General features: G+C 70.7%; 97 protein-coding genes and 12 tRNA genes (1 of these 109 only partly in view). 59 read left to right on the plus strand and 50 right to left on the minus strand.

The genetic code is table 11. The features are described 5' to 3' along the window. The first annotated feature begins 698 nt into the window (after positions 1-698). From LXN57_RS34975 to LXN57_RS34985, 3 genes are read left to right on the plus strand one after another with little or no spacing between them, the layout of a single operon-like run. Positions 699-1,112 (plus strand): RIP homotypic interaction motif-containing protein, encoded by a 414-nt coding sequence (locus LXN57_RS34975; RefSeq protein ID WP_251802516.1) that lies wholly within the window; start codon positions 699-701, stop codon positions 1,110-1,112. 15 nt (positions 1,113-1,127) lie between these two features. Next, positions 1,128-3,803: an FxSxx-COOH system tetratricopeptide repeat protein gene (fxsT, locus tag LXN57_RS34980; RefSeq protein ID WP_251802517.1), complete on the plus strand. Its 2,676-nt coding sequence runs from the start codon at positions 1,128-1,130 to the stop codon at positions 3,801-3,803. Beyond that, entirely contained in the window at positions 3,796-4,059 is a 264-nt protein-coding gene (locus tag LXN57_RS34985) for a hypothetical protein (protein WP_251802518.1), read from the plus strand. The genes fxsT (LXN57_RS34980) and LXN57_RS34985 overlap by 8 nt, the downstream gene beginning before the upstream one ends. 211 nt (positions 4,060-4,270) lie before the next feature. Here LXN57_RS34985 and LXN57_RS34990 read toward each other — a convergent pair whose 3' ends face one another. The 9 genes from LXN57_RS34990 to LXN57_RS35030 all read right to left on the minus strand — a co-directional run bounded on the left by LXN57_RS34990 (position 4,271) and on the right by LXN57_RS35030 (position 13,837). Further along, the gene (locus LXN57_RS34990; protein WP_251802519.1) at positions 4,271-4,912 is read right to left on the minus strand and encodes a hypothetical protein; all 642 of its coding nucleotides are present in this window, start codon (positions 4,910-4,912) and stop codon (positions 4,271-4,273) included. A 315-nt stretch (positions 4,913-5,227) separates the two neighbouring features. Next, the gene (locus tag LXN57_RS34995; protein ID WP_251802520.1) at positions 5,228-5,692 is read right to left on the minus strand and encodes a DIP1984 family protein; all 465 of its coding nucleotides are present in this window, start codon (positions 5,690-5,692) and stop codon (positions 5,228-5,230) included. Positions 5,693-5,781: 89 nt separating this feature from the next. Then, on the minus strand, positions 5,782-7,296 hold the full coding sequence (locus LXN57_RS35000) for a PucR family transcriptional regulator (protein ID WP_251802521.1): 1,515 nt from the start codon (positions 7,294-7,296) through the stop codon (positions 5,782-5,784). Positions 7,297-7,390: 94 nt separating this feature from the next. Next, the gene (locus tag LXN57_RS35005; RefSeq protein WP_251802522.1) at positions 7,391-8,500 is read right to left on the minus strand and encodes a DUF917 domain-containing protein; all 1,110 of its coding nucleotides are present in this window, start codon (positions 8,498-8,500) and stop codon (positions 7,391-7,393) included. Between the two features lie 7 nt (positions 8,501-8,507). Continuing rightward, positions 8,508-9,794 carry a hydantoinase/oxoprolinase N-terminal domain-containing protein gene (locus LXN57_RS35010; protein WP_251802523.1) on the minus strand — a complete coding sequence of 429 codons (1,287 nt, stop codon included), beginning with the start codon at positions 9,792-9,794 and terminating at the stop codon, positions 8,508-8,510. A 120-nt stretch (positions 9,795-9,914) separates the two neighbouring features. Continuing rightward, positions 9,915-10,919 (minus strand): ABC transporter permease, encoded by a 1,005-nt coding sequence (locus LXN57_RS35015; protein ID WP_251802524.1) that lies wholly within the window; start codon positions 10,917-10,919, stop codon positions 9,915-9,917. Continuing rightward, complete coding sequence (locus LXN57_RS35020; protein ID WP_251802525.1) at positions 10,916-12,427, minus strand: sugar ABC transporter ATP-binding protein; 1,512 nt, start codon at positions 12,425-12,427, stop codon at positions 10,916-10,918. Before LXN57_RS35020 ends, LXN57_RS35015 begins: the two co-directional genes overlap by 4 nt. Before the next feature lie 53 nt (positions 12,428-12,480). After that, positions 12,481-13,503, minus strand: coding sequence for a sugar ABC transporter substrate-binding protein (locus LXN57_RS35025; RefSeq protein ID WP_251802526.1), 1,023 nt, complete (start codon positions 13,501-13,503; stop codon positions 12,481-12,483). 10 nt (positions 13,504-13,513) lie between these two features. Then, positions 13,514-13,837, minus strand: a complete 324-nt coding sequence (locus LXN57_RS35030) for an antibiotic biosynthesis monooxygenase family protein (RefSeq protein ID WP_251802527.1) — start codon at positions 13,835-13,837, stop codon at positions 13,514-13,516. A 354-nt stretch (positions 13,838-14,191) separates the two neighbouring features. Between LXN57_RS35030 and LXN57_RS35035 the strand changes: the two genes are divergently transcribed. The 3 genes from LXN57_RS35035 to LXN57_RS35045 are packed head-to-tail and all read left to right on the plus strand — an operon-like array spanning position 14,192 to position 19,139. Next, on the plus strand, positions 14,192-16,249 hold the full coding sequence (locus tag LXN57_RS35035; protein WP_251802528.1) for a hydantoinase/oxoprolinase family protein: 2,058 nt from the start codon (positions 14,192-14,194) through the stop codon (positions 16,247-16,249). Further along, the gene (locus LXN57_RS35040; protein ID WP_251802529.1) at positions 16,246-17,940 is read left to right on the plus strand and encodes a hydantoinase B/oxoprolinase family protein; all 1,695 of its coding nucleotides are present in this window, start codon (positions 16,246-16,248) and stop codon (positions 17,938-17,940) included. Before LXN57_RS35035 ends, LXN57_RS35040 begins: the two co-directional genes overlap by 4 nt. Continuing rightward, positions 17,937-19,139, plus strand: a complete 1,203-nt coding sequence (locus LXN57_RS35045; protein ID WP_251802530.1) for a metal-dependent hydrolase family protein — start codon at positions 17,937-17,939, stop codon at positions 19,137-19,139. The genes LXN57_RS35040 and LXN57_RS35045 overlap by 4 nt, the downstream gene beginning before the upstream one ends. On the opposite strand, the gene LXN57_RS35050 is transcribed toward LXN57_RS35045, so the two are convergent. From LXN57_RS35050 to LXN57_RS35065, 4 genes are read right to left on the minus strand one after another with little or no spacing between them, the layout of a single operon-like run. After that, positions 19,117-19,488: a ChaB family protein gene (locus LXN57_RS35050; RefSeq protein WP_251802531.1), complete on the minus strand. Its 372-nt coding sequence runs from the start codon at positions 19,486-19,488 to the stop codon at positions 19,117-19,119. The genes LXN57_RS35045 and LXN57_RS35050 overlap by 23 nt on opposite strands. A 60-nt stretch (positions 19,489-19,548) precedes the next feature. Beyond that, on the minus strand, positions 19,549-20,481 hold the full coding sequence (locus tag LXN57_RS35055; RefSeq protein WP_251802532.1) for an NAD(+)/NADH kinase: 933 nt from the start codon (positions 20,479-20,481) through the stop codon (positions 19,549-19,551). Next, positions 20,474-20,914 carry a DUF4345 family protein gene (locus LXN57_RS35060; RefSeq protein ID WP_251802533.1) on the minus strand — a complete coding sequence of 147 codons (441 nt, stop codon included), beginning with the start codon at positions 20,912-20,914 and terminating at the stop codon, positions 20,474-20,476. The genes LXN57_RS35055 and LXN57_RS35060 overlap by 8 nt, the downstream gene beginning before the upstream one ends. Then, positions 20,911-21,636: an SDR family oxidoreductase gene (locus LXN57_RS35065; protein WP_251802534.1), complete on the minus strand. Its 726-nt coding sequence runs from the start codon at positions 21,634-21,636 to the stop codon at positions 20,911-20,913. Before LXN57_RS35065 ends, LXN57_RS35060 begins: the two co-directional genes overlap by 4 nt. A 126-nt stretch (positions 21,637-21,762) precedes the next feature. On the opposite strand from LXN57_RS35065, the gene LXN57_RS35070 reads away from it, so the two are divergent. Further along, on the plus strand, positions 21,763-22,995 hold the full coding sequence (locus tag LXN57_RS35070; RefSeq protein ID WP_251802535.1) for an NAD(P)/FAD-dependent oxidoreductase: 1,233 nt from the start codon (positions 21,763-21,765) through the stop codon (positions 22,993-22,995). A 93-nt stretch (positions 22,996-23,088) separates the two neighbouring features. On the opposite strand, the gene LXN57_RS35075 is transcribed toward LXN57_RS35070, so the two are convergent. Together LXN57_RS35075 and LXN57_RS35080 are read right to left on the minus strand one after the other, a co-directional pair. Next, positions 23,089-24,435 (minus strand): FAD-dependent oxidoreductase, encoded by a 1,347-nt coding sequence (locus tag LXN57_RS35075; RefSeq protein ID WP_251802536.1) that lies wholly within the window; start codon positions 24,433-24,435, stop codon positions 23,089-23,091. 191 nt (positions 24,436-24,626) lie between these two features. After that, positions 24,627-24,779, minus strand: coding sequence for a hypothetical protein (locus LXN57_RS35080; RefSeq protein WP_251802537.1), 153 nt, complete (start codon positions 24,777-24,779; stop codon positions 24,627-24,629). A gap of 630 nt (positions 24,780-25,409) precedes the next feature. On the opposite strand from LXN57_RS35080, the gene LXN57_RS35085 reads away from it, so the two are divergent. The 4 genes from LXN57_RS35085 (at position 25,410) to LXN57_RS35100 (ending at position 25,803) form a co-directional block, all read left to right on the plus strand. Next, positions 25,410-25,482: transfer RNA gene (locus LXN57_RS35085), tRNA-Leu, on the plus strand. A 66-nt stretch (positions 25,483-25,548) separates the two neighbouring features. Next, positions 25,549-25,622: transfer RNA gene (locus LXN57_RS35090), tRNA-Thr, on the plus strand. 3 nt (positions 25,623-25,625) lie between these two features. Continuing rightward, positions 25,626-25,698 (plus strand) — tRNA-Leu (locus tag LXN57_RS35095). 32 nt (positions 25,699-25,730) lie between these two features. After that, positions 25,731-25,803: transfer RNA gene (locus LXN57_RS35100), tRNA-Ala, on the plus strand. Positions 25,804-25,805: 2 nt separating this feature from the next. Here the strand turns inward: LXN57_RS35100 and LXN57_RS35105 are convergent. Continuing rightward, positions 25,806-26,684, minus strand: coding sequence for a hypothetical protein (locus LXN57_RS35105; RefSeq protein ID WP_251802538.1), 879 nt, complete (start codon positions 26,682-26,684; stop codon positions 25,806-25,808). Positions 26,685-26,701: 17 nt separating this feature from the next. On the opposite strand from LXN57_RS35105, the gene LXN57_RS35110 reads away from it, so the two are divergent. The 10 genes from LXN57_RS35110 (at position 26,702) to LXN57_RS35155 (ending at position 29,936) form a co-directional block, all read left to right on the plus strand. After that, positions 26,702-26,775: transfer RNA gene (locus LXN57_RS35110), tRNA-Ile, on the plus strand. 7 nt (positions 26,776-26,782) lie between these two features. Further along, a tRNA-Ser gene (locus LXN57_RS35115) sits at positions 26,783-26,872 on the plus strand. A 1-nt stretch (position 26,873) separates the two neighbouring features. Beyond that, positions 26,874-26,946: transfer RNA gene (locus LXN57_RS35120), tRNA-Lys, on the plus strand. Positions 26,947-26,948: 2 nt separating this feature from the next. Continuing rightward, positions 26,949-27,024, plus strand: a tRNA-Met gene (locus tag LXN57_RS35125). 2 nt (positions 27,025-27,026) lie between these two features. Next, positions 27,027-27,098 (plus strand) — tRNA-Val (locus tag LXN57_RS35130). A 120-nt stretch (positions 27,099-27,218) separates the two neighbouring features. Continuing rightward, positions 27,219-27,290: transfer RNA gene (locus LXN57_RS35135), tRNA-Val, on the plus strand. A 2-nt stretch (positions 27,291-27,292) separates the two neighbouring features. Beyond that, positions 27,293-27,365: transfer RNA gene (locus LXN57_RS35140), tRNA-His, on the plus strand. An 88-nt stretch (positions 27,366-27,453) separates the two neighbouring features. Continuing rightward, positions 27,454-27,524: transfer RNA gene (locus LXN57_RS35145), tRNA-Cys, on the plus strand. A 166-nt stretch (positions 27,525-27,690) separates the two neighbouring features. Next, the gene (locus LXN57_RS35150; protein ID WP_251802539.1) at positions 27,691-28,461 is read left to right on the plus strand and encodes an enoyl-CoA hydratase-related protein; all 771 of its coding nucleotides are present in this window, start codon (positions 27,691-27,693) and stop codon (positions 28,459-28,461) included. A 101-nt stretch (positions 28,462-28,562) separates the two neighbouring features. Further along, on the plus strand, positions 28,563-29,936 hold the full coding sequence (locus tag LXN57_RS35155) for a glycosyl hydrolase family 18 protein (RefSeq protein ID WP_251802540.1): 1,374 nt from the start codon (positions 28,563-28,565) through the stop codon (positions 29,934-29,936). A gap of 122 nt (positions 29,937-30,058) precedes the next feature. Here the strand turns inward: LXN57_RS35155 and LXN57_RS35160 are convergent, their stop codons facing one another. After that, positions 30,059-30,634, minus strand: a complete 576-nt coding sequence (locus LXN57_RS35160) for a hypothetical protein (protein ID WP_251802541.1) — start codon at positions 30,632-30,634, stop codon at positions 30,059-30,061. 98 nt (positions 30,635-30,732) lie between these two features. On the opposite strand from LXN57_RS35160, the gene LXN57_RS35165 reads away from it, so the two are divergent. The 3 genes from LXN57_RS35165 (at position 30,733) to LXN57_RS35175 (ending at position 33,556) form a co-directional block, all read left to right on the plus strand. After that, complete coding sequence (locus LXN57_RS35165; RefSeq protein WP_251802542.1) at positions 30,733-31,770, plus strand: sensor histidine kinase; 1,038 nt, start codon at positions 30,733-30,735, stop codon at positions 31,768-31,770. Continuing rightward, on the plus strand, positions 31,767-32,417 hold the full coding sequence (locus tag LXN57_RS35170) for a response regulator (RefSeq protein WP_251802543.1): 651 nt from the start codon (positions 31,767-31,769) through the stop codon (positions 32,415-32,417). Before LXN57_RS35165 ends, LXN57_RS35170 begins: the two co-directional genes overlap by 4 nt. Before the next feature lie 383 nt (positions 32,418-32,800). Beyond that, entirely contained in the window at positions 32,801-33,556 is a 756-nt protein-coding gene (locus LXN57_RS35175) for a DUF5753 domain-containing protein (RefSeq protein WP_251802544.1), read from the plus strand. 2 nt (positions 33,557-33,558) lie between these two features. On the opposite strand, the gene LXN57_RS35180 is transcribed toward LXN57_RS35175, so the two are convergent. Further along, positions 33,559-33,768 carry a hypothetical protein gene (locus tag LXN57_RS35180; protein WP_251802545.1) on the minus strand — a complete coding sequence of 70 codons (210 nt, stop codon included), beginning with the start codon at positions 33,766-33,768 and terminating at the stop codon, positions 33,559-33,561. A gap of 281 nt (positions 33,769-34,049) precedes the next feature. Here LXN57_RS35180 and LXN57_RS35185 point away from each other — a divergent pair, with 281 nt between their 5' ends. Together LXN57_RS35185 and LXN57_RS35190 are read left to right on the plus strand one after the other, a co-directional pair. Next, positions 34,050-34,889, plus strand: a complete 840-nt coding sequence (locus LXN57_RS35185) for a helix-turn-helix domain-containing protein (protein WP_251802546.1) — start codon at positions 34,050-34,052, stop codon at positions 34,887-34,889. A gap of 29 nt (positions 34,890-34,918) precedes the next feature. Beyond that, the gene (locus LXN57_RS35190; RefSeq protein ID WP_251802547.1) at positions 34,919-35,125 is read left to right on the plus strand and encodes a DUF397 domain-containing protein; all 207 of its coding nucleotides are present in this window, start codon (positions 34,919-34,921) and stop codon (positions 35,123-35,125) included. 82 nt (positions 35,126-35,207) lie between these two features. Here the strand turns inward: LXN57_RS35190 and LXN57_RS35195 are convergent, their stop codons facing one another. From LXN57_RS35195 to LXN57_RS35210, 4 genes are all read right to left on the minus strand, one after another. After that, positions 35,208-36,173 (minus strand): phosphotransferase family protein, encoded by a 966-nt coding sequence (locus LXN57_RS35195; RefSeq protein WP_251802548.1) that lies wholly within the window; start codon positions 36,171-36,173, stop codon positions 35,208-35,210. A gap of 6 nt (positions 36,174-36,179) precedes the next feature. Continuing rightward, complete coding sequence (locus tag LXN57_RS35200) at positions 36,180-38,531, minus strand: ATP-binding cassette domain-containing protein (RefSeq protein WP_251802549.1); 2,352 nt, start codon at positions 38,529-38,531, stop codon at positions 36,180-36,182. Between the two features lie 75 nt (positions 38,532-38,606). Beyond that, positions 38,607-38,831, minus strand: coding sequence for a hypothetical protein (locus tag LXN57_RS35205; RefSeq protein ID WP_251802550.1), 225 nt, complete (start codon positions 38,829-38,831; stop codon positions 38,607-38,609). A 55-nt stretch (positions 38,832-38,886) separates the two neighbouring features. Next, positions 38,887-39,909 (minus strand): FAD-dependent oxidoreductase, encoded by a 1,023-nt coding sequence (locus LXN57_RS35210; RefSeq protein ID WP_251802551.1) that lies wholly within the window; start codon positions 39,907-39,909, stop codon positions 38,887-38,889. A 37-nt stretch (positions 39,910-39,946) separates the two neighbouring features. On the opposite strand from LXN57_RS35210, the gene LXN57_RS35215 reads away from it, so the two are divergent. Then, positions 39,947-40,492 carry a TetR/AcrR family transcriptional regulator gene (locus tag LXN57_RS35215; protein ID WP_251802552.1) on the plus strand — a complete coding sequence of 182 codons (546 nt, stop codon included), beginning with the start codon at positions 39,947-39,949 and terminating at the stop codon, positions 40,490-40,492. A 3-nt stretch (positions 40,493-40,495) separates the two neighbouring features. Further along, entirely contained in the window at positions 40,496-40,882 is a 387-nt protein-coding gene (locus LXN57_RS35220; RefSeq protein WP_251802553.1) for a DUF6582 domain-containing protein, read from the plus strand. Positions 40,883-40,888: 6 nt separating this feature from the next. Here LXN57_RS35220 and LXN57_RS35225 read toward each other — a convergent pair whose 3' ends face one another. After that, complete coding sequence (locus LXN57_RS35225; RefSeq protein WP_251802554.1) at positions 40,889-41,374, minus strand: DUF1176 domain-containing protein; 486 nt, start codon at positions 41,372-41,374, stop codon at positions 40,889-40,891. 83 nt (positions 41,375-41,457) lie between these two features. On the opposite strand from LXN57_RS35225, the gene LXN57_RS48050 reads away from it, so the two are divergent. Continuing rightward, positions 41,458-41,583: a hypothetical protein gene (locus LXN57_RS48050; protein WP_285904706.1), complete on the plus strand. Its 126-nt coding sequence runs from the start codon at positions 41,458-41,460 to the stop codon at positions 41,581-41,583. Between the two features lie 295 nt (positions 41,584-41,878). Here LXN57_RS48050 and LXN57_RS35230 read toward each other — a convergent pair whose 3' ends face one another. Together LXN57_RS35230 and LXN57_RS35235 are read right to left on the minus strand one after the other, a co-directional pair. Beyond that, on the minus strand, positions 41,879-43,102 hold the full coding sequence (locus tag LXN57_RS35230) for a PP2C family protein-serine/threonine phosphatase (protein ID WP_251802555.1): 1,224 nt from the start codon (positions 43,100-43,102) through the stop codon (positions 41,879-41,881). A 206-nt stretch (positions 43,103-43,308) separates the two neighbouring features. Beyond that, entirely contained in the window at positions 43,309-43,944 is a 636-nt protein-coding gene (locus tag LXN57_RS35235; protein WP_251802556.1) for a hypothetical protein, read from the minus strand. A 108-nt stretch (positions 43,945-44,052) separates the two neighbouring features. On the opposite strand from LXN57_RS35235, the gene LXN57_RS35240 reads away from it, so the two are divergent. Beyond that, positions 44,053-48,021, plus strand: coding sequence for a tetratricopeptide repeat protein (locus LXN57_RS35240; RefSeq protein WP_251802557.1), 3,969 nt, complete (start codon positions 44,053-44,055; stop codon positions 48,019-48,021). Here the strand turns inward: LXN57_RS35240 and LXN57_RS35245 are convergent. Then, positions 48,018-49,457 carry a Dyp-type peroxidase gene (locus LXN57_RS35245; protein ID WP_251802558.1) on the minus strand — a complete coding sequence of 480 codons (1,440 nt, stop codon included), beginning with the start codon at positions 49,455-49,457 and terminating at the stop codon, positions 48,018-48,020. The two genes, LXN57_RS35240 and LXN57_RS35245, sit on opposite strands and share 4 nt — an antisense overlap. 53 nt (positions 49,458-49,510) lie before the next feature. Beyond that, complete coding sequence (gene asnB, locus LXN57_RS35250) at positions 49,511-51,460, minus strand: asparagine synthase (glutamine-hydrolyzing) (protein WP_251802559.1); 1,950 nt, start codon at positions 51,458-51,460, stop codon at positions 49,511-49,513. Between the two features lie 140 nt (positions 51,461-51,600). On the opposite strand from asnB, the gene LXN57_RS35255 reads away from it, so the two are divergent. From LXN57_RS35255 to LXN57_RS35315, 13 genes are all read left to right on the plus strand, one after another. Further along, positions 51,601-52,284, plus strand: coding sequence for a response regulator transcription factor (locus tag LXN57_RS35255; RefSeq protein ID WP_251802560.1), 684 nt, complete (start codon positions 51,601-51,603; stop codon positions 52,282-52,284). Continuing rightward, positions 52,281-54,011 (plus strand): sensor histidine kinase, encoded by a 1,731-nt coding sequence (locus LXN57_RS35260; RefSeq protein WP_251802561.1) that lies wholly within the window; start codon positions 52,281-52,283, stop codon positions 54,009-54,011. Before LXN57_RS35255 ends, LXN57_RS35260 begins: the two co-directional genes overlap by 4 nt. Before the next feature lie 277 nt (positions 54,012-54,288). Further along, complete coding sequence (locus tag LXN57_RS35265; protein ID WP_251802562.1) at positions 54,289-57,096, plus strand: PQQ-dependent sugar dehydrogenase; 2,808 nt, start codon at positions 54,289-54,291, stop codon at positions 57,094-57,096. A gap of 71 nt (positions 57,097-57,167) precedes the next feature. Then, positions 57,168-58,871: a ThuA domain-containing protein gene (locus tag LXN57_RS35270; RefSeq protein ID WP_251802563.1), complete on the plus strand. Its 1,704-nt coding sequence runs from the start codon at positions 57,168-57,170 to the stop codon at positions 58,869-58,871. A gap of 21 nt (positions 58,872-58,892) precedes the next feature. Further along, the gene (locus tag LXN57_RS35275; protein ID WP_221381400.1) at positions 58,893-60,035 is read left to right on the plus strand and encodes an inositol-3-phosphate synthase; all 1,143 of its coding nucleotides are present in this window, start codon (positions 58,893-58,895) and stop codon (positions 60,033-60,035) included. After that, positions 60,022-61,011, plus strand: coding sequence for an SCO3242 family prenyltransferase (locus tag LXN57_RS35280; RefSeq protein WP_251802564.1), 990 nt, complete (start codon positions 60,022-60,024; stop codon positions 61,009-61,011). The genes LXN57_RS35275 and LXN57_RS35280 overlap by 14 nt, the downstream gene beginning before the upstream one ends. Next, positions 61,008-61,832, plus strand: a complete 825-nt coding sequence (locus LXN57_RS35285) for a sugar phosphate isomerase/epimerase family protein (RefSeq protein WP_251802565.1) — start codon at positions 61,008-61,010, stop codon at positions 61,830-61,832. The genes LXN57_RS35280 and LXN57_RS35285 overlap by 4 nt, the downstream gene beginning before the upstream one ends. Then, a complete protein-coding gene (locus tag LXN57_RS35290; RefSeq protein WP_251802566.1) occupies positions 61,829-62,371 on the plus strand; it encodes an EboA domain-containing protein in 543 nt (180 codons plus the stop codon). The genes LXN57_RS35285 and LXN57_RS35290 overlap by 4 nt, the downstream gene beginning before the upstream one ends. Then, on the plus strand, positions 62,371-63,222 hold the full coding sequence (locus LXN57_RS35295; RefSeq protein WP_251802567.1) for a TatD family hydrolase: 852 nt from the start codon (positions 62,371-62,373) through the stop codon (positions 63,220-63,222). Before LXN57_RS35290 ends, LXN57_RS35295 begins: the two co-directional genes overlap by 1 nt. Continuing rightward, on the plus strand, positions 63,222-64,325 hold the full coding sequence (gene eboE, locus LXN57_RS35300; protein ID WP_251802568.1) for a metabolite traffic protein EboE: 1,104 nt from the start codon (positions 63,222-63,224) through the stop codon (positions 64,323-64,325). Before LXN57_RS35295 ends, eboE begins: the two co-directional genes overlap by 1 nt. After that, entirely contained in the window at positions 64,322-65,680 is a 1,359-nt protein-coding gene (locus tag LXN57_RS35305) for an alkaline phosphatase family protein (protein ID WP_251802569.1), read from the plus strand. Before eboE ends, LXN57_RS35305 begins: the two co-directional genes overlap by 4 nt. Further along, a complete protein-coding gene (locus LXN57_RS35310; protein ID WP_251802570.1) occupies positions 65,677-66,747 on the plus strand; it encodes a polyprenyl synthetase family protein in 1,071 nt (356 codons plus the stop codon). The genes LXN57_RS35305 and LXN57_RS35310 overlap by 4 nt, the downstream gene beginning before the upstream one ends. 65 nt (positions 66,748-66,812) lie before the next feature. Next, positions 66,813-67,655 (plus strand): alpha/beta hydrolase, encoded by an 843-nt coding sequence (locus LXN57_RS35315; RefSeq protein WP_251802571.1) that lies wholly within the window; start codon positions 66,813-66,815, stop codon positions 67,653-67,655. On the opposite strand, the gene LXN57_RS35320 is transcribed toward LXN57_RS35315, so the two are convergent. Beyond that, complete coding sequence (locus LXN57_RS35320; RefSeq protein ID WP_251802572.1) at positions 67,636-69,267, minus strand: copper resistance CopC family protein; 1,632 nt, start codon at positions 69,265-69,267, stop codon at positions 67,636-67,638. The two genes, LXN57_RS35315 and LXN57_RS35320, sit on opposite strands and share 20 nt — an antisense overlap. Positions 69,268-69,449: 182 nt before the next feature. Further along, positions 69,450-71,729, minus strand: a complete 2,280-nt coding sequence (locus LXN57_RS35325) for a putative bifunctional diguanylate cyclase/phosphodiesterase (RefSeq protein ID WP_251802573.1) — start codon at positions 71,727-71,729, stop codon at positions 69,450-69,452. Positions 71,730-72,207: 478 nt separating this feature from the next. Between LXN57_RS35325 and LXN57_RS35330 the strand changes: the two genes are divergently transcribed. The 4 genes from LXN57_RS35330 to fxsT (LXN57_RS35345) all read left to right on the plus strand — a co-directional run bounded on the left by LXN57_RS35330 (position 72,208) and on the right by fxsT (LXN57_RS35345) (position 80,286). Beyond that, the gene (locus LXN57_RS35330) at positions 72,208-72,393 is read left to right on the plus strand and encodes a hypothetical protein (RefSeq protein ID WP_251802574.1); all 186 of its coding nucleotides are present in this window, start codon (positions 72,208-72,210) and stop codon (positions 72,391-72,393) included. Between the two features lie 51 nt (positions 72,394-72,444). Then, positions 72,445-74,199, plus strand: coding sequence for an HEXXH motif domain-containing protein (locus tag LXN57_RS35335; protein ID WP_251802575.1), 1,755 nt, complete (start codon positions 72,445-72,447; stop codon positions 74,197-74,199). Between the two features lie 163 nt (positions 74,200-74,362). Then, positions 74,363-76,501 (plus strand): VMAP-C domain-containing protein, encoded by a 2,139-nt coding sequence (locus LXN57_RS35340; RefSeq protein ID WP_251802576.1) that lies wholly within the window; start codon positions 74,363-74,365, stop codon positions 76,499-76,501. Continuing rightward, positions 76,498-80,286 (plus strand): FxSxx-COOH system tetratricopeptide repeat protein, encoded by a 3,789-nt coding sequence (fxsT, locus tag LXN57_RS35345; RefSeq protein WP_251802577.1) that lies wholly within the window; start codon positions 76,498-76,500, stop codon positions 80,284-80,286. The genes LXN57_RS35340 and fxsT (LXN57_RS35345) overlap by 4 nt, the downstream gene beginning before the upstream one ends. Positions 80,287-80,350: 64 nt before the next feature. On the opposite strand, the gene LXN57_RS35350 is transcribed toward fxsT (LXN57_RS35345), so the two are convergent. The 7 genes from LXN57_RS35350 to LXN57_RS35380 form a co-directional block, all read right to left on the minus strand. Then, positions 80,351-81,274 carry a DUF1648 domain-containing protein gene (locus LXN57_RS35350; protein ID WP_251802578.1) on the minus strand — a complete coding sequence of 308 codons (924 nt, stop codon included), beginning with the start codon at positions 81,272-81,274 and terminating at the stop codon, positions 80,351-80,353. Then, entirely contained in the window at positions 81,271-81,624 is a 354-nt protein-coding gene (locus LXN57_RS35355) for a GntR family transcriptional regulator (protein WP_251802579.1), read from the minus strand. Before LXN57_RS35355 ends, LXN57_RS35350 begins: the two co-directional genes overlap by 4 nt. 168 nt (positions 81,625-81,792) lie before the next feature. Next, entirely contained in the window at positions 81,793-81,960 is a 168-nt protein-coding gene (locus LXN57_RS35360) for a hypothetical protein (protein ID WP_251802580.1), read from the minus strand. A gap of 69 nt (positions 81,961-82,029) precedes the next feature. Then, the gene (locus LXN57_RS35365; protein ID WP_251802581.1) at positions 82,030-82,524 is read right to left on the minus strand and encodes a phospholipase; all 495 of its coding nucleotides are present in this window, start codon (positions 82,522-82,524) and stop codon (positions 82,030-82,032) included. A gap of 134 nt (positions 82,525-82,658) precedes the next feature. Continuing rightward, positions 82,659-83,558, minus strand: coding sequence for a serine hydrolase (locus LXN57_RS35370; protein WP_251802582.1), 900 nt, complete (start codon positions 83,556-83,558; stop codon positions 82,659-82,661). 104 nt (positions 83,559-83,662) lie between these two features. Next, entirely contained in the window at positions 83,663-85,363 is a 1,701-nt protein-coding gene (locus LXN57_RS35375) for an ATP-binding protein (protein ID WP_251802583.1), read from the minus strand. Positions 85,364-85,435: 72 nt separating this feature from the next. After that, on the minus strand, positions 85,436-85,810 hold the full coding sequence (locus LXN57_RS35380; RefSeq protein ID WP_221381424.1) for a response regulator transcription factor: 375 nt from the start codon (positions 85,808-85,810) through the stop codon (positions 85,436-85,438). Between the two features lie 201 nt (positions 85,811-86,011). Here LXN57_RS35380 and LXN57_RS35385 point away from each other — a divergent pair, with 201 nt between their 5' ends. Both LXN57_RS35385 and LXN57_RS35390 read left to right on the plus strand, forming a co-directional pair. Then, a complete protein-coding gene (locus LXN57_RS35385; RefSeq protein WP_251802584.1) occupies positions 86,012-86,242 on the plus strand; it encodes a hypothetical protein in 231 nt (76 codons plus the stop codon). A 317-nt stretch (positions 86,243-86,559) separates the two neighbouring features. Further along, a complete protein-coding gene (locus LXN57_RS35390; protein ID WP_251802585.1) occupies positions 86,560-88,410 on the plus strand; it encodes an anthranilate synthase family protein in 1,851 nt (616 codons plus the stop codon). Positions 88,411-88,534: 124 nt separating this feature from the next. Here the strand turns inward: LXN57_RS35390 and LXN57_RS35395 are convergent, their stop codons facing one another. After that, positions 88,535-89,887: an alpha/beta fold hydrolase gene (locus tag LXN57_RS35395; RefSeq protein ID WP_251802586.1), complete on the minus strand. Its 1,353-nt coding sequence runs from the start codon at positions 89,885-89,887 to the stop codon at positions 88,535-88,537. Between the two features lie 109 nt (positions 89,888-89,996). Here LXN57_RS35395 and LXN57_RS35400 point away from each other — a divergent pair, with 109 nt between their 5' ends. Continuing rightward, positions 89,997-91,403: a sensor histidine kinase gene (locus tag LXN57_RS35400; protein WP_251802587.1), complete on the plus strand. Its 1,407-nt coding sequence runs from the start codon at positions 89,997-89,999 to the stop codon at positions 91,401-91,403. A 58-nt stretch (positions 91,404-91,461) separates the two neighbouring features. Then, a complete protein-coding gene (locus LXN57_RS35405) occupies positions 91,462-92,139 on the plus strand; it encodes a response regulator (RefSeq protein WP_251802588.1) in 678 nt (225 codons plus the stop codon). A gap of 71 nt (positions 92,140-92,210) precedes the next feature. Here the strand turns inward: LXN57_RS35405 and LXN57_RS35410 are convergent, their stop codons facing one another. Genes LXN57_RS35410 through LXN57_RS35425 form a run of 4 tightly spaced genes read right to left on the minus strand, consistent with a single transcriptional unit; the run spans position 92,211 to position 96,513 of the window. Then, positions 92,211-93,416 carry an ABC transporter ATP-binding protein gene (locus LXN57_RS35410; RefSeq protein WP_251802589.1) on the minus strand — a complete coding sequence of 402 codons (1,206 nt, stop codon included), beginning with the start codon at positions 93,414-93,416 and terminating at the stop codon, positions 92,211-92,213. 6 nt (positions 93,417-93,422) lie between these two features. Next, the gene (locus LXN57_RS35415; RefSeq protein WP_221381431.1) at positions 93,423-94,256 is read right to left on the minus strand and encodes a carbohydrate ABC transporter permease; all 834 of its coding nucleotides are present in this window, start codon (positions 94,254-94,256) and stop codon (positions 93,423-93,425) included. Then, complete coding sequence (locus LXN57_RS35420; protein ID WP_285904707.1) at positions 94,256-95,233, minus strand: carbohydrate ABC transporter permease; 978 nt, start codon at positions 95,231-95,233, stop codon at positions 94,256-94,258. Before LXN57_RS35420 ends, LXN57_RS35415 begins: the two co-directional genes overlap by 1 nt. Then, positions 95,230-96,513, minus strand: a complete 1,284-nt coding sequence (locus LXN57_RS35425) for an ABC transporter substrate-binding protein (RefSeq protein WP_251802590.1) — start codon at positions 96,511-96,513, stop codon at positions 95,230-95,232. The genes LXN57_RS35420 and LXN57_RS35425 overlap by 4 nt, the downstream gene beginning before the upstream one ends. Positions 96,514-96,824: 311 nt before the next feature. On the opposite strand from LXN57_RS35425, the gene LXN57_RS35430 reads away from it, so the two are divergent. From LXN57_RS35430 to LXN57_RS35440, 3 genes are all read left to right on the plus strand, one after another. Further along, the gene (locus LXN57_RS35430; RefSeq protein ID WP_251802591.1) at positions 96,825-97,031 is read left to right on the plus strand and encodes a hypothetical protein; all 207 of its coding nucleotides are present in this window, start codon (positions 96,825-96,827) and stop codon (positions 97,029-97,031) included. Between the two features lie 13 nt (positions 97,032-97,044). Next, positions 97,045-97,659, plus strand: a complete 615-nt coding sequence (locus tag LXN57_RS35435; RefSeq protein WP_251802592.1) for a carbonic anhydrase — start codon at positions 97,045-97,047, stop codon at positions 97,657-97,659. A gap of 141 nt (positions 97,660-97,800) precedes the next feature. Then, positions 97,801-97,971 (plus strand): hypothetical protein, encoded by a 171-nt coding sequence (locus LXN57_RS35440; protein WP_251802593.1) that lies wholly within the window; start codon positions 97,801-97,803, stop codon positions 97,969-97,971. Positions 97,972-98,046: 75 nt separating this feature from the next. On the opposite strand, the gene LXN57_RS48055 is transcribed toward LXN57_RS35440, so the two are convergent. The 4 genes from LXN57_RS48055 to LXN57_RS35455 all read right to left on the minus strand — a co-directional run bounded on the left by LXN57_RS48055 (position 98,047) and on the right by LXN57_RS35455 (position 104,460). Then, a complete protein-coding gene (locus LXN57_RS48055) occupies positions 98,047-98,175 on the minus strand; it encodes a hypothetical protein (RefSeq protein ID WP_285904708.1) in 129 nt (42 codons plus the stop codon). 154 nt (positions 98,176-98,329) lie between these two features. Continuing rightward, positions 98,330-99,589 carry an aminotransferase class I/II-fold pyridoxal phosphate-dependent enzyme gene (locus LXN57_RS35445; protein ID WP_251802594.1) on the minus strand — a complete coding sequence of 420 codons (1,260 nt, stop codon included), beginning with the start codon at positions 99,587-99,589 and terminating at the stop codon, positions 98,330-98,332. 16 nt (positions 99,590-99,605) lie between these two features. Then, positions 99,606-102,668 (minus strand): putative bifunctional diguanylate cyclase/phosphodiesterase, encoded by a 3,063-nt coding sequence (locus tag LXN57_RS35450; protein WP_251802595.1) that lies wholly within the window; start codon positions 102,666-102,668, stop codon positions 99,606-99,608. Between the two features lie 76 nt (positions 102,669-102,744). Continuing rightward, on the minus strand, positions 102,745-104,460 hold the full coding sequence (locus LXN57_RS35455) for an SCO7613 C-terminal domain-containing membrane protein (RefSeq protein WP_251802596.1): 1,716 nt from the start codon (positions 104,458-104,460) through the stop codon (positions 102,745-102,747). 81 nt (positions 104,461-104,541) lie between these two features. On the opposite strand from LXN57_RS35455, the gene LXN57_RS35460 reads away from it, so the two are divergent. From LXN57_RS35460 to LXN57_RS35475, 4 genes are read left to right on the plus strand one after another with little or no spacing between them, the layout of a single operon-like run. Further along, positions 104,542-105,420: an ATP-binding cassette domain-containing protein gene (locus LXN57_RS35460; protein ID WP_251802597.1), complete on the plus strand. Its 879-nt coding sequence runs from the start codon at positions 104,542-104,544 to the stop codon at positions 105,418-105,420. Continuing rightward, positions 105,417-106,016, plus strand: a complete 600-nt coding sequence (locus LXN57_RS35465; RefSeq protein ID WP_251802598.1) for a hypothetical protein — start codon at positions 105,417-105,419, stop codon at positions 106,014-106,016. Before LXN57_RS35460 ends, LXN57_RS35465 begins: the two co-directional genes overlap by 4 nt. Before the next feature lie 52 nt (positions 106,017-106,068). After that, positions 106,069-107,211 carry an NAD(P)/FAD-dependent oxidoreductase gene (locus LXN57_RS35470; protein ID WP_251802599.1) on the plus strand — a complete coding sequence of 381 codons (1,143 nt, stop codon included), beginning with the start codon at positions 106,069-106,071 and terminating at the stop codon, positions 107,209-107,211. Beyond that, a complete protein-coding gene (locus LXN57_RS35475) occupies positions 107,208-108,062 on the plus strand; it encodes an RNA polymerase sigma-70 factor (protein ID WP_251802600.1) in 855 nt (284 codons plus the stop codon). The genes LXN57_RS35470 and LXN57_RS35475 overlap by 4 nt, the downstream gene beginning before the upstream one ends. Here the strand turns inward: LXN57_RS35475 and LXN57_RS35480 are convergent. After that, a complete protein-coding gene (locus tag LXN57_RS35480) occupies positions 108,049-108,447 on the minus strand; it encodes a TIGR03668 family PPOX class F420-dependent oxidoreductase (RefSeq protein WP_251802601.1) in 399 nt (132 codons plus the stop codon). The genes LXN57_RS35475 and LXN57_RS35480 overlap by 14 nt on opposite strands. Beyond that, positions 108,444-108,578, minus strand: a complete 135-nt coding sequence (locus LXN57_RS48060; RefSeq protein ID WP_285904709.1) for a hypothetical protein — start codon at positions 108,576-108,578, stop codon at positions 108,444-108,446. The genes LXN57_RS35480 and LXN57_RS48060 overlap by 4 nt, the downstream gene beginning before the upstream one ends. A gap of 67 nt (positions 108,579-108,645) precedes the next feature. On the opposite strand from LXN57_RS48060, the gene LXN57_RS35485 reads away from it, so the two are divergent. Beyond that, the gene (locus LXN57_RS35485; protein ID WP_251802602.1) at positions 108,646-108,852 is read left to right on the plus strand and encodes a hypothetical protein; all 207 of its coding nucleotides are present in this window, start codon (positions 108,646-108,648) and stop codon (positions 108,850-108,852) included. Here the strand turns inward: LXN57_RS35485 and LXN57_RS35490 are convergent. From LXN57_RS35490 to LXN57_RS35500, 3 genes are all read right to left on the minus strand, one after another. Beyond that, entirely contained in the window at positions 108,798-111,404 is a 2,607-nt protein-coding gene (locus tag LXN57_RS35490) for an MGH1-like glycoside hydrolase domain-containing protein (RefSeq protein WP_251802603.1), read from the minus strand. The genes LXN57_RS35485 and LXN57_RS35490 overlap by 55 nt on opposite strands. An 84-nt stretch (positions 111,405-111,488) precedes the next feature. Next, positions 111,489-114,446: a sensor histidine kinase gene (locus LXN57_RS35495; protein ID WP_251802604.1), complete on the minus strand. Its 2,958-nt coding sequence runs from the start codon at positions 114,444-114,446 to the stop codon at positions 111,489-111,491. A 226-nt stretch (positions 114,447-114,672) separates the two neighbouring features. Further along, a protein-coding gene (locus LXN57_RS35500) for a hypothetical protein (protein ID WP_251802605.1) crosses the window boundary here: on the minus strand, positions 114,673-114,894 show its 3' portion. It continues 141 nt past the right edge of the window; the window shows 222 of its 363 coding nt (coding positions 142-363); its start codon lies off the right edge, out of view — the gene reads right to left on this strand; it ends in the stop codon at positions 114,673-114,675.

The raw sequence follows: 114,894 nt of genomic DNA on the forward strand, positions 1-114,894 counted from the left end.
TCGGTTGGTGAACTGATCATTGAGGCAACGCACAGGAACCACACCCGCAGCCGTCAACCTTGACTCTTTGGCAACGCCGCATGCGGCTTGATCGAGTGCATTGTTCTCGGCAAATCCGTGCACGCGATCATCGCAGTCCCATAACGGATAGTGACTGGACTGTCGGGCCGTCCGACCCGTGTGATCGATGTGCGGTCGACCCGTTCGACCGGCGGTCCCGGGCGGCTTTTGCGTCACGCTGATGACGGCCGGCGGGCGGTGCAGTGCACGGGCAGCGACGCCGCCGGTCGTGTGATCCATGTGTGATCGACGGTTCTGGCGTGGGTCAATAGTACCCAGCACTCGCTAACAGCAAGTCAGCACCAGGATCACCATAAGACAACACAGAAACGTACAGAACGATCGGGTAAATCATGAGGTAACACCCATGGCAGCTGACTCTCTCTCCGCTGGTTGTGTCAGTTCATGCTGGCGAGGACCGCTCAGTGCCAGCCTGCGCTGAGTCGTGAGGCGGTCGAGCCCGTTGCGGGCTCGGCTCATATGTCGGCGAGGTCCGCAGAGGTGGTAGAGCGCACGCGGTCGTTGGCGCGGGGGCTGCGGCGCTGGGACACCACCAGCCTGGCTGATCGATGTACTCCGATCGGGTGATGCGTGTGACCGTACTGTAGGAAACGATCCTTTTGAGAGGAGTAGCCATCGTGGATGCCGGTTCGCTGGCGGGAGCAGTGCTCCCGTATCTCACGGCCACCGTGGCCGCTTACGGACGCGCCGTCGTAGAGCAGGTCACATCGTCGGCCGACGATGCCGCAGCCGACCGCTCGGTACGACTGGGGCGTCGGCTCCTCGGTCGACTGCTGACCTCGGCCCGAACGGCGCAGGTACAGGAGGCCGTTACCGAACTTGGTGAGCACCCTGACGACGACTCCGGCGCGGATCTACTGCGGGCTCAGGTACGTAAGGCGCTGACCGACGACGCCCAACTGCACCATGACATAACCGACATCCTCGCCGGGCAGGGGCAGGGCAGCCCGAGCAAATACACCGTGAACATCACCGGCGCGCACGGCGTCCAGATCGGCGACAGCAACGTTCAGCACAACACGTTCGGTTAAGCCAGGGACGACTCAGTGACCGACGGCGTGGCTGGACGCGACTTCTTCATCTCCTTCGCCGGCGTCAACCGGGGCTGGGCGGAATGGATCGCCGTCGAGCTCGAGCGCGCGAACTACACGACCGTGGTGCAGACGTTCGACTTCCGGCCCGGCACGAACTTCGTGCACCGCATGCAGGAGGCCGCCGCTACGGCGCATCGAACAATTGCCGTGCTGTCGCCCGCCTACCTCACCTCCGAGTTCGGAGAGGCCGAATGGGGCGCGGCATTCGTGCGTGACCCGACCGGCGAGAAACGACTGTTGCTTCCCGTCCTGGTTCAGGCTTGCAAGCCGCCCGGCCTTCTCGCCAGCCGAGTCTGGGTGGACCTGGTGGGCGTCGACGAGGATGTCGCTCGCCGCCGGCTCCTCGCGGCAGCGGACGAGAACCGTGCCCGGCAGAAAACCGCTGCCTTCCCCGGCGCGCGGACGGACTCCGGCAGGTTTCCCGGCCTCGGCCCCGCAATCTCCAACCTTGCGAGCCGGAGCGCCGCCTTCTCCGGCCGCAAGGACGATCTCCTGCGGCTTTACTCGGCCCTGCGTGCCGAGCCCGCGCCGCCTGCCGTCGCCGTGCATGGACTCGGCGGGGTGGGAAAATCCGAATTGGTCCGGGAATACGCCCACCGCTACGCCAGTGACTACGGACTCATCTGGTGGATCGACGCCGAGCAGGTGACCTCTATCTGGGCCGGTCTCGCCGCCCTGGCCCGCCGACTCGGGATAGCCGACGGGGCCGACCAGGCCGAGACGGCGACGAGGCTTTTCGACGAGCTGCGGGGCCGAAGCGACTGGCTATTGATCTACGACAACGCCCAGTCTCTGGAGGACCTGAGAGCACTGCTTTCAACCGGCGCCGGCGATGTATTAATCACCTCCCGCTCGCCCACCTGGTCGCCGCGGGCGGTAGCCCTCCCGCTGGACGTATGGACCCGAGCCGAATCGGTCGACTTCCTGCACCACCGAACCGGTGCCGACGCCGACCGCGCGGGGCTCCTCGCCCAGATCGCCGACCTGGTGGGCGACCTGCCGCTCGCGCTGGAGGAGGCGGCGACGTTTCTCGACGAAACCGGCTCTGGTCTCGAGCACTACCGTGACCTGCTGCGGGAGCAAGCACGGGAGCTGTTCGGCCTGGCGCCGGTGTCGGCCGAGGACGAGGCGGATGCCAACCATCAGCGCGTGGCGACCGTGTGGGCGGTATCGCTGGATCAGGTCCGCCAGCAGGAGCCGGCCGCCGAGGAGTTGCTGAGTCTTCTCGCGTACCTCGAGCCGGCGGTGCCGCGCAACCTTCCCGTCACCGCGCCCGGCATCCTGCCCGATCAACTGGCGACCGTAGCGGCGAAGTCCCTGGCGTATGACCGGCTCATCGGGGCGCTCCGTCGATTCTCGCTAATCGCGGCCGGCCCGCATGAGCTGAAGCTACACAGGCTCGTGCAGGCCCAGATCAGGGCACGTCTCACCGCCGAGGCTGAGACCGAGTGGGCCAGCACGGCGACCGCCCTGCTGCGGCACGCGTTCCCGGACGGCGCCCCGGCCGCCGAACGGGGACCGTTCCTTGCTCAGCTGATCACCGCGACTGGTCACGCGCGCCGGCTGAAGACGGCGGGGCTGGACAGCGCCTGGCTACTCGTCCGTGGCGCGGCCTACCTATGCGAGCAGGGGTTGTACCGGCAGGCCAGGTCGCTCGCCGAGCAGGCCGCGGAAAGCCTGGCCGAGAACCGCACCAACCATTTCGAACTGGCCGACCGGCACGCGGAGCTCGGCCGCCTCCTTGTCGACCTCGACGAGATGCTCTCGGCCGGTTACCAGTACAGGCTGGCGTTGCGGGCCGCCGAGGAGGCCTTTGGCCCCGACGATCCTCATGTCGCGGCGCGGCTCGACGACGTCGGCAACACCGCCCGGCTGCTGAACGATCTGACGGAGTCAGCCATGCACTTCGAGCGGGCCCTGCGGATCGAGGCCACCGCCCGACGACATGCTGCCCTGGCCGGCGCCGTGCAGTCACTAGGCCGTTACGAGGACGCCCGAGCCCATTGGGAGAATGCCGTGGAGATCAGTGCAGCGGCGGATCCGGAAGGGCTCGAGACCGGCCGAATGCGAAACGGTCTCGGCAATGTACTGCTGGAAATGGGCGATACGACCACCGCCTCCCGGGAGTTCGAGCGCTCCCTGCACATCGTGGAAGTCCTGCTCGGGCCGGAACACCCCGAGGTAGCGGAGCTGCACAACAACCTCGGCAGCGCGCTGCAGGCCCTCGGCGACTACCCCGCGGCTCGCGAACACGCGGAGCTCGCGCTCGCCATCAGCCGGGAAGCGCTGGGCCCGAGCGCACCGGACGTGGGGATCCGGCTGAACAACCTCGCCAATGTGCTGCGCGCGCAAGGCGACCTGAAGGGAGCCCAGACGGCGCTTGAGAATGCGCTTCGAATTGGGCTGACCGAGCTGGGACCGAACCACCCGGCACTGGCCCTGTGGCACTACAACCTCGGCCGGGTCCGCGGCGACATGGGTGAACAGGCGGAGGCGCAGCGGAATTTTGCCGTCGCTCTGCGGATCAGCGAAACGGCCCTGGGCCGGGAACACCCGCAGACTCGCGCCATCCGGGCCGCGCTGAACGAACAAAACGGACGAGAATCGAAGGAGGCGGACGATGAGTGATCAGTCCACGGCGGTGCTCGCCTACCTCAACGAGCACCGGCAGCAGCTGCGCCAGTCCGAGACGCAGAGATCTGTCCTGACCAACTATCTGCTGGCCATCACGGCCGGGCTCAGCGGATTCATCGTCCAGCAGCAATTCGCCCGGGGCACGCTGGCGGTAGCGCTGCTCATCGTCGGCCTGGGTTGTACGGCGCGCTGTCCACGGCCAAGTACCACGAGCGAGCCGAATACCACCTCACCCAAGCCCGGGCGCTGACCCAGACCCTAAAAAGCCTCGCCGTGCTCACCGACGACCCAAACCTTGATCCTGCCCGAGACCGGCACTATCGGAAGTATCCGGTCCTGCACCGGATACGGCTGCATTGGTTGTGGACCGGCCTCCACCTCGCCGTGGCCGCTTACGGGATCGCCCTCACGACGCTCATCCTGGTGAAATGAACGGGCGGGGAGCCAGGCCATGCTCACGATCACTCGCGGGAAGATCCGGAACGGGTTCGCGGCCAGACCGGAGTCGACAGGGTGAACGCGCGGGCTCGATGAGCGCGCGCTTCCTGCCGGGCCAGCGCCTGCTCGTCGGCCCCCTCGGCCAGCTGCGGGGCGACGTGGGCGAGGATGCGTTCACCGACCCGGCGCAGCTGGTAGGCCGGTAGCCGGTCGGCCAGCTCGATCAGGGTGGTGGTGGCCTCGTGCGTCACCCGGCCGTCGTCGGCCGGGCCGGACTCGCCGAGCTCGGTCAGTTCGGCCTTGACGGTGTCGGACGCGGCGGCGATGACGATGGCCTGACGGGTGTCGACTCGGCCGTCGAGCAGCGCCTGTTCCAGCTCGGGATGGCGGGCCAGGACGGCGGCGCGCTCGGTCAGCTCGCGAGCCGGGCCGGGATCGAGAAGCAGGTGGGAGCGCAGCCAGCCGGTGGTGTTGCGGTGCCCGTGCCGGGCGGGCAGCTTGCGGACGACAGCCTGCTGCACCAGCCGTGCCTGCAACGCCGCGGCCGCCTGCTCCAGCCGATGCGCCATGCGCAGGGTGTCGATGACGTCGTCGTCGTTCAGCGGCCACAGCGAGGCCGCGGCGAGTTTCGCCACGTCCTCACCGACCTGCACCTCTTCCAACATGCAGCCATATTCGAACACACGTACGACATTTTCGCTTCCGCCGACCGGCCGCCTCACATGAAGCAACTGCGGCGTATCGCCGGTCTGTCGATGGTGGAACGCGGAGTTCCCCTTGCCCGCCCTCGCCGTCGTGGATCCACACATGGTGGTGTGCTGTGCCCTGTGCGCCGTCACTTGTGTTGCGTGCTGGGCATGCGTTGTGTGTCAGGGAATCGAACCCCCGCGCCTGCCCCCGGCGCGCCAGGCGTGAGCCGGATTACCCGCCGGCTCTCGGGTTCGTGCGCGCCTCCACGTCGGCTACCTGCTCCGCGTTCGTCAGTCGAGCAGGTCGACCTCCCAGTTCGTCCGCTGGATCGTCGTGTCGACCTCGCGGATCTGCCGGGCCAGGTCGTCGGCCCGGCGACGGATCTCGGCCACCGGAAGCGCGGGGATCATCCTCAGCTCCGAGCGCAGCTGCCGGTATCCGCGCTGGCCCTCGCCGGACGCGGCGTCGGCAGCCGCGCTGATGATGCTGTGCCGCAGGCGCAGGACGTCGCGACGGGCGAGCGCGTCGGTCAGCGTGCCGCCGTCGACCGGGGTGGCGGCGTTGGTGCGGTTGATCCGGCGGATCAGCGACTCGAGCTGGTCGAGCACCTCGCCCGCCTCGGTCAGCAGGGACGCGGCGTCCTCGGCGGGCGTCTCGCCTTCCTGATAGCGGGCGCTGCCCGTGATGCGGGAGCGGAGCTGTTCGGCGCGGCGCGACGCATCTGCGCGCAGCGCGAGAGCCTCGGCAAGTTTCATGGAAGCAGTATGGCGGCCCAAGATCGGGGCCGCCTCCGATAATTCAGCAGGCGCCGGGCCAGTACGGCAACGCGGCCGGGCGCAGGCGCTCAGTCGGCGGCGTTGTCGCTCCACAGCGCGGTCAAGGCGTAGGAAAGCACGTGCAGGGCCAGGCGCTGGCCGGGCTCGTCATAGGTCAGGCCGAGCTGGCGGGCCCGGGCGAGCCGGGCCAGAACCGTATTGCGGTGTACGCCGAGATGCTGCGACGCCTGGCTGAGCGACCCGCCCGCATCGAGCACGGCGAGCACCGTCTGCACCAGCGCGGCCCGGTCCTTGGCGGCCATCAGCTCCTCCAGGCACAGGTCGGCCACCTGGGCGATCTCGGTGGTGGGCAGCCAGGCCAGGGCCGCGTTCGCGCCCACCTGGTCGAACCACTGCACCGCGCCCGGCCCGCCCTCGCGGGCCACGTGCGCGGCGAGCCGGGCCTCGGCCACCGAGCGCATCAGGCCGGCCACCCCGGCGTGGGCCCGGCCGACCCCGATCACCAGCCGGTGGGCGACCGCCGAGTCGCGGAACCCGGCCAGGGCGCGGCGCAGCGCCACCACGTCGTCCGGGTCGGCGCCGCTGTGCCACGAGATCCAGCCGTCGCCCTCGGCCACCAGCGGCCAGGTCGAATGGCCGCGCTGCCACGAGGCGCGGATCAGGTAGGTGATCTCGGGCGGGGGTTCGCCGGACGGGCGCAGCGGCGCCAGCCAGACCGCCCGGTTGGCCTCGCCCACCTGCCAGCCGAGTTCGCTGGTCCAGGCCGGAACCTCGATGCCGGCCTGCTCACCGGCCGGCGGCGGCGCGGACGGCAGCCGGCGCAGCAGGCCGAACGCTGCCTGCTCGTGGGCGGCCCGGGTGGCGGCGTCGAGGCGGCTCTGCGCCCACGCCGCCTGCAGCGACGGCCGGGCCAGCCGGAGCAACGACTCCACCTGTTCGACCGAGGCCGGGCCGGACACGGGGACCGCGGCCACCAGGCGGGCGGCCGACCGCTCCCCCGGCGCGTGCACCTCGACCTCGATCTGGCGTACCTGCGGCCGTTCGGTCAGCGCCGCGCTCTGCCCGGCGATCACCACCCCGCCGATCACCAGGGCGACCGGCACCTGCTGCAGCTCGCGGTTGAGCACCCCGAGCACGCCGCGGATGCCGGTCTGCTCGGCCAGCAGCTCGGCCAGCCGGGCCTGGCGCAGCGCGCGGGCCGCGGCCGGCGCACTGACCTGCCCGGCCAGCTGCAGGGCGACGTCGACCGGGTCGTCGTCGATGAGGATCAGCGACATGTGGAGGCGCTCGGCCAGCGCGACGCTGGAGCCGCCGGCCACGGAGCGTGCGACGACCACCGCCGACAGGTTGCGTTCCCAGGCCAGGTGCAGGGCGGCGGCCAGCGACCAGCCGCCCGTGGCCGCCTCGTTGTGCAGCACGACCAGCACGTGCGGGGTGCAGCGCCGCAGCCGGTCGAACGTCTCGGCCAACACCACCTGCTCGACCGTGCGGGACGCGTCGGCCACGTGCGGCTCGGCGGCGGCCAGCGGCTGGATGCGGGCCAGCTCACCGAGCGTGATGGGCAGCGTCGAAGTACGTCTCATCGGAGCCTCGACAAAGAAGCGCGCCCCAACAGAACAGCGCGGCCCGGCAAAGCAGCGCGGCCCGGCAAAGCAGCGCGGCCCGGCAAAGAGGCAATCATCGGCGCCTCGGGTGGGCCAGGGGGATGCCGTGCGAGCCCATGCCGACCATCTCCATGCCCCGGGGCGAGTACCAGACCGCGTCGGCCGGGGTCGCCAGCACGTCGACCAGGTCGCCCGGCTCGAGGCTGTCCAGCGTGGCCAGCACCCCCCGGGAGACGTCGAGCAGGCTGATCAGGTCGGGGGCGCCGGCGACCAGCGCGCCGTCGGCGAAGACCGCCACGATCTCGCTGCGCAGCTCGATGCGCAGCTGCCGGCCGAGCCCGCCGGTCTCCTCGACGACCAGGCTGGAGGGGTGGGCCGGGATGGTGACGTCGCTGGGCCGGCTCAGGTGCTCGAGCTCGGCGATGCGGCCGCGGGCCAGCCGGCGGCAACCGGTGATCGTGCCGAGCCGGGTGACCAGCACGTCGGGGTCGGTGCGGTCGAGCAGCAGCCGCCCCACGTTGGCGATCCGCGACACGGTGCCGGGCAGGGCGGCGCGGCGCAGGACGCCGGCGGTGGTCGGGTACGCGGCCAGGGCCGCCCAGCCGCCGACGGTGTCCACGTTCGCCCGCAGCATCCGGTCGGCGCGCGGCCCGGACGGCACCTCGACCAGCACGCTCTCGCCGGTCGGACCGACCGCGGCCAGCGGCGTCGGGGACACCCCGGACAGGTGCATCGCGGTGTGGTGGATCAGGGCGAACGTCCGGCCCATGCCGTCCGCGTCGAGCAGCGGGACGCGCAGCTGGGCCGCGGCCACCACGGCGACCAGCGCGCTGATCGTGGCGGCGGCCAGCGGATAGACGGCGCCGAACGAGACCCGCTGCAGCCGCTCGATCTGCCGGACCGCCATCTCGAACTCGTCGCCCGCCGGCGGCAGGTCGGCCATCGCCGAGCCGGAGCCCAGCACGCACACCGACACGCACGGCGTCTCCGGGGGAACGGCTTCGACGCGCAGCAGCGGCACCGCGCCGTTGCGGTCGAGCAGACCGGCCAGCCACGACGTGATCGACGAGCGGTTGGCGTCGCCGACCGCGGGCGAGTAGAACTTGGCCCCCTCGTACAGGGCGGGCACGTCCTCGGCGGTGATCGACGCGCTCGCGCCGATGTAGCCGGGCTGCCCGGTCACCGGGACTTCACCGGCCGGCCAGCGACGTGTCCGGCGAGCCGGCGACCCGCACCCGGATGCGGATCGTGCCCGACGGGCTGTAGGGCACGGCCACCGTGGAGACCTCGGCCACGCGCGTGGAGCCGGGGGCGGCGCCGTTGGCCATCACCATCGCGGTAGCTCTTTCCTCGGCGTCGCGGCGGACGTGGTCGAGCTCGGCCGCCGACTCGATGAAGGCAACCTCGTCGAGCCAGGAGGCGGGCTGGCTGATCGCGGCCCCGACGCAGGCCAGCACGTGTGGCGGCGCCTCGGGCCGGATCACCGGGACGTCGGCCCCGCCGGGATAGGAGTCCGGCGGCGCCCCGGTCAGCACCGCCATCGGCACCACCAGTTCGGTGCCGATGCCCACGGGCACGTCCGGGCGCACTACGGCCAGGCCGTGCCGCACCTCGCCGGCCACCGGGCGGCCGTCGCGCGACAGCAGCACCCGGCAGTCGTCGAGCCCGGCGAGGTGAGCGGCGCCGCACAGCTCCAGCGCCTCGGTGGCGCCGAACGCCACGACCGGGGTGACCCGGATGCGCGAGGGCGTGCTGTAGCCACCGTCGCCCCGGGCCACGCGCAGCTCGAGCGATCCGGGCAGGCGGGCCAGCGTACGTTCGCAGCGGTCGAGTACCCGCTCGGTGAGCGCGGTCAGGGCGCTGTCGATCACCACCGTGGCCTCCCGGGCCACCAGTCCCTGGCCGCCGTAGTCGCTGGCCACCGAGACGTGCGCGCCGGGGACGGCGGCCAGGATCGCGTCGGCCACCTCGCGCTCGTGCGCCGGGCGGGCCTGCGAGCCGGCCGCGACGATCGCCACGTGCCGGATGCCGGTGCCGGCCAGTTCCTCGCAGAGCAGGGCCAACCCGTCCCCGTCGAGCGGGGTCAGCTCGTTGCCGAGCAGGTCGTGCCCGCCGGCCACGGTCCAGCGGCGGGCGATCCGCCGCTCGACCAGTTCGGCCGGCGAGCGGGCCAGGGCCGGGTCGGTGGCCGCGCGCGGCACGATCCGGACGGCAGCCACCGGCGGAACTTCGGCCTCGGTACGCACGAGGGTGTCCAGCAGCAGCGGGGCGAGGTCGACGGTGACCGCGCCGGCGCCGCCGGGAGCGGCGCGCAACGCCACCCCGACAGCCGCCGCGATCACGCCCTCCAGATCGGCGCGGGCCGGCGCGACCGGCTCCACCGGCAGAACCGTCGCGCCGTGCACCACCGCGGCGTGGGCCCGGTGCGGGCGCAGAGTGACCCCGATGTGGGCGACATCATCGCCCTGAGCAGGCATTTGATGATCGTACAAGGGCCCTCCGGCGGATCACGTGGGAGCGAGGCGAGGTCCAGGTGGTGGCTGGCGGCGCCTGGGCCACGCCGCAGCGCCGCGTGATCCGCCGGAGGGCCCTTGTGGTCAGCGGCTACGTTTTCGCAGCCAGCGGTCCATGGTCACGGCGAACAGGATCAGCAGGCCCTGGAGAACCTGCTGGTAGATCGTGTCCCAGCCGAGCAGGTTGAAGCCGTTGCCGATCAGCGTGAGCAGCAGCGCGCCGACGAGGGCCCGCCAGACCGCGCCCTCGCCGCCGAGGATGCTGGTGCCGCCGACCACGGCGGCCGCGATCGCGGTCAGCTCCATGCCGGTCGCCATCGTCGACTGGGCCGAGCCGGCCCGGGAGGCCAGGATGAGCCCGGCCAGCGCCGAGCACACACCGCTGATCATGAAGGCGGTGACGTGGATCGAGCCGACCCGGATGCCGGACAAGCGGGCCGCCTCGGCGTTGCCGCCCACCGCGTACAGCCGGCGGCCGAACGTCGTGCGGGAGACCACGACGGCCAGGATCGCCACCACCACGACGAACATGATCGTGGCTGAGGTCAGCCCGAACAGGGACGGCCACGTGAGCATGCCGAAGTTCTCGGCCGACGCGGTCAGCGGATAGACGATCGCGCCGCCGGTCACCATGACGGCCAGGCCGCGGTAGACCAGGCTGGTGGCCAGCGTGCCGACGAACGAGTTGACGCCGCTGCGCACCACGACCGTGCCGGTGACGAAGCCGAGCAGCGCGCCCGCCACGACGGCCGCGGCGAACCCGACGTACACGTCGGTGACCCGGCCGACCTGGACGCCGATGATCGCCGAGAGGGCGAGCGTGGCGCTGGCCGTCAAATCGAAGACGCCACTGATGATGCAGATGGTGGCGCCCGTGGCCAGCAGGCCCAGCACCGCCGTCTGGTCGAGCAGGTTGACCAAATTACCGCTGGTCAGGAACGTGTCGGTGCTGAGCGACAGCGCGATCACGATGATGACGAGGGCGGCCACGATGCCGTAGTCGCGCATCCGGAAGGCGAGGCGCGACATGTTGTTGCCCGCGGACGGCGAGGGCGCTGCGGCGGTCTGTGGCGTGGTGTCGACGCTCAACTGGGTTCTCCTTCGTGCGAACCGAACGCGGCGGCGATGACGACCTCCGGAGTGGTGCCGCGCGGATACTCGCCGACCGGCTCGCCGTGCCGCAGCACGAGCACCCGGTGCGAGAGCGCGAGCAGTTCCTCGATCTCGGACGACACGCACACGACGGCCATGCCCTCGGCGGCCAGCCCGGTGATCAGGTGGTGGATCTGGGTCTTGGCGGCGACGTCCACGCCGCGGGTGGGCTCGTCGATGAGCAGCACCTTGGGGTTGCGCAGCAGCCACTTGGCGAACAGCGCCTTCTGCTGGTTGCCGCCGGACAGCGTCTCGATGGCGGCCTCGGGATTGGCCGCCCGGATGTCGACCGACTTGCTGATCTCGCCGACCGCGGTCTTCTCCGCCGGGCGTTTCACGAACGGCCCGGAGCGCCGCCCGGACAGCGACGAGAGGGCCACGTTCTCGGCGATCGAGCGCTGCATGACCAGTCCCTGCTCCTTGCGGGACTCGGGCACCATCGCGACGCCGGCGGCCATCGCGGCCCTCGGCGTGTGCTGGGCCAGCCGTACGCCGTCGACCTCGACGACGCCCTCGACCGGCCGGTCGGCCCCGAACAGCAGCCGCAAGGTTTCCGTACGCCCGCTGCCGACCAGGCCGGCGATGCCGAGGATCTCTCCCGAGCGCACCTCCAGGCCGACGCCGTTGACCAGGCCCCGGCGCAGCCCGCGGGCGGCCAGCACCACCGGCGAGCCGTCGGGCACCGGCTGCGGGTCGGGGTAGAGCACGTCGATCTCGCGGCCGACCATGTGCCCGACCAGTTCCCGCGGCGAGGTCTCGGAAGCCGTCACGGTACGGATGAGCGCGCCGTCGCGCAGCACGGTGATCCGGTCGGCGACCGACAGCACCTCCTCCAGGAAGTGCGAGACCAGGATGATGGTGGTGCCGCCCGCGGCAAGTTTGCGGATGAGCGCGAGCAGGTTCTCCTTCTCGTGCTCGGCCAGCACGGCGGTCGGCTCGTCCATGGCGATGACCCGGGCGCCCCGGGCCAGCGAGCGCAGGATCTCGACCTGCTGCTGCACACCGATCGGCAGCCGGTCGACCCGCTCGTCCGGGTCCACCGCGAAGCCGGTCGTCTCGAGCAGCGCGGCCAGCCGCTTGCGGTCGGAGCGGGCGCTGACCAGGCCGCCCCGGTGCGACCAGCGGGCCAGGAACACGTTGTCCAGCACCGACAGCGCCGGCACCAGGGCACCCTCCTGCGAGATCAGGCTGATGCCGTGGGCGATCGAGTCGCGCGGACTGCCCAGGCTGACCTGCTCGCCGTCGAAGCTCAGCGTCCCGGCGTCCGCCTTGATCGCCCCGCCCAGGATCTTCAGCAGCGTGCTCTTGCCGGCGCCGTTCTCGCCGACCAGGCCGTGCACCTCGCCCGGCGCGATGTCCAGGTCGATGTCGTGCAGCACGGTGACGCCGCTGTAGCTCTTGCCGACGCCGCGCACCGCGATCGACGGCGCTTTCTGACTGCTCATCTGGCCTCCTCAAGACGAAAGGCGCCGGGGAGGCTCCCCGGCGCCGTCCGCCGTCAGTCCGAGTAGTCCGCCGTCTTGCCGGCCAGCTTGTCCTTGGTGCCGAGACAGGCGTAGTCGGTCAGGGTCGTGCACGCGTCGGTCGCCTCGGGGACGCTCTCGCCGCGGGCCTTCTTGATGCCGAGTTCGGCCGCCTTGGCGCCCTGGGCCTTCTCCGGCATCGCGTACGTGCCGTACCAGGTGCCCTTGGCCACGAAGTCGTAGGCCTGCTGCGAGCCGCCGTTGCCGACAAAGGTGATCTTCTTGCCGGCTGCCAGCGGGGTCGCGCCCTGCAGCGCCTGGGACGAGCCGATCACCACGTTGACGTCCGGGTGAGCCTGCAACAGGTTCTGCATGGCGCCGCGGCCGCTGTCCGGGGTGTAACCGCCGACGAAGTTCGAGATGACCTCGGCGGCGCCGCCGGCCTTGAGCGCCTTGACCGCGGCGTCGGTGCGGGCGGTGTCCAGCGGGTAGTTGGCGAAGCCCTGGAAGTAGGCCACCTTGCAGGCGGCGTCGGTGACCGTCTTGCAGCCCTCGAGCGCCATCTTGGCCAGACCGTCGCCGTTGACCGTGGGCGGGTCGATGATGTTGACGGTGCCGGGCACCTGCGGCTCGATGGTGTCGTACTTGCCGCCGACCGGGGTGAACTCGATGACCACGGTGATGCCGGCGGCGACCGCCTGCTTGACCGGGTTGACCATCGCCGTGCCGTCGTTGGCCTGCACGATGACCACGTCGTAGCGCTTGGACGTCACCGCGTCCTGCAGCTGGTTGACCTGGGTCGGCCCGTCGAAGTTGGAGTCGAGGAAGGTGGCCTCGGCGTTGTTGGCGTTCGCGTACTCCTGCACGCCGGCCCAGGTGGCCTGGGCGAACGAGTTCGCCTTGGCGAACCCGAAGAAGCCGATGCTGAGCTTCTTGTCGGCCGGGGCGACGGAGGCCGCGCTCCCCGCCGCGTTGTCGTTGTTGTTGGGGTTGCTGCAGGCGGTCAGGGCCGCCACGGCGGCCAGGCCGACGGCGAGGGGTCGGGCGATTCGTATCACTGGTGCTCCTCTAGTTCTGCGAAAGAAGCTCGACGAGCTCGAAAACTCCGCCAACGAGCGGCTCGTCGTCGTTTTTGTCCAGCAGTGCGAAGAGCCCCTCGGACAAAGAGGCTCGCCACGGGTCGTCGACCCAGTTGCGGTAGTCCGCGGCCGAGTCCCAGTCGGCGATGACCAGGTGGGTCGCGGGGCTGTCGTCAACGGATCGCAACAGTTCGGCGGCACGGCACCCGGGGAACGCCCGGGCCCGCTCCAGGATCCGTTGATCCGCGTAGAAGGCTTCCAGCTCGCCACCGAGGCCGGCGGCGGCTTGAAGACTGAGGACGCTGCGAATCATCGGTACCCCCGTTGTCTCGGGTGGTTGGAGTGGGCAAATGCTGACGGTGGCCGTTCCGCCACGGATGTGCGCCCAGCACAGCGGCGGCGGGCGGCGCTGTGCAGGGCCGCCCGACGGCCCGTTCACCGGACGCGACGCCCTCACCAGCGCCGATTGACACCTCAGAAACCGCTGTGACAGGTTCGGGGCCTCGCCGCGCCAACCGGCGATCACCATCAGCTGACCACCCGCCCGCCGGACAACGGGCCTCTTCTCGTCAGCTGTCACTCCCGCTCGGCGAAATCAGCTGTCACTCCCACCCTGGAAACAGCGGCGTCGCCGTGTGCGCGGGAAAAGGCGAAAGGCGATCTCACGATGACCAGCAACAGCCGCGTCGCGATCGACGTCGGCGGCACCTTCACCGACGTCGTCGAACTCAACCCGGCGACCGGCGAGATCCGATTCGGGAAGGTGCCGACCACGCCGTCGCAACCCACCGCGGGCGTCCTGGACGCCTTCGGCACGACCGAGGCGCCGATGGCCGAGGTCAGCATGTTCACCCACGGCACCACGCTCGGGCTCAACGCCCTGCTCACCCGCACCGGCGCCCGCACGGCGGTGATCGGCACGGCCGGCTTCCGCGACGTCTATCTGCTCGGGCGCACCGACCGGCGAACCAACTACGACATCACGTACAAGAAGCCGCCGTCGCTGGTCGAGCGGTACGACACGTTCGAGGTGCCCGAGCGCAGCCTCTTCGACGGCTCGGTGCACCGGCCGCTGGACGAGGAAGCCGCGCGTACGGTCGCCGCGACGATCGCCGAGCGGGGCTACGACTCGGTCGCGGTGGCGTTCCTCCACTCGTACGCCAACCCGGCCCACGAATCCCGGATGCGGGAGATCCTGGCCGAGGTCGCGCCGGATGTGGTCGTGACCGTCTCGCACGAGCTGTCCCGCGAGTACCGCGAGTACGAGCGCACCAGCACCGCCGTGCTCGACGCCTACGTCAAGCCGATCGTGCGGCGCTACCTTTCGCGGCTGGAGGACGAGCTGGCCGAGGGCGGGTTCGAGGGGCGCTTTCTGATGACCCGTTCCGGCGGCGGCGCGATGACCGCCAGCTCGGCCCGCGAGCAACCGGTCAGCCTCATCCTGTCCGGCCCGGCCGGCGGCGTCATCGGCGCCACCGCGTTCGGCGAGCTGATCGGCCAGCCCAACCTGATCACCATCGACATGGGCGGCACCAGCCTGGACGCGTCGCTGGTGATCGACGGCGAGCCGGTGCTGCACCAGGGGGCCGAGTTCGAGAACCTGCCGATCAACACGCCGTCGCTCTACATCCACACCATCGGCGCCGGCGGCGGTTCGATCGCCTGGCTCGACGACGCGGGCGCGCTGCAGGTCGGCCCGCAGAGCGCCGGCGCCGACCCCGGCCCGGCCTCGTACGGCAGGGGCGGCACCCAGCCCACCTTCACCGACGCCGCGCTCGCGGTCGGCTACATGGGCACGACGGCGGCGCTCGGCGGCCGGCTCAGCCTGGACGACCGGCTCGCCGTGGGCGCTCTCGAACCCCTCGCCGAGAAACTCGAGATGACACCCCTCGGCCTGGCCCGGGGCATGATCCGCATCTCGACTACGAAGATCATGGGCGCCGTCCGGGCCATCACGGTCGAGGTCGGCCGCGACCCCAAGGACTTCGCTCTGCTCTCGTTCGGCGGCGGTGGCGGCCTGGTCGCCGTCGACGTGGCCCACGAGCTGGGCATCCCCACCGTCATCGTGCCGCCCGGGCAGGGCGCGTTCTCGGCGTTCGGCATGCTCTTCGCCGACGTGCAGCACGACTTCGCCCGTACGGCGGTGACCCCGCTGGCCGAGCTCGACACGCCGGCCGTGGCCGCGAGCTACGACGAGATGGCGGCCGAGGCGTCCGCGGCGCTGGCCGCGGAGGGCTTCGCGCCGGACAAGCAGGTGCTGACCCGCAGCGTCGACGTGCGCTATGCCGGTCAGGAGCACACCGTCACGGTCCCGGTTCCCGGCGGTGCGACCGGTGTCGCGGCAGGTCTCGCGGCCGTCGTCGAGCGCGAGTTCACCGAGCTCCACGAGCGGCAGTACGGCCACGTCATGGAGGACCCGATCGAGATCACCACGCTCCGGCTGCGCGCCTCGGGTCAGGTCGACAAGCCCACGCTGCCCAAGCTGGGCGTACGGGAATCCGGCCCGGCCGAGCCCGAGGGCCACCGCGACGTGTACGTCTCGGCCGATCAGCCGGCCGTGCCGTACGCGCTCTACACCCGCGAGGAGCTGCTGGCCGGCGACGAGATCGCCGGTCCGGCCGTGATCCACGAACACACCGCGACCACCGTGATCCACGCCGGCGACCAGCTGCGCGTCGGGGCGCACGGCGAAATGGTCATCACCGTCCAGGGGGCTGCCTCATGAGTACCGCCGTCGATTCGATCACCATCGAGGTCATCCGGCACGGCCTGCTGGCCGCGGCCGAGGAGATGGCCCGCAACCTGTGCCGGACGGCCTACAACACGGTCGTCTACGAGATTCACGACTACGGCATCGGGATCCACGACGCGAACGGCGACGTGGTGGCCGACGCGCCCGGCATCGCCGTCTTCACCCGCGGCAACGACCACGGCATCAAGCGGGCCGTGGAGTTCCTGGGCCGGGACAAGCTGCGGCCGGGCGACGTGATCCTGCTGAACTATCCGTACTGGTCGTCCGCCCACACGCTCGACCCGCTGGTGTTCGCGCCGGTGCACAGCGCGGACGGCGAGCTGATCGGCTTCACCTCGTGCCGGATCCACGTGCTCGACCTGAAGCAGAAGGACCCCGGCTACGTCCTCGACTCGACCGACATGTACCAGGAGGGCATCTTCTTCACCGCGGCCAAGCTGTACCGCGAGGGGGAGATGAACGAGGACATCTTCAACGTCGTCAAGTTCAACAGCCGGCTGCCCGAGCGCACCATCGGCGACCTCCAGGCGCAGGTCTCGGCCTGTTTCTCGGGCGTACGGCGTACGCAGGAGATCGCGGCCAAGTACGGCGCCGACACCCTGACCGAGGCGATGGCCGCGATCAACGACCACGGCGAGCGGCTGGCCCGGATCGCCCTGGCCAAGCTGCCCAAGGGCACCTGGACGGCGCACGACTTCGTCGACCAGGACGGCGTCGACCTCGACCGCATGATCAAGATGAACGTCACCGTGACCGTGACCGACGACGAGATGATCGTCGACTGGACCGGCAGCGACAAGGACGTGCGCGGCCCGATCAACCTGCCCGTGGGCCAGACCGAGGCGTTCTGCAGCCTCATCTTCAAGTCGCTGACCACGCCCGAAACCCCGGTCGTGGCCGGCAACTTCCGGCCGCTGCGCGTGATCACCGAGCCCGGCTCGGTCATGCACGCCGTACCCCCGATGCCGACCTTCACCCTGTGGACCGGCCTGCTCGGCGGCGAGGTGGTGCTCAAGGCCCTCGCCCAGGGCATGCCCGACCTGGTGCCGGCCTGCTCGGGCGGCGACGTCTGCTCGATGATGGGGCTGGGCGTGAACCCGCGCAACGGCGAGGCGTGGCTGGAGGCGACGAACGAGGCGGTCGGCTTCGGCGGGCACGCCCACGGCGACGGCGCGGACGGGATCATGCACATCTCCGAGCCGGGCTGCCGCAACAACCCGGTCGAGGTGCTCGAGACCAAGTCGCCGATGTTCATCGAGTCGTACGGGTACCGGCCCGACACCGGCGGCGCCGGGCGCAACCGGGGCGGCGTCGGCGTGCAGCGGTCGTACCGGTTCACGGCCCCCTCGACCGGCATCTGCATCGTCTACAAGACCAAGACCAAGCCGTGGTCGATCGACGGCGGGGCCGAGGGCGACAACAACCACATCGTGCTCAACCCGGGCACCGACCGCGAGAAGGTCACCGGCGGCAGCTACAACCTGCTCGACACGGGCGAGGTGTTGGTCAACAACACCGGCGGCGGTGGCGGCTACGGCAACCCGTTCGACCGCGACCCGGCGAAGGTGGCGGCCGACGTCCGCAACGGCTTCGTCTCCGTGGCGGCCGCGCTCGCGTCCTACGGCGTGACGGTGGACCCGGTCACGTTCGAGGCATCCCGGTGACTTCGCTGTCGATCGTCAACGCCACCATCTTCGACGGGGTCTCGGACGACCTCAGCGAGGGCGCTGTGCACGTCGTCGACGGCCGGATCACGGCCGTCGGCGGCGCGCCGCAGCAGGCGGACAGGACCATCGACGCCCGGGGCAGGACTGTGCTCCCCGGCCTCATCGATGCGCATTGTCACGCGTACGGAATCGGTCTCGACATGCTCGAGATCGAGTCGCGCCCGCTGAGCTACGTCGCGCTGGTGGCCGCTCGGCGCTTGCGAGCGGCGTTGTCCCGCGGCTTCACCACCATTCGCGACCCGTCGGGCGGCGACGCGGGACTGGATCGGGCGATCCGTGAGGGGCTGCTGCCCTCGCCACGCTATCTGTGGACCGGCGCTGCGCTGAGCCAGACCGGCGGGCACGGCGATTTCCGGGCGGCCGACTCCGACGTGTGCGGTTGCAACACGCACACGTGCGAGGTCGTCGACGGGGTGGACAACCTGCGGGTGGCCGTGCGCGAACGGCTGCGCCGCGGCGCCCACGCCATCAAGATCATGGCGTCCGGTGGCGTGGTGTCGCTGACCGACCCCATCCGCATCCCGCAGTACTCGCCGGAGGAGATCCGGGCGGTCACCTCGGAGGCGGCGCGGCGCGGCAGCTACGTGGCGGCGCACGCCTACTCCGCCGAGTCGATCCGGCACGCCATCGACAACGGCGTCCGCACGATCGAGCACGGCAACCTGCTCGACGCCCCGACGGCCGCCGCGATGGCCTCGGCCGGCGCGTTCCTGGTGCCGACGCTGGCCGCCTACGACGCCATGGACCGCCGCGGCGCCGCGCTGGGCATGGCCGCTGTGTCCCGCGCGAAGAACCGCGAGGTCCTGGACGCCGGACGGCAGGCGGTGGTGCTCGCCCGGGAAGCCGGCGTCCAGGTCGGCTTCGGCACCGACCTGATGGGCGTCCTGGAGGACGAGCAGCTCAACGGGCTGCGCCTGCAGGTCGAGGTGGACGGCGCGCTGACCGCGCTCAAGTCGGCCACCTCGGTCAACGCCGCGCTGCTCGGCCGGGACGATCTCGGCCGGGTGGCGCCGGGCGCGGTGGCCGACCTGCTCATCCTCGACGGCGACCCGCTCGCTTCGCCCTCCGTCCTGTGGGCGGGTGAGCGGACCGTGGTGCAGAACGGCGTGGTCGTCAGCGGCTCTTCTTCTGAATAGCCTTGACCAGCTCGTCCTTCTTCATCGTGGAGCGGCCGGTGATGTCGAGCTTCTTCGCCACCTTGAGCAGGTGATCCTTGCTCGCGTTGGCGTCGACGCCGCCGGCCGTCTTCGCCTTGGTGCCCCGTCCGCCGGCCGCCTTCTTGTCGCTGGGGCCCTTCTTCGCCTTGGGCTCCCAGTGGTCGCCCACCTTCTCGAAGGAGTGCTTGACGGCGGACAGCGCGGTGCGGTGCGCCCGCTCCCCCTCGCCGTACTCCTTCACGGCCGAGTCGTGCGCCTTGACGTACGTGTCCTGGGCCTTCTTCGGCGACCGCTTCAGCGTGCCCGGCAGATCCTTGCGAGCCGGCATGACAACCTCCTGATCTCGGCTTCTCCCCTGTTTTCCCACGGGCGATCAGCCGAAACAGGCCTAGGCCTCGTCGCCGGCCGGGACCTCGGTCAGGCGACGGGCGCGGTCGCGAAGTTCCTCCGGCACCAGTTCGACCAGCTGCTCCGGGCGCAGCGGCAGGTCGAGCAGGCTCAGCTTCACGCGGGAGCGGGCCCCGTGCGCGTCCTGGTCGAAGCGGACCACGTTGGTCGCGTTCGGGCGCATCCGCACCACCATGTCGGCGCCCTCGGCGATGGTGACGACGGTGGCGCCGTCGAGCGAAACGCGGGTCTCGTGACCCGGCGCCCGCAGCAGGATCGTCTCGTCGCCGCCCAGCACGATCGGGCGGGTGATGCCGGACATCGGCGCGACCGGGGTCAGGCCGATCAGCGGCGCCGACGGCGAGATGATCGGGCCGCCCGCGGCGTAGTTGTAGGCGGTCGACCCGGTCGGCGTGCACACCACCACGGCGTCGCTGCGGAAGTAGCCGAACCGCATGCCGTTGATCTCGAGGTCCAGGCTCACCGCCGTCCACGGGACGGTGGTCGTGAGGACCACGTCGTTGAAGGCCAGGGCCGGTTCCGCCCGGCCGGTCAGCTCGAGGCAGCTGTGCGGTTCGAGGCTGAAGTCGCCGGCGATCAGCCGTTCCAGGGAGTGCCGCAATTCCCGCGGCGAGACCTCGATGAGGAAGCCGACGTTGCCGTGGTTGACCCCGAGCACGGGGGTCGGCCGACCGGCGACCAGCCGCATCGCGCCCAGCATGGTGCCGTCGCCGCCGAGGCTGAACACGAACTCCACCTCGTCGGCGAAGTTCTCGTCCGCCACCGGCTCGACGCCGTCGCCGAGCCGGTCGGCGTCCGCCGGGCGGGCCACGACCCGGATGCCGTGCCTGCTCGCGAGCGCGGTGACCGTCGCGACCGACTCGCTCACGTCGTTGCGGGGGTGAACAACCAGGCCGAGTACGCGCTTACCCATTCCCCGACCATGCCACGTCCCGATCTTCCGCGCCGCTCCTGACCGGCACCAGCAGAAGGATCGAGAGCACCAGCACGCCGCCGAGGCCGACCGCGTTGCCGATCTTGTCGATGGTCTCGAACATCTCGAGGTGGAGCATGTGCCAGAGGAAGTGGATGGCGTTGAAGATCAGCCACGCCCCGCCGGTGACCCGCATGGCGTCGGCCGTCGGGCGCCGCCAGGCCCACACGCTGAGCACCAGCAGCGCCAGATAGAGCGCCCCGACGTCGCGGATCAGGTGCTCGCTGTACGGGCTGAGGGTCGACACCCAGCCGCTGCGGAAGCCCGGGAAGTCGCTGTAGAACGACATCGGGAACGCCGCCGCCCACGTGCCCACGACCGCGGCCGTGACGGCCAGGATGCCGGCGAACCACCGCTTGACTTCGAGGGTCATCGGGTGGCCGCCCACTTCTCGAACGTGATCCCGCCCTGCCGGAACTGCCCGATCGGCAGCAGCCCGTCGCGTGCCATGGCCCGCGACGCGGCGTCGGGCAGCCGCAGGCTCAGCACGAGCTTGCCGGGGGCGACGCGCCGCATCATGTCGGCCAGCCTGAGCACCTCAGGTCCGGCGATCTCGGCCCCCAGGCCCTGAGCGGGTCCCTCGGCCAGCCGAACCAGCTCGGCGGCGACGTCGGCCGCGGCCACCGGCCGGGTCACCATCACCGGGGCGACCTTCACCGGTCCGGGCACCCGGGCCAGCACCTGCGCCGCGAACTCGTGGAACTGGGTCGCCCGCAACACGGTGGCCGGGATCGGACCGGCCAGCACCAGCTCCTCCTGGCGGCGCTTGCCCGCGTAGTAGCCCGAGTCGACCCGGTCGACACCGACGATCGACAGCGCCACGTGGTGCTTCACGCCGGCCTTCTCCTCCGCCGCGAGCAGGTGCCGCGTCGTGCTCTCGAAGAACGCGATCGCAGCCTTGCGGCTGAGCGTCTCGATGTTGACCACGTCGATCACCACATCGACGCCGCGCAGCGCCTCGTCGAGCCCCGCGCCGGTGGTCAGATCGACCCCGGTCGACCGCGACATCACCACCACCTCGTGGCCCGCGGCCCGTGCCTTCTCGACGAGGAGCTTGCCGACCCAGCCGGTGCCACCGGCGACCGCCATCCTCATTGTGTCCATCCTTCTCGTCGACCCGGTTGCCCGAGCCCCTGTTTCGGCTCTTCGTGAGAAGGACGAGAAGGCGGAACCTCGTGTGACACCGTGTGGCGCGGGCCATAGCGCGGCTAGCCTGCCGACATGACGACGCGCGTGGTGGTGCTGGGAGCCGGCTTCGGCGGACTCGAACTGGCGACGATCGTGGGCGCTCACGCCGCCGCTTCCTCGCCCGGCGCTTCCTCAGCCAACGGCTCCTCAGCCAACGGCTCCTCAGCCGGCGCTTCTTCGGCCGACGCTTCTTCAGCCGGCGTCGAGGTGACGCTGATCGACCAGGCCGAGGGCTTCGTCTTCGGTTTCTCGAAGCTCGACGTGATGTTCGGACGGGCCGCCCCCGACCAGGTGCTGCACCGCTACGCCGACCTGGTGAACCCCGGCGTCCGGTTCGTCAACGCGCGGATCACCGCCATCGACCCGGTGACGAAACGGGTCGAGACGAGCGCCGGCCCGTTCGACGCCGACATCCTGGTGGTGGCGCTGGGCGCCGACCTCGATCCGGCCGCCACACCCGGCCTGCTCGAGGGCGGGAACGAGTTCTACACGGTCGCCGGCGCCTTCGCGGCGGCGGACGCGCTGGCCGCGTTCGAGGGCGGCCGGGTGGTCGTGGCGGTCACCTCGACCCCGTTCAAGTGCCCGCCCGCGCCCAGCGAGACCGCGCTGCTGGCCCACGAGTTCCTCACGTCCCGCGGCCTGCCCTGCGACGTCACCCTGGTCATGCCGCTGGGCAAACCGATCCCGCCGTCCCCCGACGCGTCGTCCGCCGTGCTGAAAGCCTTCGCCGAGCGCGGCATCAACTGGATGCCCGAGCGGCTGGTGCGCTCCCTCGACCCGGACCGCAAGGTAGCCGTGCTGAGCGACGGCAGCGAACTCCCGTACGACCTTTTCCTGGGCGTACCCGCGCATCGCGTCCCCGCGGTGGTGGCCGAGTCGGGCCTGGCAGTCGACGGCTGGATCCCGGTGGACCCGCTGACCCTGGAGACGTCGTTCCCCGGCGTCTACGCGGTGGGCGACGTGACGAGCGTCGGCACCCCCAAGGCGGGCGTCTTCGCCGAGGGCCAGGCGGCCGTGGTGGCGGCCCGCGTCCTCGCAGCCGTACGCGACGAGCCCGGCGCCACCGAGTACGACGGCCGCGGCGTCTGCTACCTCGAGTTCGGCCACGACGAGGTGGCCAAGGTGGACGTGAAGTTCGTGTCCGGCCGCCCCCCGGTCGGCGCCCTCATCGGCCCGTCCCCCACGCTGGCGGCCGACAAACAGGCCTTCGGCCGCGACCGCATCCAACGCTGGTTCGGCCGCTCCTGGTCCCTCCCCGAAAGCTGACTCCAGTCCGGCGCAGCACTCATTTCTGCCCAACGCGCACTGCTCCCGCCCGACGCGCCGGCTCCTGCTGCTGCCCGGCGCGGGCGGGTGGCATCAGGCGCGGGCGCCGATCGCCAGGGCGCGCAGGAGGAAGCGTGGCTCGGTCAGCGCGCTCGGGTGGGCCAGCATGGTGGTGACCTGACCGAGGCGCTGGTTGATCGTCTGGTCGCGCATGGACGCCTTGAACATCAGCCCGCTGGCCCAGCTGATGGCCCGGTAGCCCTTGGGGTAGGGCCCGTCGACGTGCGGCAGCGCGAGGTCGGCCATCGTGGAGACCTGCCACGCCGCGTCCACGACGACCTTGACGTCGCGGAAGTAGGACATGGCCGGCTTCGCGAGATCGGGCTCGCCGCGCAGATACTCGGAGAGCGCCGAGGCGTGCAGCGTCGCCGAGGTCATCCCCTGCCCGTAGACCGGGTTGAACGAGGCCACCGCGTCACCGACCGCGACCAGTCGCGCCGGGAACCGGGTCAGCTGATGGAAATCCCGCCGCCGGCTGTCGGCCTGGTGATAGGTGATGACGTCGCCGACCTGCACCGCCGTCGTGGCCACCTCGCCGAACTCGGACGGGAAGTCGTCCACACACCGCTCGCGGAACTCGCCCGCGTCTCGCCCCGGCCGGTCGTCGGCGTACCCCGAGACCAGCACCGTCCACCGATCGCCCTCGATCGGCGTGAACCCGCCGATCCGCGCCACCTTGCCCGGCCCCGGATTGGCGATCGAGATGCAGGTCAGCACCTTCGCGTCGGCCGGCCGCCGGAACAGCGCGGTCGCGTAGTTGAGCTTGATCCCCATCCGCTGCATCGGCGGCTTGGGGAACCCGTGCGACTCGAGCCAGTCCCCGAGCCGGCTCGACCGCCCCATCGCGTCGACGACGAAGTCGGCCGTCACCTCCTCGTCCCCGTAGCGCACCCCGACGACACTGTCTCCGTCGAGCACTATCCCGTCGGCGCGGCCGTGAGCCGTGCGCACGTTCGGCAGCGCCAGCACCCGATGCCGGATCAGCGCTTCGAGAAAGGGCCGGCTGGCGACCAGCCCCTGCGCGGCCGGCCCGGTGGGCGGATCGCCGCGCAGCTCGCCGTCCATGTAGAACCGGTTGGTGCCGGGCGCCGGGTTGACCGCGCCGGCCGCGAGCGCCGCCTCGATGAAGCCCGGGAAGAAACGCTCCAGCTGGTTCAGCCCCGAGGGAAGCAGAGCGTGCACCTGGCTGCCCTGCGGCACCCCTGGTCGCGGCCCGATCGCGTTCTCCGGATCGGCCGCGATCTGGTCGTCGGGCACGTCGAGCCCGACGAGGTCGTCCCGCTCGATGACGAGCACCTGCTCGGCGTGATCGCTGAGCACGCGGGCCGCCATCAGCCCGGCGATGCTGCCCCCGAGCACGACGGCCTGCCGGAACAGCACCCGCCGGCCCGTCGGAGGCTCAGACGTCGAAATGGCAGCGAACCTGCGCGCAGCGGTCACCCGAGCCCCCCGTAAACGCTAAAGTTTCTTTCCCGAACCCACGATAGCCGGGCATCGAGAACCATCGCTACCAGGCCATCCTGCCGAACCATCCAGCGCCGCCGCAACGGCCGACGCCCGTTTCCTGGTGGTCACCGCAGGTAGGAAGCTCCGTTCAGGTCGAGGACGGCGCCCGACGACCAGAGCGCCTCGGGCAGGCTCAGATGAACCACGGCCGCCGCGACGCGCGGCCTCGAGCTCGTCGACCGGGATGGCCAGGTGCACAGCCGGCCTGTCAACGCCACTCATGCGGCAACTCCTTCCATCGCTTCCGGTGGGCCCGGGAGGTGGCTCGACCATAGCCGTTCCCACCGGCGGCAGAGAGTTATCCACAAGGCCCGCGGTTATCCACATTGTGGCGCTGCGGGGTTGCCGCCGAGCAGCTCAATGAGTAATGGATACCGGCCCTCGGAAAGTGGCAGCAAATAGCGTTGCCAACGCGCGGCGAGCGGCCTACCGTAGTCATCACACCGGGAACAACAGGGACAAGGAGAGACCGATGTCGCGGCACGCCTCGATTACACCGCAGCTGCTCACGCCGCATGTCGGTGCCGTCCTGACGTGCGGCCTCGCACCCTACGGCAAGCCCTACCGGGCTCGGTGGCGCAGCTAGCGGACGCTAGCGCAGAACAGCCGCCGAACCCGACAAGGGACGGCGGTTTTTTCGCTTTCCTGTGACTCCATTCCATCCGCACCGCGGGCCATTTCGCGCTGCCCCGATAATTGCACCGGACACCACCGGGCGCGATTGATATTTGACAACTCCACAGCGGATGGCACAACGAATCCGGAGCGAGGGAGACGGCAACCCGCGCGCCTTGGGAGCGTGAGACACCCCGTTCGACTCGGGGGCTCCGGACGAGATCTTTCAGAACGCCCTCGTAGCCCAACGGCAGAGGCACGACGTCGAGAACGTCGCCAGTGCGCGTTCAAATCGCGCCGAGGGCACGCGTCAACGCCGCACGACTCACACCGCACGACTCACCTCGTGCCGGCGACGAGGCACACCACCAAGCCGGTGCAGCACGAATGGCTCGTGCAGCCGACTCGTAATCGGCAGGTTGCGGGTTCGAGTCCCGCCGCCGGCTCATGCCCGGGTAGCCCAATGGCAGAGGCACGCCGCTCAGGACGGCGCCAGTGCGCGTTCGAATCGCGCTCCGGGTACGCACCGAGGTTCTTCGGGATCAGGTTTTCCAGGGCTCGTAGCTCATCTGGTAGAGCGCCGCTCTCGCACAGCGGAGGTGGCCGGTTCGACCCCGGCCGGGTCCACGTCAGGCGTTGGCATGCAACACGTTGACGGCCTGCACGGTGGCGTAGCCGCGCCATTCCGGGGCCGCCGCCGGGCTGCATGCAGTGAAGGTGATGTCCCAGCCGCCGTCCGGCTTCTGCTGTGCGGCCAGCCGTGCCAGGTCGGCCGTGACGGCGTCCCGGTCGAACACCGCACGCGACGGCGAGTGCGGATGGGGCGTGAAGTCGAGCGGATGCAGCACCTCGCCCTCGGCGCCGCCGGCAACAGGCGTCGGTCTGTCCATGCATACGTGGGAAGCGAACCCGTCGAGAAGCGAGCGGGCCCGGGCCGAGATGGGTGCCACGGCGTCCAGGAAGTGCATCGCGAACATCGCCTCGTGGGCGGCCGGCGTCCCGGATGTCTGCTCGATCCCGTCCAGGCAGTAGCCGGTCGCCGCCCTCAGCCACGGATGGTCGGCGACGTCCTTGCGGTGCCCGGCCAGCCGGTGTGCCTGCGCGGCCAGCTGGGTCGTCATCTGGAGGGAGGAGGTGCCCGGGTCGGCGTTGATCCAGTGCGGCGCGCTGCCCTCGGTGTCCGGGTAGGGCAGGGCGAACGGTGTGCCGCCGTCGGCCAGCGTGTGCGCGGCGAGCCAGTCGCACAGATCCACCGTCCGGCTGCTGGTGTCGCGAACGTCGGCCAGGACTTCCAGGGCGTGCATGGCCGCGACCGGCTGGCTGGTCGTCGACCGCAGATCCGGTTCGAGCGCCCAGCCGAACCCGCCGTCGAGGTTGCGGTGGGCGTCGAGCGCCAGCAGAACTTCGCCGGGCGAGCCCTCCCCCAGCAGGTGCCGTAGCCGGCGTCGTTCCAGTACGCGGGCGTGGGTCGTCACGAACGAGACCGCGGCATCGAGATCAAAGTTCATGGAAGCATCCTTGCCCAGTCGCCGTAGCTCAGCAGGTTGGAGCGCCGCCCTGATAAGGCGGAGGCCGGTGGTTCGAACCCACCCGGCGACACGATCACGGAGACGCCAGCCGATGGGCGCCGGCCGCCGCCTCGAAAGCGGTTGGGGGGTCACACCCCGTGGGCGTTCGACTCGCCCCGTCTCCGCCACGCGCCGCTGGCTCAACTGGTAGAGCAACGGACTCTTAATCCGTGGGTTCGGGGTTCGACTCCCCGGCGGCGCACCTGCAGGGTGGAGGAGTTCGGTCGTCCTCGCCGGTCTCATAAGCCGGAAACCGCGGGTTCGAATCCCGCCCCTGCTCCCGTTCCGGTAGCTCAGCGGGAGAGCGCCGCCCCGACAAGGCGGAGGTCGCTGGTTCGATCCCAGCCCGGAACACGCAGCCCCGGGACACACAGCCGGGAACACTCAGCCCCGGGGCACACAGCCGGGAACACTCAGCCCCGGGGCACACAGCCGGGAACACTCAGCCCGGAGCGCGCTGCCGGGAACACGTGCGTCCGTATGGCTCAGTGGGAGAGCGTCCCCTTCACACGGGGAAGGTCCCAGGTTCGAATCCTGGTACGGACACTGTGGCTGTAGCTCAGTGGGCAGAGCGCCGGGACGTGGCCCCGGAGGTCGCCGGTTCGAACCCGGCCAGCCACCTTGCGCGTCGTGGACGGCGGCACGTCCAGCGGTCCGTAAAACCGTCGCCTCTCGACAGACCTGGGTCGGCACCAGGGACGCGCACCACAGTCGCATGCCCGAGTGGTCAGGGAGCCGCCTGCAAAGCGGTCTACGCCGGTTCGAATCCGGCTGCGGCTTCGATCGCCATCCGCTGTGAGTTGCCCGAGCGGCCGCCGTCGTCGGGCAGGGCGCCGGCTTCCGCGGCGGACGGCAAAGAGGCCATCCGACAAGGTCGGCCCGCGGGACAGGGCAAGAGCTGTCGCGTACGCGAGCGGCCTGATCGCGCCGGAGTAGCGTGACGCGGGTGCCAGAGATCGTCACCGAGGTTCGGGACGGCGTCGGATGGGTCACCATGAGCAACCCTGCCCGCCGTAACGCGCTGTCGACCGCCATGCTTGCCACGCTCGAGTCCGCCGTACGGGAAATGGACCTTGATCCTGGGATGCGGACGGTCGTGCTTCGTGGGGCCGGCGAGACGTTCACGGCCGGGGCGGACATCTCCGAGTTCGCGGCCCACCACGACTCGGTGGCGGCCCGCGAGACGTGGGAGCGCACGCTGACCGGGCTGTTCGAGACGCTGAGCGGGCTGACGACGCCGCTGATCGCCATGATCCGCGGCCACTGTTTCGGCGCCGGGATGGCCCTCGCGCTCAGCGCCGACCTGCGCATCGCGGCCGAGGGCAGCACGTTCGGGATCCCCGCGGCCCGGCTCGGCATCGGCTACCCGTTCGCCCTGGCGCAGACGCTCGTGCACGTGGTCGGGCCCGCGCACGCCGGCGAGATGCTGTTCACGGCACGGGCGTACGCGGACCGCGAGGCCCTCGGCGCAGGCCTGGTCAACCGCCTGGTGCCGGCGGGCGAGCTCGAAGCCGACGTGATCGCCACGGCGAACGCGATCGCGGCCAACGCCCCGCTCGCCGTGCGGGCGGCCAAGGCGGCGATCAAGGCGGCCGCGTACCCGTCCATGATCGAACGCGCCCACGAGTTGATCGCCGCCACGGTCGGCTCCGACGACGAGCGCGAGGGGCAGCGCGCGTTCATGGAACGGCGCCCGCCGGATTTCCGGAACCGCTGAATATATTGACGACTATTAGTAAGTCTTGCTAAAAGTTAGTGACCCGAGTCATCCCCACGGCGCGACCCCCTGTGCGCCGGACACGAAGGGTCACCATCCCCATGGCAATCAGAAGAAGCCGGTGGGCCGCAGCGGCCACCGCGTTCACCGTCGCCGCCGTCGGCACCCTCACGGCGCTGGCCGTCCAGGGCACGTCCGAGGCGGCCGTGCTGCCCAACGGGTTCAAGAGCGTCGGCTACATGCCGTCGTGGGCCGGCAACGTCACGAGCGTCCAGTACTCGAAGCTGACCCACATCAACTACTCGTTCGCCCTGCCCAACGCGAACGGCACCCTGCAGCCGATCGAGAACACCGCGAAGCTCCAGCAGCTCGTCACCCTCGGTCACCAGAACAACGTCAAGGTGTCGCTCGCGATCGGCGGCTGGAACGACGGCAACGACTCCGCCTTCGAGTCGCTCGCCGCCAACTCCGGCACCCGGACGGCGTTCGTCACCAACGTCATGAACACCGTCCGCCAGTACGGGCTGGACGGCGTCGACATGGACTGGGAGTACCCGGACCCGGGCGCCTCCGGCAACAACTACACCGCGCTCATGCAGCAGCTCAGCACGGCCCTGCACAACGAGGGCAAGCTGCTCACGGCCGCGGTCGTCAGCGAGGGCGGCACCGCCAACGGCGTCCAGCCGGCCGTGTTCGGCTACGTCGACTGGCTCAACATCATGGCGTACGACGGTGGGTCGCCGCACGCCAACTACGACTGGTCGATCAACGCCGCCAACTTCTGGAAGAACCGGGGCCTGCCCAAGGCCAAGACCGTCCTCGGGGTCCCGTTCTACAGCCGGCCCGGCTATCTGACGTACGCCCAGCTCGTCGCCCAGGACCCGGCCAACGCCAACCGTGACTGCACGCCGTCGGGCGAGTGCTACAACGGTCTGCCGACCATCCGCCGCAAGACCCAGTGGGCCCTGGCCAACGCCGGCGGCATCATGAACTGGGAGCTCTCGCAGGACGCGACCGGCGCCAACTCGCTGGTCAGCGCGATCTACGAGACCGTCATGGGCGGCAGCGGCCCGACCACCCCGCCGCCGTCGGGCCGCACCGGCCGAATCACCGGCATCGCCGGCAAGTGCGTCGACGTCGCCGCCGCCAGCAGCGCCAACGGCACGGCCGTCCAGCTGTACGACTGCAACGGCACCACCGCCCAGAACTGGACCGTCGGCACCGACGGCACGATCCGCGCCCTCGGCAAGTGCCTGGACGTGGCCGCCGCCGGCACCGCCAACGGCTCGCTGGTGCAGATCTACGACTGCAACGGCACGAACGCGCAGAAGTGGCAGGCCCAGTCCAACGGCACCCTGGTCAACACCGGCAGCAACCGGTGCCTGGACGCGTCCAACAACTCGTCCGCCAACGGCACCCGCCTGCACATCTGGGACTGCTTCGCCGGCGCCAACCAGCGCTGGGTCCTCCCCTGAGCTCGTGCCTCTGAACTGGTGCCTCTGAAAGGTTGACCCATGCGGTCCGTCTCCCCCACCGGGAGGCGGACCGCCGCTCTTCCGGGCGACTGACCTGCGGCTTTCCCGTCGGCACGATCACCTCATGCTTCGTGTGTATTCAGCTCGGCCGACCGGAACCCTGCCGCCGGCTGGGGCGCCCAGCCGGCCCGCTGAGTTGACCGCCCACCTCGCCCGCTGAGCTGCCGGATGCGGCCCCACGGCTTGTAGACGGACAGGACGGTGGCCACGCCGAGCAGCGTCAGGGAGACCACGGGCGGCATGATCAGGCTGCTCACCTCGAAGGTCACGGCCTCGCCGGCCGACAAGCTTTTCCCGTACGCCGCGACCTCCGGCATGGTGGGCCGGAGCAGCAGCAGGATCAGGGTGCAGAGCGCCACATTGAGCACCAGCTTGATCGCCACCCACCAGTAGCGGACCAGCCCCCACTTCGTGCCCAGCCCCAGCACCAGGCCGGTGACCAGGCAGACCAGCCCGGAGACGAGCATCGGCCACACCAGGAACGAGCCCAGCGCCTGATAGGCCAGACCTCGCCGCGCGCTGTCGTCGCTGAGCGCGCCCACGCCGACCAGCACCGCCACCATCACGTCGACGCCGATCCACGCGCTCGCCGACACGATGTGCAGCACGAGCCAGAACTTGCGGTAAACGGGCACCATGCGCCCAGAGTGCTCGCCGGCGGCGGCGTGCGCGTCGGGGCAGGGACGTACGCCCGCTGACGTACGCATCCCGGCCGCCCGCATGGCACGGTAACCCCATGCGCGCACGCGACCTGGCCGTCCCCGTCGCTCTGGCGGCGGCCGGCCTGGCCACGCTGCCCGTGCTCGACGACCTGTCGGCCGCCGACCGCCCCGTCAACGCCGTCGCCTTCGTGCTGGTCGTCGCCACCGCGGCGCTGCCCGCGCTGCGTCACCGCTGGCCCGGGCCCGCCCTGCTCGCGGCGGCCGCGACCACCTCGGCGTACCTGATAATCGGTTTCCCGTACGGGCCGATCCTGCTGGCCTTCGCCGTCTGTGTCTACGGTGTCGCCCGCGCCCGGCCCGTCCGGCAGGCCGCCGCCTGGTCCGTGCCCGCACTGTTCGTGCTGCTGCTGCACCTGTTCGAAGATCCGCTGTCGGGCCTCGCCCCGGGCACCGCGTGGGTGGTCGTCCCGTTCACGATCGGCGTCGCCCGCCGGCAGGTCGTCAACGCGCAGGCCCGCGAGCGTGCCGAGGCCGAACGCCACATCGCCGACGCCGAACGGCTGCGCGTCGCCCACGAGGTGCACGACGTGGTCGGGCACGGGCTGGCCGCGATCCAGATGCAGGCCGACATCGCGCTGCACCTGCGTGACACCCGTCCCGAGATGGCCGTCGAGGCGCTGACCGCGATCAGCGCCGCCAGCTCGGAGGCGCTCGAGGAACTGCGCGCGACGCTGGCCGGGCTGGCCGAGACCCCGGGCCCGGCCCAGGCCGAGGAGTTGTGCGCCCGCGTCCGCCGGGCCGGCGTCGACGTGGACCTGGTTGTCGACGGCGCGCCCGCCCCGCTGCCCCCGGCCGCCTACCGGGTGCTGCGCGAAGCGCTCACCAACGTGGTCAAGCACGCCGCCGACCCCCGCGCCCGGGTGACGATTGAGCACCGCCCGGAGAGCGTCGACCTGCACATCTCCAATCCCGTACGGGCCACCGGCCACGCCGACGGCTTCGGCCTCACCGGCATGCGCCGCCGCGTCGAGCAGGCCGGCGGCACCCTGACCACCGATGCGCGGGGCGGCACCTTCGCCATCCACGCCGTCATCCCCCGGAGCCCTCGATGATCACCGTCCTGCCGGCCGACGACCAGCAACTCGTACGCCTGGGCCTGCGCGCCCTGTTCGAGGCTTCCGACGGTTTCGCGGTGGTCGCCGAGGCCGCCGACGGCCTGGCCGCGGTGGCCGAGGCGCGGCGCACCCACCCCGACGTCGTCCTCATGGACATCCGCATGCCCGGCATCGACGGCCTCGAGGCCACCCGCCGCATAGTCGCCGACCCCGCCCTCGCCACCACCCGCGTCCTGGTGCTGACCACTTTCGAACATGACGAGTACGTCTTCACGGCCCTGCGATCCGGCGCGAGCGGCTTCCTGCTGAAGAACACCAGCCCGCCCGCCCTGCTCGACGCCGTCCGCACCATCGCCGACGGCGGCGCCCTCCTGGCCCCCTCGGTGACCCGCACGTTGATCCGCGAGTTCACCGCCGCGGCGCCCCGCCCGCTGACCCCGCACCGCGACCTGACCCGCCTGACCGACCGCGAACGCGAGATCGTCACGCTGGTCGCCCAGGGCCTGAACAACCACGAGATCGCCGCTCACCTGACCGTCAGCCCCGCCACCGCCCGCACCCACGTGAGCCGGGCCATGACGAAGCTCGGTGCCCGGGACAGAGCCCAACTGGTCGTCTTCGCCTATCAGTCCGGCCTCGCCTGAGGTGACCGTGGCAGACGCGCTTGTTGATCCTGGGAAGAACACTCGAATTTCCCCGAAGAGACAAATCCCGCAAGCTGGACGCTCGCGTTTCCGGGGTGTCACCTGGAAGGGCGCTCGAGGTCCCGGGACCGGCGCTGAAAGGACAGAATTTCAGGCGACCTGCGCGATTATACGGGATTTCTCCGGCGACTGGAACTCCGAAATGTCGGCACGCACTCCGGTCAATGCCGCTGCCGAGATTCCCCATACTCACGCGTCCCGATATTGCTGAATCCGGCAAGTCGATAGGTAGCATAGTGCTGCCAGTAGTTGCCGATCTTGAGCCGACGAGAAGAGGCCACCACCACGCCGATCCGTTTCGGAAGCCCTGAGGAGCTGATCGCATGGATCCCCGCCCCACCTTGCGGAACCGGCTCAGAAGAGCACGGACGGACTCCGGCGCGAGCCCGCAGCACCTGGCCGAGGCCCTGGGATGGTCGCTCGTCGATTTCCTCACGGTCGAAGCGGTCGCCGGCGGCATCGACGACGGCCGGCTGTCAGCCTTGCTCGACCACTACGGCCTGGCCGACCAGCGGATCCCGGCGTCCGGCCTCGGGGACGACGTGCTGAGCCGAGAAGTCCGGCTGCTGGCCACCTACGAGCAGGAAGCTTCCAGCATCCGCACCTTCGAGCCGTACGTCATCCCGGGGCTGCTGCAGACCAGGGAGTACGCCGAGGCAACACTCAGTTTCTTCGCCGGCGACGCGACTCTCGAGCCCCTGGTGCAGGCCCGCCTGGCCCGGCAGGAGATTCTCGCTCGCGACGACGCTCCGGCGCTGCGCTTCGTGATCGACGAGTCCGCGCTGCACTGCTGGGACGGGGCCGACGGCGACGGGCCGCGGATCATGCGGGCCCAGATGGACCGCCTGCGGCAGCTCGCGGCGCACCCGGGCCTGGACATCCGGGTAGCGCCCTATCGAGCCGGTCTCCACGAGGGAATCAAAGGCCCGTTCGTCATTCTCGAGCAGCCGGACCTGCTTTATCTGGAGGACGCGAAAGGTGACGTCGTGCGGGCCGGGCCGGAAGAGGTCCGCGCTCATCGCGAACGCTTCGACGTCTTGTCCGGCCTGGCCGTTCCGCTTCTGACAGCGTGGGCCTGACCTCAGGCGAACAATGACAGAATCACCAGCAACAGGGCGATGACAGCGAGCACGACCGCCAGCCCCATGGCGACCGCCGATTTGAGCACTTCCGCTACCGGCCGCAACGACCGTGCGATCAGCCGGAGGGCGAGCATGATGAGGATGGCCGCGCCGACGACCATAACTATTGAGGCGTCGTGTTCGGGCGGCGGCTGTTGTACGGACAGCACGAGTACTAGACTTTTCACCGGCTCGTCCTTTCGATCCGTGTGACCGGCTTGGTGGGACAGTTGGGACAAGTGAGCACCTCCGGTGGCAGCCGGGGGTGCTCGTTCCGTTAGGGCCTCTGGGCCTACGTTCAGTTTGCGTGGCAACACGCCGAGTTGGCAATTGCCAAAACTCAGGTTGACACACTATGTTTTTCCGGCGGCGCCGTTGCCATCTGACGCCTTGACAATGATCACGGCGCAGTGGTAGGAGTTGACGGGTGACTAGGCGGAGCAGCCCAACGGTGCGCAACCGTGAACTCGGTGCGCTCCTCCGGCGGTACCGCGAGGACAAAAACCTCACCGCCGCTCAGGTCGCGAAAGACGTGGGCCTGTCCCCCGCCGCAATCAGCCGGCTCGAAACCGCCTCCCGGGCGTCACCGCGATCCGGCGCGCCGAATGTCCGCGCCCTGTGCAGCTACTACGGGCTCGACGATCGCACCACCGAGCGACTCGTCCAACTGGCCAAGGAAGGCTCCCAGCCGGGCTGGTGGCAGCGCTACGACCTCGAGTCACCGACGGCGACCTACCTGGATCTGGAGACCGCCGCCGTTTCCATCGACAACTTCGAGGCGTCGGTCACACCCGGCCTTCTGCAGACGCACGACTACGCCCGAGAGGTGATCGCCCCGCTCCGGTTGCATTTCTCGGCCGATCAACTGGCCGAGACGGTGGAGTCCAGGGTCCAGCGCCAGCGGATCCTGACGGGTGAGAGCCCTCTGCAGTTCCACGCGGTGATGGACGAGACAATTGTGCACCGGGTCGTGGGCAGTGCCGCCGTGCTGCGGGAACAGCTGATTCATATAAGACAGCTCGCGACCGATCTACCGCATGTCTCCGTTCAGATCCTGCCGTTCTCCGCGGGTGTGAACCCGGGATTGGACGGCCCGTTCTCGGTTCTCGACTTCGCCGAGGACCTGCTGCCGCCCGTGATCTACACGGAGGGCCAGCTCGGCCAAATTTTTGAGGACGAACCGGAAGAAGTCGAACGTATCCGGCGGGCTTTCGGTACGCTGACCGACCTCGCCCTCGATGCCGAACGCTCACTGAGATTGATCGACGAACGTATCCGCGACCTATCCTAGAAATCAGGGAAAACGACATCATGAGCCTGATGAACATCGACCGTGAAGCGCTTGCCTGGCGCATTGCCGAGCGCAGCGCCGGTGGTAATTGTGTGGAGGTCGCCCGAACCCGGGACCTCATTGCGGTGCGTAACTCGAAGCGTCCGGACGGCGAGATGGTTGTTTATACCCAACCGGAATTCGCGGCGTTCCTGGACGGGGCCAAGAAGGGCGAATTCGACGACCTCCTGGACTGACCGGAGGCGATGAACACCAGACGTCGATCAGTCGGTGAGGGGACGGGCGGCAACCGCGAAAGGTTGCCGCCCGTCCGCCGTCTCAGAGGGCGGCGACAGCCTCGGACAGGCGGTCCCGGGCCCATTGCTGCTGCGAGGAGCCGGCCCGGCCCCGGTAGGCCGACTCGATGACCATCGTGGCGGTCAGGTAGAGGTTGTAGAGGCGGCGCCGGGCGCGTTCGTTCGCCGTGAAGGCGGCCTTGCCGTAGCCCCGGACGAAGGCGGTGGGATTGCCGAAGGACGGTTGCTCGGTGGCGACGAACCCGGCCTCGATGAGCGGGTCGCCGTAGAACGCCCGCTCGTGGTCGATGACGCAGACGATCCGGCCGTCGCGCACCAGGACGTTGCTCGACCACAGGTCCCACGCCACGAAACGCGGACCTGTCACCTCGTCCAGGCAGTCGGCGTGGGCAGCGACGAGCGCGCGCAGACCGGCGTGGTCGAGCTCGACCGCGCGCCGCTCGCCGTCGTGCAGGACATCGGAAACCATGCCGAGGAAGCACTGCCGCCAGGTGGCGACGCCGGGGCCGCCGAGCGGGCCGAACGCCGGGCCGGTCAGGGCGTTCAGCGAGCGGGTCGCCGCGCCGACGGCCGCGTCCAGCTTGTCCTGCTCGCAGGCCGACAGCGACGAGCGGATCACTCCGTAGTTCTCGGCGTCGACGTAGGGCATGACGAACCAGTCGGCGTCGACCAGCTCGCGGGAGCTGTCCGCGAAGTCGACCGTGGGCACCGGCACATCCGTTGCGGCCAGGAGGGACAGCGCCGCCAGCTCGGTGGCCATCGCCCGGCGTTCGTACGTCATCACCTCGACCCCGGCGGGCGGCGCGACCTTGAGGACCGCCTGGTAGCCGTCGCGCAGGCGCAGGCGGTAGGCGACGTTGAACCAGCCGTGGCCCAGTTCGTGCACCCATTCGGCCGTGCCGGAAGGAACCTGATCCTTGCCGTAGGCGCGCGCCACCATCGCTCGCAGCGTGTCGAGCGACTGCCGGTTCTTGGTGATGCTCTCCATGGTGGCTCAGGATCCTACGTAGTCCGCCAGGTGTTCGCCGGTGAGGGTGGAGCGGGCCGCGACCAGGTCGGCCGGGGTGCCCTCGAAGACAATCTTGCCGCCGTCGTGGCCGGCGCCGGGGCCCAGGTCGATGATCCAGTCGGCGTGGGCCATGACCGCCTGGTGATGCTCGATGACGATCACCGACTTGCCCGATTCGACCAGGCGGTCGAGTAGACCCAGCAGATTCTCGACGTCGGCCAGGTGAAGACCGGTGGTCGGCTCGTCGAGGATGTAGACGCCGCCCTTCTCGGCCATGCGGGTGGCCAGCTTGAGCCGCTGCCGCTCGCCGCCCGAGAGCGTGGTCAGCGGCTGGCCCAGCTTGAGGTAGCCCAGGCCGACGTCGGCCAGCCGCACCAGGATGGCGTGCGCGGCCGGGGTCTTCGCGTCGCCCGCGCCGAAGAACTCGACGGCCTCGCTGACCGGCATCTCGAGGACCTCGCTGATGTCCTTGCCGCCGAACTTGTATTCGAGCACCGAGGCGTCGAACCGCTTGCCCTCGCACACCTCGCAGGTGGTGGCCATGCTCGCCATCACGCCGAGGTCGGTGTAGATGACGCCCGCGCCGTTGCAGTTGGGACAGGCGCCCTCGCTGTTGGCGCTGAAGAGCGCCGGCTTGACGCCGTTGACCTTGGCGAAGGCTTTGCGGATCGGTTCCAGCAGGCCCGTGTACGTGGCCGGGCTGCTCCGCCGCGAGCCGCGGATCGCCCCCTGGTCGACGGCCACCACGCCCTCGCGCGGCGCGACCGAGCCGTGGATCAGCGAGCTCTTGCCGGAGCCGGCCACGCCCGTGATCACCGTCAGCACGCCGAGCGGGATGTCCACGTCGACGTCGCGCAGGTTGTGGCTGTTCGCGCCGCGCACCTCGAGCGTGCCCGACGGCTCACGCAGCTTGTCCTTGAGCGCGGCGCGGTATTCCAGGTGGCGGCCGGTGAGCGTGTCGCTGGCCCGCAACCCGTCGAGGCTGCCCTCGTAGACGACCTGACCGCCGCCGCTGCCGGCGCCCGGGCCGAGGTCGACGATGTGGTCGGCGATCGCGATGGCCTCGGGCTTGTGCTCGACGACCAGCACCGTGTTGCCCTTGTCGCGCAGCTGGACGAGCAGGTTGTTCATCCGCTGGATGTCGTGCGGGTGCAGGCCGATCGTGGGTTCGTCGAAGACGTACGTGACGTCGGTGAGCGCCGAGCCGAGGTGCCGGATCATCTTCGTACGCTGGGCCTCGCCGCCCGACAGCGTGCCGGACGGACGGTCGAGCGAGAGGTAGCCGAGCCCGATCTCGACGAACGAGTCGAGGGTCTCGCCCAGCGCCGTGAGCAGCGGCGCCACCGACGGCTCGTCGAGGTCACGCACCCACGCGGCGAGGTCGCTGATCTGCATCGCGCAGCAGTCGGCGATGCTGATCCCCTTGATCTTGGAGGAGCGGGCGGCTTCGCTCAGCCGCGAACCGTCGCACTCGGGACAGGTCTTGAAGATGGCCACCCGTTCCACGAAAGCGCGCACGTGGGGTTGAACGGCGTCGAGGTCCTTGGACAGGAAGGATTTCTGGATGGAGGGGATCAGACCCGCGTACGTCAGATTGATGCCCTCGATCTTGACCTTGGTCGCCTCGCGGTAGAGGAGGTCGTCCCTTTCCTTCTTGGTGAACTTCTTGATCGGCTTGTCGGGGTCGAAGTAGCCGACGCCGCGGAAGATGCGGCCGTACCAGCCCTCCATGCTGTAGCCGGGGATCGTGATGGCACCCTCGTTGAGCGACTTCTCCTCGTCGTACAGCTGGGACAGGTCGATGTCGTTGACCGAGCCCCGCCCCTCGCAGCGCGGGCACATGCCGCCCAGCAGGCTGAAGGTGCGCTTCTCCTTGACCTCGCGGCCGCCCTTCTGCAGGGTGACCGCGCCCGCGCCGCTGACCGACGCGATGTTGAACGAGAAGGCCTGGGGCGACCCGATGTACGGCTTCCCGAGCCGGCTGAACAGGATGCGCAGCATGGCGTTGGCGTCGGTGGCCGTGCCGACGGTGGAGCGGACATCGCCGCCCATCCGCTCCTGGTCGACCAGGATGGCGGTGGTCAGGCCGTCGAGCACGTCGACGTCAGGCCGCGCCATGGACGGCATGAAGTTCTGCAGGAAGGCGCTGTAGGTCTCGTTGATCAGCCGCTGCGACTCGGCGGCGATCGTGCCGAAGACCAGCGAGCTCTTGCCCGAGCCGGAGACCCCGGTGAACACCGTGAGACGCCGTTTCGGGATCTCGACGCTGACGTCCTTGAGGTTGTTCACGCGTGCCCCGTGCACGCGGATCATGTCGTGGCTGTCGGCGTCGTGCATGCCCGGCTCCCTCGTTCGTCGGCTTCCCCGGGAACTCTAGGCAGGTGGTACGACACTCTGCTTCTCGATTCCTGATCAGGGAATGAGCAAGTCTGCCAGGTCGAACGCATCGCCGCGGGCCGGTAGCGCCGGCTGCCAGTCCGGTTCCAGACTCAGGTACCTCGCCGGGTCGGCCCGCAGCAGCCCCAGCAGCACCTCGGCCACGAGCGGCTCCAGGCCGTCGAACATGCGGCCGTACCGCGCCGCGCCGGTCGGCCGGTCGACAGCCCGGACCAGGCTGAGACAGTGGTCGACGGTCATGTCAGCTACGACCGGACAGCGCCCCCGGCTGTGCCCAGTCCTGAATCTCGACCAGCTAGCGGGCGACCACGGACGCCGGGGTCAGGCGCAGCAGCGTGTCACGCTGCGGGCTGCGGCTCTGCAGCAGACGCCCCATCAGCCGGGCCCGGCGGGCGAGGGCCTGGGTGCGGGGGCGGCGGTTTCGGTCGTACGCGGTGAGGGCCTCCGCGATGGGCCGCGCGGACAGCAGATGGCTGAGGGTGGCCGCGTCCTCCAGGGCCATGTTGGCGCCCTGGCCGAGGTCGGGAGTCATGGCGTGAGCGGCGTCGCCGAGCAGCACCGTGGTGCCCCGCACATAGGACGCGAGCGGCTTCGCGAGGTCGTAGATGTCGGTGCGCACGACAGCGGCCGGGCCGGTGGCGTCGAGGACCTCGGCGATCGGCGCGTGCCAGCCCTCGAAGCGGCGGCGGATCTCGGCGAACTCGTCCGGGAAGGCCGTGCCGGCCGGCGTCGACGCCACCCCGAACCAGTAGACGCGTCCGTCGGGCAGCGGCGCGAGGCCGAAACGCTCACCCCGGCCGAGCGACTCCCCGGCCCCGCCCAGCAGGTCGACCGGCCGCTCGGTGACGCCGCGCCAGCTCGTGTAGCCGCTGTAACGGATGTCCGTGCCGCGCGTGGGCGACCGGAGTCCGTCGGCCGCGACCACCACGTCGTAGCCGGTCAAAGGCTCGACGACATTTTTCCCGTACGCGATGGTTCCCGGCCCGAGCTCGGCGGTGAGCACACGATGCAGGTCGGCCCGATGCACGACGCGCAGTTCGCGGACGGCCCCCGGCGGCGTGGTGGCCAGCCAGCGCCCGTCACGCCGGCGCGACCCCGCGGTCAGCACCTGCTCGGGCCCCGCCATGGCACGGACGGCGTCGCCCACGCCGATGGCGTCGAGCGCCCGGAACCCGTTGGCGAACAGCGAGAGGCCCGCCCCGACCTGCGAATCCGGGGCCGAACGCTCGAGGACGGAGACATCCCAGCCGTGCCGCTGAAGGCCGATGGCCGTGGCGAGGCCGCCGATGCCGGCCCCGATGATCGCGACTCTACTCATGTAGAGGACTCTACGCATGTAGATTTGCCGTGTGAAGGTGTCTCCGAACACAGACCGTCGCGAGGCGATCGCCGACGCGGCCATCTCCCTGGTCGCGGCCGAGGGCCTGCGGTCGCTGACGCACCGGGCGATCGACCGCGCCCTCGACCTGCCGGCCGGCTCGACGTCGTACTACGCCCGCACCCGCCGCCAGCTGATCGAGCTGATGGTCCACCGCCTGGCCAACCGCACCGTGGCCGACATGGCCGAGCCACCTTCGCCACCCTCTTCGCCGGACCGACCGGCTTCGCTTCTGGATCGGCTCGCTGAGCGGGCGGCGGACCACCGTGTGCGTTACGCGTTGCTGGTCGACCTGGCCGGCGACCCCGAGCTGCATCCGCTGCTGACCACCGCCTCGCCGGCCCGAGCCCAGTTCCTGGCCGCCGCCGAAGCCACCCTGGCCCAGGCCGGCGTGGCCGACCCCGCCCGCCACGCTCCCGCCCTGATCGCTCTGGTCGACGGCCTGCTGTTCGACCGCGTGGCCGGCTCCCGGGTGGAGAACGCGGACGAGGTGATTGCGGCCTACCTGCGGGGTATGCGGTAGACCATGGCCACCAGAGAACCCCTGGACGCCGAGGACCGGAACGCGATGCCGGACAGTGCTTTCGCCTTCCCCCGCGTCCGCAAGGAACCCCTCAACGACGCCCGCCACGTGCGCAACGCGCTCGCCCGCTTCGACCAGGTGCGCGACGTCACCGACCAGGAACGCGACGAGGCGTTCCAGCGCATCAAGCGCGCCGCCGCCAAGTTCGGCGTCGACATGACCGAGGACAGCTGGCGAGAGCTCGGCAAGCCCGCCAAGGCCCGGCGCTCGTCCGACAAACCCCGCACCCAGGCCCCCAAGAAGGACCTCTACGCCGAGGCCCAGCGTCAAAAGATCCCCGGCCGCAGCACCATGACCAAGGACCAGCTCATCGAGGCCCTCCGCGAATAGTTCACCTCAGCTCGACGGCCGGATGGGAAGGCGTTCGCCGGCCAGGAGGCGGCGGCCGCCTTCCACCTTGGCGTCGGAGGGATCCCGGAAGCGCCACAGACGGGCTAGTTCCTCGGCTTCCGTCCACCCGTAGCCGGCCTCGAAGTAGGCATCCATCTCGAGCTCGCCCGGGGCGGGCGGGGGACTTCTCGTGGGGGCTATCCGGGGGGCGGGTGGCCGGGTGGTGGCTGCTGGGGACTGGGGAACGGCGGCGCTGGGAGTCGCCGCCGGGGGCAGGGCTGCCACGCCGCCCTGGATGAAGGTGTGCATCTGGACGAGGCCGGCGACCAGGCCCGCGCTGAGCACGACGCTGCCGGCCGAGCGCAGGATCAGGCTGCGGCGGCGGTAGATCTGCGCGAGCAGTTCGATTCTGGCCCAGACCGTGGCCTGGTCGGGAGCCAGATACTCGTGCTCCTCCATCGCGTAGCGGAGCCGTTCCTCGTGGTCGCACACATCTGCTTGGACGCGGCTGACCTCACGTTTGTGCAGTTCCGCGGCGGGTCGCCTCGTCGGCGTTCGCCGACCTGGGCTGGGAGGTGCCGCGCATCCTGGACGGCTTCGAGATCGCCGGCGACCTGTACGTCGAATGGCTGCGGCAGGTCCGGGCCCCACCTGGCATCGCGGCCGGGTCGTGCTGCTCGGCGACGCGGCCTGGTGCGTGACCCCGATCGGGGGGCGGCGGCACGTCGCTGGCCCTCACCGGCGCGTACGTGCTGGCCGCCTTCCTCTCGGAGGGTGAGCACGGGCAGGCCTTCGCCCGCTACGAGGAATGGATGCGCCCGCTCGTCGACGACGCCCAGCACCTGCCGCCCGGCGTCCCCCGGATCGCCGCCCCGGAAAAGCTGGGCCGGCGTGCAGGCGCTGCGCTGGGGCACCCGCGTGGCGGCGTTGCCGCTCGTCCGCCCCCTGGCCGGTCGGCTGACCTCGGGCCCGGCCGCCGGGCGCGAGCTGCCCGGCTCATAAGCGGCCGGGAATGCGCACGGCGAGCATGGCGATGTCGTCCGCGCGGTCGCCGGGCATCTCGGCGGCCAGGCGGGCGAGCAGGTCACGCGGCATGCCGAAGTTACGGATGCACAGGCGGCGGTACAGTCGCGCGAAGCCCTCGTCGATGTTGTGCGCCCGGTTCTCGACCAGGCCATCGGTGTGCAGCAGCACCGTCGAGCCGGCCGGCAGCGGCACCGTGTAGGTGTGACGAGGGGTGCCGAGGCGGGCGCCGAGCAGCATGTCGTTGCCGGTCAGCGGGCGCACCTGCCCGTCGGGCTGGATCACCACGGGCGGCGGGTGCCCCGCGTTCGACCAGCGCAGACGGTGGCCCCCGTTGGGCGCGCGGTCGATGAACGCGACCACCGCCGTGGCCATGGTCGGCTCACCCAGCGCGTGATTGGCCGCGTCGAGACGCCGCAGCACGGCCGACGGCGGTTCACGGCGGTCGACCAGGTAGGCCCGCAGCATGTTGCGCAGCTGGCCCATCTTGGCCGCGGCGGCCGTGTCGTGGCCGACCACGTCGCCGATGACCAGGGCCAGCCGGTCGTCGGAGCCGGGGATCACGTCGTACCAGTCGCCGCCGACCCGCTGGGCCGCCGCCGCCCGGTAGTAGGCAGCCAGGTCGTAGTCCTCGACGTCGGGCAGCTGCGACAACATCGCCCGCTGCAGCGTCTCGGTGACCGCGGCGCGGGCGTCGTGCTTGACCGCCCGGTCGAGCGCCTGACCGATGTAGAGGGCAAGCGTGGCGATGACGGCCCGGTCGAACACGGAGAACGTCTGCGGCTCGTCCCAGGCGATCAGCACGGCGCCGGCCTGGTCAGGCAGCGGGGCGCAGACGGCGGCCTGCCAGCCGAGCTCGTCGAGCGCCTCGGCCAGTCCCGGGTAGACGATCATGAGGTCCATCGGGCTCTCGTGATACTGCGAGCGCCGGTCACGGATAGCCGTTCCGGTCAGCGTGTCGGAAACGGCCCTCGCAGCACCCCCGCGCGGACTGGGAGTGATGCCGTCCAGCACCACGGCGGCGTGCGTAGCGGACAGCGCATCGCGCAACAGGGCCGGCACGGTGGCCAGGACGTCAGCCGTGGTCGACGTGGCGGCCAGCGCTTCGCTGGCGTGCAACAGCAGGCGGCTGCGGCGCAGCGCGGCGTCGCTCTGAACGGTCGGTTCCAGCAGGACGGGATTTCGCTCGGTCATCATCGGTCTGCTCCCCCCAATTTCTTGGTTAGAGCCTGCCGACCTGAGCGCTTCCGTGCATCCGCCATTTTACTGTCGTCTTACCTGGTAACAGTCGCCGGCGGACACCCTGCGCACCCGCCGGTGCCCGTTGATTCACCATTTGGCCGAGATGCGACGCGCCGATGCTCTTAAGCGTCAGTTACCGCAGCTCGGCGAGGTGTCCGGCGTCACGCGGACTGCGGGGTGCTGCAGCGGCCGTCGCACTCGGGGATCTGGAGGATCAGGTCGGCGCTGTCCCGCTCGGGCGGCCAGAACCCGTCGAAGCTGATCGCGACCCAGTCCCCCGCCGCGAGGTCGCGCGACCACTTCATCGTCAGATCGCCGGTGTAGTAGGCGACCGTCTTCTGCGTGAACGTCTGACCTTCGGGGATCGGGCTCCAGTACTTGATCGACAATGTGTAGCGACCCTGGTCGTTCCCTGGGAAGTCGACCTGCCCGTCTTGGCGCCCGACACGGAACCACTCGTCGAGCACGACGGTGCCCGGCTCCGGCGCGTCGAGCGAGGGGATGCCTTCTTCGCAGGTGACGTCGGCGAGCTTGCCGGCCCCGGTCTCCGGGTCGAACGGCTGTTTGGCCAGCATCATCCCGGTCTGCCAAGGGTCCCCACCCCGCGTCGGCGGCGGCGACGCAACCTGGATCCGCCGGAACAGCGCCTCCGGCGGGCTGCCACCCTCGTCAGACAGCTTCGGCGCGTACGGATACCCAAGCGGGGTCCCGAAAGCGAACCGTAGCGAATGGATACACGCGCCGGACAGCGCGAAGGCGGCATCGCTAGCACCCACACCCATGACGTACTCCCCCATTTGCGGCAGACGCGCCGAGAGTGATGATTGATCCTCGACAGTAGGATCGGAGAGGTGGCCGCACAACCCGTGACGCACGAGCCATCGGGTACCCCACAGTCGCAGATCGTGAGTGAACTTGCCGCGACCTGGCGTTCCTACCTGCCCGAACATACGCTGCGCCTGCTTCTGACGGCCGACAGTGTCAGCAACCCGCCAGTGACACAGAACGTCGAGGCGGTCGTTCTCTATGCCGACGTCGTCGGCTTCACAGCGTTGGCCGAGAGCTTCGCCGGGTCGGGCAGCTACGGCACTGAGCAACTCACCCGAATCATCAACCGCTGGTTCGAAGTGACCGCCGACGCAATCGCCGCGTCCGGTGGCAGCGTGGTGGATTTCGCCGGCGACGCCCTGGTCGGTATGTTCGACTACACTCCCGAGACCGCCGCCGCAGTGGCCCGCCGCGCGATCCGCTGTGCCCAGCTCATCCGGGAGGCCACCGCCGAGGTGCCCCCGGTGCCCGCACCCGACGGCGCACGCTCTCTGACGATCCGGGTCGGCCTGGCCGCCGGCCCCTTGCTCCTGATGGTGCTCGGCGATCCGGCGACTCGGCTACAGCACCTGATCGCCGGTCCCGCCCTCGCTCATGCGATCGACGCCCTGCACCGGGCCGACCGGGGCGAGATCGTCGTGGAACCCACACTTCTCCAGGCCGCCGGCCCGCTCGTGACACCGGATGTCCCCTACGCTCCGTTCGCGCCTCCCACCGCCGAATTGGAACGGCTGATCGAGCCGTTCCTGCACCCGGCGATCCGCACCCGGCTGCGCTTCGGGCGACATGAGCTGGTCAACGAGCACCGCAAGGTCACTACCGCCTTCGTCCGGCTGCCTGACCTAGCGATCGACGACCCCACGACGGTCGGGGCACTGCAGTGCTATCTGGCCGAGGGTGTCCGGGTCATCGACCGGTATGGGGGGCATCTGCGCCATCTGATGGCGGACGACAAGGGCACCGTCCTGGTCGCCGTGTTCGGCACGCCGGTCAGCTACGAGGACGACGAAGAGCGCGCGCTGCGGTGCTGCCTCGAATTGCTGGCGCTTCCGGGCGGCGCCCGCAGTGGCGGCGTCACCACGGGGCCGGTCTTCTCCGGCGAAGTGGGCTCCGACGTGCGCCGGGAATACGCCGTGGTGGGGGACGCGGTCAATCTGGCGGCACGACTCATGCAAGCCGCGCCGTCGGGCCATCTGCTCGTCGACCGGGCAACGTTCGAGCGTGTCAGCGACCTGGTGGTCGCCGACGGGCCGATCCATGTGACCGCCAAGGGCAAGAATGCGCCAGTCCCCGCTTGGGTCATCCGCAGTCTGCGCCGGCCCACGCCGACGAGCCCCCTTCCTGCCCCAGCTGCCGGAGCCCTGGTCGGACGCGGCAAAGAGATGGCTCAGCTTCGCGCCTTCGCCCACGAGGCGCTCACGGGGAAGGGCAACATCGCCTGGGTGCACGGCGAGGCCGGCATAGGCAAATCCCGCTTGGCCGCGGAGACCTGCCGCCTGACCGGGACGCTGGGTTTCACGGGCTACGGCGGTAGCTGCCGGTCGCACGGCACCAGCTCCAGCTATCTGGTCTGGCGCTCGATCTGGCGAGAACTGCTCGAGATCGACCCGGCACTGAGCCTCGACGAACAGCGGATCGCCCTTACCGAGCGAGTGGCCCGTTACGACGGCACCGGCCAGCGGGCACCGCTAGTTGCCGCGGTCATCGACCTGCCGATGCCGGACAATAAACTCACCGTCCAACTGGATCAGGCCGGCCGCGACGTGCTGCTGCGGTCCACGCTTCTGGCGTGTCTGCGTGAGCGAGCCGCACGGGGACCGCTGGTGCTGTTGCTCGAGGATTGCCATTGGATGGATCCGGCCTCGCTGAGCCTGCTCGACCTCCTCGCCGGGCGGCTCGCCGAGCTGCCGGTACTGCTGATTGCAACCTCGCGGGAGCCGGCGCCGGGCGCACTGATTGAGGCGGAGCACGTGACCGACGTGCGACTGACCCAGATGGCGAGCTCGGATGCCCGGCGTCTAGCCAGGCTGCGTCTGCACGAGCGATATGGGCAAGACGTAACGATTCCCGATGAACTCGTCGCGCAGATCGACGAGCAGACCGGTGGAAACGCGTTCTACATCGAGGAACTCGTCGCCTATCTTCACGGCACCGGGGTCGATCCGTCCGACCCGGCGGGTCTTGCCTCGCTGCACCTACCCGACAGCCTCCAGCGACTGGTCATGGCGCGCATCGACCAGCTCACGGACGACGAGAAGGCCGCCATCAAGGTCGCCAGTGTGATCGGCCGACGCTTCCAGTCGCCCTGGATCGCCTCGATCTATCCGGCAGCAGGATCCCCGGCCCAAGTCGCGACCCACCTGACCCGGTTGCACGCCCTCGAACTGACCCCGCGGATTGCCTCCGAGCCGGAGCCGGAGTATGAGTTCAAGCACCCGATCACCCAGGAGACGGCGTATCAGAGCATCACCTACGACACCCGGGCGAGGCTGCACGAGCGGGCTGGGCTGCTGATCGAGGAAACCTATCCTGACCGGCTCGCGCAGTACGTCGACCTGCTCGCCCATCACTATGCGCGCACCGACCGCCTCGATAAGCAGCGGACCTGGTTCCGGGCGGCCGGCGACCGCGCCAAGGCGATCTTCGCCAACGAGGCGGCAACGCACTATTACGAGCGACTGCTACCGCTGCTGTCCGAGGCCGAGCAGGCTGCCCTCCACATCGAGATTGGCACTGTGCACCACCTCACCGGCCGGTGGGCCAAGGCGGAGCGGCATTACCGGCTGGCGATGCTTGCCGCCGAGGCAACCAGGCGCGGTGACATCGTCGCCGCGGGCCAGCGCCAACTCGGTGACCTGCTCATGTACACGAGTTCACACGCCGAGGCGCTGAGCTGGCTGGAACAGGCCCTTGCGGGCTTCGAGGATCTCGGCGACTCGACAGGCCTGTTGCGGACCATGGACCGGATGACATTCGTGCTGTATCGGCAGGGCGAGTACGGCGAGGCGATCGGGATGGCTCGCCGGCATCTCGGAATGGCGACGGAGGCGGGCGACGTACCGGCGATGTGTGCCGCCCTGAATCACCTCGGCCTGTGTCTGCTGAACATCGGCGGGGCAGAAGAGGCGTTGAGCCACCTGGGCCGCGCATTCAACGCGGCCGAGCAGGCAGACGACCGACATTGGATGTTGATCAGCGCCAACAATTTGGGCTGGGCGTTCCAACGCTCCTCAGACCACGGTGAGGCAACTGCGTCGTATCGCCGTGCTCTCGAGGTGGCGCGGGAAATCGGGGATCGACTGACCGCGAGTATCGCCGTTGGCAACATGGGCGAGATCTACCGCGAGGAGGGTGACTTCGCGCGAGCCCGAGCGTGCGCAATGTACTCGCTCCGCGTCACCGTGGAACTGCGTGACTGGATCACCCTCGTCGACCGGGTCACCGGCCTGGGCGCCATTGCCGCGGCCGAGGGCAACCTGGCCGAGGCGCAGCGCCTGTTGGAACGCGCGATCTCGATGTCTCGTGAGCTGCACGCGCCGTACTACCTGTGCGAGTCGCTGCACCGTTTGGCCCGGTTGCACCTGAGCGCCGGCCGTCCGGCTGTTGCCGAGCGACTGAACTCCGAGGCACTGCGCGTCGCCGAGGAGCACGACGAGCGCGATACCCAGGTGAACGCCTACATTCTGGCAGTGCGGCTGAGGGTGGGCCGTCGCGAGATCAACCCGGCCTTCGCGGCCCAGTCGCTACGCAAGGCGGCCGAACGCTGGACCGAGCCACATGAGGTGGCAGCACTACTCGATGCCGCCTGGCAGGCAGTCCCCGAGGACGACGACGCCCGCCGCCAGGCTGCCGAGATCTACCGCGAGCTTTACGCGCGGGCGCCCAGCCTGGAATATCGGGACGCCTACGAGCGACTCACCCAGGTCCGTCTGCCTTTGGGGCAGCCCTTGCCGGCTCTCCCACAGTGGATCGTCGCGGACAGCGGGCCCAGCCTCGACGCCCTCCTCGACCGCATCGACCGGATGCCCCGCCAGGCGGCGAGCTAGGCGTCCAACTCTTCGTCGCTCGCCAGCCGGTGCAGGGCGGGCAGGGACGGGGCGAAGGCGTAGACGCCGCCCGTTGTGGTCACGAAGCCGCCGTACGCGGGCTTCGGGATGTCGTTGACGACGCGTTGCGGCAGGCGTTTCTCGGCGTCCTCGCGGGTGCCGCCGAGGACCGGGTCGAGGCCGTCGACGCGGGGCGGGTCGGCTGTCGGGATGCGGCCGTACTGCTCCAGGGTGCTGGCTGGGAAGCGGGCGTCGTTGGCCCAGCGGCGCTGCACGAACTCGAACTGGTCCTCGATGCTGGTCAGGTACGAGTTGAAGATGATGCCGCGCTCCTTGGTGTCGGGGTGGGCGCGGTCGTACAGCGGGCCGAAGGGCAGGCCCCGGCGGAGCATCTTGTGGTTGCGGTCGCGGAAGACCACGTCCTCGCGCGGGTTCACCTTGCGGATGTGCGCGTAGAGCGGCGTCTTCTCGCCGTCCGGGTCGTCCTTGAAGTCGAAGTCGTTCTCCTGGCCGGGCTCGGCGTCCGGCTTGGCCAGGGGCTTGCCGTTGTGGTGGCGGCCCAGAGCGCGGGCGGCCGCGTGCTCCGGGGTCTCGCCGGGGGCGGCCAGCTTCGCCATGTGGTCCCACCAGCCGGGCACGTTCTGCACCAGGCGGCGGTAGACCTGGAACGAGCCGCCGCGCATCCACTTCGGCGCGGCGGGCCTCGCCTTCCACGACGGGGGGCGGCGCTCGGCCGGGCAGCCCACGATGAACTCACCGGCGGCGATGACCGGGGAGCCGAAGACCGCGTTGCTGTCGGGGAAGCCGCGGACGGCGGGCTGCGAGATGCCGTCCGCGAAGCCGAAGTGCTCGATGCGGTGCTTGTCCACCGTGTCGCGGTGCACGACGCCGAACTGCGTGTGGAGCTCCTTCAGGCCGGCGGCGGCCGCGTCGTCGAGTTCGCGCCGCACCGCTTCGGTCAGGGTCTGCTCGTCGCCGGCGGCGATGGTCAGCAGCGCGTCGACCGAGGGGCCGCGGCCGCCGACCACCCAGTGCTGGGGGTCGCTCTTCCCGGTGTCGCCGACCAGGGCCGGCGTGGTGGTGAGCCGGTTGGCGTCGTCGAGGCGCGGGCCGAGCGTGCCGGCCCAGAACGCCTCGAACGCGGCCAGGCGGCTCGCCGTCTCGGGGTGCAGCACGACGAGGCCGGGCGCGGTGAGCCCCACGTTGAGCAAGGTCTGCCCGGGAACGAGGCGCGTCTCGCTCCGCGGCGCGCGGGGTGGCACGTCGTTCGTGCTGGTTACCCGGGTGGCGACGCCGGCCAGCCAGCGGCGGGCGCCGGCCTGGTCGTTGGCGAACGACAGGGCCAGGAAGGCCTGGTGCCCGCCGCCGAACGGACGCAGGATGTTGCCCTGGATCTGCTCGGGACGGGCCAGCGGTGAGTCTGGTGAGATCGCCATGGCTCGGGTACCCCCTCGGTCGAGTTCGGCGCGACCGATGGTAGTCCCGGTTGTTACTGACCAGTCAGGACTGTCGTGATTCGGTCGTTCGCGTAAGAGCGGGCCGGCGGGGTGAGGCCGAGCGAGAGTGGCGCCGGGCGGATCGTCCGGTCGACGAAGATGGCCCACCACAGGCAGAACATGGCGACCGTCCACACCTTGCGGGAGTTGTCGGCGTGGCCGGCCCGGTGCTCGGTGAGCAGGCGTAGCGCGTAGTCGACGTCGATCAGGTGGCGGGGGGCGGACCCGGAGATGAGGCCGCCGATCCAGTCGCCGATGCCGCCCTTGAGCCACAGCCGGGTCGGGGTCGGGAAGCCGAGCTTGCGGCGCTCGCGCACCGACTCGGGGACGATGCCCCGCATCGCCTCGCGCAGCGCGTGCTTGGTGGTGGTGCTGTGCGGGGGCAGCTTCATCTCGGTCGGCAGGCCGGCCGCGGCGGCGTAGACGGCCGGGTCGAGGAACGGCACGCGCAGTTCGAGCGAGTGGGCCATGGACATGCGGTCGGCCTTGCAGAGGATGTCGCCGGGCAGCCAGGTGTGCAGGTCGACGTACTGCATGGAGGCCACGTCGTCGACGTCGGCTGTCTCCGCGTACAGGTGGCTGGTGATGGCGGTGTGCGGGTCGGCCGTGAAGCGCAGCAGCTGGGCCTTCTCCTCGGGGCTGAAGATGCGGGCGTTGCCGTAGTAGCGCTCCTCGATCGGGGTGGTGCCACGTTCCAGGAAGCTGCGGCCGCGCACCCCCTCGGGGATGGCGTGGGCCAGGCCGCGCAGGCCGCGCTTCATGCCGTTGGGCAGCCGCTCGATGGACGACAGGGACGACGGCTCGCGGTAGATGGTGTAGCCGCCGAACAGTTCGTCGGAGCCCTCGCCGGAGAGGGTGACCGTGACGTAGCGCGACGCCGTCTGGGCCAGGAAGTAGAGCGGGACCAGCGACGGATCCGCCACCGGATCGTCCAGCAGGTGGACGATGCGGGGCAGCTCGCGGATCACGTCGTCCTCGGTGACCACGGTCGGCGTGATGCGCAGACCGAGCTGGGCCGCGGTGTCCTGGGCGATCTCGATCTCGGAGTAGCCGTCGGCCGCGAACCCGGCCGTGAAGACGTGCAGGTCGGGCTTCACCTCGCGGGCCAGGGCGACGACGGCGGACGAGTCGACGCCGCTGGACAGGAACGCCCCGACCGGCACGTCGGCGTGCAGGTGCTTGTGCACGCTGTCGCGCAGCGCGTCGCGGATGGCCGCCTGGGCGTTCTCGGGGCTGCTGTGCAGGGGCCGCAGCTTGGGGCGGAAGTAACGCTCGGTGCGTACGCCGCCGCCCGCCGTCCAGGTCAGCCGGTGCCCGGGCGGCAGGCGGTGGATCTGGCGGTGCAGGGTGAGCGGGTCGGGCACGTACTGGAAGGTGAAGTAGTGCGCGAGGGCGTCGGTGTCGATGGACGGGCCGGAGCCGCCGGCGAACGCCAGCAGGGCCTTGCGCTCGCTGGCCAGGAAGAGGCCGTCGACGGTCTCGAGCAGGTAGAGCGGCTTGATGCCGAAGGGGTCGCGGGCCGCGTGCAGGGTGCCGGTCCACTGGTCGTAGGCGACGAAGGCGAACATGCCGCGCAGCCGGGGCAGCGCGCCCGGGCCCCAGAAGTGGAACGCCGCGGCCAGCACCTCACTGTCACCCTCCGTGGCGAAGGTGGCGCCGTGCTCGGTGATCAGCTCGGCCCGCAGCTCCCGGTAGTTGTAGATCTCGCCGTTGAAGACGACGGTCCACCGGTCGCGGTAGTGCACAGGCTGGGCGGCCTCCTCGCGGTCGATGATCGCGAGCCGCTTGAAGCCGAACGCGGCGCCGTCGGTGAACTCCACACGCGTGTCGTCCGGGCCGCGGTGGTGCATGGTCTCCAGCGCGGCGGAGAACGCGTCAGCGGTCGCCTGGTCCGGCGTGCCCGCTCCCGGGCGGCTGCTCACGAAGACGTTCAGCCCACACATGGTGTTCCTCCCCTGTCGGTTGACCGGGAAGCTAGGGCGGAATCTGTGAAGAACTTGTGGGGCCATCGGTATCGGTTCGGTTCTTCATCGGAATCTCACATTCGTTGGTGGGGGTGGCGCGGCACGGTCACAATCGCGGCGTGACCGCACGTATCCTCGTGGCCGACGACGACCCGAAGCACGCCCAGCTCATCCGCCTCTACCTCGAGAAGGAGGGGCACCAGGTCATCACCGTGGGTGACGGCCGTTCTGCGCTCGACGTGGCTCGCGCCCGCAAGCCCGACCTGGTCGTGCTCGATGTGATGATGCCGCTGGTGGACGGTCTGGACGTCTGCCGCATCCTGCGCGCCGAGTCGTCGGTGGCGATCATCATGGTCACCGCCCGCTCGTCCGAGAACGACATGCTGCTCGGGCTCGACATCGGCGCCGACGACTACCTGCCCAAGCCGGTGAGCCCGCGCGAGCTGACGGCCCGGGTGCGGGCGCTGCTGCGCCGCACGGGCACGGCCGACGGTCCGTCGTCGATCCTGCGGGTGGGCGAGCTGGAGGTGGACGCGGGACGGTTCGAGGCGCGGGTGCGCGGCGCCGCGGTGACGCTCACCGCCAAGGAGTTCGGCATCCTGGAGCTGCTGGCCCGCGAGCCGGGCCGGGTCTTCACCCGCGCCCAGATCATCGACAAGACGTTCGGCTTCGAGCACGACGTCTCGGCCCGCACGGTCGACGCGCACGTGGTCAACCTGCGCCGCAAGATCGAGGACAATCCGGCCGAGCCGCGCTACGTGCAGACCGTCTACGGCCGGGGTTACCGGATGGCCGAGCAGTGAGTTTCCGCCTGCGCATCTTCGTGCTGGTGCTGCTGGTGGCGTCGACCGCGATCGGCGCGACGGCCTGGCTCACCCTCAAGCTGGGCTCACGAGAGGTGAGTCAGACGCTGGAGGCGCAGAGCCGGCACCGGACCGACATCATCGCGGAGATCCAGCGGTACGGGGTGCAGCACGGCCGGTGGCCCGGGGTGGACCGGGTGGTCGGCGACCTGGCGGAGCGCACCGGTCTGCACATCCAGCTGCAGACGGCCGAGGGCGAGGTGCTGGTCGACTCGGACATCCAGGCCAACCGCCCGTCGGGGCCGGTCCAGCCGGTGGCGTACGACATCGACCCGCTGCCGGTCCCCCGGTTCCAGCCATCGGCGGCGCCGGCTTCGCAGCGCCTCACGGCCGGGCTAGCCAAGATCAACTACATCCCGAAAGACCTGTTCGGGCCCGACCAGGAACGGGACAACCCGGCCATGCGCACCCTGAAGCAGGCCGCGCAGTACCGGGCCGGCCTGGTGCTGGTGCGCTGCCTGGGCGACGTCGCGGGGTCCGAGCCCGCGCTGGGTCTCGAATCCGCCCCGTACGTGACCCGGGACCAGCTCACGCAGTCGCCGGAGTGCCTGCGGAAGGCGTCGGAGCGGGTGCTCGGCGACGACTACTGGTTCCAGGGCTACTGGGACTACCTGGTGCGGTGCGAGCGGCTCAAGCCCGGCGAGGGCATGGACGTCGACCTGACGAACACGGCCTGCCTGCGCGGCGCCTTCAACGACACCGTGGTCACCAGTACGGCCGTGCCGCTGTTGCTGTATCTCGGCGGCCGCAACACGGTCGAGGTGGCCGACTTCGGGCGCCCGGCCCTGCTCGGCGCGGCCGGTCTGCTGATCGTGGCGCTGGCGGGCACGTTCCTGATCGCCCGGCAGGTCAGCCGCCCGGTGCGCCGGCTCACGGGCGCCTCCATCCTGCTCGCCGCGGGCCAGCACGACGTCCGGGTGCGTGACGAGGGCCACGGCGAGCTGGCCCAGCTGTCCCGGTCGTTCAACACCATGGCCCGGGCGGTGCAGGAGAGCGAGGAGCGGCAGCGCCGGCTGGTGGCCGACGTGGCCCACGAGATGCGGACGCCACTGTCCAACCTGCGCGGCTATCTCGAGGGCCTGGCCGACGGCGTGATCGAGCCCAGCCGGGAGCTGTTCGCCTCGCTGCACGAGGAGACCATGCTCCAGCGCCGGATCCTGGACGACCTGCAGGTGCTCGCCCTGGCCGAGGCGGGCGACCTGGGCTACACCCGTACGCCGACCGACTTGGCCGAGCTGGCCGCGGCCGGAGTGACCGCACAGCTGGCGGTGGCCGCCACGGCCGGGGTCACGCTCGAGGTGGAGGCGGCCGCGCCGGTCTGGGTCTCGGCCGACCAGGACAGGATGCGCCAGGTGCTGGGCAATCTGCTGACCAACGCGATCCGCTACACCGACCGCGGCGGGCGGGTCGCCGTCCGGGCCCGGGCCGAGGCGGGCGAGGCGGTGCTGTCGGTCGAGGACACCGGTGTGGGCATCGCGCCCGGCGACGTGCCGCACGTCTTCGAGCGGTTCTGGCGTGCCGATCCGGCCCGGCAGCGTGCCACCGGCGGAAGCGGACTCGGCCTGACTATCGCCCAGCGGATCGTCACCGACCACGGTGGCCGCATCGAGGTGGTCAGCCGTCCCCACCTGGGCACGACGTTCACGGTGCGGTTCCCACTGTCCTGAGACGGGAGCGAAAGATCCCCGCGCTGCTTTCGACTGATGACGCAAAAGTTATGTCGGTCGATCAGAAAGTCTGGACAGGACACTTCCTTACTTCATAACGTGAAGCCCACTACGGGATTGTTTCCGGCACGTGACGGCCCCCACTGTCGCGCCGTCGGAGCACGCCCGCAAGCCACAGCAACCCCGGCTGCGGCGCGGCGGCACGCGCCTTGCCTGGCGACTCGAGTCAGGAAGGGACCACGTGAACCACAGGACCCACAACCATCGAAGAACAGCGATGGGCACGGCTGCTCTTCTGCTCTCCTCCGTCCTCACGGTGGCGCTCGCTCCGGCCACCCCGGCCGCCGCGGTGATCAACCCGGCCGACTTCCAGCAGGTCACCCTGGCCAAGGGTGTCGCCGAGACCGGCGAGCCGATGAGCCTGGCCGTGCTGCCCGACCGGTCGGTGCTGCACACCGCCCGCAACGGCACGCTGCGGCGCACCGATGCGGCGGGCAACACCGCGGTCATCGCCAACATCCCCGTCTACACCCACGACGAAGAGGGTCTGCAGGGCGTCGCGGCCGACCCCGGCTTCGCCACGAACCGGCAGATCTACCTCTTCTACGCCCCGCCGCTGAGCACCCCGGCGGGCGACGCCCCGGCCACCGGCACGGCGGCGAACTGGGCCACCTGGGCCGGCGTCAACCGGCTGTCGCGGTTCACCCTCAACGCCGACTTCTCGGTCAACATGGGCAGCCAGGTCAACGTGCTCGACGTCCCGACCGACCGCGGCCAGTGCTGCCACGTCGGCGGCGACATGGACTTCGACGCCGCCGGCAACCTCTACATCTCGACCGGCGACGACTCCAACCCGTTCGACTCGGCCGGCTACTCCCCGATCGACGAGCGCACCAATCGCAACCCGGTCTACGACGCTCAGCGCAGCGCGGGCAACACCAACGACCTGCGCGGCAAGCTGCTGCGGATCAAGGTGAACGCCAACGGGACGTACTCGATCCCCGCGGGCAACCTGTTCGCGCCGGGCACGGCGAACACCCGGCCCGAGATCTACGCGATGGGCTTCCGCAACCCGTTCCGGATCAGCGTCGACAAGGCCACCGGCGTCGTCTATGTCGGCGACTACGGACCGGACTCGGGCACCACGTCGTCCACCCGCGGCCCGTCCGGGCAGGTCGAGTTCAACCGGGTCACCGCGCCCGGCAACTTCGGCTGGCCCTACTGCACGGGCACGAACACCAGCACCGAGACGTACAACGAGTGGAACTTCGCGACCAACGCGACCGGCCCCAAGTACAACTGCGCCGGCGGCCCGACCAACAACTCGTTCCGCAACACCGGCCTGAGCACCCTGCCGCCGGCCCAGCCGGCCTGGATCCGCTACGCGGGCGACGCCGGCACCCCGCCGGAGTTCGGCGGCGGCTCCGAGTCGCCGATGGGCGGCCCGGTCTACCGCTACAGCGCGAGCAACCCCTCCACCACCAAGTTCCCGCAGGTCTTCGACGGCAACTTCTTCGCCGGCGAGCTCGGCCGGGGCTGGATCAAGCCGATCGTGGTCAACGCCAACGGCACACGCGGCGCGATCGACACGTTCCCGTGGAACGGCAAGCAGGTCATGGACATGGCGTTCGGGCCCGACGGCGCGCTCTACGTCCTCGACTACGGCACCGGCTACTTCAACGGGGACGCCAACTCGGCGCTCTACCGCTACGACTACGTCGCCGGCGGCAACCGCGCGCCGACGGCCCAGGCGAGCGCGACGCCGACCTCCGGCTCCGCGCCCCTGGCGGTCACGTTCTCGTCGGCCGGCAGCAGCGACCCCGAGGGTGGGGCGCTGACCTACTCGTGGGCGTTCGGCGACGGCACCACGTCCACGGCGGCCAACCCGGCCAAGACGTACAGCGCCAACGGCTCGTACACGGTGACCTTGACCGTTCGTGACCCGCAGGGCGCGACCGGCACGTCGAGCGTGACCGTCACGGTCGGCAACACCGCGCCCAACGTCACCATCAACGCCCCGGCCGCGGGCCAGCTCGCCTCGTTCGGCGACAGCATCCCGTGGAGCGTCACGGTCACCGACCCCGAGGACGGCGCGATCGACTGCTCGAAGGTGACCATGGCGTACGTGCTCGGCCACGACCAGCACGGTCACCAGATCACGTCGCAGACCGGCTGCTCGGGCACGATCACCATCCCCACCGACGGGGAGCACGACGACGCCGCGAACATCTTCCCGATCTTCGACGCCTCCTACACCGACAAGGGTGGGCTGGTCGGCAACGCCCAGCACATCCTGGCCCCCCGCAAGCGCCAGGCCGAGCACTACAGGACGTCGCAGGGCATCGCCAAGATGTCCAAGACGACGGCCGAGGGCGGGCAGACCGTCGGTGACATCAACAACGGCGACTGGATCCAGTTCGACCCGTACAAGCTGAACAACGCGACGTCGTTCACCGCCCGGGTGTCCTCGGCCGGCATCGGCGGCACGCTCCAGCTGCGTACGGGCTCGGCGACCGGCACGGTCATCGGGTCGGCCACGGTCGCCCCGACCGGGTCGTGGGACACGTTCGTCAACGTCACCGGGGCGATCAGCGGGGCGCCGGCCGGCACCACGTCGCTCTACCTCACGTTCGCCGGCGGCGCCACGGGCGCGCTGTTCGATCTGGACAGCTTCTCGTTCGCCACCGGGGCGGCGCAGAGCCTGCTCTCGCTCAACAAGACGGCCACGGCCTCGAGCGTCGAGAACGCCACCTACCCGGCGTCGGCGGCGGTCGACGCGAGCGCGACGACCCGCTGGTCGAGCGCACACTCGGATCCCCAGTGGATCCAGGTCGACCTGGGCGCGACGTACAACATCTCCCGCGTACGCCTGCAGTGGGAGACCGCCTACGGGTCGGCGTACCAGATCCAGACCTCGACGAACGGCACCACGTGGACCACCGCCCGGTCGGTCACCGGCGGCAACGGCGGCGAGGACGACAACACGGGTCTGAGCGCACAGGCCAGACACGTCCGCATCAACGGCACCACCCGGGCCACGGCGTGGGGCTACTCCCTCTTCCATTTCGAGGTGTACGGCAGCTGATCCTTCCCCGTTAGGAGTGGGCGCCCGTTCCCCCAAGCGGGCGCCCACTCTCCCCGAGCACAGGAGGTTTCATGCGCAAGCTGATAGCCGGCACGGCGGCCATGGTCGCCCTCGCCGCCTGCACGTTCACGGCGTCCCCGGCGATAGCAGCGGATGCCCCGTACGACGTCCTTGTCTTCTCGAAGACAGCCGGGTTCCGCCACGACGCGATCCCGGTCGGCATCCAGACGATCCGCGATCTGGGCGCCGCCAACAACTTCACGGTCACCGCCACCGAGGACGCCAACGCGTTCACGACGGCCAACCTCGCCCAGTACGAGACGGTGGTCTTCCTCAACACCACCGGCGACGTGCTCAACGCCACGCAGCAAACGGCTTTCGAGTCGTACGTGCGGGGTGGCGGAGGGTATGCCGGGGTGCACGCGGCGGCCGACACCGAGTACGACTGGCCCTTCTACGGCAACCTCGTCGGCGCGTACTTCCACTCGCACCCGGCTATCCAGACGGTCACCGCCCGGGTGCAGAACCGGGCACACCCGAGCAGCGCGCACCTGCCCCAGTCGTGGACGCGCAGCGACGAGCTGTACAACTACCGGACCAACCCCCGCAGCGGCGCGGCCGTGCTGGCCACGCTGGACGAGTCGACGTACTCCGGCGGCAACATGGGCGCCGACCACCCGATCTCGTGGTGCAAGACCGTCGACAGCGGACGGTCCTGGTACACCGGCTTCGGGCACACCCAGGCCTCGTACGCCGAAGCGAACTTCCGCAGCCACCTGCTGGGCGGAATCCGTTACGCGGCCAACCGGGCCAAGGCCGACTGCCGGCCCGAGACCGGCTACACCGCGATCTACAACGGCAGCACCACCGGCTGGACGCAAGCCGGGCCGGGCAGCTTCACCAACAGCGACGCCACGCTGAGCTCGACCGGCGGCATGGGTCTCTACTGGTACTCGGCCAAGCAGTTCACGTCGTACTCGCTGAAGGCCGACTGGCGGCTCACCGGCGACAGCAACTCGGGCATCTTCGTCGGCTTCCCCAACCCGAACAACGACCCGTGGGTCGCCGTCAACCAGGGCTACGAGGTGCAGATCGACGCCACCGACGCGGTCGACCGCACCACCGGCGCCATCTACACGTTCAAGTCGGCCGACGTCGCCGCCCGCGACGCCGCGCTCAACCCGGCCGGCGAGTGGAACAGCTACGAGCTGCTCGTCGAGGGCCAGCGCATCCGGGTCTACCTGAACGGCAAGCTGGTCAACGACTTCACCAACACCGACCCGGCCCGTAACCTGGACGGCTACATCGGCATCCAGAACCACGGCGCCGGCGACCAGGCCGCCTTCCGCAACATCCGGGTCAAGGAGCTCACCGGGCAGCCGCCGGTGACGAACCTGGCCCAGGGCAAGGCGGCCACGGCCTCCAGCGTCGAGAACGCCAGCTACCCGGCCGCCAACGCGGTGGACGCCTCGACGAGCACCCGCTGGTCGAGCGCGTTCGGCGACCCGCAGTGGGTCCAGGTCGACCTGGGCGCTACCTACAACATCTCCCGCGTACGCCTTCTCTGGGAGGCCGCCTACGGGTCGGCGTACCAGATCCAGACCTCGGCCAACGGCAGCACCTGGACCACCGCGCGGTCGGTGACCGGGGGCAACGGCGGCGAGGACGATCTCACCGGGCTCAACGCACAGGCCCGGTACGTCAGGGTGCTCGGCACCACCCGGGCCACCCAGTGGGGTTACTCCCTTTTCACCTTCGAGGTCTACGGCAACTAGCACCAACCGAAAGGGGTTCGGATGACGACCGGCGTGTGGTTGATCGGAGCACGAGGATCTGTGGCAGTGACCAGCATGGTCGGGGCCACCGCACTACGCGCCGGGCTCGCCGAGCCGCTCGGTTGCGTCACCGAGCTGCCGGAGCTGGCCGGCCCGGCCCTGCCGGGCCTGGCCGAGCTGGCCTTCGGCGGGCACGACATCAGCGACATCACCCTCGAGAAGAAGGTCGAGAACCTGGTCGCCGCCGGCGTGCTTCCCGCACGCCCGGCGGCAGCCGTGGCCGACCAGCTGGCCGGGCTGCAGCGCGAGCTGCGGCCCGTGCCGTCGGCCGAGACCCAGCTCGAGGTCGCGCGGCTGATCGCCCAGGACATCGACGACTTCCGGCGGCGGCGCGGCCTGGAACGGGTCGTGGTCGTCAACGTCTCGTCCACCGAGCCGATCTTCCCGGCCGGGCCGGAGCACGAGACGCTGGCGGCGCTCGAGACGGCCCTGGCGACCGGCGGGCAGGTGCTGCCGCCGAGCTCGCTCTACGCCTACGCCGCCTTCACCGCGGGCTGCTCCTACGTGGACTTCACGCCCTCGACCGGCGCCCGGCTGCCGGCTCTGCGCGAGCTGGCCGACCGGGAGGGGCTGCCGTACGCGGGTCACGACGGCAAGACCGGCGAGACGCTGGTCAAATCGGTGCTGGCGCCCATGTTCGCGATGCGGCATCTGCGCGTACGCACCTGGTCCGGCACGAACCTGCTGGGCGGCGGCGACGGCGCCAACCTGGCCGACCCGGCCGCCAACGCCGCCAAGGCCACCAGCAAGCAGCGGGTGCTGGCCGAAACCCTCGGCTACCAGCCGCAGGGCACGAGCCACATCGAGTACGTCGACGACATCGGCGACTTCAAGACCGCGTGGGACCTGATCACGTTCAGCGGCTTCCTCGGCACCCAGATGCGGATGGAGTTCTCGTGGCACGGCTGTGACTCGGCCCTGGCCGCGCCGCTCGTGCTCGACCTGGCCCGGCTCACCGCGGCCGCGCACGCCGCCGGCCGGGGCGGGGCGCTGACCGACCTGGCGTTCTTCTTCAAGGATCCGATCGGCGAGGTGCCGCACGCGCTGGCCGAGCAGTGGGCGGCGCTGGTCGGCTTCGTACGGGGGCTCCATGCGCCTGCGTGACCTGGCCGAGCTGGTCCGGGCGCCGGCTGCGCTGTCCGTCCCCGGCGACACGGTGGCCGGGGCGGCGGCAGCCGGCGGGCTGGGCCGGTCGACACCGGGGCTGGCGGCGGCGTCGGTGTGTCTCTACTGGGGCGGGATGGCCGCCAACGACTGGGCCGACCGTGAACTGGACGCCCACGAACGGCCCGGACGGCCGATCCCATCGGGGCGGGTGCGGCCCGGGCAGGCGCTGCTCACTGCGGCCGGGCTGACCGCGGCCGGGGTCGGACTGGCCGCGCTGGCCGGCGGGAAGCGGGCCGCGGCGGTGGCTGTGCCGCTGGCGGCGGCGGTCTGGGCGTACGACCTGTGGGCCAAGAACACTGCGGTCGGGCCGCCGATGATGGCCGTCTGCCGGGGACTGGACGTGCTGCTCGGCGCAACCGGGGGCGACTTGCGGCGGGCCGTGCCGTCGGCGTTGACGGTGGCCGCCCATACGTACACGGTGACTGCGCTGTCACGACACGAGGTTTCGGGGGCGACGCCGGCTCTGCCGTTGAGCACGCTGGCCGGCACGGCGGGGCTGGCTGCGGCCGTGACAGCGGCCGCGTCACGTGCTGGTCAGGCCGGAGTTGATCACGCCCGAGCCCACCACGGAGCCCACCCTCCCAAGGGGGAGCCCCCTCGGACATTATCGCCGGAGAACGGTCGGTTTCGCGCAGCCGCCTGTGGACAACGCCGAACTGTGGATAACGCCCGAACTCTCGCCACCGGGGCGCTGGCCGCCTGGTACCTGGCCGGATACGGCCGCGCCCAGCTCCGCGCCGCCGCCGATCCCTCCGCCGGCCGGATCCGGGCCGCCGTCGGCGCGGGCATCACGGATCTGCCCCGACTGCAGGGCGCTCTGGCCGCCAAGTCCGGCTCCCCCGCGTACGGCCTCGGACTCGCTCTCGTCGCGCCGCTGGCCCGGCGCCTGGCGCGAAAGGTGTCGCCCACATGAGATTCGGTTACGGCACGAACGGTTTCACCAACCACCGCCTGTCCGAGGCCTTCGCCGTCATCGCCGACCTCGGCTACGACGGCGTCGCGCTGACCCTCGACACCAACCACCTCGACCCGTTCGGCCCCGACCTGGCCCGCCGGACTACCGAGGTCGCGGCCGAGCTCGGCCGGCGAAACCTGGCCGTGGTCATCGAGACCGGCGCCCGCTACCTGCTCGACCCGTGGCGCAAGCACTCCCCCACCCTGATGGACGACGACCCGGAGAAGCGTCTCGAATACCTGCGCCGGGCGGTGCGGGTGGGAGCCGATCTGGGCGCCGAGGCCGTCTCGTTCTGGGCCGGGATCGGGGCGCCGGAGCGCTGGGAGCGGCTGGTCGACAGGACGCGGCAGGTCGTCGATTTCGCGGCCGAGAACCAGGTCACGCTGGGCTTCGAGCCGGAGCCGGGCATGCTCGTCAACGACATCGCGGACTGGCGCCGGCTGTATGACGACCTGCGGAAGCCGGCCAACTTCGGCATCACCCTCGACATCGGACACTGCCGCTGCCTGGAGGACCTGTCGGTGGCCGATTGTGTCACCGCGGTGGCCGATCACCTCGTCAACGTGCAGATCGACGACATGCGGCGCGGGGTGCACGAGCATCTCGAGTTCGGCACCGGTGAGATCGACTTCCCGCCCGTGCTCGCGGCGCTCGAAGCGAACTACCACGGGCTCGTCTCGGTCGAACTGCCCCGCCACTCGCACGCGGCGCCGACGATCGCCGCGCAGTCCCTGGACTTCCTGCGCGACGCCGCCAAAGAGGCAGGAGATCGTGGATGACCACCTTGGATGAGCTACGCACCTTCCTGAAAGTCGACGATTTCCAGCCGGCCGACGTGCCGGCCCTGTTTCCGGCGGCGGGCCGTCGCTACGGACGTGAGCCGCTCACCGAGGGGTGGGCGACCGACGAGGCAGCCCGCGCGCTGATGCTGGCTGCGGTGCCGCCGGCCGAGATCCACGAGATCTACCGGTACGGGGACACGGCCGAGAAGCTGGCCGTGCTGAAGGCGCTGCCGCTGCTGCCGATCGGTGACAGCGCCGTTCCGCTGCTCGAGGACGCGCTGCGCACCAACGACACCCGGCTGGTGGCGGCGGCGCTGGGACCGTACGCGGACCGGCTCAGCCAAGAGGCGTGGCGCCAGGCCGTGCTCAAGTGCGTGTTCATGGGCGTACCGCTCAGCAGCGTGCACCGGCTGCACGAACGCGCCGACTCCGAACTGGGCGCGATGCTGCGCGCCTTCGCCCACGAACGTCACGCCGCGGGCCGCGACATGCCGCCCGACGCGACCGCCCTGCTCGATCGGCTCCAGGAGGACTGATGCGCATCTTCGATCCGCACATCCACATGACGTCGCGCACCACCGACGACTACCAGCGGATGGCCGAGGCCGGGGTGCGGGCCGTGGTGGAGCCGGCGTTCTGGCTCGGCCAGCCGCGCACCAACCCGGGCTCGTTCACCGACTACTTCGACTCGCTGATCGGCTGGGAGCCGTTCCGCGCCTCGCAGTTCGGCATCCGGCACCACGCCACGATCGCGCTGAACCCCAAGGAGGCCAACGATCCGCGCTGCCGTCCGGTGCTCGACCTGCTGCCGCGCTATCTGGCCAAGGACGGCGTGGTGGCGGTGGGCGAGATCGGGTACGACTCGATGACGCCGGCCGAGGACGAGGTGTTCGCGGCGCAGCTGGCCCTGGCCCTCGATCACGAGCTGCCGGCGCTGGTGCACACCCCGCACCGGGACAAGGCGCGCGGCACCAGGCGCAGCATCGACGTGGTGCAGGAGTCGGGCATCGACCCGGGCCGGGTGCTGCTCGACCACCTCAACGAGGTGACCGTGGCCGCCGCCCTGGAAGCGGGGCTGTGGGCCGGCTTCTCCATCTATCCCGACACGAAGATGTCACCGGACCGGATGGTGGCGATCCTGCGCGAGTACGGCGTCGAGCGGGTGCTGGTCAACTCGGCGGCCGACTGGGGCAAGTCGGATCCGTTGCTCACCGTGCGCACGGCCGAGGCGATGCTGGCCGGCGGCTTCGACAAGGACGACGTCGACCGGGTGCTGTGGCGCAACCCGGTCGAGTTCTACGGGCAGTCGGGGCGGCTCGACCTCACGGACCTCGCCGAGGCCGGGGCCACGTTCGCCGGCAACTCGATCCTGCGCGGAGGCAGCTGATGCATCTGAGCTACTGCACCAACGTGCACCCGGCCGAGGATCTGGCCGGGATCATCGAGCAGCTCGACACGTACGCCGAGCCGATCCGGCAACGGCTCGGGGCCGACGTGCTCGGGCTCGGGCTGTGGCTGGCCGCACCGGTCGCCGCCGCCCTGGCCGACGACCCGGCGCTGCGCCGGGGGCTGCGGGCCGAACTCGACGCGCGCGGGCTGGAAGTGGTCACCCTCAACGGATTCCCGTACGAGGCGTTCCAGGCGCCGGTGGTCAAGCACGCGGTCTACTACCCGGACTGGACCTCACGCGACCGCCTCGACTACACGCTCGACCTGGCCCGGGTGCTCAGTGATCTGATGCCGGAGACGGCGGCGTACGGGTCGATCTCGACGCTGCCGCTGGCCTGGCGCACCCCTTGGGACAAGTCCCGCGAGTCGGTCGCCCGGCAGCACCTCGACGAGCTCGCGCACGGGCTCGAGAAGATCGCCGCGGAGACCGGTCGGACGATCCGGGTCGGCTTCGAGCCGGAGCCGGGCTGCGTCATCGAGAACACCACTCAGGCCGCCGATCTGCTGAGGAACGTCGACACCCGGTGGCTGGGCGTCTGCCTCGACCTGGCCCACCTGGCCTGCGCGTGGGAGCAGCCGGCGGAGGCGCTCGACCGGCTGGCGGCGGCCGGGGTGCCGGTGGTGAAGGTGCAGGTGTCAGCGGCCCTGCAGACGGACGATCCGGTGGCCGCGGCCGAGGTGCTGCGGGCGTACGTGGAACCGCGCTTCCTGCACCAGACGCGCACCTCGCTCGGCGGGGCGACCGACGACCTCGACCTGGCGCTGCGGGAGCAACTGCCCGGGCCGTGGCGCATCCACTACCACGTACCGCTGCACGCGCTGCCCGAACCGCCGTTGAGCTCGACCGTTCCGGTGCTGCGCAACGCCATCCACGAACTGCTCGCCCGCACCGACTGCGAGCACTACGACGTCGAAACGTACACCTGGGGGGTGTTGCCGGTGTCCCAGCGACCGACCGATGCAGCGGGGCTGGTGGGCGGGATCGCGGCCGAGCTGGCCTTCGCCCGCGACCTGCTGGCGGCGGAGGTGACCGCGCGATGACACAGCTGCTGGTGCTGGACGTCGTCGGGCTCACGCCGCGGCTCCTCGAACACATGCCCCGCCTGCGGGCGCTGGCGTCCCGCGGCTTCCAGGCTCAGCTCGGCACGGTGCTGCCGGCCGTCACCTGCTCCGCGCAGTCCACTTTCCTCACCGGCGATCTGCCGTCCGGGCACGGGATCGTCGGCAACGGCTGGTACTTCCGCGAGCTGGGTGAGGTGTTCCTCTGGCGGCAGCACAACGCGCTGGTCGGCGGCGAGAAGATCTGGGACGCGGCCCGCAAGGTCACGCCCGGCTACACCGTGGCCAACGTGTGCTGGTGGTACGCGATGGGCGCGCAGGTCGACTGGACCATCACGCCGCGGCCGATCTACCGGGCGGACGGGCGGAAGGAGCCGGACTGCTACACGTACCCGCCCGAACTGCACGACGAGCTGCCGACGTTCCCGCTCTTCACCTACTGGGGGCCGGGCGCGGGCATGCCGTCGTCGCAGTGGATCGTGAACGCGTCCCTGCACCTGCTCGACACCCGCCGGCCCGACCTCACCCTGGTCTACATCCCGCATCTCGACTACGACCTTCAGCGGTACGGGCCGTCGTCGCCCCAGGCGGCCGCGGCGGCCGCGGCCCTCGACGAGGTGCTGGCGCCGCTGCTCGACCGGACGGATGTCACGGTGGTCGCGCTGTCCGAGTACGGGATCACCGACGTCAGCAAGCCGGTCGACATCAACCGGATGCTGCGGGCCGAGGGCCTCCTCGAGGTCTACACGCAGGACGGGATGGAGTACCTCGACCCGTGGGTGTCGCGGGCCTTCGCCGTGTCCGACCACCAGGTGGCCCACGTCTACGTCCGCGATCCGGCCGATGTGGCCGCCGTGACCAAGTTGTGCGAGGCGCTGCCGGGCGTGGCCGAGGTGCTGGACGAGACCGGCAAGACCGAGTACGGCCTGAACCACGACCGGGCCGGGGAACTCGTGCTCGTCGCCGATCCGGACGCCTGGTTCACCTACTACTACTGGCTCGACGACGCGCGGGCGCCGGACTTCGCGCGCTCGGTCGAGATCCATCGGAAGCCCGGGTACGACCCGGCCGAGCTGCTCTTCGACCCGGCCGACCCGGCGGCGGCCAAGCGCCGGGCGATCACGGCCGTGGCCCGCAAGAAGCTGGGGCTGCGCTACGTGATGAGCCCGGTCGGCCTCGACGCGGGCGCGCGGGCCATCCGCGGCTCGCACGGGCGGTTGCCCGACGACGCGGCGGACGCTCCGGTGCTGCTGTGTTCCGATCCTTCCGCCGTACGGATGAGAATTGAGGCCACCGAGGTCAAGGCCCTGCTTCTCGGTCTGGCGGGGTTGTCATGACCCTCGAGGCGACCCGCCCGCCGGCCGCCGCCGACCTGCGCCAGCGCTTCGACACCGCGCTCGCGTCCTTCATCGACCGGCAGGACCCGGCCTGGCCCGACGGCGCCCCCCGCGGCGCGCTCGACAGCCTGCGCCGGTTCGTGCTGGCCGGCGGCAAGAGGCTGCGGCCGACGTTCTGCTACTGGGGCTGGCGCGGTGGCGGCGGCGAGGACTGCGACGAGGTCGTCAACGCGGCGGCTGCGCTGGAGCTGTTCCACGCGTTCGCGCTCATCCACGACGACATCATCGACGGCAGCGACCGGCGCCGGGGCCAGCCGTCGATGCACCGCTTCTTCGCCACCGTGCACCACCGGCGTTCGTGGCGCGGCGACTCGCTGGCCTTCGGCCGCAACACGGCCCTGCTCTGCGGCGACCTGTGCGCGGCGTGGGCCGAGCAGATGTTCCACGAGTGCGGCCTGCCCCCGAAACAGATCCACCAGGGCTACGCGGCGTTCGCCCTCATGCGGACCGAGGTGATCGCCGGGCAGTACCTCGATCTGGTGTCCGGGGTGGGCGACGGCTCGGTGGCGAGCGCGCTGACCGTGATCCGGATGAAGTCGGCCCGCTACACGGTGACCCGGCCGTTGCAGATCGGCGCCTGGCTGGCCGGCGCGCCGCGCCCGCTGTACGCGGCGTTCACCGACTTCGGCGACCCCTTGGGCGACGCGTTCCAGCTGCGCGACGACGTCCTGGGCGTCTTCGGCGACCCCACCGTCACCGGCAAGTCCACGTTGGACGACCTGCGCGAGGGCAAGCCCACGGTGATGATGGCCCTGGCCCGTGCCGCCGCCTCCCGCGACCAGGCGGCCCGGCTTGCCACCCTCTTCGGCAACCCCGACCTGGACGCCGCCGGCGCCGAACAGCTGCGGGCCATCATCGTCGAGACGGGAGCCCTCGACCAGATAGAACAGATGATCCGGGTACGAGCCGACGCCGCCCTGACCGCCCTGGCATCCGCCCCGCTGCCGCCCTTCGTCCGAACCGCCCTCACCGACCTGGCCACCGCAGCCGTCGACCGATCCAACTGACTGTCAGGGGCTGCCGCCGGCCGGGGACGGGAGAGATTCACCTGCAGTGATGCGATGATCACTCTATGACGGAGCACGCGGCGCGGCGGGTGGTGGCCGGGCTGAGTTGTGCCGAGTGGCATCCGGGGGCGACGGCCACCGTGCTGGCCCTGCACGGGTTGACCGGCACCTCGCAGGTCTGGGCGGCGCTCGCCGGTGCCGTGCCGTGCTACCGGGTGGTGGCTCCGGATCTGCCCGGGCGGGGCGGCTCGTTGCATACCTCCGCCGGGGCCGGGCTGGCCGGGCACGCCGCGGCAGTGGTGGCGCTCGCGGACGACCTCGGGCTGAGCGATGTCACCCTCGTGGGGCATTCGATGGGGGCGTTTCTGGCGCCCCTGGTCGCGGCGGGACTGGGGGAACGGGTTCGCAAGGTGGTGCTGGCCGACGGGGGCGTGCCGCCCGATCCGTCACTCCTGCTGTCACGGCCGGTCGTGCGGGCGATCTTCACCGTGCAGGGGCTGCTGCTGCGACGGCGGTGGCGCAGCGCGGAGGCGTTCCTGGCGGTCGCCGAGGGCAAGGCTGTGCGGGGACGGCCCGAGTTGCGGCCGGTGGTGCGGGGATGGGCCGCCTATCTGCTCGATGGCAACGGGCGGGCTCGGGTCGACCGGCGGCGGCTCGTCGCCGATGCGGTGGACAGCCTGACCGGCGCGGCGACGCTTCCGGCCGTACGGGACATGAGCGTCCCTGTGCGTCTGCTGGCGGCGAGCCACGGAGCCCACGACGGTGCTGTGCCTTTTCTCAGCGACGCGGCGCTGGCAGGGGCGGCGGCATTGCTGCCCCGGCTGATCAGCGAGCGCGTCGAAGCCAACCACGTCACGCTCCTGGCCGATCCGCGGCTGGCCGCCGCCGTCAGGTCAGATCCAGTGTGAACTCGGCCCGGTCGACCTTGCCCGCCACCTGGAACTCGAGGAACGCGCGGTAGCGGCCGGCGCCGGGCACCGAGACGTTGAAGCGGATCGCGCCGTCGGCCAGCTCGGGGTCGGGGTGCACGTGGACGTAGCCGAGGTCGCCCTCGCGCAGCACAACCAGATGGCCGTAGGCGCCCAGATAGCGTTCGAGCGTCGCCGGGCCGGGTGCGCCGGAGCGGGCGACCCGGAACGAGATCGGGACGGTCGAACCGGTCTTGGGGGCGCCCTCCATGGTGACCGTGAACGGACCGGCATCGGCCTGAGTCGCAGCGGGCGGCAACGCGGTCTCGGTGGTGGCGCCGGGCACGTAATGGTCGACGCCCAGCACCAGCGGGGTGGTGGCGCCGCCGGCGGTGGCCACGGTGAAGTCGGCGAAGATCCGGTAGGCGCCCGAGCGGGGCAGCGCCAGCGGCACCGACCACAGGCCGTCGGGTGACATCGTGGGGTGCAGGTGCTGGAAGCCGGCCAGGTCGCGGCCGGCGACGACGAGGTGCAGCGGCTTGTCGTGCACGACGGCGAAGCGGGTGGCCGGCTGGCGGTCGGCGCCGACGATGCGGAAGGCGTAGTCGACCGCGCGGCCCGCGGGCTGCGAGCGCCGCACCGGCTGGAGGGTGTAGCCGCCCGCGCTGACCGTGGTTCCGGCGGCCTCCACTGTGGCTGGCCCACCGTCGCCGCCGCTGTGCTGGTGTCCCGCCATGGTTTGCGCCGCGGGGGCCACCGGCTTCGGCGCGGCCGCGGTCTGCTGCGGTGCGGCGGTCGAGCGGCCCAGCGCGTAACCGCCGATCAGCGCCACAACGACAGCGCCGACCGCGATCGGCACCACGGGAACCGAACCGGGAGCGCCTTTAGCCGTGCTGCCCTTCGCAGCACTGCCCTTTGGCGCACTGCCCTTTCGCGGGGCGCCGGCAGGCGTACGCCGTCGCCAGGCGACAACCGCGGCCACCGCGGCCAAGGAGACCGCCACCCCGCCGATCCACCCGAGCCAGTTGGTGCCGCCATCCTCTTCCGTCGGCGCGGCCGCCGGTGCAGCGGCAGCGGTTGCGCTCGGTGCGACGGAAGCGGCGCCGCCGGTCAGCGCCGGATCGGCCTGACTGGTCGGCGGCGTCCACCCGGCCGGGGCCGGCGTGACGGGCCCGGTGTACTTGAAGTTCACCGTCCCGTGCACGCTGTCGCCGTCCGACGCCTTCGACTGATAGTCGACCTTGTACTCCCCCGTCACCGGCAGGTGGGCGATGCGAACCCGGGCCGGGAAGCCGGTCGTGTACTGCCGGGGCTCGAACTTCCCACCCTCCATGAAGTACTCGGTGACCGGCTTGTCCAGCGGTCGCGGCCCGGCGTGCTCCCACCCGTTGTCGACGCGGCCGCCGTTGGGGGCGGTGACGGTGAAGTACGCGTTGTCCGGCACCTTCTCGGTGAAGAACAGCTCCACGCTCATCAGCGGCGAGCTCACCGTCGAACCGCTGACCGGGTTCGACATGGCAAGCGTGCCGTGCGCGGAGGCCGGCGACGGCACGGCGAACACGACGGCGAGGACCGCGGCGGAAGCGAGGACAACTCGGTGGAAGAGTCCCATCGCACCATCCTCGGAGAACGGAAGCTTTAGTCAAGACATCGAGATCTTTTTATTCGCCAGACCGAAGTTCTGCCCGGGCCGACGTCGCCGCCCCGATCGTGCACCGGGTGAGCCGCCCGGCCCGCGTGATCGTCAACGAGCTTCAGGTCCGGCCGGTGATCCAGGCCGAGCCGCCAGGACACCTAGGCAGCGACCCGCCGCCCCGCCGCGGCCGGTCGGTAGTCGGCCAGCATCGCCGCCGGCATCGGCCGGCCGTAGTGGAAACCCTGGGCGTAGCGGTAGCCCAGCCGCTGCAGCTCGGCTGCCTGCTCGGCGGTCTCGACGCCCTCGGCCACCGCCCGCAGGCCGAGGCCCTCGCAGATGCCGATCAGCGCGGCCACCACCACCGCCTGCGGGCCGCCGGCGGTGACGTCGTCGACGAACGACTTGTCGACCTTCAGGACGTCGGCGGGGCAGGTGCGCAGCAGGCCGAGTGACGAGTGGCCGGTGCCGAAGTCGTCCAGGGCGATCTTCACGCCCAGCGCGGCGATCGCCCGCAGCTCGGTCAGGGCGGTGCCGCCGTCGAACACCGCTGTCTCGGTGACCTCCACGGTCAGCACCTCGGGCGGCAGGCCGGTGCGGCACAGCACCGCGGCCACGTCGTCGGCGAAGCCGGCCTCGCGCAGCTGCCGGGCCGACACGTTCACCGTGACGGTTGTCGGGGCGGCCGCTCCCATCTCGCTGCGCCAGGTCACCGCCTGGCGGCAGGCCTCCTCGAGGACCCAGGCGCCCAGCGGAACGATCAGTCCGGTGCGTTCGGCGGCCGGGATGAACACGTCGGGGCCGATCGGGCCGCGTTCGGGGTGCCGCCAGCGCAGCAGGGCCTCGACGCCGAACAACTCGCCGCCCGGCATCGTCACGATCGGCTGGTAGAGCAGGGTGAGCTGCTCGGTGTCGAGGGCGGTCCGCAGGTCGGCGGCGAGGCGGGACTGCTCGGCGGTGCGCTGGTCCATCGCGGTCGCGTACGTGACCTGGCGGCCCTTGCCCTGGCCCTTGGCCTCGTACATGGCCACGTCGGCGCGGCGCAGCATCTCGTCGGCGCTGTCGCCCTCGCGGGCCGGGGCCAGGCCGATGCTCGCCTCGACCACCAGCTCGTGGCCGCCCGCGCGCACCGGGCGGCGCAGGCGGCAGGCGATGGCGCCCAGGGTGCGGGCGGCGTCGCCGCGCAGCAGCAGCGCGTACTCGTCGCCGCCCAGCCGGGCCGCCACGCCGCCGGCCGGAAGCTCGTTCTCGATCGTGGCCGCGACGGCCGTGAGCAGTTCGTCGCCGACCGCGTGGCCGAGGTCGTCGTTGATCGCCTTGAAGTCGTCCAGGTCGATCAGGGCGACGCTCACGTCGGCCGGGTCGTCGGCCAGCGCGGCGGTGATCTCCCGGGTGAGCACGGTGCGGTTGGCCAGCCCGGTCAGGGCGTCGTGGCCGGCCTGATGGACCAGTTCGCGCTGCCGGGCGTCCAGGTCGTCGAGCAGCCGGCTGTTGTCGCGCAGGGCGACCAGTTGCCGGGTCGCGACGAGCAGGGTGACGGTGACCGAGCCGATCGCGATCGCGAGCTGGTCGGCCGAGTGCTCGACCGCGCTCGAGAGCAACAGCGCGCCGGTGGCCAGCACGGCCGCGTACGGCATGTGGCTGAGCCGGCGCATCGGCGGGCGCGGCAGCGGACGGCCGACCCGGGTGGCCCGGATCTGGCGGTCGGCGGCCAGGCAGAGGCACAGGCTGCAGGCCGGCAGCAGCACGTGCGCGGTGTTCAGGTACGGCTTGTCGGCCAGCAGCGGCGCGAACGCTCCGCCGCCGGCCCCGATCGCGCCGGTCAGCGCCAGCAGGTGCAGGGCACGGCGGTCGATCGGCCCGGTGCCGGTGAAGGCCACCTTGACGAACGCGAAGATGCAGATCACGCCCGCGGCCAGGACGATCAGCACCGAGGCCGAGTCGGCGAATCCGCCGCCCAGCCACTGCTGCCAGCGCGGGTACGCCAGGTGCCAGGTGAACGTCAGGACGGTGACCAGCACGGTCGCGATGTCCAGGCCGAACCGGGTCCACTCGATGCCCGACCGCCGGGCGCCGGGAATCCGCAGCAGCCCCAGCAGGAACACGGCCAGGCCGGTCACGTACACGGCCGCGGTGACGCCGCTGATGTGCTGCCCCTGCTGGGCGCCGGTCAGATAGTCGTACGCGTTCGAACCCGCGCCCAGACCGATCAGCACGATGCCCGCCGAGGCGTACCGCCAATAGCTGCGACCCTCGCCCGACGCCCGCCACGAGGCCCGGGCGGCCAGCGGCACCGCGACGAGCAGCGGCAGCCAGCCCAGCACGGTCGGGGCCTTGTGCAGCAACCCCACGACGAACCACAGGCAGGCGAGGACGAGGACCACGGCCGCGACGACGACCGTACGGGTCAGGCGGAACGGCGGAACCATCGCCGCCGCCATGCCACGATTCCTCTCCACATCGATCCCATCGGCTCGCCACCGCCACGGATGAGGAAGATCGCGGTGCTGCCCGGGCCACAGGGTAAACCCCCTGGCCGGGCAGCGCGAGGGACGAAAGGACGATCAAAGGAACCGGAACCAGCCGGGCTCGGGCACGAGGCGGGGATCCGGCGAACCACGCCCGGCACGACAGGAGCGGCATCGGTCGACGTCGAGGTTTTCCGAAACTTCCCGTTCACCACCAGAACGTCGGCATGCACGGCAGGATGAAACTGAAGACTCGCCGGAAAAGGAGATTGTGGAGACGCACAGAATCGAGCATGATACGCGGGATTCGCACCTCCTGCACCCAGCACGCGAGAAATAGCCCCAGGGCGCATTTTTTGCGGGGAAAAGGCTGAACCCTCTCCTCCAGGACGAGAAGGTCTGGTCTGGTGCAAGCCGTTTGCACGCGACTAGCCCCGACATGAGGCCGCCCATGATCAAGCGCACCAGCGCTGCCGATACGCAGACCGAGATGATCGACTTAGCCGGATACAGCCTCGGTGACCTGCGGAACGACCGGAGCCACGAGCTGGCCGAGGCCGTTCGGGTGGTGCTGCGCCAAGTGGCCCGTCCTCGCGCCAATCTGGGCGGTGGCAGTCCGCCGGGCCGGGCCGACTGACTCCATACTGGCCCGGCTCGACCACAGCAGACCGAGGAGCATCCGATCGCCGTGTCCCCCGCGCAGATCGAGGATCACCCGCACCACACCCTCCCCGACGCCGACTTCCAGGCGCTCGCGTCCGGCGGTGGTTCCCCGCAGGTTGTCGCGAAGCTGAGGCGGGCCGAGCACAGCCGCCGCCTCATCATGTTGCGCGCCCTCTTCGACGCGTCACGTGACGTCGCCCCGATCGGCGAGGCGTGGGCGGCACTGGAGCGCGCCGAGAAACAGGACGCGTTCGCGGTCGCCACGATCCTCATGCATCCGCAGGTCGGCGCCTGGCTCTCGTACACCTTGCGGCGTCACGAGGGCGGCGCGACGAGCACGGCGCCCGACGACCACGACTTCCTCCAGCTGAACGCGGTGGCCATCGCGGCGTCGGCCGCGACGGGTCAGGCCTACCGCGCCACCGTCCCGCTCCGGGACGGCCGCGCGCTCATCCCGCAGTTCGGCATGGCCGTTTTCGCCGACTGTCCACAATGGGACGTGGCCGAGGCCGGCACCGAGGACGGCCACCTCTGGCTGCGCCACGGCGACCAGCTCGTCGACGTGCCGCCGGGCGCGGGCGACCGCAACGACTGGTGGCCCTTGCGCCGCCTGACCGTCGGGGACGACGTTCGCCTCACCGTCTGGCTCGACGACCTCGATCCGATGCGAGACCTGGCCGACCCGGTGCCGCCGAGGCGACTGTCCCCCACCGATTTCCAGCGGTGGGCCAATCTGCTGGACGGCGCGTGGGCCATTCTTGTCGCCGACCACCGCCCGCTGGCCGAGGCGATCGCCGCCGGCGTCACCTCGCTGGCGCCGCTGCCGGCCGGTTCGGGCTGGGGCACCCGCAGCGCCTCCACCGGCGACGCCTTCGGTGCGATCATGTGCTCGCCGCCGCCGGACGCGGTGACCCTTGCCGTGTCACTCGCCCACGAATTCACGCACATCAAACTCGGCGGGCTGATGCATTTGCACACCCTGACCGAGGGCCCGGGTCAACCGTGCCTGCACGCGCCGTGGAGAGACGACCCGCGCCCGGCCGGCGGCCTATTGCAAGGCATCTATGCCTTCATGGCGATCGCCGATTTCTGGCGCCGCCAGCCATCGAGGCGCGACGATCTCATTACCGATTTCGAATACGCCTACGCGCACGCCCAGACGGCCGAGGCGCTCACCATCGCCCTGCGGGACGGCAACCTCACCGAGCGCGGCCGCGCCTTCGCCGAGGGCATCGGCGAGGCGATGCGCGACTGGCCCGACGACGTCGACCCGCGGGCCCGCGCCATGGCCCGGCTGGTGGCCGACGCCCATCGGGCGGGCTGGCGGGCCCGGCACTGCCACCCCCGCCCCGAGGATGTCATCGCCCTGACCCGGGCCCTGGCCGACGGAGATTCCGGGCCGATCGCGATCGGCCCGTCCGAGGTGCGCCCGGACCCGGAGATGCGGCAGTGGTCGGCGGCCCGGCTCGGCCTGGCCCGCCGGTGGCTGCTCGCCCCGGAGAGGCACGCCGAGGCGCGGACCGAGGACTGGGGCGCCCGGCTGACCGTCGCCGACCTCGCGCTCTTCGCCGGCGAGCACGACAAGGCGGCCGCGGCCTTCCGCGACGAGATCACCGAGGATCCCGAGTCCGTCGACGCCTGGACCGGCCTCGGCCTGGCCCTGGGTGACCCCGCTCTGCTCCGTCGACCCGAACTGGTGATAGCCGTTCACCGCGCGAGCGAATTCAACCATTCCCCGCTCGCGGTGGCAGGCCTGGTCGGAGCCCACCTTCCCGCATAGCTCGTCCCGCGTCCACAATGATCACCCGGCCCGTGAATGACATTCACGTGTAAGTGCGTGTCTGTACGCCGCCAATGGTGTCGGTGATACTGATTCTCCGAGGCGGATTTCCCGCACTCGTGATGTCAGTCGCCTTCGATCATTGCGGCGGGACGGAGCGGGCGTGTCGAAAAGGGAAGACGTCGCAGCACCGGCCGTGCAGCCGCACGAGGTCACGTTCGGCATCATGACCGCGCTGCCGGTCGAGCTGGGCGCGCTCATCGAGATCGTGGACGACGTCCGGACGTACAAGGACTACGACGATCCCAACGACTACCGCCTCGGCCGGATCCCCAGCGGCCTGCCCGGGCAGTTCCACTCGGTCGTCCTGCTGATGCCGCCCCGTGACGGCACCCAACTGGCCGCGACCTGCTGCGCCCACATGCTGCGGACGTTCCCGAACATCCAGACCGTCATCATGACCGGCATCGCCGGCGGCATCCCCCGCCCGCGCCAGCCCGGCAAGCACGTGCGGCTGGGCGACATCGTGGTCGCTCACGAGGGCATCGTCAACTACGGCAACGTACGCCGGGAGGACGGCTCGGCCCGGCTACGGGGCCGGCAGGGCGCCGGTCTCATCGCCCCGCGACTACTCCAGGCCATGAACGAGCTCAGGATGGCCGCCTTCGACGGCGACCGCCGGTGGGAGCGCTGGCTCGACCCCGCTCGTTCCGCGAAGTTCCCGCGCCCCCGGCGCGAGACCGATGTGCTCTACACCCGCGGTCTCGTCACCGAGCATCCGCCGCTGCCCGACAGCGACACACCGGAGGACATGCCCCGGGTCCATTACGGTGTCATCGGCTCGGCCGACACCCTGATGGCCGACGAGGTCTTCCGCGACGCGCTGGCCGACGAGTTCCCCGACATGTTCGCGGTCGAGATGGAAGGGAGCGGCGTCGCCGCCGGCACCAGCCTGATCGGCAAGGACTGGTTCATGGTGCGTGGCGTGGCCGACTACAGCGAACGCACCGGCAAACAGGACACCTGGCACCGGTACGCGTCGTACGCCGCCGCCGCGTACGTCCGCGTGCTGCTCGAGACAGCGCCGCCGGTGAACGACACCGCCCGTCCGCAGAAGCTGTCCTCCCGGCCGTTGGTCGGCGCCGACGACCAGAAGGCGCTCGACGCGATCCTCCGCGATGTTCCGTCCGATCTGGACATCGAACCGGTCTGGCAGCAGACGATGCGGTCCGATGTGGCGCCCGACGCGGAACAGTCCCCGGCGGAACCGCCCAACGCGCCGGCCGAGGCCTTCCACCGACTGGCGGGCCGCAACGCCGGAGCCTCCGGCCTCAACCCGGCCATTGCCTTCCTCGCGCGTCTCGGCGAGGTCCTCCGTCTCTTCGACGCCGACCTGGCCCACCGGCTCGACACCTGGATCACCGGCTACACCAAGAACGCGGGCGTGGGCGAGGCTCTGCGTGAACGGCTGCGATCGGGGTCCGACGGCGGGCCGGCCGGTCCCGTCGCCGGACCCGCCTTGGTGATCGAAATGGAAGTGTGCGGCATCGACCGTGAGGAGATCCGGGTCACCTCCCGGATCCAGGACAGGGCGGGTCCATGGCATCCGCGGCCGTTGCGCGTGGAGCGGGTGCGCAGACAGCAGATCGAGGACGAGGTCAGCGAGAGCATCGCCCGCGCCGAGCAGGAGTGGGCCCGGCTGCGCACGGCCGGCGAGGCCGACATCGAGTTCGTGCTGCCCTGCGGACTGATGAATCTGCCGGTCCAGTGGTACCGGGCGTTGCGCATGGGCGTCCCGCGGCCGATCGGGGTCCGCTACCCCGTGGCCGTCCGCAGCCAGGAACGCATGCGCGAGAGCAGCGTACGGCGTGAGTGGGCCACCCGCTGGAGTCACCTCGACCGTGATCCGTTCGACGGCCAGGTGCAGTGGGGCACCCGCTACCAGTCGCCCCCGGCCAGTCTGAACTGGTGGTCGTCCGGCCTCAGCGGCGACAACCGCTACGTGGTCGTGGTGCTGAGCGAGTCGCCGGACACGGAACTCGGCCTGCGTGAACTGTTCGCCGCCCTGGAGGCCGGCGTGCCGGTGATCCTGTGGGATCAGCGGTCGCCGCATCAGGGCGCCGGCGCCACCGACGAGATGCGCCGGCTGGCCTCGGCGCCGCCGGATCTTCCGGCACGGATGCGAGCCCTCCGCGTCGACGCGGCCCAGCACGACGCGGATCCCCATCACTCCGGGCGGTCGGTGGCGCTGCTGTGGGACGACCCGAACCGTGTGGTGGGAGCCGGAGGTGAGGGGTCTTGACCGGTGCGCACGATTTCGACGGTCACCCGGTGACCGCTCTGCCCGACCGCGACGACCTCGCCGCCGGGCTGCGGCGTTTCGTCGAGCACGCGCCGACCCTGGCCCTGATCGTCGATGACAGCCCGTCGATGCGCGTGTGGGCGCCCACCGTCACCGCGTTCCGGGAGCTGGCCTCGACCGTGTTCACGGCGGTCGACGCGCACCCGCTGAGCGGCTACCGGGGGCCCGGGGAGCCCGCCCTGCCCGAGGGCCGGCTCACGATCGTGCTGACCGACGGCCTGGACGCGTTCTGGGCCCAGCGCGAGGCCGGGGTGCTGCTCCGGGCGTGGGGTCAGGCCGCGCCGGTGGCCATCGTGAACCCGTACCCCCAGGAGCGCTGGCATCGCACCAACCTCGCGCCGAGGCTGCTGCAACTCTCGGCGGCCCACGCGATGGCCACCAATGCCGAACTGCGCATCCGGGAGCCCCAGGAGTGGACCAACCCGTTCGACCAGCCCCGCCACGAGTCGGCGATCGCCGTGCCGCTGCTCGAGCTGACCCCGCGCTGGCTGGAGTGGTGGGCGTCGCTGGTGGCCGGCCCGTCCGACGGCTGGCTCGAGGCGGTGGCGTACGTGGCCGACCCGGACCGCTCCCCCGGCCCGGCGCGGCGGGGTGCGCCCGAGGCCCCACCGCCGACCACCGATCCGCAGGACCTGGTGTTCCAGTTCCGGGCCGAGTCCTCGCCGCAGGCATTCCGGCTGGCCACCTTGGCCGCGTCGGCCCCGCTCGACCTGGAGGCGCTGCGTGTCGTGCAGGGGGTGCTGCTGCCCGGGTCACAGCCGGTGCATCTGGCCGAGGTGGTGACCAGCCCCCTGCTGGTGCGCTCAGGACCGGGGCGCGACCTGGAGTTCCGGTCCGGCATCCGGGAGGCGTTGCTGGCCTTCGCCGGCCGGGACGAGACCGTGCACGTGGTCGAGATCGTGGCCGACTTCTACGGTGACCGGGAACCGGCGGCCGGCCGCCTGCTGGGCGTGCTGGCTGAGCCGGGCACACGGCACGATACTGAGGTGACGGCGACGTCCCTGCCGTTCGCGCGGATCGAGCTCGCTGTGCTGCGGGCGCTGTCCGGGCCCTACGCACCGCGGGCCGGCCGGCTGAAGCAGGCGATCGACCGGCATCCCGCCGCAGGAGAACCGGAGGTGAGTGTCGTGGCCTCGACACCGGGTCTGCCCGGATCGGGCGCTTGGTCGTCCTCGTCGCGGCAGCCGGGACCGACGGCGATCGCCGCGTCGATCAATTCGTTGCTGCGCCCGGAGACCGACGCGGTCATCTGGGGAAACGTCCCGCCGCGCAACGGTGACTTCACCGGACGCGAACAGCTTCTCGACGTCCTTGATCGCCAGCTTCGCGACCAGCGCTTCGCGGCCGTCCTGCCCCAGGCTCTGCACGGCATGGGCGGCGTGGGCAAGTCGCAGATCGCGACCGAGTACGCGTACCGTCACCGATCCGATTTCGACGTCGTCTGGTTCGTGCCGTCGGAGCAGCCGAGCCAGATCCTGCGAGCGCTCAGGGATCTCGGCGTCAAACTCGAGCTCGGTCTCGGACCGGACACGCAAAGCGCGGTCCAAGCAGTCCTGAACGCCCTCGAGGTGGGGGCGCCGTACTCGAACTGGCTCCTCATCTTCGACAACGCCGAGAGCATCGACACGGTCCGGCCCTACCTTCCGCAGCGCGGCACGGGCAAGGTTCTGATCACGTCGCGCAACGAGGACTGGACGACCGACGTAGCGGATCCGGTGAAGATCGGCGTCTTCCACCGGGACGAGAGCATCGCCCTGCTGCGTAAGCGGAATCCCGCGATGAACGTCGAGGACGCGGACCGCCTGGCCGGGGCGCTCGACGATCTGCCGTTGGCGATCGGCCAAGCGGCATCGTGGTTGGCCACGACCGAGATGCCCGTCACCGATTACCTGAGCTTGCTGCTGGAGAAGAGGGCGGAGCTCGACGAACTGGCCCACCGGGAGGATTACGAGGTCGCGGTGGCCGCCGCCTGGACGGTGGCGCTGGAGCGGCTGGGCCAGGAGAACCCGGTTGCCCTTCAGCTGTTGCAGGCCTGCTCGTTCATGGCGCCGGAGCCGATCTCGCTCGAGCTCTTCCTCACGCCACCCAAGGTCAACATCGCGCCCGAGATGGACGCGACGCTGCAGAACCCGAGCCGGTTGAACCGGGCGCTCCGGCAGATCGAACGGTACGGCCTCGCGCGCACCGACTACCGCGAACAGACAATTCAGCTGCACCGGCTGGTGCGCAACGTCGTGATCGATCAACTGTCCGAGGCCGAGCAGGACGACATGCGGCACGCCGCCCACCTGCTGCTCGCCGGCGGCAACCCGGGCAATCCCGCCGGAGCCGAGCAGTGGCCGCGCTACCACGCCCTCCTGCCGCACGTTCTCGCTTCGAACATCGTCGACTGTGAGGCCGAGTGGGCCCGCCAGCTTGCCGTCGACATCATCGCCTTCTTCTTCTGGTGGGGCGATCAGCGCGGCTGCCGCGAATACGCGGTCCAGGTGGTCGAGCGTTGGAGCACCATGCTGACCCCGGAGGATCCCCAGATTCTCAAGGCGGCGCGGTGGCTGGCCTTCGTCGAACGCCAGCTCGGCAACTTCGCGGCCAGCGCCGCCATCAACGCCGACTGCTTCAACAAGCTGAAGGCGTCCGTCGGCCACGACGACGAGGAGACCCTGGACGCGATGATGCTGGTCGCCGACGACCGACGGGCGGCCGGCGACTTCCCCGGAGCGGTTCAGCTGGCCACGGAGGCCTTCGCCATCTCCCAGCGCGTCTTCGGCCCCGACTACCCTCACACCCTGTCGACGGCCCATACCCTGGGGGCGAGCCTGCGCGCCGCCGGTGACTTCCGGACCGCGCTGGACCAGGACATGGACACGGTGCGGCGGCGCATCGACGTGCTCGGCCCCGACCATCCACTCACCCTGTTCACCCAGAACGGCCTCACCCTCGACCTGCGGGAGGCCGGCGAATACGTGGAGGCGAACAAGCAACAGGAACTGCTGTACGACCGGACCCAGCGCGCTCTCGGCCCCGGTCATCAGAACACGCTGCTGGCGGCGCGCAATCTGGCCGTGGCCCGGCGCCGCGCGGGCAACCACGCGGCCGCGCGCAAGCTGGCCAAGGACACCATGGACGTGCTGCGCACCCGGGCCGGCGAGCTGAGCCCCGAGGCGATCGCGTGCGCCTTGAACTACGCCGTCGACCTGCGCGAGAACGACCAGCTGGTGGAGTCGAAGGAGCTCGCGGAGCGGACGTGGCACGAATATCAGGACACGCTGCAGGCGGACCATCCGTACACCCTCTACGCCCGCACCAATCTCGGTATCGTGCTGCGGCTGCTGGGCGAGGTCGACGCCGCCCGCGAGCATGACACGGCGGCATACTCCGCGTTGCTGGCGGGCCTTGGACCGGATCATGTGCTGACGCTGACCTGCGCCACCAACCTCGCCAGCGACCTGGCCGCGGCCGGCGACCACGCGGCTGCCCTGGATCTCGACGGCGAAACGCTCGAACGGTCCGAGCGGGTGCTGGGCCCCGAGCACCCGTCGACGCTGGCCTGTTCACTGAACTACGCCTTCGACCTGATCGCGGTCGGCCGCACGGCCGAAGGGCGGCAGCGCTTCGACGCCGTGGTCGACGCCTATCGGCGGGTGCTGGGCCGGGAGCACCCGGCCATCGTCGCCGCTCTGGCCGGGCAACGAGCCAACTGCGACGTCGACCCGATGCCGATCTGATCCTCTGTCCGGCCGTGCTCGTGCCCCCTCCGAGCGAGGTAGCGCGGAGGGGGCGCAAGTATGCTCAGCCGGCCCGCAACTGCAGGGCGGTGAGCAGCGCGGCGGGCGTACGCGGGTCGTCCAGCGTGACGGCGAAGCGACGCCCGTTGGTCTGGTGGACGACCAGGCCGGGCCCGCGGCGCAGCACCAGGGCAGCCCGGCCGGGAGTGACGCGGTAGCCCCAGCCGCCCCATTCGAGGGGCTCGATCTCGGTCACCTCGACGCCGGCGATGTCGGTCAGCGGGATGGTCTTCAGCGGGACGGCGAGCAGGCCGGCCACCAGACGCAGGCCCCGGCGGTCGGCGGTGACGCGGATGCGGCCGAAGACCAGGCCGATGAGCACCGGCACGGCCGCGAGCGGCCAGATCGGGGCCGCGCCGACGGCGGCGACCACCGCGATCAGCACGGCGGACGCGGCGGTCAGGGCGAGGATCAGCGGGGCGCGCAGGGTGGTGCTCCAGGCGGCGCGCTCGGTCGGGGCCAGGTCGAGCGGCGCGACGGCCGGAGCCGGTGACTGCACCGCGCCCGGCGACGAGCCGGCCACCAGGGCCACGATCGCGCCCCAGCCCAGGCCGGCCACGAAATACAGCAGGCGCCAGCCCAGACGCGGGTCGCCCGGACTCTGCAGGGTTGCCGTTGCGGAGGCCACCCAGACGCCGGTGGTGCTGCCGGCGAGCGCCCCGGCCGCGCCCAGCAGATAACGCGAACCGTAGGCGCCGCCCGCGCGCAGGGCGATCACGATGCCGGCCATCCCGGCCACGACGCCGAGGACCAGCATCACCGTCCAGAAGCCGCTCGACGAGCTGAAACCGTCGGCCGTGCCGGCGCCGTTCCAGTGGGTCGCCATTCGGTCGGGCAGCCGTTCGGACCAGATGGGCCAGGTCGCCGCGGTGACCACCACGGGCAGCCAGATCAGGATGATCGCGGCCAAAGTCCTCGGTCGGTTCATGGCTGTGCCTCCCTCATTATCGCGAGCATTTCCGCGTCGCCCAGGCCCTGCCGCCGCGCCTCGCCGACGAACTGGCGGGCCAGCTCGACCAGCCGCAGGCGGGCCGGATCGGCGTCGCCGCGGACCATCGCGCCCCGGCCACGCCGCAGCTCGATCAGTTCCTCGTCGCGGACCTTGGCGTAGGCCCGCAGCACGGTGTGCAGGTTGACGTCGAGCACGTCGGCCAGCTCGCGGGCGGCCGGCAGGCGGTCGCCCGGCGCCAGCTCGCCACGCAGGATGCCGCCGCGCACCTGCGCGGCGATCTGATCGGCCAGCGGCTCGGCCGCCGCCACATCCACCCGGAACAACATGTTTGCATTCTACTATAACAATCATGCGCGCGAGCATGCGGGCTCGACGGTGCCGGGTGCATGCGCTCAGCAGAGACCCGGTTGCGCCGCGGCCTACTTCAATCCAGAGCCGGGCTTCAATCCAGAGCCGGGGCTGACGTCGCGGGAATCGGCGCCGAGGGGGCGGGCTCAGGCGCCGGTCACAGTGGTCACTCCGCCGACCACGACCACCGCGCCGAGGGCGACCAGAAGGGCGGTGCAGAGCTTGCGCGTACGCGGGGTGGGTGGCGCCTGATCCAGCGCGGCCACCAGCACGCCCCACACGACCGCGAGGCCACCGGCCAGGAATCCGAGCATCGTTGCAGAATGCCGTCACCGGCCGGTGGGAAGCTCCAACGGCCGGTGACGTGAAGGTGAATACCGCGACTACTTCTGCAGGAGGGCGGCGGCCCGGTCGAGGTCAGCCTGCTTCACCGCGGCCAGGGAGCCGAAGTTCTTCACGGCCTGGTAGTACACCCAGGCCAGGCTGTTGCAGGCGGCCCGGGAGACAGTGCTGTAGGTGGCGCAGACCCGCTGCAGGTCGGCGTAGAAGGTGCTGTCGAGGCGGGCCTTGTTGGCGGAGAAGGCGCCGATCGCCTTGTAGTTGCGGTAGCCGAAGTCGTGATGCCAGCAGGACATGTCGAAGGTGAAGCCGAGGGGGTTGTCGGGGCTCGAGGAGCAGTAGTCGGTCGACCAGTCGAAGTTGTACGACACCCACGGTGGACGGTTGGTGCGGGCGTCGTTCCAGGCCGCGGTGCTGGCAGCGGTCGGCTGCGTCCACCGGGCGAGGACGGTGGCCTTGGAGTCCGCCGCATGGGCGGCATTGGCCGGGAAGAGGGCGGCGACGGCGAGGAGTAGAACGACGAAGACGCGTCGGGTCATCGGAGCCTCCTGTGAGGGGATGCTCCGAGCCTCGGACCCACGGCTGAACTAATCCATGCTGGTCGATGAAATCCGCCGCCCGCCGGGGGAAATTACCGGCGAGTATTCCTTAACGATCATTCATGTGGTTAAGGTCAGTATTTGAGGTGCTGCCGGGTCAGCTTGGCGACGTTCTCGACCAGCGCGATGCCGTCGTCCATCGACTGGTTGTTGTGCGACAGCACGGCCACCGAGACGTTCACCTTGCCGTCAGGCGAGGTCACCCGGCCGATGGTGTTGACCGCCCACAGGCCGCCGTCGGCCGAGCGCGTGTCCCAGCCGTTCTTCACCGTGGCGGTCTCGCCCGGCTTGGCCACCGCCGGCACGCCCCAGTCCTGGGTGTCGTCGACGGTGTTCATCAGCGTGAAGGCGGTCTTGCGCGAGTCCTCGTCGAGCGGGCCCTTGGTGTCGACCAGCTTGTTGAGCAGCCGCACCTGGTCGGCGGCCGTCGTCTTGGTCAGGCCCCAGGCCCTGTTCACCGTCGTCTGGCTGAGGCCGAGGCGCTTGTTGCACTTGGTGATCGCGCTCTTGCCCCCGAGGTGCTCGAACAACTCGGTGGTGGCGTCGTTGTCGCTGGACTGGATCATGGGGGTGGCCAGGGCCATCTCGCCCTTGGTGGGCTCCCGGTCGGCGTCCTGCGCCTTGAGCAGCTCGCAGGCCAGGATCTGGGCCTTCACGATGCTCGCCGTGTCGAACGTCTCCGACCCCTGGTACGCGTACGTCTGGCCGGTCTTCTTGTCGAGGACGGCCACCGAGAAGTCGGGCGTCGTGGCCGCGACCTGCTTGAGCGCGGCGTCGAGCGCCTTGGCCCGCTTCGCGCGCTCACGCTTGGCCAGCTCCTCGGCACTGGGACCGGCCGGTTTCGCGTTGCCGCCGCTGATCGCCGCGGGCAGGACGCCTTCGTCGTCGTCGGTCAGACCGAGAACGATCAGGCCGCCGCCGCCCAGAATCACGGCCGCCGCCACAGCAATGATGAGGTTTCGGGATGACCGCACCGGAGCATAGTGCCGCCTTCTCCGCGAAGACTCAAACCCTCGTACGCTCGGCGGCGGCATCGACACTTTGCGTGATCGACATCAACCGCCTTTGATGCGCTCGCTCACTCCGCCCGGCCCGCGCTCTCGGTAGGGGCCGCGCTCTCGGTAGGGGCCGCGCTCTCGGTAGGGGCCGCGCTCTCGGTAGGGGCCGCGCTCTCGGTGTCGGCCTGCGCGTGGGCGGCGCGTTCGGCGTGCCAGGCGTTGATGGGGTCGCTCTCACCCTCGTACTCCTGCGCGTCGTCGTTCTCGTAGGCGCTCGGCGTCTCGCGGGCCGCGAGGTCGGCCGGAAGGCGGACGGTGACGGTGGTGCCGCTGTTCTCGTCCGAGGCGACCTCGATGGCGCCGCTGTGGTTGTCGATGATGGTGCGGGCGATGGCCAGACCCAGGCCGGTGCCGGGAATCGCCTGCTTGATCGCGTTGGTCGCCCGGAAGAAGCGCCCGAAGAGCGCCTGCTGCTCGGCGGCCGGGATGCCCATTCCGGTGTCGGCCACCACCAGCACCGCCTGATGACCGCGGCGCTCGGCCCGGACCGTCACCTTGCCCTCGGCCGGGGTGAACTTGACGGCGTTGGTCAGCAGGTTGTCGAGCACGCGGTCGAGTTGCGCGCCGTCACCGCGTACGGGAAGAGGGCCCCGCAGATCCAGATGCAGGGCCACCCCGTTCTTGGCCGCCACCGGGCCGATCGTCACCAGGGCGCGGTCGATCACCTTGGCGAAGTCGAGCGGCGTGCGGTCGCTGCCGTAGCCGCCGGACTCGATCTTCGAGAGCGTCAGGATGTCCTCGACCAGGTCCCGCAGGCGCCGCGTGTTGCGGGAGATGACGTCGAGCATGCGCCGCTGCGGTTCGCTCAGCTCGTCCGGGTCGCTGTCGCGCAACAGCTCCAGATAGCCCGAGATGCTGGTCAGCGGCGTGCGCAGCTCGTGCGACACGGTCGACATGAAGTCGGTCTTGACCGTGTCGAGCGCCTGCAGCCGGGCGGTGACCTCTTCCTCGTGGCGGCGGATGTCCTCACTGCGCCGGGCGACCGCGTTGACCGCCTCGGCCAGGGTCCGGATCTCGGTGGGGCCGGTGGTGGGGTCGGCCCGGGCGTGACGTTCTCCTTCCCGTACGCGATCGAGGGTCTCGACGACCGCGCCGAGCGGCCGGGTGAGGCGCCGGGTGGTGCGTACGGCGGTCAGCAGGGCGCCCGCCGTCACGGCCAGGGTGAGCACCGAGACGACCCCGATGGCGATCCCCTGCAGGGCGCCGACCTGGCCCCGGAGGTCGTTCGAACGGGCTTCGAGCGCCAGCCGGAGCTCGTCGTTGGCGGTGGCGAAGTCCTGGAACAGGGTGGATCCGCGCTCGGCGGACCGGATCGCGGCGGCGCTGCGGGGCGGCTCGAGACGCTGGTCCTCAGCGCTCGCCCACCAGCCGTCGGCCCGCGCGACCTGGACGGCGGCCGACAAGGCGTGCTGCCGCCCGCTCAGCCGGCGCAGCTCGTCCCCGGCCACCGCGTACTCGCTGCGCGCCCGGTAGTAGGTGTCGAGCATCCGCTCGTCGCCGGTCAGCAGGTACCCACGCAACCCGCGCTGGGCGTCGCTGAGCACCGCCCGCACCTCGGCGTTGGCCAGCTGTAACGGTTGCACCTCGCCGGTGAGCTGCTGCACGCCCCGGTTCTCGACCAGCACGACAGCCAGTTCGGCGATCCCTGAGCCGACGACGAGCGCGACCAGAACCGCGAAGGCTCTGTTCAGCAGCCTGCCGACGGTCCCTTCACGTCGCATCGTCCCGACGCGCTCCCAGCCGCCCGGCCCTCACGCCCAGCCGCCCGGCCCTCACGCCCAGCCGCCCGGCCCTCACGCCCGGGCCCGGCTCAGGAGGGCCTGGATGCGGGAGACCAGTTCGCGGGGGCTGAAGGGCTTGGTGACATAGTCGTCGGCGCCGGCACTGAAACCGCCCTCGACGTCCTGTTCCTGCACGCGGGCGGTGAGCATGATGATCAGGATCCCGGCCGTGGCCGGGTCGGACCGCAGCATCCGGCAGACCTCGATCCCCGACAACCCGGGCATGGACACGTCCAGCACCGCCAGCGTCGGTTGCCGGCTGCGCGCCTGCTCGACCGCCGTCTGCCCGTCCTCGACGGCGATCACCTCGAAGCCCGCCTGCTCCAGCTTGAACGCCACGAGGTCGCGAATGTCGGCGTCGTCATCGGCGACCAGGACCACCGTCACGGCACTCTCCCTCGGTTGTCAGCGCAGTCGCTACTTATCGGGACCATATCCGGTTAGTCACGATTGTGAGGCCGCTCCTTGAATGCCGGAAAGTAGCGGAACTGTGCAACTGATGCGCACCCGCCGCGCAGCAGAGCTGCATCCTCGCTCGGGTCTCCTGGATTGCAGGCCCCACCAGCACCGGACAGCAGGAGGTTCCCGATGAACACGGTCCTCGACTCCATCCGCTCCGAGGCGCTCTTCGCCTCCACCCTGCAGCGCTCCCAGAGTCCCACCCCCGAACTGATCCGCGAGGTCGTGACCACCACGGTCGACCGCCTCGGCGAGGCCCGCTGCGCCGAGGTGGTGGCCCAGGAGTTCGGCGAGCACCCCGACTGCGCCCTCGGCCGCATGCGCTGGGCCCGGAACGCCGTCCGCAACGCCTTCGCCTGACCGCTTCGCCGCTTGGCCGTTCCCGCCGCCCGACCACCCTCGGCGCTTGGCCGCTCTCGGCGCCTGACCCTTTCGTCCCCTGGTCTCCTTTTCGTCGCCTGGCCCATCCCCGGGTGAGGGAAATGTGGGACGGGGGTGGTGCGGGATCGGCCGTGGGCCTTAGGCTCGGCGGCATGCTGCACGCGCGATTGAACTGGTGGCCCGCCTGACCGGCGGTCCCCACGCGCGTTGACAACCACGCGGCCGCCTCCCCGAGGCGGCCGCTTTCGCATGGTCAGGCCTCGGTCGGCGCCGCCGAGACCCGAAAGAGGACCACCATGCGGCCTTTCGCCCTGCTCCACCGGGACGGCGCCGACCACGTCGAGGTGCTCACCGGTGACGTCGTGACCGTCGCCTCGCTCGACGACATCCCGCTGCACCGGGGCCGGCCCACGCTCGCCGTGATCCCCTACCGGCAGATCACCGAACGTGGCTTCGACTGCGTCGACGACGGGGCGCCCCTCGAATGCCTGGTCGTCCGGTCGTCGCGCCAGGAACCGCTCGACGCCTTCCCGCCCGGCCCGCTCAGCCTCAGCGGCGGCGGCTTCGACCTCTCCGACGACGAGTACGGCGAGATCGTCGAGGACGTGCTGCGCGACGAGATCGGCCACGGCGAGGGCGCCAACTTCGTCATCCACCGCGTGTTCCAGGCCCGGGTCGAGGGTGACCCGATCGCCGCCGCCCGGGCCGCCTTCGGACGCCTGCTCGCCGCCGAACAGGGCACCTACTGGACGTTCCTCGTGCACACGGGCACCCGCACGCTGGTCGGCGCCACCCCGGAACGGCACGTCAGCGTTGCCGACGGGATCACCATGATGAACCCGATCAGCGGCACCTTCCGCAACGGCTCGGGCCGCCTGCTCGACTTCCTCCAGGATCCGAAGGAGGTCGAGGAGCTCTACATGGTGCTCGACGAGGAGCTCAAGATGATGGCGACCGTGGCCGAGCACGGCGGCCAGGTGGCCGGCCCGTACCTGAAACAGATGACCCACCTCACCCACACCGAGTATCTGCTGGCCGGGCGCGGTTCGCTGGACGTCCGGGACGTGCTGCGCGAGACCATGTTCGCCCCCACGGTGACGGGCAGCCCGATCGAGAACGCATGCCGGGTGATCGCACGCCACGAGCGCCGGGGCCGCGGCTACTACGCCGGCGTGCTGGCTCTGCTCGACCACGACGCCCAGGGCCGCCAGACGCTGGACGCGCCCATCCTGATCCGGACGGCGGAGATCTCCCCGAGCGGCGAGCTGCGCGTGCCGGTCGGGGCGACGCTCGTACGCCACTCGACAGCGGCCGGCGAGATCGCCGAGACACACACCAAGGCGGCCGGCATTCTGGCCGCCCTGGGCGCGGTGAAGACCCAACCCTCCCCGGTACGCACGGAAGCCGAATCCCCCGAGGTGCAGGCCGCCCTGGCCGCTCGCAACGACGGTCTGGCCCGATTCTGGCTTGATTCCCGCGCCCCCGGCGCGCTGACCGTCCCCGCTCTGGACGGCCGCACAGCCGTGATCGTCGACGGCGAGGACACCTTCACCGCGATGCTGGCCCACCAGCTGCGCGCCCTCGGCCTGGCCGTAACAGTCGTCCCGTGGACGGCCCTGCCGGTCGGGGCAGCGCCGGCTCGGCTCGGAACGGCGGACGTCGACGTGGCCGGAGCCGACCTGGTGATCGCCGGCCCGGGTCCCGGCGATCCCGGTGACGCGCACGACCCGAAGATGGTGGCGCTGCGCGGGCTGATCGCCGCCCGTCTGGCGGACCGCAAGCCCCTGCTGGCCGTGTGCCTGGGCCACCAGATCCTGGCCGGCTCGCTGGGCCTGACGCTGCACCGCCGGAACTCGCCCTACCAGGGGCTGGCACGCGAGGTCGACCTCTTCGGCGTGCGACGACGGGTCGGCTTCTATTCGAGTTTCACCGCGCTGGCGCAGCAGGAGCTGATCCCCACCCCCCACGGCCCGGTGGAGATCGCCCGCGACCCCGCCGACTCGGCCGTGCACGCGCTGCGCGGCCCCGGGTTCGCCGGCCTCCAGTTCCATCCCGAGTCGGTGCTGAGCCGCGACGGCGTGACCGTCCTCACCGAACTTCTGCCGCAATTGATGACGGATGTGATTAGCCCGGCCACGAACGGGTAGCGATGAAGACTGCCGGTGGTTCAAGGGGATCGAGAGCCTCCGCTTGGGCCACCGGCCCCGCTCGCCGGCGGGACACTCAACCGGCCGGATCGACAGGCCGTCCGGGTCGTTCCGACCCGGGTGCTCACCCGGCCAGCACATCGTCCAGCACCTCGATGAGCCTCTCGGGCTGCTCGAAGAGCGCCGCGTGACCCGCGCCGGGCACGACGGTCAGCTTCTTGCTCGGCGCCCGTAACCGCGCGTACCAATCCTCGAAGACCACCCGCAGTCCGCGCATCTCGTTGCCGCCCAGGAGGAACCAGGCCGGCACCGGCAGGCTCGGCGCGTCGCGACGAAGGTCGATCCCCTGCATCCGGGGATAGAGAACGCTCCACGTGTCGAGGATCGCGTTCAGCATGTGGACCTTCTGGAGCAGCGTGTATTCCTTGACCCCCAGCCCGAAGCCGGGCGCCGGCTGGTCGTACGCCTGATTCTCGTACGTCATGATCGGCTCGTAGCCCCAGACGTCGGCGTAAGGGGGCGGGCCTTGCGCGGTCAGCTGCTGGACGACCTCGGCCCGACCGGTGGACCGCGCCCAGGCCACGATGTCGTCGTAGAAGATCCGGTCGCTCTCCGGCAGGTCGACGGCCTGGCCGGAGCCGATGTAGGCGGCGAACTTCTCCGGATGCCGCTGAAGGGCGAGCACGGACAGGATCGAGCCGCCGGAATGGCCGAGCAGGTAGATCTTCTCCTGGTGGAACCGCTCGCGCAGATAGTCGGCCACGTCGAGGATGTCGTCGACCGCTCGGCCGAGCGTGACGCGCGACGTCGGGTCGAGCGCCGGATACGACGAGCCGCCGCCGCGCCGATCGAGCGTGGCCATCACGAAGCGCTGCTCGACGGCGGCCAGGTGGTTGCGGACGTTGCCCAGCTCGGAGCCGCCGGGGGCGCCCGGGACGAAGAGCAGCACCGGAAGGTCGGCGCCGGTGCTGCGGATCATGACGCCGAGCCGGCCCACCCGCGCCAGCTCGGCCACCCCGCCCGGAATCGGCGCGGTGCGGGCCGGAACGGCGACAGCGGCGGTCAGAAGCAGCACAGCGGCCGTGGGGAGGGCGACCAGCACCCGGCTCAGGCGGCGTCGGACACCGCGGCCGACCGCGAGGCCGAGCAGAAGGGGCAGCAGGGTCAGCACTATCTGCAAGCCCCGGCCGGTGACCAGGACGATCACCCCGAACGGGCTGCCGTGAGGCGGGCCGGTGGACGGGCCGGCGACGCCGGTGCGGGCGATCTCGAGCGCCACGACGAACAGGACCGGCACGACCAGCCACACCAGGCGTGACCGGCCGGAGCGGCCGGCGGCCCAGCCGATCGCCGCGCTGACGGCGACCGAGACCAGCGCCTGGGTGATGGTGAGCGGGCCACGCGGGGTCAACCACCCCACGACCGCGCCCCAGAGCGCAGCGGCCAGGCCCCAGAGGAATGCGGGAAGGAAAGTCATGGCGCTGAGGATCGCGGTTCGCGCCCGGAAGCGCAGCCGCCATCGGTCGGGGGTCGACCCAGTACTTTGGTAGGTCCTCAAGCGACTCCGCGGCTCGTAGGCTTCGCTCATGTCGTCGCTTCTGTTCGCCTTGCTGGTGCCCGGTCCGCCGGGCAACCGGCCGGCGGTCGTGCGCGACCGGACGGCCGACTTCCTGGCCTTGCTGATCGCGCTGTTCTACGGCGCGATCATGGTTCCGCTCGGCGACGCCACCTCGTCGCAGGCCGCGATCCCGTGGCAGGCCGACGTCGCGATCGGCGTCGCCTGCCTCCCCGCTCTGCTCCTGCGCCGCCGGTGGCCGCTCGGTCTCTGCCTGGCGCTGCTGCCGCTCGGCGCCATCTCGGTCATGGCGACGGGCCCGATCCTGGTGGCGCTCTTCACCGTGGCCATCCGGCGACGGGCCACCCTCATGCTCGGGCTGGCCGCCGTTCACGTCGGCACCGGCGTCGTCTACTACGCGCTTCAGCACGATCCGCCGTTCGATCTCTGGGTCGATCTGCTCCTGCGATCGGTCACGGTGCTGGCGGCGGTCGGGTGGGGGCTGTTCCTGCGCGCCTACCGGCATCTGACGTCCTCGCTACGCACCGAGACGGCGAACGAGCGGGCCCAGCAGCAGTTGCGGATGGAACAGGCTCGGCTGACCGAGCGCGCCCGCATCGCCCGCGAGATGCACGACGTGCTGGCCCACCGCATGTCGATGGTGAGCCTGCACGCCGGCGCCCTCGAGGTCCGGTCCGACGCCCGCCCCGACGAGATCGCGACGGCCGCCCGCACCATCCGCATCAGCGCCCACGAGGCCCTCGAAGAGCTGCGCTCGGTCATCGGCATCCTGCGCCAGCCCGCCACCTCCGGGCAGCCTCGATCTCAGCCCAACGGTGACGGCGATTCCGAACTCCTCACCCAGGCGACAGACTCCACACCGGAACCGACCAGCTCCACGCCGGCGCCCGCCAGCTCCACGCTGGGGACGGCCGGCCCAGCCCGCCTGGCCGAAGATGACGATCTTTGGGACGTCGGCGACGAGCCGCAGGCGGAGGGCGTCGCCGAGCGGTTGGAGCGCCTGGTGGTCGAGCCGCCGCAACCGCGGTTCTGGGATCTGCCCGAGCTGTTGGACGGCGCGCGCACGGCGGGCATGAACATCGACTTCGCTTGGGTGGTACCCCGGGCGGCGCCCTCGCAGGAACTGGGGCGCACGGCCTACCGGGTGGTGCAAGAGGCTCTGACGAATGCCCGGAAGCATGCCCCCGGGTCCGACGTCAGGGTCATGCTCGACGGCGGCGGCGACCGCGATCTCCGCATTCTGGTCGACAACTCGCTGGGCTCGTGGCATGGCGACGTCCGCGAGGAAGAGCTACCCGGCTCGGGCACCGGCCTGATCGGCGTCGGCGAGCGGGTGGCTCTGGTCGGGGGCCGCGTCGAGTACGGCGCCGATGGCGACCGCTTCCGATTGGAGGCGTGGCTGCCATGGCAGGAGTAACTCCGGGCGGGCGGCCAATTCGGTGCGGGCGGCCAACTCGGTCGGAAGCGTGGCGGCCATGGCGGAGCTGACTCCGGGCGGGCGACCGGTGCGGGTGGTGATCGTGGATGACGATCCGATGGTGCGGACGGGGCTGCGGTTCATGCTCGGCGGGTCGGCCGACCTCGAGGTGGTGGGGGAAGCCGCGGACGGGGCCGAGGCGATCACGGCGGCCGACGCGCACTGGCCCGATGTGATGCTGATGGACGTCCGGATGCCCCGGATGGACGGAGTGGAAGCCACGCGGCAAATCAGAGCACGGCCTCGGGCTCCGCAGGTGCTGATACTGACGACGTTCCACGCCGATGAGTACGTGCTGGAGGCCATCCGCAACGGCGCTACCGGCTTTCTGCTCAAGGACACGCCGCCCGAGGAGCTGATAGCGGCCGTCCGGAAGGTGGCGGCCGGGCAGAGCATCCTCTCGCCGAAGGTGATCGGGGCCGTCGTGAGCTTTGTCGCTGCCTCGGGGGCGGGGTCACGACGGGCTCAGGCCAACGAGCAGTTCGGCAAGCTGACGGATCGGGAGCGGGAGGTCGCGATCGGGCTGGGGCACGGCTGGTCCAACGCCGAGATCGGGAACGCGCTGGGCATGGGCGTCTCGACGGTGAAGGGCCACGTGTCGAGAGTTCTGGGCAAGCTGGGCATGAACAACCGCTCGCAGGCGGCGGTGATGGTCCACGACGCCGGCCTGGTGTGAAGGGGTGGCGGAAACGGCAGAGCGCCCGGCGGGGAGGCCGGACGCCCTGCTGTTCGGGGGCGGGGGTGGGATCAGGCGGCGGAGACTCCTGCCGCCTTGCCCTCGTGGAGGGTGAGGTTGTGGCCGTTGCGGGGGTCGAAGAGGTGGATCTTGTCGAGGTTCATCCAGACCCGGGCATCGACGCCGTCGCGGACCCGGGACTCGGCCGACAGCCGGGTCACCAGGTTGTCCTGCGGAGGCAGGTCGGCGCCGCCGGCGTCGGCGGTCAGGTCTTCCAGGTCGGCGGCGGTGGCGCGATCGCCCTCGACCGTGAAATAGACATACTTGTCCGAGCCCATCGACTCGACCAGGTCCACCGGCATCGTGAACTCGAAGCCCTTGGTCCGCTGATGCTCCTCGATCAGGGCCGCGTCCTCGAAATGCTCAGGGCGGATGCCGACGATCAGCTCCCGGGGAGCGTCCGCGCCGCTCAGCGCGCTGCGCATGCGGTCGACCAGCGGCAGATCGCCCAGCGGCGTGCGCAGCACCGACTCCTCGACCGTCGCCGCCAGGAAGTTCATCGACGGCGAGCCGATGAATCCGGCCACGAACAGGTTCACCGGGTTGTCGTACAGCGTCTGCGGATCACCCACCTGCTGGATGTAGCCGCCGCGCATCACCACCACCCGGTCGCCGAGCGTCATCGCCTCGGTCTGGTCGTGCGTCACGTACACCGTCGTCGTGTTCAGCTGCTTCTGCAGGCGCGACACCTGCGTACGCATCTGGACCCGCAGCTTCGCGTCCAGGTTGGACAACGGCTCGTCCATCAGGAACGCCTTCGGGCTGCGGACGATCGCCCGGCCCATCGCCACCCGTTGCCGCTGGCCACCCGACAGGTTGGCCGGTTTGCGGTCGAGGTGATCGGTCAGCTCCAGGACCCGCGCCGCCTCGTCGACCTTCTGCTTGATCAGCGCCTTGTCCATCTTGGCCAGTCGCAGCGGGAACGCCATGTTCTCGCCCACGGTCATGTTCGGGTAGAGCGCGTACGACTGGAACACCATCGCGATGTCCCTGTCCTTGGGCTGCTTCTCGTTGACCCGCTGGCCGCCGATGCGCAGCTCCCCGCTGGAGATGTCCTCCAGACCGGCGATCATGTTCAGGGTCGTCGACTTCCCGCAGCCCGACGGCCCCACCAGGATGATGAACTCCCCGTCGGCGATCTCCAGGTCCACCTCGTGCACGGCGGTGGTGCCGTCCGGGTACTTCTTGGTCACCTTGTCGAGAACAATGTCAGCCATCGATACCTAACCCTTCACGGCGCCGGACGTGAGGCCCGCGACGATGCGCTTCTGGAAGAACAGCACGAACAGGATGATCGGAATGGTGATCACCACGGCGGCCGCGGAGATCGCGCCGGTGGGGTCCTCGAACTGGGAGGCACCGGTGAAGAACGACAACGCCACCGGGACCGTGCGGGACCGCTCGGTCGAGGTCAGTGAGATGGCGAACAGGAAGTCGTTCCAGCAGAAGATGAACACGAGGATCGCCGTGGTGAAGACGCCCGGCGCGGCCAGCGGCGCGATCACCTTGCGGAAAGCCTCGCCCTGCGTGGCCCCGTCCATCTTGGCGGCCTTCTCCAGGTCCCACGGGATCTGTTTGAAGAAGGCCGACAGGGTGTAGATCGCCAGCGGCAGCGCGAACGTGATGTACGGGAGGATCAGGCCGGGCCAGGTGTCGAACAGGCCTGTGTTGCGCTCGATGTTGAACAGCGGCGATACGAGCGACACCTGCGGGAACATCGCGATGAGCAGCGAGACGCCGACGAGCAGCTGCTTGCCGGGGAAGTCGAGCCGGCTGATCGCGTACGCCGCCATCGTGCCCAGCACCACGGCGATCAGCGTCGAGATCAGCGCGATGCCGATCGAGTTGATCAGGGCGCGGACGAACTGGTCGGTCTGGAAGATCAGTTTGTAGTTCTCGAACGTCCATTCCCGGGGGATGAAGTTGCCGTCGGTGAGCGTGGCCGGCGTCTTGAACGACAGCGACGCGATCCACAGCACGGGGATGAGCGCGAACACGACCACGACCGCGTCGAGCAGACCCCATTTGACCTTGGCAGAGGTAGTGGCGACAGCCATCAGCGTTTCCCTTCGTCGCTACCCGGCGCGGCCGTGCCGAACAACTTGACGAAGACGAACGCGATGATCGCCACGGTGAGGAAGATCAGCACGGACATCGTGGAGCCGATGCCGAGGTTGAGTCCCTTGATCAGGTTGTTGTAGGCGATCATCGAGACCGAGGAGGTCTCGTTGGCGCCGTTGGTCAGCACGTAGATGTTGTCGAACACCCGCAGCGCGTCGAGCGTGCGGAACAGCAGCGCGACCAGGATCGCCGGCTTCATCACGGGCAGCATGACCTTGGTGAACCGCTGCCACCAGGTCGCGCCGTCCATCGAGGCGGCCTTGAGCAGGTCGTCCGGCACGAGCGCGAGCCCGGCCATCAGCAGCAGCGCCATGAACGGCGTGGTCTTCCAGATCTCGGCCAGGATGATGATGCCGAGCGCGCTGGCCCGTTCGGTGAGGGGCGCCCCGTCCGGCGCAAGCAGGTTGGCCAGGTAGCCCGTGCCCGGCGTCCAGGCATAACGCCAGCTGAACGCGGCGACGACGGTCACGATGCCGTACGGGATGAGGGCCGACGTCCGCACCAGGCCGCGCCCGACCAGGGTGCGGTGCATGATGATCGCGAGCCCCATGCCGAGAACCAGCTCGACCACGACCGAGACGACCGTGATCAGCATCGTCACCCCGAAGGCGGTCCACCAGTAGCCGTTGGTGAGCACGGTGACGTAGTTGGAGAACCAGACGAACTCCCGCTCGTCGGGGAACTTCAGGTCGTACCGCTGAAGCGACAGCCAGAACGAGTAGAGGATCGGGTAGGCGGTGACCGCCACCATCACGAGCGCGGCCGGTGCGCACAACAGCCAGCCGAGCTTTCTCTCCTGCTTCTTGCCCTCGCTGAGCTCGACTCGCTTGCGGCGGCCGCGCTGTTTCGGGATGGCCTTCTGTTCGGCGTCGGCCGCGGCCGAGGTCGCCGGCGTCGTGCTGGAGACGCTCACGGCAGCACCCCCTTCGAGTCGATGGCGGCCTGAATGGATTTCTTGAGCGATTCGGCCGTACGCGAAGGGTCGATCTCGTCGGGCGGCGAGAGCTCGGCCGCCACCACGGTCGAGAGGTTCTGGTACGCCGGGGTGCGGGGCCGCGGCGCCGCGGTCTTCAACTCCTCGAGCAGCGTGTCCTTCATCGGGTAGGCCTCGGCCATCTCGGGATCGTCGTAGACGGACTCGATGGACGGCGGCTGCCCGGCGTTGATCGCCAGGTACTTCTGGCTCGCCGGTCCGCGCAGGCACTTGGCGGCCTCGAAGGCGAGGTCGGGATGCTTGCTGTAGGCGCTGACGGCCAAATTGGACCCGCCGATCGTGGTGACGCTGGGCGTGCCGGCGTCGATGCCCGGGTAACGGGCCCAGGCGACGTTCTTGGCCAGATCGGGCGCGTCGCTCTGCATCGAGGCGTAGACGTACGGCCAGTTGAGCTGGAACGCGCCGCCGCCGGTCTGGAACGCGAGGCGGACGTCGTCCTCGATCGCGTTCGAGAAGGACGGGCTGGTGACGCCGGACGTGGCGAACGTCTTCAAGGTGCGCAGCGCGTCGACGGCGCCCTGGTCCATCACCGCCGTCTTGCCGTCGTCGCTCACGACGTGCCCGCCGGAGCTGGCCACCAGGCTGTTGAAGAGCACGACCAGACCCTCGTACTGGGCGCCCATGGTCAGCACCTGGTAGGTCTTGCCCTCGGCCTGGAGCTGCTGCGACATCTGGATCATCTCGGCCCACGTCTTCGGCGGCGTCGGCACCAGGTCCTTGCGATACCAGAGCAGCTGCACGTTCGTGTTGTTCGGCGCCGCGTACAACTTGCCGTTGTATTCGCCCGAGGCCATCGGCCCGGGCAGCGTGCCGTTCTCGATCTCGGCCCGGTCGTCGCCGGTCCATTCCTTGATCCAGCTGGCGCTCGCGAACTCCTGGGTCCACGTGACGTCCATGCCCAGGATGTCCATGCTGTCGTCCTTGGCGGCGAGCCGCCGCACCATCTGGACCCGTTGATCGTCGGCCTGCCGCGGCAGCACCTGGTAGACGATCTTGTACCTGCCCGCCGCCTCCTGATTGCAGGTGTCGATGACGGTCTGCATGTTCTCGACGGGGAATTGATAGAGATTGAGGACGGGCACGCCGCCCTCGTCTGATCCGCAGGCTGCCAACGGTGCGAGCAGGGTGATCGCGGCTCCCGCCGCGAGTGCCCGGGCGCGCAGGGTGCGCCGTTGCGGATGTCGGTCTGTGATCGCCATTGACCCTCCATCCGGCCGGTAACACGTCAAGTGACCTTGGTCACTTGACGGCCAGTGCTTGTCCTGCCCCACACGGTGATGTGGCAAACCAGAAATGCATTCAAGGGATCCAGGCGCTGGGCGCTGGCGGGTCAGACGATCCCGCGGCGCTGCGCCGCCGGGCCAGGTCGAAGTCGCATCCCGTCGCTGTGCCCGAGCTGCTACCGAATAGCACTCGACCATCGGCCTCCGAATTTGCATACCGGCCCGGCGGCAGCCGAAGGGTCCCTCAACGAACGGCACAGCGCCGGTCGCCTCGAGGGGAGCAAGCGGTGTTCCGTAGCGCTGGACGTGCCGAGGCCGAGCGGGCCACCGCCGAGGTGAGCACCCAGGTCAACGCCAGCCAAGCTCGCGTCGACGCGGTCACCGCGTCGCTCGCGGAGATCCACACCGCAGTCGAAGAGATCAACCAGACGCAGAGGTTGATCGGCGGCGTCCTCACCGAACAGGTCGCCGTCACCGGCGCCATCCTCAACTGAGCGGAGTCCATTCATGTCAAGCAACGCAACTTCCTGGGCCCGCCTGCGCGACGGCAACCTGCGCTGGACCCAGGACCGCAGCACCGCCGCCGCTGACCGGGGCGCGGCCCGCCGTGCGCAGCTCAACGAATCGCAGAACCCGTTCGCCCTCGTGCTGGGCTGCGCCGACTCGCGCGTGCCGGCCGAGATCCTGTTCGACCAGGGACTGGGCGACCTGTTCGTGGTGCGCACGGCCGGCCACGTCGTCGACGCGGCCGCGCTCGGCTCGGTGGAGTACGCCGTCGAGATCCTCGGCGTCTCCCTGATCGTGGTGCTCGGCCACGAGGGCTGCGGCGCCGTCGCCGCGGCAATCCGCGTCGTCGACGAGGGCCTGGTCCCGCCCGGCTACATCCGCGACATCGCCGAGCGCATCGCACCCGACGTGGCCCGCGCCCGCCGCGCCGGCGCCGTCACCCAGGCCGAGATCGGCGCCCAGCACTCGCGCTACACGCTGGAACTCCTGCGCGAACGCTCATCCATGGTCGACGCCGCCCTGCGCCGCGGCGCCGTGACCGCCGTACCCGCGCAGTACTGCCTCTCCACCGGCCTGGTGGCCGAGGTGCACGCCCCGGTCCTCGCGACCGTCTGACCCGCCCCTTTCGATGGCCGCGCTCCGGTCAGGCTGACCCTGGCCGGAGCGCGGCCATCACGTGTTCGACCAGCCCGTCGGCGTACTCGTCGGTGAGCGGGCCGGTGCGCAGCAGCCAGCGGTGGAAGATCGGCCCTGGGCGTGGCCCGCGTCGTCGACTCGGCCACCGCGACCGCCGGCGAGCTGCGCGATCACCTGATCGCCCGCACCGGCCCCGACGTGCTCGCCCGCAGCCAAGAGATTCAGCGCGACGTGCGAACCCAGGGCGGCGCCCCGCACGCGGCCGACCTCATCGAGAAGATGGCCGGGTGACACGGCGACGGCCGGCCGGTGAGAGCCCCACCGGCCGGCCGTTTTCCCCATCCCCCGCCCTCCGGGCGCCGGAGCTCAGGACGAAGGTTCGCTGCCCTGGCAGTGACGCCGGAGCCAGCGACCCTCCACCTGCTCCACCAGCCCCGCCACCCGGTAGGGGAAGTTCTCGTCGCGGGCCGCGAACGCCTCGCTGAGATCACGCACGGCCTGTCCGGGTTCGTCGGGCGACGTAGAGGTCGTAGACCCGCCAGGCCAGAGCGACGAGGAGGACTCTCCGTCGCCCACCGGTGAGGCACTCATCCCGGTCCACAGGAGCCGGAACTGGCGATGCCTCAGCGGGCCAGTGGACCGGGGAGGCTCACTCGGCGCTGCGCAGCCTGCCGGCCGCGGCCAGCTCGGTGACGACCGCGTTCAGCTCGTCGAGCTCCTCGTCGGAGTTCGCGGCCGTGACCTGGGCCCGGAAGCCCACCTGGTCGCGCGGCACCAGCGGGTAGGCGGCCAGCGTGACATAGAGGCCGCGGTCCCAGAGCAGCTTGCCGACCACGTCGATGTCCTCGCCGGCGGCCAGCGGCAGCTCGATCACCGGGGTGCTGCCGGTGTTCGGGGTGAAGACGCCGAGGGCCCGCACGTGGTCGAGCACCTTCATGGTCTTGCGGTACAGGTCGGCGCGGATGTCGTCGCCGCGCTTCTCGTTGAGGTCGAGGCCGGCCTTGACGGTGGCCAGCGACGCGGTGGGGGCGGGACCGGAGTAGAGGTACGGCGGGGCCGAGACCTTGAGGTGGTTCTTGAGCCAGGTCGGCAGGGCCAGGAAGGCCAGCAGCGACGAGTACGACTTGGAGAAGCCGCCGACGAGCACGACGTTGTCGTACGTCTCGCCGCTGTACTTGACGATCGCGTTGCCCTTGAGACCGTACGGGGACTTCTCGTTGGCGCCACGCTCGCCGATCACGCCGAAGCCGTGCGCGTCGTCCACGTAGAGCAGGGCGCCGTACTCGCGGGCGACGGCGGCGAACGCCTTCAGGTCGGGCGCGTTGCCGGTCATGCTGTTCACGCCGTCCATCGCCACGATCTTCGAGACGCCGGCCGGGGCCGCGGCCAGCAACTCGCGCAGGTGCTCGTGGTCGTTGGCGCGGAAACGACGCACGGTGGCGCCCAGGCCACGGGCGTACATGGAACCGTCGTAGATGGTCTTGTGCGCCTGCGAGTCCAGGAAGACCATGCCCTTGCCGGCCAGGATCGGCAGCACCGACATGTGGATGTGCGTGATCGTCGGCAGCACGAGGGTGTCGGGCGCGTCGAGCAGCGCCGTCAGCTTCTCCTCGATCTGCGGGTAGAGCGACGGGTTGCCGAGCAGGCGCGACCAGCTCGGGTGGGTGCCCCAGCGGGCGACCTCGGGGGCGATCGCGTCCATGATCTCGGGCTCGAGGTCGAAGCCGAGGTAGTTGCAGGACGCGAAGTCGGCCAGCCAGTGGTCGCCGACCCGGATGCGACGGCCCTTGATCTCCTCGATCGTGGCGTCGTACATCGGGTTGCCGCTGCGCAACCGCTCCAGGTCGGCCCAGCGTCCGTCGCGCTGGACGAACTCGAGTCCGGAACCGGCGAGGGGAGCGTCGTTCATGGGGGTGAAGGTCCTTTCAGTGGTGGGCGACAGCGGAGTTCCGCATGCGCAGGTACTCCAGGAATTCGTCGGCGGTGACCGGCTTGGAGAACAGGTAGCCCTGGCCGTACGAGCAACCCATCCCGGTCAGTGCGGCGCGGTGCCCGTCGAGCTCGATGCCCTCGGCCACCACGGCCAGCTCGAGGGTGCGGGCGAGACTGACGATCGTCTCGACCAGCGCCATCTGCTGCGGGTTGTGCAGGATGTCGTCGATGAACGACTTGTCGATCTTGAGAACGTCCACCGGCATGCTGCTCAGGTAGCTGAGCGACGAGTAGCCGGTGCCGAAGTCGTCGATGGCGATCCGCACGCCCATCGCGCGGAGTTCGCGCAGGTCGCGCCAGACCTGGTCGACGTCGTGCAGCACGAGGCTCTCGGTGACCTCGAGGAGCAGCCAGTGCGGGTCGGCGCCGGTCTCGGCGAGCACCGCGCGGACCTCGTCGACGAAGCCGGGCGTACGGAACTGACGGGCCGAGACGTTCACGCTGACGTACCGCATGTGGCTGCCGGCCTCGATCCGGCGCCAGTGGGCGAAGGTGCTCAGCGCCTCGCGCAGCACCCAGCCGCCGATCGCGACGACCGAGCCGTTCTCCTCGGAGAGCTCGATGAACTCGTTCGGGCCGAGCAGACCGCGCACCGGGTGCTGCCAGCGCACCAGCGCCTCGAGCCCGGCCACCTCCCCGGTCGGCAGGTCGATGATCGGCTGGTACCGCAGGCGCATCTGGCCGCCGGCCACCGCGTCGTTGAGCGCCGAACGCATCTCGAGCCGGTGCAGCATCGCGTCGTGCATCTCGTCCTCGTAGCGCTGCCACGTGTTCTTGCCCTCGGTCTTGGCGCCGTACATCGCCACGTCGGCCCGGCGCAGCAGCTCGCTGATGCCGGCCGCCTCAGCGCTGGTGGCGATGCCGACGCTGGCCGCGCCCCGGATCTGGTGGACGGCGCCGGTGGCGTCGGTGACGTCGATCGATTCGGCCAGGGCGGCCACGATCCGGTCAGCCACCCGTTCGGCCTCGCCGGCGTCGCTGATCCGGTCGATCAGCACGGCGAACTCGTCGCCGCCGGTGCGGGCCACGGTGGCCAGCGGGCCCACCACGTCGGTGATGCGGCGGCCCACGACGGACAGCAGCTGGTCGCCGGCGGCGTGGCCGAGACTGTCGTTGACCTCCTTGAAGTCGTCCAGGTCGACGAAGAGGACACCGACCTCGTGCCGGCGTTCGGCGGCGTACGAGGCCGCGTTCTCCAGCCGGTTCTGGAACAGGGCGCGGTTGGCCAGCCCGGTCAGCGAGTCGTGGTAGGCCTGGTGGGCCAGGTCGTTCTCGAGGCGGCGGCGCTCGGTGACGTCGCGGATGGTGACCACCAGCCCGTTCACGGCCGGGTCGTCCCGCAGGTCGCGGCAGGTGCACTCCACCTGGAGCAGCAGGTCCTCGCCGGAGACCGCGGTCAGGTCGACGCCGTCGCGCGGGCCGCGGCCGTTGCGCACCTGATCGAGCAGGTCACGCAGCTCGGCGTGGTCGGTGCCGGCGATCAGGCGGGCCAGCGGCAGGCCGATCAGGTCGGTGCGGCCGAAAACGGGCAGCGCGGACGGGCTGGCGTACCGGATGGTGTCGTCGTCGCCGACGATCAGGATCACGTCGGACGCGCTCTGGATCAGCGCCCGGAAGTAGTCCTCGCTGCTCCGGCGGTTCACCTCGTCGGTCAGGTTGATGCGCTCGACGGCCATGGTGGCCTGGGCCATCAGCGCCTCGAAGGAGGGCTCGATCGCCGTCAGCACCTCGTCGCCGGCGGCCAGATAGACCCGGTTGTGGCGCAGGGGGCCGTTCCTGGTGCGCCCGGCCGAGACTGCCTCGGCGTAGAGCGCCCACTCGAAACCCTCGAGCTCGACCGCGACGTCGGCCGGCAGACCGGCGACGCGCACCCGGCCGGTGGACATCAGCCCGGTGACCGCGTCCGGCTCGGCGTCGGAACCCCGCATCACCCAGCGGTGGTCCTCGCCGGTCGGCACGATCGACGTGACGGCGTTGGTCAGGGCCGCGCCGGCCTGGTCCACGCTGCTGGCGGCGACCAGGTCGGCCCCGGTGATGCGCAGCGTGCGCTCGCGGGCCGCGTTCTCGCGCTGCTGCTGCATGAGCCCGGCCACGCGGGCCATGACCAGCAGGAACATGACGCTGGAGGCGGTCGCGATCATCGGCGCGTCGGTCACGCCCTGGTTCAGATCCTCGATCAGGAGCACGGCCGGGGCGATCAGCGCGGCCACCGACATGAGGGCCAGGCGGCGGCCGCCGGTCACGCTCTGCGGGAGCCGCTCGCTCGTCGTCAGGCGGCGCATCGACGGGTGCAGGGCGGAGAGCGCGGTGGCGGTGTAGAAGAGCACCCAACCGGCGTCGACCGGGCCGCCCACCTGCCAGGTGCCCTCCAGCTGGCGCAGGCCGTAGATGACGTCGGTGATCAGCAGGCTGCCGACGCCGGCCACGAGAACGTGCAGCGCGACCGGCTTGCGGCCGCCCGCGGTGAGCAGGCGGGCCAGCATGGCCAGGGCGAGCACGTCGCCCAGCGGGTAACCCGACGAGACGGCCTTCTCGACGAAGCCGAGGTCGGAGTCCCGGACGTACGGGGCGATGAGGAACACCCAGGAGAGCAGCCCGAGACCGACGGTGGGCACCAGAGCGTCGAGCAGCGCGGCCCGGTTGCCGGCGCCCGAGCGGGACCGGATGAAGATCAACAGCGCCCCGGCCAGCATCGGGTAGACCATCAGGTAGAACAGGTCGGCCAGCGACGGGAACGGGTTGGCGACGTGCAGGTAGTCGGTCAGGACGTTGTACGTGGTGTCGCCGAACGTGAAGCTGACCAGCACCGCCGACAGCAGGTACCAGGGCAGGCGCCGTGCTGGTCGGTGCACGCGCGCGCCGACCAGCACGGCGGCGGACGCCGAGAGACCGATCGCCGCCCACGAGTACATGCTGTACTGCGGGAACGCGTAGAAGCCGACAGTCAGGGCAGCTATCCAGGCGCCGAAGCACACCTGCGTGCGAGAAGCCGACATCCGTGCTTCCGATCTGTCTCAGGGCGGCTGAGCCCCCCTGATCGGCACCCGGATGTGCTTGCTGAAGAATCCCGGGTCAGCTCATCCGGTGAAGCGCGGCACGCACCCGGTCGAGGTCGCGCCGTCGCCGCTCGAGCGTGGTCGCCAGCAGCACCAGCAGCAGACCGGCCACCGCGAGCGGGATCCACCGCGGGATCAGGTCCCACACCTCGGCCAGCTCGTGCAGGGCCAGCACGGCCAGCACCCCGCCGCCGAGGATCACCGGCGCGCGCAGCCGGGCGACGACCCCGGCCGCCACGGCCGCCACACAGACCACGCCCAGCACCAGCCGGCGCGCGTACTGGTCGTCGTCGGCGGCCAGGATCACGAACAGGTGAGGCAGAAGCCCGACCGCCAGCGCCGGGCTGTAGACGACCCAGCTCGAGCGGCCCCGCCCGAGGACGAGACCGGCCGCGAGCAGGGCGGCGTCGAGGATCAGGGCGGTCCACCAGGGCAGGCCGAGCCCGGCCGGCACGGCCAGAACCAGCACGGCCGCCGCGGCGAGCACGCTGACACGCCACCACCGAGCCGTGGCCAGCAGCGCCAGGGCCGCGCCGAGCAGCGCGACGGCCGCCGGCAGCTCCCAGCCGGACGGACCGGCCAGGGACCTGTCGAGCGCCCACACCCCGGCTTCGGCGGCCAGCGCGAAGGCCACCAGACCGGGCGCCGCCGCCACGGCCAGCGCGCCGAGGCGGCCGTAGAACCGGCCCACCCCGGCCAGAACGAGCGCGACGACGGCCACCGTCAGCAGGGCGTCCCCGTGGACGATCAGGTGCGCGACCCGGCTCGCGGCGACGCCGGCGGCCACCACGAGCAGGTTGTCCCCCACCGGCCGGGCCGAGAGCAGCCGGGTGCCGGCCAGCACCACGGCGGCGGCGATCAGCAGGGCGCCGCTGGACGCGGCGGCGTCGCCCGGGTCACCCGTCGTGAACAGGCCGAGCAGCGCGCAGGCGCCGGACACCAGGACCGCGAGGCCACCCGCCACGGCGCCGGCCCGGCGCAGACCGCCGGACAGCAGGGCGAGCACGACGACGTCGAGGCCGGCGACCGCGGCGAAGGTCAGGGCCCAGCCGGTGGCGCCGGGCTGGGCCGGGACCATCAGCATCGGGATCACCGGCTGGGCGATCACCAGGGCGGCGTAGCGGGGGCCGGTCAGGCCGGTGACGTGCTCGTAGCCGGCGGCCAGGGCGGCGGTCACGGCGAAGACGGCGCTCGCGTAGCCCCAGCCGTTGGTAGCGGCCACGCCGAACAGGTCGACGTGCCAGGCGGCGTACCCGTCGAGAAGCACGAGCAGCAGGCCGACCGCGGCGAAGGTCTCGGCGGTGGACCGGAGGCCGCGGCGGAGCGCGGCGAACGGCGCGGCCAGCGCGATACCGGTGAACGTGAGGAGCACGAGCGCGCGCCCGCCGATGCCGAACTGGGCCCAGGCCACCGCGGCGAAGACGATCGCGGCCACGCCCAGCAGCAGGCCGCCGAGGACGAAGAGGACGTTCTGCGCGACCTTGGACGAGACCTCCTTCGGCGCCGGGGACGCCACGAGCAGCGAGGCCCGCACCCGGGCCGCCGCGGCCTGTCGCCGGTTCCAGACCTGGGCCAGCTTCTCCTGCAGCTGCCCGATCTGCTGGTTCAGCTCGGCGATCTCGGCATCGGCCGTGACCACCTCGATCGCGTCGGGATCGGGGCCGCGCCCGCAGGACGGGCAGCCGGTCTCCGGCGAGGCGGCGCTGCCGCAGGCGGGGCAGGGATACGTCATGCCCCTGATCCTCGTGCCCGGCCCGGACGAGCGGGTGAGCACACGTACTCATCTTGACGCGAGCCGTCATACTTCCCGGCAATGATCGAAGCCAAGGGATTGACGAAGCGGTACGGCCGCACCCATGCCGCACAGGACGTGACGTTCACTGCCGCGCCCGGCCGGGTCACCGGTTTCCTGGGGCTGAACGGCTCGGGCAAGACGACCACGCTGCGCATGCTGCTGGGACTCACCCGTCCGACGAGCGGCGAGGCGCTGATCGAGGGCCGGCGCTACCACGACCTCAAGGACCCGCTGCGGCAGGTCGGCGCGGTGCTCGAGCAGGGCCTGATGCATCCCGGCCAGACCGGGCGGGGGCATCTGCGCACGCAGGCTCTGCTCTGCGGCGCCGGGCGCGAGCGCGGTGAAGAGCTTCTCGAGTACGTCGGACTGGCCGACGCCGCCGGCCAGCGCACCGGCGACTACTCGCTCGGGATGCGGCAGCGGCTCGCGGTCGCGACGGCGCTGCTCGGCGAGCCGTCGATCCTGGTGCTCGATGAGCCGGCCAACGGCCTCGACCCGTCCGGCATGGCCTGGCTGCGCGGGTTGCTGCGCGCGCACGCCGACGCGGGCGGCACGGTGCTCATTTCCAGCCACCTGCTCTCCGAGCTCGAGCTGCTCATCGACGACGTGGTGATCATCGCGGGCGGCCAGGTGCGGCTGAACGCGCCGCTCGCCGCGGTGGCCGGTGACCAGGCCGGGCACCTGCGGGTGCGCGGACGCGACCCGAACGCGCTGTGGCAGGCGTTCGAGCAGGCCGGGGCCGAGGTGACCACGGACGGACAGGTTCTGTTCGTCACCGGGATCGACCCCGAGGACGCCGGCGAGATCGCCCTGGGCGCCGGGATCGCGATCTACGAGCTCACCGCCGAGCAGCCCAGCCTCGAACGGACCTTCCTCGACCTGGCCGGCGCCGCATGATCGCCGTCCTGCGCAGCGAGCTGCACCGCACGCTGACCATCCCGTCGAGCTGGCTCTCGATGGGCCTCGCGGTGGTCATGGGCATGTCGTTCGCGCTGTTCAGCGTCGACTTCTGGTCGCTGTTCGTGGCGCTCGGGGTGTTCGGCATCGCGGTCGTGATCACCTCGCAGCATTACCAGCACCGGACGGCTGTGCTGCTCTTCCTGGGCCAGCCGCGACGGCTGCGGGCGCTGGCCGCCCAATGCGTGTGCGCGATCCTGCTGGGCCTGATCGTGGCCGTCGTGAGCGGCGTGACGACGATCCTCAGCCGCGAATTCGAGCAGTTCACGGGCACTCTGGCGGCGACGCCGCTGCTCGCGCTGTTCGGGGTGGCGAGCGCGACGGTGATCCGGCGGCCGGTGGCGCTGTTCCTCGCGTACGGCACCTGGTTCGTCTTCGCCGAGGGTCTGGCCTTCCGGTTCAAGCAGCCGCTGCCGTTCACGACCTTCATGAGCGCCGCCGGCGGTAACACGCAAGGCCTGCTGCTCTTCTCCGGGTACGCCGCCGCGGCCCTCGGTGTCGCGGCCTGGTTCATCCGCCGGGACCTCGCCGACTAGTGACCCGGGTCACTCAAGGTCACAGCCGTCAGGGAAGGAACGTCCCGCGGACATGACTGACATCGTGATCCTCGGGGCGGGCTACGCGGGCCTGGCCGCGGCGACCAACCTGGCCGGCCGCGTCCGGCGCCGTGACGACGTACGCCTGACCCTCGTCAACGCCGGTGACCGGTTCACCGAGCGGCTCCGCCTGCACTCGACCGGCACCGGGCGGCCCACCGCCGACCTGCGCCTGTCCGGCCTGCTGGCCGGCACGAACGTCCGCCTCGAGTACGGATGGGTGACCGCGGTCGACGCGGACGCGCGGACCGTCCGCCTGGACGACGCCCGCGACCTGCCGTTCGACACCCTGATCTACGCCCTGGGCAGCACAGCCGACACCGCCTCGACGCCCGGCGCGGCCGAGCACGCCTACACGTTCGACGACTTCCACGGAGCCGAGGCCCTGGCCGCCCGCCTCGGCCGGGGCACGGTGGTGGTCTGCGGCAGCGGCCTGACCGGCGTCGAGGCCGCGACCGAGATCGCCGAGCGGCACCCGGATCTCGCCGTGCACCTGGTCGGCCGCGACGCCCCGGGCGCGTTCATGACCGCGGGCGCCCGCGACCACCTGCGCGCGGCCCTGGACCGGCTCGGTGTCCGGGTGCGGACGGCCGAGATCCGCAAGGTGCTGCCCGGGGCCATGGAGCTGACCGATTCCCGTCTCGAGGCCGACGTCGTGGTGTGGACGGCCGGCACCCGGGTGCCGCCCCTGGCCGCCGCCGCGGGTCTCACCGTCGACGGCCGCGGCCGCATCGTCACCGACCCCACCCTGCGGTCCGTCTCGCACCCGCACGTGTACGCGGTGGGCGACGCGTCCGCCGTCCGGCAGGGCTTCGGCACCCTGCACGGCACGTGCCAGAGCGGCATGCCCACCGGCGTGCACGCGGCCGCCTCCATCGCCCGTGAACTCGACGGCAAGCAGCCCCGGCCGTTCCGCTTCGGCTACTACCACCGCCCGGTCAGCCTGGGCCGGGGCGACGCCGTCGTCCAGTTCACCCGGCCCGACGACAGCCCGCGCCGCGCGTACCTGACCGGCCGGGCCGCCGTCTGGTACAAGGAGACGGTGACCGCCTCGCCGTGGCCGACGTACGCCCGGATGCTGAAGCTCCCGGCGCTGGCCTCGTGGTGGCCCCGCGGCGGCCGGTACACGCGATGACGGTCTTCGAGGAGCACCGCCGCCTGCTGTTCGCGATCGCCTACCGCATCCTCGGCTCGGCCACCGACGCCGAGGACGCGGTGCAGGACACCTGGCTGCGGTGGTCGGCGGCCGACCGCACGCGGGTCGCCGACCCCAAGGCGTACCTGGCCCGCATGGTCACCCACCAGGCGATGGACCAGTTCCGCGCGGCCCGGCGGCAGCGCGAGACCTACATCGGCCCGTGGCTGCCCGAGCCGATCCTGACCGCCGGCGAGGACGTCACCGACGACGTCTCGCTGGCCATGCTGGTCGTGCTCGAGACGCTGAGCCCGCTGGAACGGGCGGTGTTCGTGCTGAAGGAGATCTTCGACTTCCCCTACCCCGAGATCGCCGCCGCCGTCGACCGCACCGAGCCGGCCGTTCGCCAGGCCGCGCACCGGGCCCGCGAGCACGTGCGGGCCCGCCGCCCCCGGTTCCGCACCGACCACCGCCACCAGCGCGACGTCACCGAGCGCTTCCTGGCCGCGGCGTCGGGCGGCGACATCAACGGCCTGATGGCGTTGCTGGCGCCCGATGTCACGTTGTGGACCGACGGCGGCGGCAAGGTCCGGCAGGCGCGCCGGCCCGTCTCCGGCGCCGCACGGGTGGCGGCCTGGATGGCCGGGGTCAGCCAGGTCCCGTACGAGGGGGTGGCGCCGGCTGACATGAGGGTCGAGCTGGTCGACATCAACGGCCGGCCCGGCCTGCTCTTCACCGGCCCGCAGCGGGTGATCGCCACCTTGACCTTCGACTTCGACGCCGACGGCCGCATCGCCGGCATCTACAACGTCGCCAACCCCGACAAACTGCGCGCCGTCAGCCGCGACTGAGCCACGACGACCACGAGCCGACGGTGATCTCGACGAACGGCCCCGCCGGCGGCGCCTGGACATACTGCGGATAGCGCTCGACCAGAGCTTCCAGGCCTTCCGCGTACGCCGGGAGAACGCGCGCCACCCCGTCGGCGCGCACCCACCACAACCGCGACCAGTCCTGCTCGTAATGGTCGGCCAGCACGCTGACCCGCGGCTCGGCGGCGATGTTGGCCAGCCGCTTGAGCGCCCGGCTCCGCTTCGGCTTGCCGTCCACCGCGCTCACGATCACGTCGTCGGTGACCAGGGCGAACACGATCGGCACGAGGTGCGGCGCCCCGTCCGGCCCGACCGTCGCCAGCCGGGCCACGGGCACGCTCGCGAACAGCGCGGCCGGGGTCACCGGCCGGTCAGCTCGCCGATGGCCGCCTCCCACTTCGCCGGCGCCGGCTCGACGACGCTCCACGGCCGCCGCGCGATCTCGCCGGGCCGCATGCCGTCGTGCGTCGGAAAGTAGCCGGCTCCGAAGTCCATGCACCGATCCTATGAACCCATCCGCTCCGAAGCCCGTGTGAGAGAAAAGCCCGGAGGGGGAAGTCCCATGGTCATCGTCATCGCCATCGCCACCGCCCTGCTGGCAGGTTTCCTGGCCGGCTTCCTGTGCTTCAAGAAGACCAACGAGTTCTGCGGCCGCTGCGGCATCACGCGGCAGTGCCCGGTCTGCCCCGAGCAGCCGGCGCCCGCCCCGGCCGGTCAGCGGCGCAGGGTCAGGATGAGGTCGACGACCAGGGCGGTCCAGCCCGTCTGATGCCAGGCGCCCAGGCCGGCGCCGTTGTCGCCGTGGAAGTACTCGGGGAAGACAATGAGGTCCTTCCAGTCGGGGTGGTCCTGCAGGATCCGGTTGGCGCCGTAGATCGGGCGGTGGCCGTTCTCGTCCGGCAGGAACAGCGAGATCAGCCGGCGAGAGATGTCGTCGGCCACCTCGGCCAGGGGCACCTTGCGCTGCGAGCCGGTCGGGTACTCGGCCTTCATGTCGTCGCCGAAGAACTCGGCGTACTCGCGCAGTGCCTCGATGAGCAGATAGTTGACCGGCATCCAGACCGGGCCGCGCCAGTTCGAGTTGCCACCGAACAGGCCGCTGGTGCTCTCGGCGGGCTCGTAGCCGACGGTGAAGTCCGAGCCGCCGAGCGAGACCGTGAACGGTTTCTCGAGGTGGCTGCGGGACAGAGTGCGGATCCCGTACGCCGAGAGGAACTCCTCCGGGTCGAGCATGCGGGCCAGGATCCGCAGCAGCTGGTCCTGGCCCACCATCGAGAGCAGGCGCTGCTGCACACCCTGGGCGGACAGCCGGCGGGCGCTGATGATGTCGGCGTACTCGCCCTGCGACGCCTGCAGCCAGCGCAGCCGCGCGTTCAGCTCGGGCAGCCGGTCGAGGGTCGTCTTGGTGAGCCGGGTGGTGGCGGCCAGGGGCAGCAGGCCGACGACCGAACGCACCTTCAGCGGCAGCTTGTGCCCGTCGGGCAGGCGCAACTGGTCGTAGAAGAAGCAGTCCTCGTCGTCCCACAGGCCCTGCCGGTAGGCGGCCTCGGCGATGTACGCGAAGTGCTCGAAGAACTTCGTCGCCATGTCCTCGTAGGCGCGGTCGTGCAGGGCGAGCCGGATCGCCATGTCGAGCAGGTTCAGCGCGTACATCGCCATCCAGCCCGTGCCGTCGGACTGCTCGAGCACCCCGGCCACCGGCAGCGCGGCCGACCGGTCGAACGGGCCCACGTTGTCGAGACCGAGGAAGCCGCCCTCGAAGACGTTGTTGCCGCCCACGTCCTTGCGGTTGACCCACCACGTGAAGTTCAGCAGCAGCTTGTGCATGACCCGGGCCAGGAAGTCGAAGTCGCGCCCGCCGTCGATCTCGAAGACGCGCAGCGCCGCCCACGCGTGCACCGGCGGGTTGACGTCGCCGAAGGCCCACTCGTAGGCGGGGATCTGGCCGTTGGGGTGCATGTACCACTCGCGCAGCAGCAGCACGAGCTGGGCCTTGGCGAAGGCGGGGTCGACCCGGGCGATCGAGACACAGTGGAACGCCAGGTCCCACGCCGCGTACCACGGGTACTCCCACGAGTCGGGCATCGAGATGACGTCGAAGCTGTTCATGTGCCACCAGGCGTTGTTGCGCCCGTAGCGCCGGCCCGGAGGCGGGGGCGCGGAGCCGGGGTCGCCGGTGAGCCACTGCTTCACGTCGAAGTGGTAGAACTGCTTGCCCCACATCAGCCCGGCGATGCCCTGCCGGGCCACCATCGCCTCCTCGGGGGTCGCCGCCGGCGGGATCAGCTCGGCGAAGTAGTCGTCCGCCTCGGCCCGGCGCCCCCTGATCACGTACGAGAAATCGTCGTTCAGGTCGAGGCCGTCGATCGGCTCGTCGTCCTGGGCCAGGCGCAGCCGGATCGTGCGGCTCTCCCCCGGCCCGAGCGTGAGCACGTAGTGCAGCGAGCCCTTGGTGCCCTCGCCGGCCGGGTTCACCGTGGGCGCGCCCGCGACGATGTGGTCGTTGATGCCGTCCTTCGGATAGAGGCTCTTGCCGGGTTGGCCCCACAGCCGCTGCGCGTTCGTCTCGTTGTCGCAGAGCAGCGGAGCGGGTTCGCCCTCGCCCTCGAGCAGCAGATGGCCCAGGGTGCGGTGGGTGCCGGTGAGGCGGCCGGGACGACCGGTCAGGCGCGGCACGGGACGGTTGGGCAGGCCCCACGACCACGTGTTGCGGAACCACAGCGTCGGCAGCACGTGCAGGGTGGCCTCGTCGGGACCACGGTTGGCCACGGTGACGGCGATGCACATGTCCCGCGGGGAGGCCTTGGCGTAGTCGACGGTGACGGCCCAGTAGCGGTCGTCGTCGAAGACCCCGGTGTCGACCAGCTCGTACTCCGGCTCGGTGCGGGAGCGCTGCCCGTTCACGCGCACCAGTTCGTCGTACGGGAAAGGGGCCTGAGGGTAGTGGTACCGCCAGCTCATCCATGAATGGGTGGGCGTGGAGTCCTGGTACCACCAATAGTCTTTCGCGTCCTCGCCGTGGTTGCCGCCGTCGCCGCCGAGGCCGAACATGCGCTCCTTGAGGATCGGGTCCTGCCCGTTCCACAGCGCCAGCCCGAAGCAGAACGTCTGCCGTTCGTCGCAGATCCCCGCCATGCCGTCGTCGTTCCACCGGTACGCCCGGGAGCGCGCATGGTCGTGCGGGAAGTAGTCCCAGGCAGTGCCGTGCTCGCTGTAGTCCTCGCGAACCGTGCCCCAGGCCCGCTCGGCCAGGTAGGGCCCCCAGGCCCGCCACGGCTGCTCGCCCGAGTCGGCCTGCGCCAGCCGTAAGCGTTCCGCCACGCCTGCCTCACCCTCGCCCACCGATGGCCACCACCAGCTTGATTGTGCACGAGAACGCGAGGTGAGCCGATGGCTACAGAGCGACTACCGCGGACCGGCGAAGTCGGGCGCCGGCAGCGACAGCCGGAACTGGGTGCCGCCGCCGGATGCCGGCCGGGCTGTCAGCGTGCCGCCGTGGGCGTCGACGATCGCCTTGGTGACGGCCAGGCCCAGGCCCGTGCCCTTGATACCGGCCTTCTGCGCGTTGCTGGCCCGGAAGAAGCGGCTGAACAGGTGCGGGTACTGCTCGACGGGGACGCCGATGCCGGTGTCGCTGATCGTGATGACCACAGCGTTGCCGTCGTGCTCGGCCGTCACCGACACCGTGCCGCCCTCGGGCGTGTACTTGACCGCGTTCGACACCAGGTTGTCCAGGGCCTGGCGCAGGCGCTGGGCGTCGGCCAGCACCTCCAGCTCAGGCTTGATCGACACGTTGAGGGTCTGGCTCTTGGCGGCCGCGCTGAGGTGATGGCTGTAGAGCACGTCGCGCAGCACGGCGTCGGCCGCCATCGGGCACGGGTCGATGCTGATGTGGCCGGCGTCCAGGCGGGCCAGGTCGAGCAGGTCGTCGACCAGCCCCTGCAGGTGCCGGGTGGTGCGGTCGACGACGGTGGCGTGCTTGCGCTCGGCGCCGGCCAGTGCCGGGCTCTCCAGCAGCACCTCGGTGTACGCCTTGATGACGCCCACCGGGTTGCGCAGCTCGTGGATGACCAGGGCCGACAGCTCGTCCTTCATCCGGTCGAGCTCACGTAGCCGCTCGACCTGCTCGCGCTCCCGGTCGAGCAGGCGCTCACGCTGGTCGGAGAGCTCGTGCCGCTCGGTGACGTCGGTCGAGAGGCCGTCGAAGAGAACGCGGTCGCCCTCGAAGCGTGCGGCGGCGCGGGTCCAGATCCAGCGGGTCACGCCGTCCAGCCCGACGACACGGCACTCCATCTCGGCGTGCTCGCCGGCGAGCAGCGTCCGGTTGAATCCGGCCAGGATCCCGATGTCGTCCGGGTGGACCTGGTCGGCGAGCGTGGTGGGCTCCGACACCGAGACCGGGCCGCCGAAGACCGCCGCGCCGTTGGGGCTGGCGTAGATCAGGCGCGGCTCCTGCTCCGCGGCCGCCTCGACCGTCCAGACGTAGTCGTTCATCTGCGCGACGATCCGGTCGAAGTTGCGGCGGGCGGCGGCCAGCGCGATCGACATGTCCTCGGCCCACCGGCGCTCGACGAAGCGGCCCAGGTGCGCCGCGGCCGCGTCCAGCATCTGCACGGTGTCGGAGTCGAACGGCAGGTCCTGGTCGGTGTAGAACGCCAGCACCCCGAGGGTGCGGCGGCCGGAGCGCACGGGCACGCCGACCGCGACCCGGATGCCGACCTCGTGCAGCGTGGCCCGGCCCTCGTCGACCATGTCGGTCGGCATCTCACCGGTGTCCCACCACACCTCGCGGTTGCGCGCCCAGACGAGTCCGGGCAGTCCTTCCCCGAGTACGAAGGTGAGCGGGGTGTCGCCCGTGAAGGCCGACAGGTCACGGTCGCCGGTGGTGTGCGAGCTGTGCCGCACAATGCTCTTGCGGTCGTCGGTGACCTGCCAGTACTCGCCGCACGACCAGCCCAGCGAGTCGGTGATGGCGGCGACGGCCTCGATCCCGGCGTCCATGGCGTTGGTGGCGTCGGAGAGCACCTGCGCGACCGCGTGCCGGGCCCGGCGCAGTTCCTCGGCCCGGTGGACCTCGGTGATGTCGTGGAAGGCCACCACCGCGCCCAGCCGCCGGTTGTCGCCGGTCTCGATCGGCCGCCCGTTGGTGACGAACCGCCGCCACGAGCCGGGCGTCTTGACCACCATGTGGTGGCCCTCGACGATCTCGCCGGCGCGGGCCCGGGTCAAAGGCATGTCGGCGATGGGCGTACGGCCGTCGGGCTCGTGCAGCTCGAAGGCCGAGAGCCACTCCGCGGCCGTCGTGCCGGGCGTGACCGGTTGGCCGGTCACCCCGCGCGCGGCCCGGTTGAGCAGGGTCATCCGGCCCTCGGTGTCGCAGGCCGCGATGCCGACGTCGACGCTGTCGAGCACCGCCTCGAGGAAGGCGTGCTCCTCGTCGAGCTTCTTGCGGTGCTGCTCCATCTCCGAGGTGGCGACGATGCGGCCGGTGATGTCGTGCAGGAACGCGTGGCAGACCGGGCCCCCGGGCTCGGCCACGACCCGCAGGGTCATCTCGGCCGGGAACTCGCGGCCGGTGCTGGTGAGCGCGGCGACGCGCAGGTGCTGGCCGGAGAGCTGGGAGTCGCCGGTGACCCGGACCCGCTTCATGCCGGCCAGGTGGTCGGCGCGGAACCGCTCCGGAATGATCAGGTCGGCGATGTTGCGGCCGACGGCCTCGTCGGCGCGGTAGCCGAACATCCGCTCGGCGGCCGTGTTCCAGTCGAGCACGTCGCCGCCGAGATCGGTCGAGACGTACGCGTCGTGGGTGGCGCTCAGCACCGCGCTCAGCCGGGCTGACGAGATCGCCTGCTCGGCCCGGGCCATCCGCAGCGCGACCTCCGACTCGGCCGACTCCGCCAGGTCGTGCAGCAGGGCGATGTCCTCGAGGCTCCACTGCCGCGGCACCGAGTCGACGACGCAGAACGAACCCAGCACGTGGCCGTCGGGCGAGCGCAGCGGCATGCCGGCGTAGGCGATGGCGTCGTAATCGGCGATCGCCGGGCTGTCGTGCAGCCGGGCGTCGAGCCGGGCGTCCCCGACGATCAGGGGGCTCTGGTCGTCGACGACGTGCTTGCAGTACGAGTGCGACAGCGGGGCCTCGCGGGTCTCGGCGAGCTCACCGGAGAGGCCGTACGCGCTCGCGAAGCGCTGCCGGTCCTCGTCGACCAGCGACACGAGCGCGGTGGGCGCGGCCAGCATGCGCGCGGCCAGCTTCGTCAGGCGGTCGAGAGCGTGGACGCCCTCGGCCTCGAGCAGACCGGTGGCCCGCAGCGCGCGGAGGCGGCCTGCCGTCTGCCGCGGCGTACCCGAGGTAGTCAGCACGGAGCCTGGTATCGGTCCGGTCCGGCCCGACCTGAGACAAGCCGCCGGACGAAGATGTGCGACCGAAAGGATGAGCGGGGAAACTTGCCGGAAGAATTGTGGAACGAATGGCGGGAATTCGTTCCACTTCCCATCGAAGCTTTCTCTGTGAATCAGCTGTGAATAAAAAGCGAGGGCCGCACCCGTCGCCGGGGTGCGGCCCTCGCTTTATTTACCGGAAATCAGTTCACCGGCGGCCGTGACCCCAGGGGCCGTGACCCTTCGGGCCGCCGTGGCCGTGGCCGCGGACGTCCCACTGCGCCTCGAGGGCGACCCAGCCACGCTTGAAGCCACGCTGCACCCGGTCGCAGTCGAAGTCGTCCCACTTGTTGCGGAACTCACCGATCTTGCCGGCCCGGTTGCAGGCCCGCATCGTGCGGTAGTAACCGACGACGCGGTCCTTGCTCTT

The sequence above is a fragment of the Paractinoplanes hotanensis genome (assembly GCF_023717965.1).
In the GTDB taxonomy this organism is placed as follows: Bacteria; Actinomycetota; Actinomycetes; order Mycobacteriales; family Micromonosporaceae; genus Actinoplanes; species Actinoplanes polyasparticus.

Excerpts from the sequence above, each read along its gene's own strand:
- LXN57_RS34985 (WP_251802518.1), top strand. The coding sequence starts at position 3,796 with ATGAGTGATCAGTCCACGGCGGTGCTCGCCTACCTCAACGAGCACCGG.
- LXN57_RS34990 (WP_251802519.1), bottom strand. The coding sequence starts at position 4,912 with ATGTTGGAAGAGGTGCAGGTCGGTGAGGACGTGGCGAAACTCGCCGCG.
- LXN57_RS34995 (WP_251802520.1), bottom strand. The coding sequence starts at position 5,692 with ATGAAACTTGCCGAGGCTCTCGCGCTGCGCGCAGATGCGTCGCGCCGC.
- LXN57_RS35000 (WP_251802521.1), bottom strand. The coding sequence starts at position 7,296 with ATGAGACGTACTTCGACGCTGCCCATCACGCTCGGTGAGCTGGCCCGC.
- LXN57_RS35010 (WP_251802523.1), bottom strand. The coding sequence starts at position 9,794 with ATGCCTGCTCAGGGCGATGATGTCGCCCACATCGGGGTCACTCTGCGC.
- LXN57_RS35020 (WP_251802525.1), bottom strand. The coding sequence starts at position 12,427 with ATGAGCAGTCAGAAAGCGCCGTCGATCGCGGTGCGCGGCGTCGGCAAG.
- LXN57_RS35030 (WP_251802527.1), bottom strand. The coding sequence starts at position 13,837 with ATGATTCGCAGCGTCCTCAGTCTTCAAGCCGCCGCCGGCCTCGGTGGC.
- LXN57_RS35035 (WP_251802528.1), top strand. The coding sequence starts at position 14,192 with ATGACCAGCAACAGCCGCGTCGCGATCGACGTCGGCGGCACCTTCACC.
- LXN57_RS35040 (WP_251802529.1), top strand. The coding sequence starts at position 16,246 with ATGAGTACCGCCGTCGATTCGATCACCATCGAGGTCATCCGGCACGGC.
- LXN57_RS35050 (WP_251802531.1), bottom strand. The coding sequence starts at position 19,488 with ATGCCGGCTCGCAAGGATCTGCCGGGCACGCTGAAGCGGTCGCCGAAG.
- LXN57_RS35055 (WP_251802532.1), bottom strand. The coding sequence starts at position 20,481 with ATGGGTAAGCGCGTACTCGGCCTGGTTGTTCACCCCCGCAACGACGTG.
- LXN57_RS35060 (WP_251802533.1), bottom strand. The coding sequence starts at position 20,914 with ATGACCCTCGAAGTCAAGCGGTGGTTCGCCGGCATCCTGGCCGTCACG.
- LXN57_RS35065 (WP_251802534.1), bottom strand. The coding sequence starts at position 21,636 with ATGAGGATGGCGGTCGCCGGTGGCACCGGCTGGGTCGGCAAGCTCCTC.
- LXN57_RS35070 (WP_251802535.1), top strand. The coding sequence starts at position 21,763 with ATGACGACGCGCGTGGTGGTGCTGGGAGCCGGCTTCGGCGGACTCGAA.
- LXN57_RS35105 (WP_251802538.1), bottom strand. The coding sequence starts at position 26,684 with ATGAACTTTGATCTCGATGCCGCGGTCTCGTTCGTGACGACCCACGCC.
- LXN57_RS35155 (WP_251802540.1), top strand. The coding sequence starts at position 28,563 with ATGGCAATCAGAAGAAGCCGGTGGGCCGCAGCGGCCACCGCGTTCACC.
- LXN57_RS35160 (WP_251802541.1), bottom strand. The coding sequence starts at position 30,634 with ATGGTGCCCGTTTACCGCAAGTTCTGGCTCGTGCTGCACATCGTGTCG.
- LXN57_RS35165 (WP_251802542.1), top strand. The coding sequence starts at position 30,733 with ATGCGCGCACGCGACCTGGCCGTCCCCGTCGCTCTGGCGGCGGCCGGC.
- LXN57_RS35170 (WP_251802543.1), top strand. The coding sequence starts at position 31,767 with ATGATCACCGTCCTGCCGGCCGACGACCAGCAACTCGTACGCCTGGGC.
- LXN57_RS35175 (WP_251802544.1), top strand. The coding sequence starts at position 32,801 with ATGGATCCCCGCCCCACCTTGCGGAACCGGCTCAGAAGAGCACGGACG.
- LXN57_RS35190 (WP_251802547.1), top strand. The coding sequence starts at position 34,919 with ATGAACATCGACCGTGAAGCGCTTGCCTGGCGCATTGCCGAGCGCAGC.
- LXN57_RS35195 (WP_251802548.1), bottom strand. The coding sequence starts at position 36,173 with ATGGAGAGCATCACCAAGAACCGGCAGTCGCTCGACACGCTGCGAGCG.
- LXN57_RS35200 (WP_251802549.1), bottom strand. The coding sequence starts at position 38,531 with ATGCACGACGCCGACAGCCACGACATGATCCGCGTGCACGGGGCACGC.
- LXN57_RS35205 (WP_251802550.1), bottom strand. The coding sequence starts at position 38,831 with ATGACCGTCGACCACTGTCTCAGCCTGGTCCGGGCTGTCGACCGGCCG.
- LXN57_RS35210 (WP_251802551.1), bottom strand. The coding sequence starts at position 39,909 with ATGAGTAGAGTCGCGATCATCGGGGCCGGCATCGGCGGCCTCGCCACG.
- LXN57_RS35220 (WP_251802553.1), top strand. The coding sequence starts at position 40,496 with ATGGCCACCAGAGAACCCCTGGACGCCGAGGACCGGAACGCGATGCCG.
- LXN57_RS35230 (WP_251802555.1), bottom strand. The coding sequence starts at position 43,102 with ATGATGACCGAGCGAAATCCCGTCCTGCTGGAACCGACCGTTCAGAGC.
- LXN57_RS35235 (WP_251802556.1), bottom strand. The coding sequence starts at position 43,944 with ATGGGGGAGTACGTCATGGGTGTGGGTGCTAGCGATGCCGCCTTCGCG.
- LXN57_RS35245 (WP_251802558.1), bottom strand. The coding sequence starts at position 49,457 with ATGGCGATCTCACCAGACTCACCGCTGGCCCGTCCCGAGCAGATCCAG.
- asnB (WP_251802559.1), bottom strand. The coding sequence starts at position 51,460 with ATGTGTGGGCTGAACGTCTTCGTGAGCAGCCGCCCGGGAGCGGGCACG.
- LXN57_RS35265 (WP_251802562.1), top strand. The coding sequence starts at position 54,289 with ATGGGCACGGCTGCTCTTCTGCTCTCCTCCGTCCTCACGGTGGCGCTC.
- LXN57_RS35270 (WP_251802563.1), top strand. The coding sequence starts at position 57,168 with ATGCGCAAGCTGATAGCCGGCACGGCGGCCATGGTCGCCCTCGCCGCC.
- LXN57_RS35275 (WP_221381400.1), top strand. The coding sequence starts at position 58,893 with ATGACGACCGGCGTGTGGTTGATCGGAGCACGAGGATCTGTGGCAGTG.
- LXN57_RS35280 (WP_251802564.1), top strand. The coding sequence starts at position 60,022 with ATGCGCCTGCGTGACCTGGCCGAGCTGGTCCGGGCGCCGGCTGCGCTG.
- LXN57_RS35285 (WP_251802565.1), top strand. The coding sequence starts at position 61,008 with ATGAGATTCGGTTACGGCACGAACGGTTTCACCAACCACCGCCTGTCC.
- LXN57_RS35290 (WP_251802566.1), top strand. The coding sequence starts at position 61,829 with ATGACCACCTTGGATGAGCTACGCACCTTCCTGAAAGTCGACGATTTC.
- LXN57_RS35295 (WP_251802567.1), top strand. The coding sequence starts at position 62,371 with ATGCGCATCTTCGATCCGCACATCCACATGACGTCGCGCACCACCGAC.
- eboE (WP_251802568.1), top strand. The coding sequence starts at position 63,222 with ATGCATCTGAGCTACTGCACCAACGTGCACCCGGCCGAGGATCTGGCC.
- LXN57_RS35305 (WP_251802569.1), top strand. The coding sequence starts at position 64,322 with ATGACACAGCTGCTGGTGCTGGACGTCGTCGGGCTCACGCCGCGGCTC.
- LXN57_RS35310 (WP_251802570.1), top strand. The coding sequence starts at position 65,677 with ATGACCCTCGAGGCGACCCGCCCGCCGGCCGCCGCCGACCTGCGCCAG.
- LXN57_RS35315 (WP_251802571.1), top strand. The coding sequence starts at position 66,813 with ATGACGGAGCACGCGGCGCGGCGGGTGGTGGCCGGGCTGAGTTGTGCC.
- LXN57_RS35320 (WP_251802572.1), bottom strand. The coding sequence starts at position 69,267 with ATGGGACTCTTCCACCGAGTTGTCCTCGCTTCCGCCGCGGTCCTCGCC.
- LXN57_RS35325 (WP_251802573.1), bottom strand. The coding sequence starts at position 71,729 with ATGGCGGCGGCGATGGTTCCGCCGTTCCGCCTGACCCGTACGGTCGTC.
- LXN57_RS35330 (WP_251802574.1), top strand. The coding sequence starts at position 72,208 with ATGATCAAGCGCACCAGCGCTGCCGATACGCAGACCGAGATGATCGAC.
- LXN57_RS35350 (WP_251802578.1), bottom strand. The coding sequence starts at position 81,274 with ATGAACCGACCGAGGACTTTGGCCGCGATCATCCTGATCTGGCTGCCC.
- LXN57_RS35355 (WP_251802579.1), bottom strand. The coding sequence starts at position 81,624 with ATGTTGTTCCGGGTGGATGTGGCGGCGGCCGAGCCGCTGGCCGATCAG.
- LXN57_RS35360 (WP_251802580.1), bottom strand. The coding sequence starts at position 81,960 with ATGCTCGGATTCCTGGCCGGTGGCCTCGCGGTCGTGTGGGGCGTGCTG.
- LXN57_RS35365 (WP_251802581.1), bottom strand. The coding sequence starts at position 82,524 with ATGACCCGACGCGTCTTCGTCGTTCTACTCCTCGCCGTCGCCGCCCTC.
- LXN57_RS35375 (WP_251802583.1), bottom strand. The coding sequence starts at position 85,363 with ATGCGACGTGAAGGGACCGTCGGCAGGCTGCTGAACAGAGCCTTCGCG.
- LXN57_RS35385 (WP_251802584.1), top strand. The coding sequence starts at position 86,012 with ATGAACACGGTCCTCGACTCCATCCGCTCCGAGGCGCTCTTCGCCTCC.
- LXN57_RS35390 (WP_251802585.1), top strand. The coding sequence starts at position 86,560 with ATGCGGCCTTTCGCCCTGCTCCACCGGGACGGCGCCGACCACGTCGAG.
- LXN57_RS35395 (WP_251802586.1), bottom strand. The coding sequence starts at position 89,887 with ATGACTTTCCTTCCCGCATTCCTCTGGGGCCTGGCCGCTGCGCTCTGG.
- LXN57_RS35400 (WP_251802587.1), top strand. The coding sequence starts at position 89,997 with ATGTCGTCGCTTCTGTTCGCCTTGCTGGTGCCCGGTCCGCCGGGCAAC.
- LXN57_RS35405 (WP_251802588.1), top strand. The coding sequence starts at position 91,462 with ATGGCGGAGCTGACTCCGGGCGGGCGACCGGTGCGGGTGGTGATCGTG.
- LXN57_RS35410 (WP_251802589.1), bottom strand. The coding sequence starts at position 93,416 with ATGGCTGACATTGTTCTCGACAAGGTGACCAAGAAGTACCCGGACGGC.
- LXN57_RS35415 (WP_221381431.1), bottom strand. The coding sequence starts at position 94,256 with ATGGCTGTCGCCACTACCTCTGCCAAGGTCAAATGGGGTCTGCTCGAC.
- LXN57_RS35425 (WP_251802590.1), bottom strand. The coding sequence starts at position 96,513 with ATGGCGATCACAGACCGACATCCGCAACGGCGCACCCTGCGCGCCCGG.
- LXN57_RS35435 (WP_251802592.1), top strand. The coding sequence starts at position 97,045 with ATGTCAAGCAACGCAACTTCCTGGGCCCGCCTGCGCGACGGCAACCTG.
- LXN57_RS35445 (WP_251802594.1), bottom strand. The coding sequence starts at position 99,589 with ATGAACGACGCTCCCCTCGCCGGTTCCGGACTCGAGTTCGTCCAGCGC.
- LXN57_RS35450 (WP_251802595.1), bottom strand. The coding sequence starts at position 102,668 with ATGTCGGCTTCTCGCACGCAGGTGTGCTTCGGCGCCTGGATAGCTGCC.
- LXN57_RS35455 (WP_251802596.1), bottom strand. The coding sequence starts at position 104,460 with ATGACGTATCCCTGCCCCGCCTGCGGCAGCGCCGCCTCGCCGGAGACC.
- LXN57_RS35460 (WP_251802597.1), top strand. The coding sequence starts at position 104,542 with ATGATCGAAGCCAAGGGATTGACGAAGCGGTACGGCCGCACCCATGCC.
- LXN57_RS35465 (WP_251802598.1), top strand. The coding sequence starts at position 105,417 with ATGATCGCCGTCCTGCGCAGCGAGCTGCACCGCACGCTGACCATCCCG.
- LXN57_RS35470 (WP_251802599.1), top strand. The coding sequence starts at position 106,069 with ATGACTGACATCGTGATCCTCGGGGCGGGCTACGCGGGCCTGGCCGCG.
- LXN57_RS35475 (WP_251802600.1), top strand. The coding sequence starts at position 107,208 with ATGACGGTCTTCGAGGAGCACCGCCGCCTGCTGTTCGCGATCGCCTAC.
- LXN57_RS48060 (WP_285904709.1), bottom strand. The coding sequence starts at position 108,578 with ATGGACTTCGGAGCCGGCTACTTTCCGACGCACGACGGCATGCGGCCC.
- LXN57_RS35485 (WP_251802602.1), top strand. The coding sequence starts at position 108,646 with ATGGTCATCGTCATCGCCATCGCCACCGCCCTGCTGGCAGGTTTCCTG.